This is a genomic window from Terrabacter sp. 2TAF16, from assembly GCF_052115065.1.
GTDB lineage: Bacteria > Actinomycetota > Actinomycetes > Actinomycetales > Dermatophilaceae > Terrabacter.
Window position 1 is genome coordinate 1 of sequence record NZ_JBFRFZ010000001.1, and the last position, 115,343, is coordinate 115,343.

Consider the following 115,343-nt stretch of genomic DNA (forward strand, 5'->3'; position numbering starts at 1 on the left):
CCGCGCGCTCCACCTCAGCAGGTGTGAGCGACTTCTTCGCTGCTCTCTCAAGCGGGCTCACGCCCACCAGTGTGTCGGTCATCATCCGACCCTTCCCGCTGAACCAGTCAGCGCGTTGGGCCAGTTACACCGTTACTCGGACAGTCTCGGCGTCTCCGCCGGTCGGGGGCTGCCCTGTCGTGTGGGGCACCTCGCGCAGCCCGGGGGAGTGACTGGGACCAGGCCGTGTTGGCATGAGGCGTCCCCTGAGGGTCGTCACGGCCCCCGATCAGCAGCTGGCGCCGATCAGCAGCTGGCGCCCATGACCGGGGATGTCGTTGAAAGGGTGAATCGGTCGGCGGCGGTGACTCTACGGTTTGAACGTGATCACGAGGGCGGCCCAGGTGCCGGCGATGGTGCCGTCTGCATTGAAGGTGCCCACTGAAGTGGGGAGCTGGTAGGCCCTTCCGAGGCTCGCCTTGGACACTGCTTGGGCAGTGAGGGCGGTCCACGAGGTGGTCCATGAGGGGGTGGTGGCCCTCGTGAACGTGGCCACGGCGCCGAAGACGACTTCGCGGGGTGCAGTGGTCGTGGCGGTGAGACCGGAGGCGTAGTTGGTGCTCGTGCCGATGGCGGCAGCCGCACGGTCCACGCGGGTCACGCCGGCGAGCTCGTCGGCCACCATCTGATACGTGCTCGATCCGGGAAAGGTTGCCGTGATCTTCGCTCCGGTGGTGAGCGGCTTGGTGGCCAGCCCCGTCAGGACCAGGAGTCGACCGCCGCTCACCGGCACATCACGGGCCACCGCGTAGGTGTTGCCCGCCGTGTCGGTGGCCGCCACGGCTCCGGTCGTCGACTTGGCCGCGATCTGAAGCGTGATCACCACCAGGTCGCCTCGGCCCACGCCAGCGACGGGGCTCACGGTCACGGTTCCCGAGCTCTTTGTCGTGGTGGCTGAGCTGGTACCCAGCGTCGCGACGTAGGCGGGCTGTGCGCTGGTCGTGACGGTTTGCTGAGCGGTGGACGTCCGCCCGGAGGTGTTGGTGACGGTGACGGTGGTCGTGAAGGTGCCGGTGGTGGTGTAGGTGTGGGTGGCGGTGGGGCTCGCTTGGGCGGCCGCGGTGGTGCCGTCACCGAAGTCGAAGGCGTAGGTCAGGCTCTGGCCCTGCGGGTCGCTGGAGGCGGACGCGTCGGCGGTCACCGGTAGTGGTGTGGTGCCGCTGGTCGGGTTCAGCGTGAGCCGGGCCACCGGGGCCTGGATGGGCGCGGCTGCGCTGACGGTTTGCTGGGCGGTGGAGGCTTGCCCGGAGGTGTTGGTGACGGTGACGGTGGTCGTGAAGGTGCCGGTGGTGGTGTAGGTGTGGGTGGCGGTGGGGCTCGCTTGGGCGGGCGCGGTGGTGCCGTCGCCGAAGTCGAAGGCGTAGGTCAGGCTCTGGCCCTGCGGGTCGCTGGAGGCGGACGCGTCGGCGGTCACCGGTAGTGGTGTGGTGCCGCTGGTCGGGTTCAGGGTGAGCCGGGCGACGGGAGTCTGAATCGGGGGCGGGTCGCTCACGGCCACCGTGGTCGCCGCCGTGTCGCTCAGCCTGCTGACGTTCCGGACCGTCAGCGTCACCAGGTAAGACCCTGCCGTTGTGTAGGTGTGCGTGGCGGTGGGGCTGGCTTGGGCGGGCACAGTGGTGCCGTCGCCGAAGTCGAAGGCGTAGGTCAGGTTCTGGCCTTGCGGGTCGCTGGAGGCGGTTGCGTCCGCGGTCACCGGCAGTGGCGCCGTGCCACTGGTCGGGGCCACGTTCAACGATGCGGCGGGCGGCTGGACGCTCGGGGCCTTCGTCGCCGTGACCGTGGTGCTGGCGACACTGGTGAGCCCGCTGGCACTCGTCACCGTGACCGTGGCCGAGAACGTGCCTTGGCTCTGGTACTCATGGGTCGCCGTGGGGGCGGTCTGAGCAGGCAGGACCGTCCCGTCACCGAAGTCGAACGCATACGTCAGTGCGGCGCCCTGGGGATCGTTGGAGGCGGACGCGTCCGCCGTCACCAGCAGGGGCGCAACCCCATCGGCCGGTGTGACGGTGAGCATGGCGGTGGGTGGCAGTACGGGTGGCGGTGGGGCGTTGACCGTGACGGTCCCGCTGGTGGTGCCCGTGACGCCGGAGGTGTTCCGCGCGGTGACCCTGACGGTGTAGACCCCGCTGTTGAGGTACGTGTGGCTGAAGGTTGACTGCGCCTGCGGCGCCACCGTGGTGCCGTCACCGAAGTCGAAGGCGTAGCTGAGGACTTGCCCCTGTGGGTCCAAGGAGGCGCTGGCGTCTGCCGTCACCGCGAGGGGTGCGGTGCCCTGCGTCGGGGTGAGCGTCAGGTCGGCGACCGGTGGCTGGATGGGGACCGGCACGATGTCCGGCTGGAACTCGTAGGCGCCGAGGTCGTCATACAAGCGCGGTCCCGCTGCGTTGGCATTGCTGACGCTGGCGTCTCGCACCCTCGGGTAGCTCAGGATGTCGGTGGTCTGCTCACCCGGCACCCCGCTGTCGGCGCGGTCGATGGCGGGCGACCCCTCCTTGAGCTGAAGGTTCCAGGAAGGCTTGTCGAGGAACACGGGGTCTGCCTGTATGCCCGCGGCCTCCTGCCCGGATACCGCCTTCATCGCGGTCAGGGAGCTGTACGTCGTTCCCCACGCGTACATCACCCCGGACTTGCTCAGGAAGACCAGATTGTGATCCACCAGGGTGGAGTTCTGCGCGCCGTCCCACACACCGATGTTGCCGGCGCGGCGAGCGCAGGCGATGCCTGAGTACGCGGGATAGACGGCGTTGTCGACGGCGATGTTGTTGGCTATGCGGTAGCTCCCCGACGTCGAGCCTTCGAGGTTGATCCCGCTCGTGCAGTTGTGGAAGACCGTGTTCCCGACGATCAGACCCCCGGTCACGTTGAGGTTGTCGATGCCGTGGTCCCCGTTGTTGTAGGAGACGTTCAAGGTGACCAGGTTGTTGTTGGCGCCGGTGTAGAGCTGGACACCCGTGTCCTCGTTGTCATGGGTGACGTTGCGGATGATGGTGTTGCCCGGACTGGTGACGTTGATGCCGTTGGCGTTCCGTTGCCAACCCTGGGCGTTGTAGCTCGCCTCGTTGCTGCTGACCGTGTTGCCGGTCGACGTGTTCGTCACGTAGATCCCGGTGTCGCTGTTGTGGGTGCTGTTGTTGTTGGACACCACCGAGTTGTTGGTGGCCCGGATGCTGATCCCGGGAGCTGTCGCTCCCTGCGCCTGCCGCCCCGTGTTGGTCACGGTGTTGCCGGTGACGGTGATGTGGTCGCTCTTGGTGACATAGACCCCGTCACCAGTGGTGGCGGTGAAGGTGAGGTTGGAGAGCGTGATGTAGCTCTTGCTCGAGATGTAGGCCCCGTTGGTCACGCCGTTGCCGATCACCGGGCTGCGGCCCGGCCAGCTGGTGATCGTGACCGGTGCGCTGGCCGTGCCTGACACGGACGGCTTGACCGTCTCGGCGTAGCTGCCGTCTCCGATGTAGAGGGCGTTGCCGGGCTGCAGGCGGGCAACCCCCTTGGTGACCGTGCAGAACGGCGCCTCCTTCGACCCGGGCCCGGAGTCGCTGCAGGCCGAGACGGTCTTGTCCACGTAGAAGTCGCTCGCAACCGGCAGGGCTGGTGGAGTGCCGATGACGAACTCGTCGATGACACTGCCCGCACTGCACGTGAGGTCCTCACCCGGAGTGGACTGGTCGCAGATCGCCTGGAGCTTGATGCCGGTGTCGCCGACGTCGACCCGCAGGTGGGACAGGTGCATGGCGCGCATCGCGGTGCGCGGGTCTGAGCTGGTCCACGGCTGCTCGAGTGACGAAGGCGCCCCCACCGTGACGTGCGTGACGCCCTGGATGGGCTGGAACCGCTCGTAGTCGTGCGAGTGGCCGTTGATGTTCAGCACGTACTTGCTGTATGCCTCTCCGAAGCCGCCCAGGATGGAGGCGATCTGCGTCTCGCCCGCGTGGTAGCCGGTCGAGTACGCGGGACGGTGACCATAGGTGACGATGTACTTGATGTTCGGGTCGTCCTGCGCCTGGCGCATCAGCGGGCCGGCCTTGGACTGCCAATCGGCCCACGCGCCGGTCCAGGGCTCCGGGTACGACATGAACCGCACGGGGCCGGAGTCGAACCATCCCCAGTCGTCGCCGCAGCACGAGATCGCCGGAGACCCGGGGGAGGCAGCAGCATTGGGCATCAGCAGGCGACCCTTGTAGTTACGCAGATCGTCCGAGCCCGGCACGTCGTACTCGTGGTTGCCCCAGGCGGGCATGTACGCGGCCCGTCCGCTCCAGCGCATCACATCGTTGAAGTGCGTGTCGACGGCGCTCTGACCGCTGCTCCCGCTGTTGGCATACGTCAGGTCGCCCACCATGAGCACGAACGACGGGTCATCCGCGCTGATGTTGTCAAGCGTGGTCCCGAGCTTGCCGAAGTGTGCCGTGTCACCGACGTCCCCGATGGCATCGAACCGGTAGTTCGTCGTCGGCGGGGCGTGGAAGGTGTAGTCCGGGCCTCCGCCGATCGAGTAGTGGTACGTGCTGCCGGCACTGAGCCCCCCAATCTGCAGCTGCCAGAACGGGCCGGGTGACGACCACGGCATCACGCCCGGCGCCACTCCGGTGGCGGTGTTTCCGTAGTCAGTCGTCGTCCCCCAGCGCACGTCGTTGGCCGGCCCGCGCCAGTCGATGGCCACCGAGGTGGAGCCCGTGAACGTGTAGTGCACTTCGTCGGACACGGTCGAGGCCCACGTCGCCGAGGGCGTGACGCCAACGGCGAGCACCATCGCCGCGACCAGGCTCGTCCCGGCAGCGCGCAGCGCCAGGCGTGCACGGGAGGACGCCGGGCGCGAGGGCCGGGGTGATGGCCACAGAGGCATGCTTGGAACGCTATGGATTCAACACCCAGCCGTGCCCCGCCGGACGCCCGATCTGCCTCTACGACATTTGGATGACGCCGCACCCCACCCGGCTCGGGTCCGCTGCTGCCGTCGGGTGCGGGGGAGGGACCCGGCCTGCGCTCAGGGGCGCGGCAGGACGAGGTCGACCAGCAGGCCGGGGTGGTCAGTGGTGCCCTGCATGTCGATGACGGAGTGCGTGCGCACCCCGATACCCGGACTCACCACCACGCTCTGCAGACCGCCGTCGTCGGTGCGCTGGTAGCCGCTGGGCAGGCATGACTGTGGGCTGGGTGAACCGCGAGCCGCGAGGTTGAGATCTGCGCCGAGGACGATCGGGCGGGCGCCGTTGCGGCGGCTGATCCCGGGCACCGCGGAGCTCAACAGGTACCGGCACTGGTTCAGCGCGATCGTGGCGTCGACGCTGGTGGTGTGCGTGGTGCAGGCGGAGAACCGTGTGGCCAGGTCGATGCAGACCCAGACGCGCTCCTCTGAGTCGTGGGGGTCTTGAACCGGGTAGACGCCGCTGTAGCTGCGGGAGCCCACTACCGGGGGCGAGACCACGACCAGGACGCCGTCGCCGAACTCCTGGCCGTTCTGACAACGGACCGGTGCATGGGTCTGGCGGTCCTTCGCGGACGTGAACGCCGAGGCGACCGCCGTCACCGGGACGGTGGCCGACATCGCCTGCTCGAGGACGGGCAGGTCATCGCGGCAGACCTCGTTGAGGCTGACCATGTCCGGCTGATGCTCGTGGATCAGTGCAACCGCCCGGCTGACGGCACGCCCGCCGGAGTAGCAGTCAGCGCGTCCGCTGTTGCAGAGATTCATCTGCAACACGCGCACCGTGGTGTCGAGCCGGCCGATCGTCGGGCGGCTCATGTCGGTCGGGTCGCTCGCCGCGCGACCGGCGTCGCAGGCCGCGAGACAACCGGCGAGGAGCACGGCGAAGCCCGTTGCGGCGGCAGCCCACCGGGGGCTGCGGACGTGCCGGACGCGCATACGGCCATCGAACCCCGGAACTCGCACGGCGCGCAATCGATGTGGGCATGCAGGCAGGCGCAGCGTTGGTCCGCCGCTCGTCGGCCCGTTCGACGAACCGGGCGCACGCTCTCGCTTCCCAGCCCGTTGTGACGGCCCCGAGGTACTGTCGGCCCGGCAAGCTGCTTCAGACGGTGGAGGACGCGTGTCGCACAAGGTGTTCGGCTTGGTGATCGCCACGGCACTGGTGGTTCTCAGCGCCTGCGGAGCGGGAGAACCCTTCGCGCCGGTCACCTTCGCCACGGTTCAACCGGCGAAGGTGACCAAGCTGCTGGTGTTCGTCGTCGAGAACCACTCGTTGGACCAGATGCGTGCGTCCATGCCCTACACGGCAGCCCTGGGTCGGGAGTTCGCGATCGCGACGACCTACGAGGCGGTGACCCATCCGTCGCTGCCCAACTACCTGGCGATGACGGGCGGCAGCACGTTCGCCGTCGGGGATGATGCCCCGCCATCCAGCCACACGACCGACCAGCCGTCCGTGTTCGGCCAGGCGCTGGCGCTCGGCAAGTCGGCGAAGGTGTACGCCGAGGGAATGCCCGGCAACTGCGCCACGGAGAACTCCGGACGGTACGTCGTGAAGCACAACCCGTGGGCCTACTACCGGAGCGAGCGACCCTCCTGCGCTCGGTACGACGTGCCGGCCGGTGAGCTGAGCGACGACGCCGCCAGCGGCCGGCTACCCAACGCCGGTATGGTCATTCCCGATCTGTGCGACGACGCCCACGACTGCGATCTCCCCGTCGCCGACCGTTGGCTCCGGACGCAGATCGAGGCGGTGATGTCGGGTCCGGACTGGCGCGCCGGGCATCTCGCGATCGTGGTCACCGCCGATGAGGATGACCACCAGCAGAACAACCTCGTCCTGACCACCGTTGCCCACCCATCCCTGCATGGCGCCGTCGTCACGACGCCGCTGACCCACTACTCACTCGCCCGTCTCTACAGCGAGGTCATCGCTGCGGAGCCGCTCGGCGAGGCGGCCGGCGCTCCTTCGATGGCCACGGCATTCGGGCTGGATCTTGCCGGCCGTTGAGGGAAGGGACGACGGCGCCCACCAGGGTTCACGCGCCTCGACGAAGGGTGCCGAAGACGGAGTACCTGCGGCCGCAGGGCGCGCTTGACTGCGGCGCCTGGATGTCGGTCCTACGTCAGCGGCTCTCGACGTACCAGGTCTCCTGGACGGTGCGACGCATCGCGAGCCGCTGCCGGGTCTGGGCGACGATGCCGATCAGGGCAAGGGCGAGCAGGGTCAGGTACCAGCCCCAGCCGGCGTGCACCGCCTGCGTGAAGGTGCCCCGGGTGAAGTCGGCGGAGTCGATCGCGCCCACCAGCAGCATCAGACCGGCGACGACGCTGACCGCCCCGGCGATCGAGCTGACGACAGCCAGCACGATCATCGGGAGGTTGCCGATGACCGCCACCAGTCCGAGCACCGCTCCGACTGCGATGCCCACCAGGACGGCAACCCAGTTCCAGTCGATGCCCAGGGCGACGACGAGGCCCGAACCGATCGCGAAGCCGAAGGCCGCCATGGCGAGAACGACCGCCACCGCGAAGTAGAGGTACGCGAGAAGAGCGAAGATCAGGGCGCACACGAATCCCGCCACCCAACCGAGCACCGTGCCGAGGACACGCTCATCGGCAAGTTCCGCGAAAAGCCCTGCCCCGAACGCAAACCCGGCGAAGAAGCCCCAGATGGGGAGGACCAGACGCAGCGCCAGCTGTCCGGCGAAGAGCATGAAGCCGCCGGCAACGATCGCGAAAAGGCCAAGCATGATGTCTGCCATGCCCCACTGTAGGGCTCCCGGCGTTCGGTCCGGACGTGAACGGCGCACCTCGCGACCACGTGCTCCGTCGTGCAGCGCTGGACGTCGCCACGTGCGGCCCCGCCCGATCCCCGACGTCGGTGCGCCTGAAGCATCGCGCACGCCGCCGTCGTCTCGCTACTCTCGTCGTAGACGCGGGATGGTCGGCCGGAAGGCCGGCCCTGGAGCCGGGCCGCGCCGCGGACCTGCGGATGGCGTCGGGTGAGGAGCGGTGGGATGAGCGCAAGGAACACGCGGTCGATGACGTTCCGGGCGAGCGGCGGCGAGGCGGTCACGGCCCTCGAGGAGGCAGCGCGCCGCTCCGGGATGCAGCATCTCTCCTCGGATGCTGCGACCGGCGTCTTCGTCTTCACCGCGGGGCGGATGGTGCTTGCGTTCGGAGAGAAGGTCACGGCCCGAATCCGCGAGGTCGCTCCCGGCACCGTGCAGGTGACGCTGTCCTCGAACCTGCAGTTCGGGCTGGGGAACATCGGGCGCAACGGTGCGAGCCGGGACCGCATGGGTGACGCGCTTGCGCAGCTCCTCCCTCCGGCCGCATAGGCGGGACGTGGCGGCGTCGTGCCTTCGACCTGGCGTCCGACCACCTCGCACTGTGTCTCCGTCCCTTTGGCGGCGCTGGTTCGACTCAGCGAGTGACCACGGCAGCGGAGGCGCGCGCACGTCCCGCTAACGACAAGGCGGCCGAGTGTGCCGGCGAGGTCGTCATCCCTCGTGCGAGGTGGTCAGACCTCGGGCAGGGCTCCGGTCTCGAGGAGGTCGGTCGCCACCTGCGCGAGCTTGCGGTTGGTGTGCTGGCTCGCCTCGCGCAACATCTGGAAGGCCTCGTCGGGCAGGATGCGGTGACGCTCGACGAGGATGCCGATCGCGGCCCCGATGGTCCGGCTGTGCTCCAGGGCCGCCTGCAGCTGGACGGCGCGGTCGTCGCTGCGAGCCGCCTCCACGGCGATGGCGGCGTGCTCGGCGACGAGAGTCGCCCGCGCGACCGACGACTCGTCGAACGAGTGGGGCGTGGCGCTGTAGAGGGTGAGCACGCCGAGAGTCGCGTCGTGGAAGCGCAGCGGGACCGACAGCACCGCCCGGATGGGCGTGCGTGCGACGAGCTGCGTGGCGTAAGCCGTGAACCTGCACTCGTGCGCGAGGTCGTCGCACCGCACGGTCTCGCCGGCCTCGAAAGCGGTCAGGCCCGGGCTGTCGCCGGCCTCGGCCGCGACCACGGCCACTCTCTCCATGAGCACATCGTCGGTCGAGTCGGCCAGTCGGGCACGTCGACGCGTGAAGCGTTCCGCGACGGCGACGGCCGCCCAGTCGCAGGGCACGAGGTCCACCGACCTCGTGGCGATCTCGTGGAGGGTGGGCAGCACTCCGGGTGTCTCGGCCAGGACCCTGGCCAGGGTCGTGACGACATTCGCGGCATCCAGACCGGAAACGTCGCCCACCATCGTGTCGGGGCGGTGCGTGGTCATAGGTGCATGATGGCACCGCGCCGGCCCGATCGGGAGGTCACGGACCTCCGCTCTCGCCCCCTTCGCCGATCACCATGAGCGCCAGGGCCACCACCGGTATGCCGGCCCGCGCGGCGGCCTCGTAGAGCTTGCTCTCGGCGACCTCCGGGGACACCCCTTGGGCGTCGACGAGCACGCCCACTGCGACACGCACCGTCTCGACCTCCTCGAGGCGTCGGGGCGCGTCGGTGGCCTCGACCCGGCTCCGGAAGCTGAGGTCGGCGTTCGTCACCGCGCCTTCCGCCCACCCGCCGACGAGCGCCGCGACCTCGTCGTGACGGCCCACGAAGGTGTCGGTGCCGCTGCCGTAGAGGTTGACGCCGCCGATGACGCGTGACGCGTCGAGGACGGGGAGAGACAGGGTGCTGCGGATCCCCACAGCAGCGCCGGCTTGGGCGAAAAGCTGCCAGCGACCCTCGTCGAGGAGCTCGCGGTGGTCGACGGCGACGACCTCACCGCTGCGGGCCGCCTGCTCGCAGGGACCGTCGTCGACGTACTGCACCCCGTCGAGCCACGCGGCCTCGAGGGTGCTCGACACGTAGGTCAGCGTGACGTCGTGGCGGGCGATGCCGATGCTGAACGCGACGATGGCCGGCACCACGGCCGTGAGGCTCTCGGTCACCCTGGCCAGCTGGCCGGCGATGTCGATCTCTCCACGCAGTGCCATCCGTCGCAGCGCGTCACGGGTCTGGGGTATCGGCTCCACGCAGCGGACATACCCGCCAACGCGCCACGGACTCGGCCGGCCGCATGTCGGGCTGGGTCCTCAGCCGGTGAGTGAACCCTGGGCAACCAGCGCCCCGAGGTAGTCGGCGAAGCCGCCGGGCGTGCGTCCCTGCGTGCGGCCCGAGGTGCGCACGTGTACTGACGAGCTGGCGAGACAGGCGGCTCCGGACGCACGGATGCGCTCGACCAGACCCACGTCCTCATGGACCGCGAGCGGCTCGAAGCCCCCGGCCGCCAGGTAGGCAGAGAGCCGGACGCCGAGGTTGGCGCCGTGGACGTGCGGGTGACCATCACGCAGCTGGTGCAGGGCGTGCCACCGGGTGAGGGATTCTGCGTCGAGCTCGTCGTCGGGTTGCACGGTGCCGGTCACGAGATCGAGGCCGGCATCGGCGAGCATGACCTGCCGGACGAGCCAGTCGGGCGGGACCACGCAGTCGGCGTCCGTGCCGGCCAGCCAGTGACGACCGGTGTCCGGCTCCGCGACGTCGGCCGTCGCGACCACGACGCCGTGGGCGCGAGCGGCACCGACGCACCGACGGTCGACCTCGACGACCGTGACGTCGCGGTGCCGGGCGGCGACCTCGCGTGAGCGGTCGACGCAGGCGTCGAGCACGAGGACGACGCGTGCGTGGACGCCGGGTCGGGACCGGTGCAGCTCCCCGACGGCGTCGTCGATCGAACCGAGGGCGCGGGGGAGCAGGGCCTCCTCGTCGTTGGCCGGGACGATCACGTGCACGTGCGTCAGGGGGCGGTGGAGGTGGGCCGTCATGGCGAGCCGGCCCGGTGCGCCGAGGACCTCGACATCACATCGAGCCGAAAGTCCCGCTCGAGGTGTGTGGCCACGACGGGCAGGGCGGACGTGCGGGTCCACAGCTCGTGGACCCGCAGGCCGTCGAGCGGCCAGCCCCGCACGGGATGCCGCCAGTGGCACAGCACGAGCGCGCCGTCGTCCGTGAGGGACGTGTCGACCCGTGTCACGAGCCGTCCCAGCCGCGCCGGACTGAGGAAGTACCCGACCTCCGAGACGACGACGAGGTCGAAGGGGCCGTCGGGCCAGTCCTCGGGGACGCTGCCGAGCACGACCTCGACGTGGTCGAGCCCTCGCAACGAGGACCGCGCGGCTTCGACGGCGGCCCCGCTCTCGTCGACGACGACGAGCCGGTCGCACCGTGTCGCGAGGTCCTCCGCGAGCGCCCCGACGGACCCACCGACTTCGAGCGCGCGGCCGTAACGCTCGTGCGGGAGGGCCGCCAGGGTGACGTCCCGCTTGCGCTGCTCGTACCAGCTCGTGCGCACCTGCCACGGGTCGCTGGACGAGTCATGCAGCTCGTCGAGGCTGTCATCGGTCGGCAGGTCCAGCCGGAGGAAGACCTCGAAGGGCCGCGCGAAGTGGGCGAGCATGTCCTCGTGGAGGACGGCCTCGTCCCCGGGCTCGTCGGAGACCGGAGCCACCTGGGTGCGGTGCAGCGCCACGGCCTCCTGCTTCGTCGCCTGCACGTCGGCGTCGAGGGTGAGGGCGTGGAGGTCCCCCCACGGCGCCCGCTCGGGCTCGCACCAGTGCCACAGCCACAGGGGGTACTCCCAGAGCACCGCGTCGGTACGCCGGCACGCCACTCCCGCGGCCCACCCGGCCGCGTCGTGGTCGGCGTGGCCGTCGTGCCGCCACGGGGCGACGACGACGGTGTCGCCGCCGCGCTCGCCGACGACGTCGACGAGGCCCGTGACGATCTCGGCGGTGCAGGCGGCCAGGCGGCTGTCCGGCAGACCGAGCCTCTCGAGCGTCGCCGACGGCGCGAGTCGAGCCAGCGCGGCGCGGGACTCCGCGACCCGGAGAGTGGCCAGGTCGCCGCTGGACACGGTGGGGGAACCGGGGTGCGACGCCTCACCGTCGCTGAGCAGCACGACCGTCACCTCGAGTCCGGCTCGTGCTGCAATCGCCATGAGTCCGCCTGTGGCGAGCGTCTCGTCGTCGGGGTGCGCAGCGACGACGACGAGGCGCCCACGCCCTGAGAGCAGAGCGTCTGCGGGCCTGAGGTCGGCCCACTCGGGTCGCTCGCACCACAGGCTCTCCGCCGTGCCCCGCTCGGATTGCGTGAAGGGCCGCGCGCGGGTCACCACGGTCGGCCGTCGGTGCCGCTGCCGCCGTCGAGGACGGGACGCTCGAGGACATACCGGCCGAGGGCAGCCTCGTCGCGCTCGGCATGCTCCTGCCGCAGGTAGAGCTGTAGGTCCGCGACGCGCGCGGCGTGGTCGTCGTCGAGCGCCAGGGGTGCCGGTCCGGTCGCATGGCCGACGCGCTCGACCACGGACTCCGCGGCACGTGCCACGACGTGCCGCACGCGCAAGGCGAGTCGTGCGCCTTCCTCACCCGTCGCGCGGCCGTCGTCGACCCGGGCAGCCGCGTCGTCGAGGCAGGTCCGAGCCGCCCAGAGCGCGGCGTCGACCGCCCCCACGTGCATCTGCGCGATCTGGTCGGGCTCTCGTCCGCCGAGGAGCAGGCGGCGGGCCACGCCCACCGCGCCGCCGTACCAGATGGCTGCCACGCCCATGCCGCCCCAGGCGAACCCGGGGCGCTCGAGGTACCACCCCGTCGGACCGACCGGGACCGCCTCGGCGCCGTCGAAGTCGACCGGACCGCTGGGCACGGCGGTCAGACCCCGGGCGAACCACGCCGAGGGCTGGACGGTCACGCCGTTCGACGGACCCAGGCGGACGGCATACAACCGCCGGGTGGTGTCGCTCTCCCAGGCGGTGACGAGGGCGTGCGACAGCGATCCGGCCAGCGAGCACCACGGCTTCGTCCCGTGCAGTCGGACGGTGCCGGCGGCGCGGCCCGTGTCGCCTCGCGCCTCGAGCCGGACACCGGGCCCCTCCGCGGCGAAGACTCCCCACGCAGCGTCGTCGGGGACTGGCGCGGCGACGGCGTACCCGGCCGACCGGGCCTCAGCGAGGATCGCCAAGGCATCGAGGTGTGGTTCGAGGGTGCGGGCCGCCGTCAGGTCCACGGCCGCGACGGACGCCAACGACTCCCACAGGATGCGGGTCGACCCCGAGCCCGGAAGCGGGAAGGCGTCGGGCCGGACCCGCACGAGCTCGGTCGTCGCCACCGGGTCGCGACCGTGGCCAAGCCGGACCCGGAGGTCGTCGACGAGGGCCGCGAGCCGCGACGGCGGAGTCGCGTCGTCGGTCAGCCGCACAGCCCCCGTCACCGGACGGACCGGGGAACGGTTGGGGTGGGACGGGCTGCGGGTCGGCTCACGGGGGGCACATACCCAGCAGTGCCGCAGCGCCTCGGAGGCGTCCGTCGAAGGGCGGCCGTGTCGGCCGGGCGGCGTGGCTGACGTCGATGCGGCGACATCTGCCGGTCAGCCTTCAGAGCTGGGTGTCGAGGTAGCGCTGGAGTGCGGCGACGGTGCGGGTGTTCCACGTCGTCGCGCCGTCGAGATAGAGGCCGAGGTAGCTCTGCAGGGCCGCCATCGAGTGCGGTCCCCAGACGCCCACGGCAGGTGCACCGACCCGGACCTGCAGAGCGCGGATCGTCGCGCTGTCGAAGACGCCGGTCTGTGAGATACCCAGCCAGCGCTGCAGGGCCGTCTTCGTCAGTGGGCCGAAGTATCCCGTGACCGGGAGCCGCGGCGCGAGCAGGCCGTACTGCGCCTTGACCGTCAGGACGCGCATCACCGCTGCCTGGACACGACCGCGGAACACGCTGTCGGATGCGGCCCGCGCGGTGACGGCAGCGACCATCGCCGGGACGACGTAGGGGTTGCCGGTCAGCACGACGTCACCGCCCGCGTTGATGAACCCCACGGCACGGGCGCCGGGCGACCACGCGGCCACCTGCTTGGCGTTTCCCAGGTCGTCACTGATGACGACGCCCGTGAAACCCAGGTCGCCGCGGATCATTCCGCGGATCACCGTGGGCGAGAAGACCGCCGGGTGCGACGCGTCGATGCGGGAGTAGTAGGCCGATGACACCATCAGCAGATGCGCACCGGCGCTGATCGCAGCTCGGAACGGCGTGATGTCGGTGGACGTGCGGGTGGTCACCGTGTCGGTCACTCCCGCTGTCGTGTCGGTGTTTCCGGTCACCCGTCCGAGCCCGGGGAAGTGCTTGGCCGTCATCGCGAGACCGGATGCTCTCATGCCCTTGAGGAAGGTCGTGCCCTTGTCGGCGACGACGGCCTGGGTGTACCCGTACTCCCGCTGGTAGAAGCCGATGGGCTTGTTGAGGCTCGCGAAGCTCTTGGCGACCGTGTCCATCACCGGTGCGAGGTCGACGTCGACGCCCGAGCGCATCACCTGCGTGCCCCACGCCCTGGCGTATGCCGTGAGCGACGTGTCGGACCAGGTGCCCTGCGTCAGGGCGGTCGGCATGCGCGAGAAGCCCGGCCCTTGGAGGACCTGCACGTATCCGCCCTCCTGGTCGGAGGCGATGAACAGCGGCACCCCTGCCGTCGCCGCGGTCGTCGTCAAGGTGTCGGCTCGCCCCGTGAGGTATCGCACCGGCGGGGCGCCCGCGGTCGTGCGGCCCGTGAGGATGAGGTTGCCGACGTGGTACCGGCTGATCGCCGTCGTCGTGGCCGAACCGAGCCCGGTCACGGCACCTCCGACCATGAAGAGCTGCCCGACGCGCTGTGCCGTCGTCATGCGGTTGTAGACGGCCTGGGCCTGGGCACCCGGGCTCAGGGTGGTGGCGACGGTGCCCGCGGACACGACGAGTGGAGGGGCCGAGCCGGCCGGACGGGCGGAGGCAAGCGTCGCGGCGGGGAGGGCGAGCACGACGACGGCGATGGGAGCGAGAGCGGCGGCGCACGCTGTGGGCACGCGCGGGAAGCAGGAACGCATGGCGATCCACCTACCATTCAAGGAAACTGCGCGCGACGCCCTTTCAGTGTAGGCCTCGGCACCGGGCGCGTCGGTCACGTCGCAGGGAAATGCCGGACCGCAGGCCGCCGCGGCCACGGTTCAGGTCGAGGGGCAGGTGAGGAAGCTCCGCAGCGCCGCGACAACCTCGTCGCGGCGGTCGATGAACACGTAGTGGCTGGCGTGGAGCTCGATGACGTGAGCATCCGCGGTCTCCGCTGCGAAACGGTCACGGCACGTAGCCCGCCAGATCGCGTCGGGTCCCTGCCACTGGTCCCCGAGGGCGTAGATGGCGAGCGCGGGAGCGGTGATGTCGGAGTAGGGGTGTCGGAACGCCTTGAGGGCCCGGACGAACGGCGCCGAGGCCGCCGTAGAGAACGTGTCGATCACGGACCCGTCCGGGAGGGTGTCCACGGAGGCGCGCATCATCGCGTCGAGAGCAGGTCCACGGATGTCGTCCGGGAGCAGGGAGTGCACGAAGTCGACGTAGTCCTCGTACGTGGCGAACCGGTCCGGGCTCGCTGCCTCCTCCGGCCACTCGACCGTCGGGCTGTCGGCCCAGTCGTAGGCACCGTCGAGGTAGACGACCCCGGCGACGCGTTCGGGATGTCGAGCGGCGAGGGCCGAGACCTCACCTCCTCCCATCGAGTGCCCCACGACATGGGCCCGCTCGATGCCCAGGGCGTCGAGGAGGCGGCGCGCGTCCTCGGCGGCGTCTGCAAGCGCGAAGCCGTTCTGGACCCGGTCCGTCCGCCCGTGCCCGCGTCGGGTCAGGGCGACCACCCGGAACCGGTCGCTCAGGTGCGGGGCCAGCTCCGAGAACACGTGGGCGGTGCAGCCCAGACCGGCCAGCATCAACAGCGGGTCTCCGTCGCCGCCCCAGTCCAGGTAGTGGAAGCGGACACCGTCGAGGACGACGAACCCGTCGGGGGGTATCTCGATGGGACCCGGCACCCGGTGACGGTATCGCGACGAGCCGACACGCAGGACGTTCCTGAAGCGGGCACCGAGCGCGACAGCATGGCTGCCGGCACGTTCGTGGCTCACGCCCCGGCGTGGGCGGGTGTGCGCGTCGACCGACGCGCGCGGTCCACGCGCGGGTATGGATACCGGGGAGGCACACCGCACCCGGACATGCGGGACCCCTCCCGAGCAGACCGACAGGGCCGACCCCCCAGAAAGGTGTTCGAAGGTGGACGTGGACACGATCCGGATCCCGTGCTTGACCGAGGGTTGCGAGGGCGAGATCCATGCCGCGAGGGAGCTGGACGAGGACGGAACGCGATGGAGGATCATCTGGTTCGAGGGGGTGCCAGTGGTCCTGTGCTCCCGAGGTTGTCGGCGGCCGGAGGACCTCGTCTGCCTCATCGATCCCGAGGTTCGCGCTGCTTGATCTCCAGCGGCCCTCGGTCCGGCGAGACCGTCATCGAGGCGAAGAGGTTGAGCCCGAGCCGTTCCGCGAGGTACTTGGTGACCAGCTGCCCGCGCACGCTGTTGCCCGCCACGTCCAGGGGAGGGGAGAACGTCGCCAGGCCGCCCTTACCGGGTGCGACGGTGACGATGCCGCCGCTGACCCCGCTCTTGCCCGGGACCCCGACCTCGTAGAGCCAGTCGCCGGACAGTTCGTACAGGCCCGCTGTGGCCATCACCGCCAGGACGCGCCGGCACACGCCCCGCCCGACGACCGTCCTCCCGGTCACCGGGTTCACCCCGCCGTTGGCCAGCGTGGACGCCATGACCGCAAGGTCGTGGACGCTCACGTCGAGAGAGCACTGGCGCGTGTAGATGTCCGTGGCCTCGTCCGGGTCGAAGTAGAGACGGCCGTAGCTCTGCAGCAGGTGGGCGATGCCCTGGTTGCGCAGGTTGGTGGCGGACTCCGAGGCGTAGACCCTCTCGTTCAGGCTCAGCTCACGGCCGGCGAAGCCTGACAGGCCCTCCCTGACCCGGTCCCACTTCTCCTCCGCCGTGCTCCCCGGCACCAGACTCGTCGCTGCGATCGCACCCGCGTTGACCAACGGGTTCATCGTGCGGTCCAGGTTGAGCTCCACCGCCACGAGGGAGTCGAAGGGGAAGCCGGTGCTGTTGACCCCGAGGAGGCGACGCGCGTCGACGTCTCCGACCGCCTCGCAGACCAGCGCGAAGACGAACGGTTTCGACACGCTCTGGATCGAGAACGTCCTCTCGACGTCCCCGATCTCGAACGACCTCCCTCGTGCTCCCACCACGGAGATGCCGAACCAGTCCGGCGACGCCTCGGCCAGGACCGGGATGTAGTCGGCGACGGCACCCTCCCGGTTCGCCCGATACCGCTCGTACGCCTCGGTGACGGCGCCGATCACCTCGTCCGGTTCTGGGAGCTCTCCGGTCGAGATCGACGACCTGACCGCTTCCTCGTCGAACGGGAGCTGCTCATGCATCGACAGCCTGGTCATCGCGTGCCTCTCGTGCTGGTCGTCCGCAGCCCATGGCATGCCTCCGGCACCTCACGCACCCCGAAGCCCTCTACATGCCCGTCTGGGCCTCGAGGCGCCCGGATCGGACTGCCGCCACGAGGGCCTCGTAGTCACGTTCGTTCTGGTCGGCGTAGGACGACGCGAAGTCGGCGATCGCGCGGTCGAAGGTGTCGCTCGTGCCGAGGTAGGCGGCGATCGCGATGCGGTCACCCGAGCGGGCGTGTGCTCGGGCCAGCGTCGCCCCGCAGATCCGGGCGTAGGCGGTCATGACGCCGGAGCTCATGGTGTCGACGTCGGCCGAGCCCTTCCAGTCGCGCAGCTGACGCAGGTAGAAGTCACGCACCTGACCGTCGAACCCGTGGACCCGCTGCCACCCGAGGAAGATGTCGCTGGCCGCCTGCATGAGCCGCTGGCCGGCGACGACGCGCTGGCCGTGGTTGGCATACCGGCTCGCCCCGACGAACCTCTCGAGGACGGACTCCTGGGCCTCCTTGGCCTGCAGGAACAGCGGGTCCTGCCCGTCCCGGCCGAGCAGGAGGATGATCCAAGCCCGGGTGCCGACGCTCCCGACCCCGACGACCTTGCGGGCGGCGTGGACGTATTCGAAGGACTCGAGCAGCTCGCGCCGATCGGTCTCCAGGGTGCGGCGGTACGACCTGATGAGAGCGCGGAGCTCACCCTCGACGTCGTCATGCCCCGTGCCCGCCGCCAGCTCCTCGATCGGCACGATGAGGGGCGCGTCGGAGATGATCCGTCGCTCACCGTCGACGTCATGGGTCAGCTTGGTGAAGGCCTGCATGCTGTCCCGGGTGCGGGCCTTGGCCGCGTTGGCCTGTGCCTTGGCCTGCTGCTTCTTCGTGATGCTGGACTTCAGCAGCTCGAACACCGTGTCGACCTCGATGTGGGCGTACCAGACGTCGAGGTTGCGCGCGGCCGCGAACAGCTGCATCCGGGCGCGGTACTCGGCGACGCAGGACCTGACGACGTCCCGGCGGTCCGCCGCCGAGAAGCCCCGATCGCGACCGGCGATCTCGAAGCTGGCCGCGAGCCGCTTGACGTCCCACTCCCACGGACCCGGAAGCGTCTCGTCGAAGTCGTTCATGTCGAAGAGGAGGCGCCGCTCGGGAGAGGCGAACACCCCGAAGTTCGACAGGTGGGCGTCGCCGCAGATCTGGGAGATGAATCCCGACCGTGGGGTCGCGGCGAGGTCGCTGGCCATGATGAGCGCCGCGCCGCGGTAGAACGTGAACGGAGAGACGAGCATCCGTCCGTAGCGCAGCGGGACGAGCTCCGGGACCCGGCTCGTCGCCTGCTCCTCGAGCAGCGCGACGGGGTCGGGCCGGTCCGTCGACGGCTCCCACGACCCGTGGCTGCGCCTCGGTGTCTCGTTGCGGGCGGCCCTGCCCCGGGTCACGCGCTGGTCCGGGGTCAGGTGGGCCACCTTCCGGGTCGCCGTCCCCGCTCGCGCCCCGGATGTCGTCGCCGACTGGCTCTCGTTGCTCACAGTCTCTCCTCAGGGTGACGCCTCGTGACGTGGCGCGTGGTGCGCTCTCCTCGACGCTCGCACCACCGGACAGTGCGCGCATCACCTCGGCAGGGCGATGTCTCGGCGGACGCCGCCTTGCGGATCGGGGACCACGCGTCGATCCTTGGCGCGTGGACGGCACCGAGCGGTCGCGGAGACCGACCGACGCGACGGTCGACGTCTGGGTGCGCGAGTCGACGCCCGGGGCATGGGTGCCGCCCGATTCTGCGGCCATCGCCGCCGGGCTCGACGAGCACGAGCGCGCGCGGTGGGCGCGCCTGGCCGACCGACGCGACGCGGCGGCGTACCTGCTGCTCCACGCCATGGCCCGCCGGGAGGTCGGCCGGATCCTGGGCCGACCACCGGAGTCACTGCGCTTCGACCGCACGTGCCCCGACTGCGGCCGGCAGCACGGCGCCCCCCGCCTGCTCGACGACCCGGGGCTGCACCTGTCGCTGAGCCGGACCCGCGCCGTCGTCGCGCTCGCACTGAGCCAGCACGGACCTGTCGGCGTCGACGTCGAGCCCGTCGACGCCGTGCGGTTCGGTGGCTACGGCGACGTGGCACTCCACCCCGGCGAACGAGCCCGCGGCACCGAGGAACTCACGGACATCACGACGTGGGTGCGCAAGGAGGCCGCCCTCAAGGCGCTCGGGGTCGGCCTCCGCATCGACCCCACGAGCTTCGCGACGCCCGCGCCGGGCGTCCCCACCGACGTCGTCCCCGGCATGCCGTCGGTCACGGTCGCCGACCTCGACGTGCCGAGGGCGTATGCCGCCGCCGTCGCTCTCGAGTCCGCCGTGGGAGCGCTGGAGGTACGCGCCCACTGAGACGTCAGGCTGGCTGGGCGAACCGTGGCAGGGGGGTGGCCCAGAGCCACCGCTCGAGCAGGTCGCGGGCCCGCCGGCCCGCGGCGTCGCCGTCCCCGTCCCCGTCCCCGTCCGTGGGCGGGATCTCCCGCACGAACGTCTCGACGTGGCTGACGAACTCGTCGGTGGTCACGGACCCGTGCCGGTGGGCCGCCACCCAGTCGCGCAGGAGGTCGAAGAACGCGACGTCACCGAGCTCCACCCGCAGGGCGTGCAGGGTCAGGGCCCCGCGCTTGTAGACGCGGTCGTCGAACATGTGGTCGGGCCCGGGGTCGGCGAGCACGACGTCCTGTGCCAGACGGGAGAGCCGGGACCAGTGGGTTCCGGCGTTGACGCGCACCGGGACGCCGTCGGCGTGCTCCGCCCAGAGCCACTCGGCGTAGCAGGCGAACCCCTCGTTGAGCCAGATGTCGGCCCACGTCGACGGGGTCAGGCTGTTGCCGAACCACTGGTGCGCGAGCTCGTGGGCGACGAGGCGCTCGTGGCGGCGACGCCCGTCGAGCCAGTTCGGCCCGAACGTCGCCATGGCGTGCGCCTCGAGCGGGATCTCGAGGTCGTCGGCGGTGACGACGACGGTGTAGTCCTCGAACGGGTAGGGCCCGAAGAGCGCCTCGTAGAGGCTCGTCATGGCAGGCAGCCGCTCCAGGTCGTGCATGACGTCGCGCTCGCGGGTCGCCGGCAGCACGACGGAGATCGGCACGTCGGCCGGGGCCAGGGCGCGCCGCACGTAGTGGCCGACGTGGACCGTGGCGAGGTAGGTCGCCATGGGGACGTCCTGCTCGAAGACCCGCCGCGTCCGGCTGCCGCGCGCCCGCGCGGCCACGAGTGCCCCCGTCGCGACGACGTCGTAGGGCGAGTCGCACTCGAACGCCAGCCGGTACGTGGCCTTCGTCCGGGGATGGTCGTTGCACGGGAACCACGTCGCCGCTCCGTTGGGCTGCGCGGCCACGAGCGCCCCCTCCGTGAGCTCCTCCCAGCCGACGTCGCCCCAGCGCGTGGCCACGGGACCCGGCGTGCCGGCATACGCGATCGCGACCTGGGTGCGCTCGCCGCGCGCCAGCGGGACCGACGGGGTGACGACGACCCGGGGGCCGCGGTGGACCCACTTGGCGGCCCGGCCACCGACCGAGACCTTGAGGACGCGCAGGCCCACGAGGTCGACGACGAGCCGCCGCACGTCCTCGAGCACGGTGATCTCGAGGACGGCGCGACCGGCGAGGCGGTTGGTCGAGACCTTGTAGTCGAGGTCGAGGTCGTAGTGCGTGACCTCGTAGGCGGGATCACCACGGTCGGGCGTGTACGCGTCGGTCAGCGCGGGCACCTGCTGGACGAGGCCGCCCGTCATCGCACGCCGCTCGCGACGTCGCCCGCGGATCCACCCGACGCTGATCCCGGCGCGGGTCCGGACGCGTGGGCCACGGGGTCGGCACCGCTCCACGGTGCGATCGGGTTGCCCGTCCAGCGGGTCCCGCGCGGCACGGCCTCGCCCCGGAGCACGAGCGAACCGGGACCCACCGTCGCGGCCACCCCGATGCTCGCCGCGGGAAGGATCACCCCGTTGGGGCCGAGCGTGGCTCCGTCCTCGAGCGTGACCGTGTCCATGCTCATGATTCGATCATGGAAGAGATGGGTCTGGAGCACGCAGCCCCGGTTGACGGTCACGCCGTCACCGAGGGTCACGAGGTCCGCCTCGGGCAGCCAGTAGGTCTCACACCACACCCCATGCCCGATCCGGGCCCCGAGGCTTCGCAGCCAGACGTTGATGGCCGGTGTGCCCGTCGCCGTCCACGCGAACCACGGTCCCGCGACCATCTCGACGAACGTGTCGACGACCTCATTGCGCCAGACGAAGGAGCTCCACAGCGGGTGCTCGACGGCGCCGATGCGGCCGACGACGACCCACTTGGCGACGGTCGTCACCCCGGCGGCGACGGCTCCGGCGGCGGCGAGGACGACACCGCCCAGAGCCGCCGCGCCGGCCAGGCCGACGCGGTCGACGAGCCACTGGAGCGCCACGAGGACGGTGACCCCGATCGCCACGGTCACCATGACGGGCACGACCCGGCACAGCTCGACGAGGCCACGGACCACCTTGAGGCGGAGCGGGGGAGCGAAGGTCCTCTCGTCGTCGGATCCCTGCGGAGGACGGCGCAGCCGCACCGGCGGGCTGCCGAGCCAGCTCGATCCGGCCTTGGACTTCTGCGGTGCGGCCGAGAGCACCGCGACGAGGCCGTGCTTGGGCACACGCCGGCCCGGCGCCGTCATCCCGCTGTTGCCGAGGAAGGCGCGCTTGCCGATCTTCGCCGGTGCGATGTGCACCCACCCGTGGGCGAGCTCGTAGCCGGCGACCATCGTGTCGTCGGCGAGGAAGGCGCCGTCGGCGACCGACGTCATCGACGGCAGCAGCAGGACCGTCGAGGCCTCGACATCGCGACCGACGCGCGCACCGAGGGCGCGCAGCCACATCGGGGTGACGAGACTGGCGTAGACGGGGAAGAGCAACGTGCGCGCCTGGTCGAGGAGGCGCTCGGTCGCCCACACCTGCCAGCCGACCCTGCCGCGGACGGGGTGGTAGCCCTCGCGCAGCCCGATCGCGAGGAGGCGCACCAGCACGATCGTGATGGCTGAGAGCGACACGAGACTGAGCACGGTCAGGACGGGCACGGCCGCGTATGCCGTCACGACCGCCTCGCGTGACCCCGTGGCCCGGGCGACCGCACCGCCCACGACGAGCACGCCTGGCAGGAGCGCGAGGAAGGGCAGGACCGACAGGAAGACGCCGGACAGCCCGTAGACGACGAGCCAGGCAGGTGCGTTCGGGGGACGATCCGTGGGCCACCTCGAGCGGCCCGGGTCGTCGACCCGCTGGGCCGGCGACCCGGCGACGACCCGCCCGGGTCGCACCGACCGGAGGACGGTCGAGCCGGCCTCGACGACGACGCCACGGCCGATGTGCACGTCCGGACCGATGGTGCTGCGGGCGCCGATGACCGCCTCGCGGCCGATGTGGACGAGGCCGACGTGCACGACGTCGCCGTCGATCCAGTAGCCGGAGAGGTCGACCTCGGGCTCGACGCTGGCACCGGACCCGATCGTCAGCATGCCCGTGACCGGGGGCACGGAGTGGAGGTCGACACCGGGACCCACCGAGGCGCCGAGCATCCTCGCGTAGTAGATGATCCACGGCGCTCCGGCCATCGTGATGGCCCCCATCGCATCGGCGAAGCGCTCGGCGGCCCAGAGCCGCATCTGCACGCTCCCACCACGGGGGTACGTGCCCGGACGCACACCGGCGAGGAGGACCCGGGCGGCCAACGCGGACAGGCCCATCCGGCCGAGGGGGGTGATGAAGAGGAGCCAGCCGATGCCGAGGGCCCACCAGGACACCGGTTGCGACCAGTCGGCAAGGTGGGCGAGGCGCAGGAGCTCGGTGAGGGTGACGAGACCGACGAGCCACTGCAGTCCCTTGACCGTGAGCAGGACGAGGGACACGGCCGTCTGCACGAGCTGGGTGCCGCGCGGGATGCGGCGCACCGTGCGCTCGGTCCGTGACCCGTCGGCCGTGTCCATCGTCTCGAGCAGCTCGGCCTGGGCGCCGAGGCGCGGGTGCGTGTGGACGTCGGCCACGGTCACCGTCGGGTAGCGCTCGCGGAGCAGCGACACGAGGCGCGCCGACGACAGGCTCCCGCCGCCGTGGTCGAAGAAGTCCGCCTCGGCCGAACGCACCTCGGTGCCGAGCACCGCGGTCCAGTGACCCGCGAGCCATGCCGCCGTGCCGGACAGGTCGCTGGGCTCGCCGTCGTCGGCCGCGCCCGGCAGCGGCCACGGGAGCGCCGCACGGTCGACCTTCCCCGACGTGCGCGTCGGCAGGGACTCGACGACGGCGAGCACCGGGACGAGGGCGGCCGGAAGCTCATGGTGGAGGCGTGCGAGCGCCGCCGTCCGGTCGAAGTCGGTGCCCGACGCCGGGAGGCCAGCGCGGCTGACGGAGTCGGGCACGACGTAGCCGACGAGGACCTGGCTCCCGGCGCCCGTCGTCTTGACGGCCGCGGCTGCACCCGACACGCCGGGGAGGGACTGCAGCGCCGCGTCGACCTCCCCGAGCTCGATCCGGCGACCGCCGAGCTTGACCTGCTCGTCGGCGCGCCCGACGAAGACGAGGCCCTCGGGGTCGTTGACGACGAGGTCGCCCGACCGGTAGGCGCGGTCCCAGCCGAGGGTCGGCATGGGGGCGTACTTCTCGGCGTCCTTGGCGGGGTCGAGGTAGCGGGCGAGCCCCACGCCGCCGATGATGAGCTGGCCCGTCTCACCCTGGGCGACGGGCCGGTCGTCCGGGCCCACGACGGCGAGGTCCCAGCCATCGAGGGGCAGGCCGATCCGGATCGGAGTGGTGCCGTCGAGCCGCGCTCCGCAGGCGACGACGGTCGCCTCGGTCGGGCCGTAGGTGTTCCAGACCTCGCGGTCCGGGGCGACGAGCCGTTCGGCCAGCTCGGGCGGGCACGCCTCGCCCCCGAAGACGAGCAGCCGCACCGGCTCGAGGGCCTCGGCCGGCCAGAGCGCGGCCAGCGTCGGGACCGTGGAGACGACGGTGACGTCCTGGGCCACGAGCCACGGTCCGAGGTCCATGCCGGTGCGCACGAGACTCCGTGGTGCCGGGACGAGGCAGGCCCCGTGCCCCCAGGCGAGCCACATCTCCTCGCACGACGCGTCGAACGCGACCGAGAGCCCGGCGAGCACGCGGTCACCCGGACCGATCGGACTGTCCTGCAAGAACATCCGGGCCTCAGCGTCGACGAAGGCCGCCGCTGAACGGTGGGAGACCGCCACGCCCTTGGGCACGCCGGTCGACCCCGAGGTGAAGATCACCCAGGCGTCGTCCTGCACGCGGACGTCCGGCAGGACGCCCGGGTCATGCCGACCGTCCCGGCCCGCGCGCGCCGGCCGCGGTGCCGCGCGTCGGGCGGTCCGCCCGGACGCCGGGACCGGTGAGCCGGGCGACGGCACCGTGACCTGCCGACGCGCTCCCACGACCGCCTTCACCGCGGCCTCGGAGAAGACGAGGTCGGCCCGTTCCTGCGGGTCGTCGACGTCGACAGGCACGTACGCCGCCCCGGCGTGGAGGACTCCGAGCACGGCGACGTAGAGGTCGGTCGTCCCCGACGGCACGCGCACGCCCACCCGGTCGCCACGGCATACGCCCGCGGCCACGAGCTCTGCGGCCATCCGTCTCGCCTGCTCGGTCAGCTCGGCATACGTCAGGACGGTGACGGTGTCGTCGAGCGCCGGCGCATCGGGGTGACGCGCGGTGACGTCGGCGAGCACGTCGACGAGCGTCCGCGGCGCGGCGGCGCGGTCACCGGCCAGCAGTGGGTCCACCATGCACGCTCCTCGTCGGGTCGCCGCGGACGCGTCGACCACCATGCCGAACCTAACCCTGTCGGGTGAACGAATGGTGGTGGCTCGACGACGTCGGCTCGCATCTCCCGGTGGCGGCCAAGCAGGCACGGAGTCATCCCGATCGGGTGAGCAGACCTCCTGGAGACGAGACCTAGCATGGAGCGCGCTACCCAAGGAGACATCCATGAGCCCCGTCGACGTGCAGCCACCACCCCCGTTCACCGCGGAGGACTACCGGGCGCGCGGACGACGCGTCGTGGCAGCCGCGACCGAAGCCGGCCTCGCGGGCGTCCTCGTGACTCCGGGACCGGATCTCGTCTGGCTCAGCGGATACCAGCCCACCGCGATCACCGAGAGGCTGACGGTGCTCGTGCTCGCGCCCGACCAGGAGCCGACGCTGCTGGTCCCCGCCCTCGAGCGGCCCGATGCCGAGGCGGCCGAGGGCGTCCGCGGAATGCGGGTGATGGACTGGGCCGACGCCGCCGACCCCTACCTGGCCGCCGCACCGTTGTTGCGGCCCGACGGAACGTACGGCGTCTCCGACTCGGCGTGGGCGCTCCACCTGCTCGGTCTGCAAGCAGCCCTGCCCCGCTCGACCTACCAGTCGCTCACCGTGGGGCTGCCGATGATGCGCGCGGTCAAGGGACCCGACGAGCTGGCGCGGCTCACGGCGGCGGGTGCTGCGGCCGACGCGGCCTACGGGGAGATCGTCAAGGTCCGCTTCGCCGGGCGCCGCGAGACCGAGGTGGCCGCGGACCTCGCTGCCCTGCTGCGTCACTTCGGGCACGAGCAGGTGGACTTCACGGTGGTGGGGTCCGGCCCCAACGGTGCCAACCCGCACCACGAGGCCGGCGACCGCGTCATCCAGCAGGGTGACGCCGTCGTGCTGGACTTCGGCGGCCTGATGTTCGGCTACGGGTCCGACACGACCCGCACGGTCTGCGTGGGGGAGCCGACCCAGCAGATCCGCGACGTCCACGAGATCGTCCGGCTCGCGCAGGAGGCCGGGGTCGCCGCGGCCCGGCCGGGTGCGACGTGCCAGGACGTCGACCGCGCGGCGCGGGCCGTCATCACGGAGGCGGGCTACGGCGACGCGTTCATCCACCGGACCGGTCACGGCATCGGGGTGACCACCCACGAGCCGCCGTACATGGTCGAGGGGGAGGACCAGCCCCTCGTCCCCGGGATGTGCTTCTCGGTCGAACCCGGGATCTACCTGGCCGGACGCTTCGGCGTGCGCATCGAGGACATCGTCACCGTGACCGAGACCGGTGCCGTTCGGCTCAACAACACCGACCACGGGCTCGCCGTCGTCCAGTGAGCCCTGTCCGGGTATCAGCCCGAAGGAGTGACGCCGGAACACGAGCCCACGCAGGAATCTGATGGAACGTGCGGTGATCTCATGGGATGGATGGTGGTCGGCATGCAGCGGGACGAGAAGGCATTGACAGGGAACGGTCGGGGGCGTCCCCTCGGACCGGTGGGCCCGACGCCCCGACCACGGGCCCGGTGGTCTCGATGAGCGCCATGGACGCGTCGGCCGACGAACCCGTCGTCGCCACCACGAGGCGCACCAGGGCACCGGCCACGGCCTACATCTCTTGGATCGCCCTGGCGATGATGACGACGAGCTCGGTCGCCAGCCTCCGGGCGGCTCCGACGATGGCGGTGTACGGCCTGGCGTGCGTGTTCCTCTACATCGTGCCGGCCATCGTCTTCCTGATCCCGACCTCCCTGGTCTCGGCAGAGCTCGCCTCGGGGTGGGATGGCGGCGTCTACAACTGGGTGGCCCGTGGCATCTCCAAGCCGATGGGCTTCCTGGCCGTCTGGTGCCAGTTCGCGATGACGATCTTCTACTACCCCAGCCTGCTGGGCTTCGTGGCGAGCACCTTGGCCTACGTCATCAATCCGGCGCTCGCGTCCAACGGCGTGTGGACCGCCCTCGTCATCGTCGTCGTGTACTGGTCCGCCGTGTGGGTCTCGTCGCGTGGGACCAAGGGCGTCTCGGGTCTGGCGAGTGCCGGGCTCATCATCGGCACGCTGATCCCCGGTGTCGTCCTCGTCACGTTGGGCGCCGTCTTCCTGGGTCAGGGCAACCCGTCCGCCGCTCCGATGACCGCAGACAACCTGCTGCCCGTCTGGGCGGGGCTCTCCAGCCTCGTGCTGATCGTCAACAACTTCCTGTCGTACTCCGGCATGGAGATGAACGCGGTGCACGTCGGCTCGTTGAAGAACCCGGCCAAGGAGTTCCCGAAGTCGATGTTCCTGGCGATGGGGCTGGTGCTGACGATCTTCATCCTGCCGGCCCTGGCGATCAGCTGGATCGTGCCCGCCGAGGAGCTGTCGCTCACGGCCGGGGTCATGCAGGCCTTCGACGCAGTCTTCGCGAACTTCGGCGCGCAGTGGCTGACCCCGATCGTCGGGGTCATGCTGGTGACCGCGTCGCTCGGTGGCATGCTCACCTGGCTCGCCGGCCCGTCGAAGGGCCTGCTGCTCATCTCGCGTCAGGAGGGCTACCTGCCACCGGTGCTGCAGAAGCTCAACAAGAACGGCGTCCAGCAGAACATCCTCGTGGCGCAGGGCATCATCACGACGATCATCGGGCTCGGCTACGCCCTGATCCCCAACGTGTCGAGCGCCTACTGGATCTTCTCCGTCATCACGACGCAGGTCTACCTCATCATGTACCTGTTGATGTTCGTGGCCGCGGTGCGCCTGCGGCGCAACGACCCGGACCACGCGCGTGGCTACCGGGCGCCGATGCTGGGGGCGCTCTGCGGGATCGGTTTCGCCGCCTCCCTCGCAGCCCTGCTCATCGGGTTCGTCCCGCCCTCGCAGTTCGGGTCGGGCAGTCCCGCAACGTATCTCGTGATCGTCGCGGCTGGCGCGCTCGGGCTCGGCCTGCTCGTTCCGTTCCTCTTCTACAGGCTGCGCAAGCCCTCGTGGAAGCAGCCTGAGACGTCAGAGGTGGCCGCATCATGAACATCACGGAGAGCGCCACGTACCAGCAGAACCGGACGACCTACATCGTCGCCGGCATCGCGATCGTGGCCCTCACGGTCATTGCGCTGCTGACCTTCCATTCCGGCAAGTCGTCGCAGCAAGCCGACCAGAAGGCCACCCAGCTCATCGCAGCCCTCACCGCGGCAGGTGCTCGTGCGCCGAGCAAGGAGCAGGTCGTGCGGGTTCTCGGGGACGACGGCGGAGCGGTGTGTGACGACCCGAACGGGTCGCTGCGCAAGGGCATCCTGCTCGGCCAGCTCATGAACGGCGCGGCCGGGCCGGGCATGCGACCGGTCATCGCCGACAACCGGGTGGTCAAGGGCCAGCTGGCCGTCCTCAAGATCTACTGCCCCGACGAGGTGCCCACCTTCCAGGAGTTCGTCGACGGCCTCGACCTCGCCGACACGGTGAAGGGGTGACGACGAGTGGAGCTGCGTGAACGCGTCGCCGGTCTGATGGGGCAGGCACGATCGGACCTCGCTGAGCTCGTGTCGATCCCGTCCGTCGCCGACCCGCGCCAGTACCCGCCGGAGGAGTGTGCCCGGGCCGCCCAGTGGGTGCTCGACGCCTTCGCGGCGGTCGGCTTCACCGACGCGCACCTGGCCGAGACCGCGGACGGGAGCCAGGCGGTCGTGGGGTCACGCCCCTGCGGAGACCCCGACGCCGTCACGGTACTGCTGTACGCCCACTACGACGTACAGCCCCCGCTCGACGAGACGGCTTGGCGCACACCGCCGTTCGAGCTCACCGAGGTCGACGGCCGGTGGCACGGCCGAGGCACGGCGGACTGCAAGGGCAACATCGTCATGCACCTGACAGCCCTCCGAGCGCTCGGCGATGACGTGCCGGTCAACCTCAAGCTCGTCGTCGAGGGGTCGGAGGAGCAGGGGACGGGTGGCCTCGAGGACTTCGTGCCCAAGCACGCGGACCTGCTCCGCGCCGATGCCGTCCTCGTCTGTGACACCGGGAACGCCGCGGTCGGACGACCTGCAGCCACGGTGAGCCTGCGCGGCATGGTGAATGTCGTCGTCACCGTCGAGGCCCTTGCCTCGGAGATCCATTCCGGCATGTTCGGGGGCGCCGCGCCGGATGCCCTCGCGGCGCTCGTCGCGATGCTCGCCGGCCTGCGCGACGCCGAGGGCAACACGACGGTGTCCGGCCTCGACAACAGCCAGGAGTGGTCGGGGGCCACCTACCCCGAGGACCAGTTCCGCAGCGACGCGGGCGTCGTCGACGGGGCGTCGCTGCTCGGCGACGGGAGCGTGTCCGACATGCTCTGGGCTCGGCCGTCGCTGACGATCCTGGGCATCGACTGCCCGCCCGTCGTCGGGTCGGCAGCAGCCATCGTCCCGCGGGCGCGTGCCCGCCTCAACCTGCGCATCCCCCCGGGGACGGATCCCGCCGTGGCGGAGAAGGCGCTGACGGACCACCTCGTCGCCGCGGCTCCCTGGGGCGTGCACGTGGCCGTCGAGACGGAGGCGACGGGGTCGCCGTTCTCGGCCCGGACGGACGGGCCCGCCTACCGGGCCATCGCCTCGGCGATGGAGGAGGCTTTCGGCAGTCCCATGGTGAGCCTGGGTCAGGGAGGTTCGATCCCGCTGTGCAACGTCTTCGCGGAGACCTACCCTGGCGCCGAGCTGATCCTCATGGGGGTCGAGGAGCCACTGGCGCTCATCCACGCCCCCAACGAGAGCGTTCACCCGCGGGAAATCGCGGACATGGCTCTCGCCGAGGCCCTCTTCCTCCAGCGCCTGACGCGCTGAACGGCGCGACGAGGGACGGCCGGCCTCAGGCGCCCTTCACCGCAGCACCCGTCGCGGTGGTGCGCAGCGTCATGGCAGTGGATGCGGCGGCGGCCGCCGAGTCGTGGATCGTTCCCTTGGCGGCCTGGTGCCGGCCCATCAGGACGGCCATCAGCACTCCGGCCATGCTGAAGGCGGCCATGACCCACGACGCGGTCGCGAGACCTGAGGCCAGGGCGTCTGCAGCGGGCTTCCCTTCCGCGGTGCGGTCGGCGATGACGGCTCCGTAGATCGTCGCGGCCAGCGCGGTTGCGACCGCCGCCCCCACGTAGCGCGCCATGTTCGAGACCCCTGACGCGGACCCGACCTGCTTCTCCGGCACACAGGCGGTGGACGCCGACGATGCGGGCCCGTTCGACAGTCCCATTCCCACGGCGACGGCCAGCAATGGCAGGAGGAAGGCACGGTAGGCCCAGTCGGCGTCGGCGAACCCGAGGGCGGCGAAACCGACGGCCGTCAGGATGAACCCGATGCCAACGACCTGGCGGCCACCGAGGCGCGCGGTGAGGCGCGGCACGGCGGCCGCGATGACGACGAGCCCGATCGTCGCCGGCAAGGTCGCCAGACCTGCCTGGAGCGTCGTGAATCCGAGGGCGTTCGGGTCCTGGAAGTAGAGGCTGAGCAGATACATCAGCGCATTGATGGTGCCGGCACCGATGAGGATGGCGATCGTCGAGCCGACGAGGACGCGGTTGCGAAGCAGTCCGAGGTCGAGCATCGGGACGGCCACCCGCCGCTCGACGGCGACGAAGGCGAATCCTGCCGCGACACCGATGGCGATGCACGCGAGCGTGGCGACCGACCCCCAGCCCCAGTCGCCGCCCTTGCTCAGCGCGAGGATGAGCGGCGCCAGCGTCAACGCGATGAGGATCGAGCCGGCGTAGTCGATCGACCGCGAGCGGGTCGTGTCGCGTGACTCGGAGACGCGTCGGGCCGTGATGAGGATGCAGACGACCGCGATGACGGCGTCGACCCAGAAGAGCCCCTGCCAGCCCATCACCGAGACCAGCACCCCACCCATGAGCGGGCCGGCCGCCGCTCCGACGGCGGCGGCGGCCCCCCAGAGCGACACCGCCCGCAGCTGCTCCTGTCCGTCGTTCGCCACGGAGAGGAGGCTCAGGCCGCAGGCCAGGATGGTGGCCCCCGCCGCGCCCTGGATGACGCGGCCGGCGATGACGGCACCTCCGGACGACGACAGGGCGATGAAGATGCAGGACACGACGAAGAGCATCAGGCCGAGCTGGAAGACCCGCTTGCGTCCGAAGACGTCACCCAGCGAGCCGGACGTCACGATGACCGCGGCGCCGACGAGCGAGTAGCCCGTGACGGCCCACTGCAGGGTCGTCACGTCCATGCCCGTGTCCGCGCTGATGGCCGGCAGGAGGATGCTGACCGCTGACGTGTTGGCGTTGACGACGAAGGTCGACAGGCAGGTGGCGGCCAGCACCCCGCCCGCTCGGGCCGCAGTCTGCGCCGCCGCCCGTCCGGAACTCCCGGACGCGGCTGACGAACTCGCTTCGGTCATGGTTGCGCTCCCTCCGCCAAGCACACGCGCCTGCCGCGCTCCTCGAATCTAGGACGCCACACAGCCCGTGAGAGTCACCCGTGGAGGATGACTCTCACGACCACGGCGGCTGCCACGCTGGTGTCGTGTCCAGCGAATCGGACCCGGTACCCGGGGGGCTCGTCACACCGGGTGCACGCGTGCGGTCGGTGAGCCGTCGCTGGTGGTCGCGCGTCGCGGAGGTCGCCCAGTCCCACCTCGCGCCTCTCGGCCCTGCGGCGGACCCCGAGCCCGAGGACTTCGACGCACCGCCCCCCGAGGCCGTCCTCGACCTGCTCCGCCATCTCGGCGTCGTCATGTCCCGTGCCGGCGACGCGACGGAGCGCGTGACCCAGATCCTCGAGCAGGTCGCGGACGTCTACGCGGCCACCGGCGTGACGTTCTTCGTCGTGCCCACCGGGGTGTTCGTGCGCATCGACACGGGTGACTCCAGCCGGATGGACTTCGAGGCCGGCAGCAGCGTGCCCCTGCGGCTCGACCAGGTCGACGCGCTCTACCGGCTCATCGACGACATCCGCCACGGCTCGGTGGAGGCCGGCGTCGCGCGCGAGCGCCTCGATGCGCTGGTGGCCTCACAGCCGCGCTTCGGCGGCGTCGTCGCGGTCCTCGCCAGTGGCGTCGTCACCGTGGGCCTGGGTCTCCTGCTCAACCCCACGGCCAGCGCCCTGCCGGCGTTGCTGCTCATCGGCTTCCTCGTCGGCGGCCTGCGGTGGTGGGCCGACCGAGAGCCCATGCTCTCCCTCGTGCTCCCCGTCGTCACCGCGACCGTGGTCACGGCCATCACCTTCCAGTGGGTGGCACCGGCTGTCGGCTCGACGCCCCTGGAGATCGTCATCCCCGCGCTCGTGACGTTCCTGCCCGGCGCCGCACTGACGATGGCCACCGTCGAGCTCTCCACCGGAGACATGCTGGCGGGTTCGGCTCGGCTCGTCTACGGACTCGAACGGCTCTTGGTCCTGAGCTTCGGCATCGCGATGGGGGCCGAGATCGCCGGTCTGCCACCGGCCCTGGAGCAGGCACCTGCCGCGCTCGGGGGATGGGCGCCCTGGGTGGGGGTCCTCGTCTTCGGGGTCGGACAGTTCGTCGCCTCGTCCGCGCCGCCTCGAACCCTCGGATGGCTCCTCGTGGTCCTCTACGTCGCCTACGGCGTCCAGGCGCTGGCCGGTCGTGCCCTCGGCACCCTCGGCGCGAGCTTCCTGGCGGCAGCCGTCGTGCTTCCCGTGTGCTACACGATCCAGAGCCGGCGCAGCGGCCCTCCGGTGCCGGTGACCTTCCTGCCGACGTTCTGGCTGCTCGTGCCGGGTGCGCTCGGCCTGCAGGGCGTGGCTCGTATCGTCGGCGCAGACCAGGCAGGGGGCCTCGGCGACTTCGTCAACGCCCTGCTGAGCATCGTGGCCATCGCCGTCGGGGTGGTCGTCGGCTCCGGGCTCTCCGAGCGCATCGGCCGCGCCACCTCGACCTGGCGCGGGATCTAGCGGCAGGCCGGGGGAACACGGAGGGTCACCGCAGCGGCGGCACGCCTTCCTCCCGGGGGCCGTACGTGGTCTGCCCGCCCACCGACCGGCGCACGGCCAGCGGCTCTGCCGCGGGCTGGGTCTCGACCGCGGGACCGGTGTGCTGTGCCCAGTCCCCGTACCGCTGCGCCCAGGGCCCCGCGGAGAGGCCGTGCAGGATGACACTGAGGAGCACGGTCGTGGCGACGGCGCCGATGAGGGTCTGGACAGCGGGGTCGGCTGCGCCGAGGGTCTCGTAGGTGATGAGCGCGAAGACGACGGAGGCGAGCCCGCGCGGCCCGAACCAGCCCACGAAGAGGACGGTGCGTCGTTGCAGTCCCGTGCCCAGCAGACACAGCGCGACGGGAAGCATCCGGAGGGCGGTGAGGGAGAGCGCCGCGTAGAGCAGGCTCTGCCACCGCACCATCCAGTCGAGATGGTGGGCGACCGTGATCCCGAAGAGCAGCCACACGCCGAACCCGAGGAGTGCAGAGAGCCGATCAGTCATCTCCAGGCCGGCGTGCGTGTGCCTCGAGTCCGTCTGAGCAGCTGCGTATGCCGTCCCGGCCACGAAGGCTGCGACGAACCCGTTGCCGCCGACCTCGACGGCGCCGTAGTACGCGAGCACCGGCACCGAGAGCGTTGCGATGGGCAGCAGCCCCGACTCCGCCCACCCGGCTCTGCGCGACCGCTCGATCAGCCGGCCGGACGCGTACCCCGCTGCGATGCCGACGAGCGCTCCGATCGCGAGCTCGCGCAGGGCGTCGACGAGGGCGTCCTCGGGCGCGACCCCAGCAGCAGCTGCGATGGCGAACAGCACCACCGGGGTGGCCATCCCGTCGTTGAGACCGCTCTCGACGTTGAGGATGCGCCGCACCCGGACCGGCACGACCGGGTTGAGCACGGTGGCCGCGCCGAGTCCGGCGTCGGTGGGAGCCAGGGTCGCCGCGAGGAGCAGTGCCAGCCACGCGCTGGAGCCGGGGAAGATGCCGCGCGCCAGCAGGTACCCGGCCCCGATCGTGAGGGGGAGACCGATGAGGAGGAGTCGCCCGGTGAAGACCGAGTCACCACGCACCTCGCGGGGCTGCAGCTGTGCAGCGTCGTGGAAGAGCGTCAGCGCCAGCGTCACCTCGGCGATGGTGCGGCTCGTCGTCGTGTCGGCCCCGCCCGACACGAGGACGCCGAGCACGATGCCGGCCGCGACGAAGACGATGGGACCGGTCAGGTGCGCCCGGCCGACGCGGGCCGACTGGGTCACGAAGACGATGACCAGCAGCGCGAAGACTGCGACGACCCACGTCATGCGCCGGCCGCCGCGGCCTACCCGGACCCGGACCCGGCGCCGTCGGCGAGGCGCTGGAGCAGGAGGGCCTGGGCCACGATCATCTTCTCGATCTCGCTGGGGTCGACGCTCTCGTCGGACGCGTGGATCCGCGCGGCCGCGACGTCCTCCGGCCCCCACAGCACGAACTCCGCGCCGGGAGCAGCCGTCTCGAGCGTGCGGAGCAACGGGATGGAGCCGCCGCAGCCGGCCTCGCCGGCCGCTGGTTGGGTGACGATCGCGACGAGGGTCTGGCAGGCCAGCACCATGTCGTCGATGGCGATGTGCTCACTGGTTGCGTGCTCGTCGACCATGCCGGTCGGCAAGGCCACGCACGGGATTCCCTTGGCGTTGAAGTAGTTTCCGTCCGTGCCGCCACCCGACTTGCGTGGAGAGACCTCGAGCCCGAGGGACCGGATCGCCGAGGCTGCCTCTCGGTAGGGGAGGGCGTCCTCGGCGATCTTGTACGTCTTGTAGATCTCCTCCGCCGCGAAGTCCACCGTCGCCCCAGCCTCATCGGCCGCGCGCTGGCACGCGCTCCGCATCGCCGCCAGCTGGTGGTCGAGCTTGTCCTGGTCGTGGCTGCGCGCCATCCCTTCGAGCTCGACGGTGTCGGGGATGATGTTGCGGGCCTCGCCGCCCCGGATCGTGCCGATGTTGGCGACCGTCTCCTCGTCGATGCGTCCGAGCGGCATGGAGGCGATGGCCTGTGCGGCCACCTGCACGGCGCTGATGCCCTTCTCGGGCTCGACGCCCGCGTGCGCCTTGCGGCCGTGGACGGTGATGGTGAGGTAGACGGAGGTGGGTGACCAGTAGGTGATCGACCCCATGACGCCCGCGGTGTCGAGGACGAAGCCGTGCGTCGCGTCGAGCCGGCTCACGTCGAGATGACGTGAGCCGACCAGACCTCGCTCCTCGCCGACGGTCGACACGAACTCGATCGTCGGGAAGGTCCATCCGCGGTTGGACTGGAGCAGCCGGAGCAGCTCCAGGCAACCGGCGAGCCCGGACTTGTCATCGGCCCCGAGGATCGTCGAGCCGTCGGTCCGGATGATCCCGTCGTCCCCGATGATGGGGACGATCCCGCGGTCGGTGCCGGCCGTGTCCATGTGCGTCGACACGAGGATCGTTCCCGGCCGCGTGCCCGGGTAGACCGCGACGATGTTGCCGATGTCGTCCATGGTGGTCGAGCAGCCCAGCTCGCGGTAGCGAGCCTCGAGGACCGTGCCGATCGAGCCTTCGTGGCCCGTCGGGCTGTCCACGGCCACGAGCCCCAGAAACGTGGCCAGCAGTCGATCACGGTCGACGGCCCCGGCCGGCCGAAGCGCACCCGGGGCGGTCGGGGTCATGCCAGGGCCCGGGACTTGATCTGTGCGAACTCCTCGGGCGAGATGGCGCCGGCGTCGAGCAGCGCCTTGGCCTGCGTCAGCTCCTCGATGGACGACGACTTGGGCGCGGCGACGGTGCGGATGTAGTCCTCCTGCGCCGCCACCTGCTCCGAGGTGCGCTTCATGGTGCGCTCGGCCATGCCGCGACCACGGACGATGACGTAGACCAGCGCGGAGATCAGCGGGAAGAAGATGAGCACGATGACCCACAGGGCCTTCGCGACGCCGCCCAGGGACTCGTCACGGAAGAGGTCCCCGAAGATCTGGAAGAGCATCATCAAGTAGGCGACGAAGAAGAAGGACCAGACGAGCAGCCAGAAGAAGCTCCAGAAGTCCATGGTGAAGACCGACCTTTCAGTGCCGCCGCGTGCTGCGACGGTAGAGTGGATTGACCTGTTGTCGAGCCCTACATTCATCCCGCCGAGGGGAGTGCGGCATCGCTCTCCCAGAGCGAGATCGGAGGTCAGCGCCGGGGGTCGGAGGGGGCGGGGCCACCCGGCTCGTCGACGAGCCGGGTCGAGATGACCTCGAGCCCCAGCGCGGTCAGCGCGGCGAGCACGCCGACGAGCTCCTGGCTGTCGTGCACGGTGACGGTCAACGTCGTGCTCGTGCCGTCGCCGTCGGACCACACGGCATACGGCCACACGTCGCGCTCGTCGACGTCACCGGCCACGACCACGATCGCTCGCATGCTGGCCCCTCTCGTGACGGGGGTGTCCACGTCTCTGTCGCAGGATGTCGCGAGGTCCCGGCACCGTGCGTCATCCGTCGAGGGGGAGATGGACGCCGAACGCGCGGGAACGGCCGGTCGAGCGAGGTGCGGGGTCGGGCCTAGTAGAGCTCGAGGTCGGCGGCCCGACGGATCGCTGCCCGGCGGCTGCCCACCCCGAGCTTCTGGTAGATGTGCGCGATGTGCGTCTTGGTCGTGTGGAGCGAGATGAACTCGGCCTCGGCGATCTCGGCGTTGGTGAGGTTGGTCGCCAGGTACTGGAGGATCACCCGCTCACGGTCGGTGAGGCGCTCACCCCACCCGGGTACGTGGTGCTCGTGCTGCCTCGAGAGGCGCGCGAGCACCTGCGTCAGCGCAGCGGGGTGGCTGGTCCCGTGACGCAGGTGCGCCTTGAGCAGCTGGGCCATCGTCTTGCCGCCGGCGAGGAACGGCCCGTAGAGCTGGTCGGGCTCGGCCGCCGCGAGCGCGAGCTCGAGGGAGGCGTGGGCGTCGGCTCGCCCGAGCTTGGACCGGGCCTCTGCCTCGATGCACCGGCCGAGGCAGGTGAGGTGGACGAACCCCCCGCCCATCGGCACACGGGAGATCTCCGCCAGCGCAGCCTCGGGGTCACCTGCCAGCAGCAGGACCCTCGCGCGGTGAGCCGGCGCGAGGCGGTAGTCGGCCTCCAGGGGGGCCGAGGATGCGAGGGCAACGGCTTCGGGCTTCCGGCCCTCGGCCATGAGGGCCAGCCCCTCCAGGCCGTCGAGCATGGAGGGCCACCACGGGATCTGGGGATGGGAGCCGGTCATGGCGCGGATCTCGGACATGCTGGCCCGGGCGGCCTTGGTGTCGCCGAGTGCCAGGCACGTCTTCGCGTGGAAGTTCAGCGTCAGCCCCCGCAGCTCCAGGTCGAAGGGGAGCACCATCGAGAGGCTGCGTTCGAGCTGCGCCCTCGCCTGGGTCAGGTTGCCCCGCCAGTAGTCCAGCCAGCCGAGGTAGGCGACCGCAGGGGCGAGCGTCACGAGACCGACCCAGCCGCGGTCCGCGGCCCGGGCCAGCACGTCGACGGCGAGGTCGTGCACCTCGGTCAGCCGGCCCTCGGCGATAGCGGGGATGCAGGACTCGGCCAGGGCGGTGAGCTCGAGCGCGAGCAGGCCGGTGTCGTGAGCGGTGGCCGCCGAGGCCCGCAGCATCTCGAGGGGCAGCTCGTCGTGGGTCTGGAGGCGCGCCTCGCCCATCCCGACGAAGACCTGCAGGGACGCCTGGACCACCGGGTCCGGGGCGCGGTCGCCCCGGGCGAGCCGCTCCAGCATCGCCTCCCCGGACTCCACCGCGGCGCCCAGCCCCTGGTCGTAGCCGGTGAGGAAGAGCTCGACGATCGCCGTGCGCTCCTCGATCCCGTCCCGGTCCTGCTGCGGCAGCCGCTCCACGGCGCGTCGAGCAGAGGCGATCTCGGCGCGGGCGGCGTCGAGCCGGCCCCGGCGCACGAGGACGAGCGCCTGGGCCAGGTGTACGTCCGCGCTGTCCGCGACGGCGTGCGGGAGGTGCTGCACGGCGTCCGTGACGGCGTCGACCCGACCCTCGAGGAACAGCTCCAGCCAGTGCTCGGAGAAGATGCGCGACGCCATGTCACCGTCGCCCGCGGCCACGGCGTGCCTGATCGCCGTCGGCGCGTCGACGCGGACCCACCAGGCTGCCGCTGCGGAGTGCAGCTGGACGGCGCGCTCGGGCCGATCCGTCGCCAGACGGCGCTGGATGTGGCTGGCGAAGAGCGGGTGCCACTGGTACCAGGGCTCGTCCGTGGGAGCCGCGCCCCGCGACAGGAAGATCCCGTCGGACAGGCACTGCTCGAGGAGCGCCTCGGCGGTGGTCGTGCCACGGATGCCGTCGATGAGGGATGGGCACACCAGCTCGTCGAGGCAGCTGTCGAGGACGAAGTCGCGCATCTCGTCACTCAGGGCCGCGAGCACCTCCGTCGCGAGGTAGTCGGCCAGCGCCCGGTCGCGGCGCAGCTCGACCGGCACGTTGCGGGGTCGGTCGTCGTGGCGGGCCGCGAGGATGGCCATGCGGACCCCGGCGGGCCACCCGCCCGTGGCCTCGTGGATGGAGGCCACGGTGTCGCCGTCCAGCTCGAGACCGGACGCCTTGACCGCCTCGGCCGTCTCGTCGGCGCTGAAGGCGAGCTCGCTGTGGGCGAGGTAGGTGAGGTGGTCGTCGAGCCGCAGTCTCTGCAGCCGCAGCGGCGGCACCACCCGCGCGCCGATCACGACGCGCATGTTGGCAGGGGCCCATCTGAGCAGGTGGTTGACCAGCTCTGCCGAGGCCTTGGCCCCTGCGAGGTGCTGTGCGTCGTCGAGGGCCAGGACGAGGGGCTCAGCGGTGTCGTAGAGCGCCTCGAGCAGCGCGTCGACGAGGGCCACGGGCTCGGCACGCAGCGACGAGGCACGAAGCGGAGCCAGGGCCGCGGTGAGCTGTTCGATGCCGGCGAGGCTGGCCGCGGCCAGCAGATCCGACACCAGACGCACCGGGTCCCGGTCCGAGTCGTCGACGGTCAGCCAGAATCCCGCTCCGCGGACCTGCTGGCGTCGCACCGTCTCGGACAGCAGCGTCGACTTGCCGAACCCCGCCATGCCGGAGAGAACCGTCACCGGTCGCCGCTCGAGCAGTGGGGTCAGCCGCAACCGGTCGATGGCGCCGGCCGATGGGAGGGGCACAGACATCCGGGCGTGGCGTGGACCGACCATGGGTGCCCCTGCTTCCCAAGAGGTCACCCCCGCTGAGGGATGCGGGGATGTCTGGATCCCCTCCAGAGTAACCACGTGGGCGAATGCCGCGGAAGGGCATCGCCGAGATCGGAATGTGGGGCGCAGCATGCAGGTGTACGAGGTCGTCGTCGACGGGCAGCTGTCAGCGGACCTCGCCGACGCCCTCGGCACGATCCCGCGACGTGACGTCGGCGGCGCGACGGTCCTCAGTCTGCCGACGGCCGACCCCGAGGCCTTGCCTCGCGTCCTGGCCCTGCTGGAGACGCTCGGGATCGGCGTCACCGCGGTGCACCAGGTCGGCGACCCGACGCCGGGTCACGACCCCGTGAGCTGAGCAACGCCGTCGACAGGTCACGGTCAACTCATCCTCGTGGAGCGATGCACGGGGACCAGCCCCGGGACGAGTGTCGGGGTGTCAGTCGAGAGTCGCCAAGGAGGCAGACATGAGTGTCAACGTCGATGTCGGACCGATCGACTACCTTGCGCTGGAGTTTCCCGGCGCCCGGCTCACGGGCGAAGGTCTGGCCGAGCTGGTCAGGCTCGTCGACGCCGGCACCATCCGGGTGCTCGACATGCGAGGCCTCGTCCGGGACGCGGACGGGACGGTCACCGCGGTTGCCATCACCGACCTCGACGGGGACGGCACGCTCGACCTCGCCGTCTTCGAAGGCGTCGAGTCCGACCTGTTGGACGAGGAGGACCTCGCCGCGGCGGCGGACCTCGTGAAGCCCGGGGATGCGGTGGCCGTCCTCGTCTACGAGAACACCTGGGCCGGTCCGTTCGTCTCCGCCATGAGGCGGGCCGGAGCCGAGGTCGTCGCCAGCGTCCGACTCCCCGCCGACGCCGTCATCGCCCGGCTCGAGGCGCTCGAGGCCGCCGCCGGCGACGCCGAGTAGCGACGCCGACCAGCGACGTCCCGCACCGGGTCGGTGCCAGGGCTCGTGAACGTCAGGACGAACCGCAGTCGAGAAGGAGGAGAACACGATGGGACTACTACGTGGGGTGGCGCGGACGGCCGTCGTCGCCGGGACCGCGACAGCGGTGTCCAACCGGGTGTCACGGCGACAGGCCGGCCGGTGGGCGGCCCAGGAGGCACCACCGGAGCAGGAGCCGCAGTACGCCGCTCCGCCACCGCCACCGCCACCACCCGCGGCCCCCGACCCTGACGCCGACCTGGCCCGTCTGCAGCAGCTCGGCGAGCTCCGTGCTTCGGGGGTGCTCACCGAGCAGGAGTTCCAGACCCAGAAGTCCCGGATCCTGGGTCTCTGACCAGAGCCCGGCTCCGGGGTCATCCGGCCCGTGCAGTCCTTCGGGGGTGCACGGGCCGACTGGCGCCCTCAGGCCACGTGGGTGGGTCGGACCGGCTCGAAGGGCCGCAACTCGTCGTCGCCGGGCTGGATGATGCCGCAGGACGACTCCGGCACCTCACGCCAGGCGCCCGGCAGGTCCCGGAGCGGCTCGGACACGACGAACCGTGCTTCGTCACCGAGGGTGCGGAGCATCTCCACCTCCGGGTGGAGCTCGCGCAGCTGACCCACGTTGGTCGAGTGGAAGAGGGTGCGGCTCTGGTGCTGCGACGAGTAGCGGAAGGCCCAGACACGTTCGCCGTCGCTCGTGGCCAACGTGGCCTGGACGGGGTTGCTCACGCCGCGTCGTTCGGCGAGGTCCTCGACGAAGCCGACGGCTCGGGCGACACCGCCGACTGGGTCGTCCTGCAGGCCGAAGGTCAGGGCGAGGAAGAAGAGCGCCTCAGAGTCGGTCGATCCCTCGACGTCGGGATAGAGCGAGGGGTCGATCGCGAACATGAGGTCGCGCTTGAGCTCGTGGAAGCCGTAGACGGCGCCGTTGTGCATCCAGAGCCACGTGTCGTGCCGGAACGGGTGGCAGTTGCTCCGTTGCACCGGGGTCCCGGTCGAGGCCCGCACGTGGGCGAACATCAGGCGCGTGCGCACCTGCGTCGTGAGCTCGCGGAGGTTCTCGTCGTTCCATGCGGGGTCGACGCTCTTGAAGACCGCGGGTCGGGGGTCGTCTCCGTACCAGCCGATCCCGAACCCGTCGCCGTTCGTCGTCGTGGCGCCCATCCGGGAGTGGAGGCTCTGCTCGATGAGCGAGTGCTCCGGTTTGAAGAGCAGGTCCTCGGCGAGGATCGGGTCACCCGAGTACACCATCCAGCGGCACATACCTCCATGGAACGTGCCGGCCCCACACCCGACATCACTCCCCGGGGATGAAGCGGCAGGAGGCTGCACGATGGGTGGCGTCCCCGGTTCGGGTATCCCACCCGAGGACCGTGTCGCGAGCGCCGCTCCCGGCACACACGAGACCGACCCATCCAGACCAGGAGTGACCTGCCTTGATCTTCATCACCGCGAAGTTCCCCGTGAAGCCCGAGCACGCCGACGACTGGCCCGAGATCTCCCGGGCCTTCACCGAGGCCACCCGCGCCGAGGACGGCTGCCTCTGGTTCGACTGGTCGCGCAGCCTCGACGACCCGACCGAGTACGTCCTCGTCGAGGCCTTCCGTGACGACGCCGCCGGAGGCGCCCACGTGCAGAGCGAGCACTTCCGCGAGGCCACCTCCGACCTGCCGGCCTACCTCGCGGCCACCCCGAGGATCGTCAACACGACGGTCGCCGGGACGCAGTGGTCCGAACTCGGCGAGATGGCCGTCGACAAGTAGCCGAACGGCCACTCCGAGAGTGGGTTTCGGCGCATTTCGCCAACCGGGTGACCGTCCGCTATGGTCTACCTCGCACCCACGGAGCCCCCCGCTCCGAGGGCCTGCCAGGCGGACGTAGCTCAGTTGGTAGAGCGCAACCTTGCCAAGGTTGAGGTCGCCGGTTCGAGCCCGGTCGTCCGCTCCGTCGGAAGGGCCCGTCGACTCACGTCGGCGGGCCCTGCCGCACGTTCGGGGGCGTGTGCCGCCGGCCGGTTCAGGCGCCGACGCTGATCCAGTCCGTAGGCTGTCGGCCATGGCTGCGTCGAGCAAGGCCCCCGCCGTCGAGATCGAGGTCGGCGACCACACCGTGCGGCTGTCGAGCCCCGACCGCGTCTACTTCTCCCAGCGCGGCGAGACCAAGCGCGACCTCGTCGACTACTACCTGTCCGTCGGCCCCGGGATCGTCAACGCCCTGCGTGAGCGGCCGTGCATGCTGCACCGCTTCCCCAAGGGCGTCGACGGGCCGAAGGTGCACCAGAAGCGGCTGCCCGCCGGTGCCCCGCCCTGGGTCGAGACCGTACGTCTGCACTTCCCGCGCTACGGCCTCCACGCCGACGAGCTCTGCGTGACCCGTCTCGCCGACGTCATCTGGGCGGTGCAGATGTCGACGGTCGAGTTCCACCCGTGGAACAGCCGTCGCGCCGACACCGAGAGCCCCGACGAGTGGCGCATCGACCTCGACCCGATGCCCGAGTGTGGCTTCGAGAAGGTGCGGCGGGCCGCGGCCACGACGCACGAGATCCTCGACGAGCTCGGCGCCGTCGGCTGGCCCAAGACCTCGGGCGGCTCAGGGCTGCACGTCTACGTCCGGATCGCCCCCGACTGGGGGTTCAAGGACGTGCGCCGCGGCGCGCTGGCGTTCGCCCGCGAGGTCGAGCGGCGGCTGCCCGACGACGTGACGACGACGTGGTGGCGCAAGGACCGGTCGCCGAAGGACCTCTTCGTCGACTACAACCAGAACGCGCGTGACCACACCATCGCAGCGGCCTACAGCGTCCGGGGCAACCCGCGCGGCACCGTCTCGGCTCCGCTGGCGTGGGACGAGATCGCCGACGCCGAACCGCAGGACTTCACCATCGCCACCATGCCCGAGCGCTTCGCCCGCCTCGGTGACCTGCATGCCGGCATCGACGACGCCGTCTTCGACTTCAGCACGCTGCTCGAGTGGGCCGATCGCGACGAGCGCGATGGCAACGACGTGCCCCCCGAGCCCGACGACGCGGGGGCCTGACCCATCCGCGTGGTCCACGGCGCCGAACCACCGTCACGACGCACCGCGACAACGCTGCACCCTGCCGCCGCACGACCGCACGACCGCACGACCACCGATTCGCGGTTCGGGGGCTCCGCGGGTGAGGATCGGGGTGACGCATGACCACCAGAGGAGACACCGTGACCGTCCTGCACGACTTCAAGGCCACCTCCATCGACGGCGGGGAGGTGTCGCTGGGCGAGTACGCCGGTGACGTCGTCCTCGTCGTCAACACCGCCAGCGAGTGCGGCTACACCCCGCAGCTCGGCGGCCTCGAGCAGCTCTACGAGACCTACCGCGCCCAGGGCCTGACGGTCCTCGGCTTCCCGTGCAACCAGTTCGGTGGTCAGGACCCGGGCAGCGACGAGGAGATCGGCGCCTTCTGCCAGAAGAACTACGGCGTCACCTTCCCGATGTTCTCGAAGGTCGACGTCAACGGCGCGGACGAGCACCCCGTCTACACGTGGCTCAAGTCCGAGAAGGGCGGCCTGCTCGGCAAGAAGATCAAGTGGAACTTCACGAAGTTCCTCGTCGCCCGCGACGGCACGGTCATCGGCCGCTACGCACCGACGACCGACCCCGCCGACCTCGCCGGCGACATCGAGAAGGCCCTCTCCGCCTAGGCCTACGATCTGCAGGTGGACCACGCCCGCTTCGCCGACCGGGACGCCCGCGGTGTCGTCGACGTCCGCCACGGCCACGAAGCCCTCGACGCGATGACGCGCGAGGGCTTCTGGGCTGTCGTGGCCGCCTTCGAGGGTGCCGTGACCGCCGTGCGTTTCGCCGAGGTCACCCCGAGGGCGTATGCCGCCGGGCCGGCCGCCGCGGCCAGCCGGGCGTCGGCTGTGGCATGGCAGCCGCTCGACCGCCACTGGCACTCGTCACTCGACCGGAGGGCATACGTCGGCGTCGTGCGCGAGGTGCGTGAGCGCATCGCGTCCGGGACCGTCTACCAGGTCAACGTCTGCCGCGTGCTCAGCCACGAGCTGCCCGACGACGCCGACCTCGACGGGCTCGATGCCCTTCTGCGACAGGGCAACCCGGCGCCGCATGCCGCGCGGGTCCGGTGCGATGAGGCAGGCCTCGACGTCGTCAGCGCGTCGCCGGAGCTCTTCCTAGGGCGACGCGGCGCGTCCCTCGTGACCCGCCCCATCAAGGGCACCGCCGCGACCGCCGAGCAGATGCTGCCCAAGGACTACGCCGAGAACGTCATGATCGTCGACCTCATGCGCAACGACCTGTCGGGTGTCTGCGAGCCCGGGACCGTCTCCGTCGACGAGCTCTGCACGATCGAGGCCCACCCGGGTCTCGTGCACCTCGTCTCGACGGTCAGCGGGCACCTGCGTGAGGAGGTGGGATGGGCCGAGGTCTTCACTGCCGCCTACCCGCCGGGGTCGGTCTCCGGGGCGCCGAAGTCCAGCGCGCTCACAGCGATCCGGGACCTCGAGACGGTGCCCCGCGGCCCGTACTGCGGCGCGGTCGGCTGGGTCGACGCCGACGCCCGGGAGGCAGACCTCGCCGTCGGCATCCGGACCTTCTGGTCCGAGCGCGACGAGGTGGGCCGGCGGTGGCTGCGGTTCGGCACGGGTGCCGGCATCACGTGGCACTCCGACCCCGAGGGGGAGTGGGCCGAGACCGAGCTCAAGGCGGCCCGCCTCATCGGGCTCGCCGCCGGCACTGTGACACCATGAGGGCTCCCGTCGGGCGCCTTCCGGGCGGCCGCCGAGCCACCAGGAAGGGACCATGAGCACGACCACGCGCGTCTGGGTCAACGGCGACCTCGTCGACCCGACCGGCCCCTCCGTCTCCGCGCTCGACCACTCGGTCACGGTCGGGGACGGCGTCTTCGAGACCGCCAAGATCGCCTCCGGCGTCCCCTTCGCGCTGACGCGACACCACCGACGCCTCGAGCGGTCGGCCACCGGGCTCGGCCTGCCGCCCCTCGACCTCGCCGTCGTCGACAAGGGTGTGGCCGCGGTCCTCGACGGGCCCGCCATCGACTTCGGGCGGCTGCGCTACAGCGTCACGGGCGGCGTCGGGCCGCTCGGGTCCGACCGCGACGACACGGCGCTGACCTACATCGTCCTCGCGGCTCCGCAGCCACTCCCTCCGTCGAGCGGGAAGCTCACCGTCGTCCCGTGGACCCGCAACGAACGCTCTGCCGTCGTCGGGCTCAAGACGACGTCGTACGCGGAGAACGTCGTCGCCTTCGCCCGCGCCAAGCAGGTGGGCGCCGTCGAGGCCGTCTTCGGCAACACCCGAGGCGAGCTCTGCGAATGCACCGGGAGCAACGTCTTCGTCGTCGTCGACGGCGTCGTGCTGACACCGCCGGCCGAGTCCGGCCTGCTGCTCGGCATCACCCGCGAGCTCACCATCGAGTGGGGCCGCGCCGCCGGCCTCGAGATCCGCGAGGAGACCCTGCCGCTCGACGTGCTCCGCAGCGCCGACGAGGTCTTCATCACGAGCTCGACCAAGGACGTCCTGCCCGTCCACGCCGTCGACGACCGGGACCTGTCCGCCGACCGCCCCGTCACGACCGAGCTGCAGCGGGTCTTCCGCAGCAACGCCGAGCGGGACAGCGACCCGTGACCGGGGAGGACCGCACCCGCGACGAGACCCGACCGCCCGTCGACTACTCCGACCCCAACGTCACGCTCGACGCGAGCGAGGACCGCTGGGCCTGGCGGGCGCGCCTGCGCCGCAACCGCGTCACCCACGTCATCTGGCGCACGGCAGTGGGCGTGGTCGGCGGCGTCGTGACGATCGGTGGCCTCATCATGGTCCCCGCGCCCGGGCCCGGATGGCTCGTCGTCTTCTTCGGTCTGCTCATCCTCGCGAGCGAGTTCGAGTTCGCCCAACGCTGGCTCGACTTCGCCAGGCGCCACGTCAGCCGCTGGAACGACTGGATCATGGACCAGGCGATCTGGGTGCGCGGTCTCGTCGCCCTCGGCACCCTGCTCATCGTGTGGGGCGTCATCTGGGGCTACCTCGCGTGGGCGGGCATCCCGCAGTTCGTGCCCCAGTGGGCCGAGCAGCTGCTGACTCAGGTGCCCGGCGTCGACTGACCCGCGCCTCGCGCAGGGCGATTACCGTGACGGCGCCACCACCGGCTATTGTTTCCCTCCGTCACCCCGACGCCAGCCGGACATCACGTCGGCACAGGGGTGCCCGGACGTGTAGCTCAGCTGGTTAGAGCGCTCGCTTCACACGCGAGAGGTCAGGGGTTCGAGTCCCTTCACGTCCACCGACCGACGAACGTTGGGTCGAAGCCGTCCACGGAACGACGGCTCCGACGAAACCGGATGAAGCACGGGGACACCCGCTCGCCCCGCCTGTAGGCTCCACCTGTGAACGCTCTTCACGCGGGACGACACCGCTCGGGCGCAGGCCGAGCCGGCCGCGGCATGCGCACCCAGAACCTCGGCTGACCGTGGCCGCGCCCGCCGACCGACCTGATGTCGGAGAGCGCACGTGGAAGGAGCACGTCCCCGGTCTGCGACTGGTGCGCTCCTACGAGCGGTCCTGGCTGCCGAAGGACGTCGTCGCAGGTCTGGTCCTGTCCGCGTTGTTGGTGCCGCAGGGAATGGCCTATGCACAGCTCGCCGGGCTGCCGCCCGTCACGGGGTTGTACACCTCCATCCTGTGCCTGATCGGCTATGCGGTCTTCGGGCCCTCGCGGGTCCTCGTGCTGGGACCGGACTCGTCGCTGGGGCCCATGATCGCGGCGACGATCCTTCCCCTCCTGCTCGCCGGTGGAGACCCTGCCCGAGCCGTCGCGCTCGCGTCGATGCTGGCGATCATCGTCGGCGTCGTCATGGTCGTTGCGGGACTGGCCCGGTTCGGCTTCGTCGCTGACCTGCTGTCGAAGCCGACCCAGATCGGCTACATGAACGGGCTGGCGCTGACGATCATCGTCGGCCAGCTACCCAAGCTCTTCGGCTTCTCCACCGACGCGAGCGGTCTCGTGGCCGAGGCGAACGCCTTCGTGTCCGGGCTGTTCACGGGCTCGGCCAACCGTACGGCGGCCGTCATCGGGGTCAGTGCCCTGGCCGGCATCCTGCTCCTCAACAGGTTCATCCCGAAGGTCCCGAGCGTGCTGGTGATCGTGGTGTTGACCGCTCTCCTGGTCAAGGTGTTCGAGCTCCAGGCCCACGGGGTCGACACGGTCGGGGTCCTCCCACAAGGCCTCCCGACGTTCACCATCCCGCAGGTGGGCTGGGGCGACGTCCCGCCCCTCTTCCTCGGGGCGCTGGCCATCGCCGTCGTCGCTCTCGCCGACACGATGTCCACGGCCTCGGCCTTCGCGGCCCGTCAGGGCGAACGCGTCCAGGGGAACCAGGAGATGATCGGCATCGGAGCAGCCAACATCGCCGCCGGCGCGTTCCAGGGCTTCCCGGTCAGCACCAGCGGTTCGCGGACCGCGGTGGCGGAACAGGCCGGCTCTCGGTCCCAGGTCACCGGGGTGGTCGGCGCCGCAGTGATCGCCGCCGTCCTGCTCTTCGCCAACGCCCTCATGCAGTACGTGCCGCAACCCACGCTCGGCGCCATCGTCATCGCGGCGGCCGTGTCGCTGACCGACGTCGCCGGCACTCGTCGGCTCTGGTTGCAGCGCCGGACGGAGTTCCTCCTCTCCCTCATCGCCCTGCTCGGTGTGGCCCTCCTCGGGGTGCTGCCCGGCATCCTCATCGCGGTGGGTCTGTCCATCCTCAACGTCTTTCGCCGCACCTGGTGGCCGCACCAGGCCGAGCTCGGGCGCGTCGAAGGGGTTGCGGGACTGCACGACACCGAGAGCTACCCGGACGCGGAGCGGTTGCCCGGGCTGATCGTCTATCGGTTCGACGCGCCGCTCATCTTCGCCAACGCCCGGGGCTTCGGCGAGAACGTGCGCGCGATGGTCGACGACGACCCGGCGCTGCGCTGGATCGTCGTCGCCGCCGAGCCGATCACGGACGTCGACACGACGGCCTCGGACATGCTGGAGGACCTCGACACGTGGCTCAACGAGCGTGGGGTGTCTCTCGTCTTTGCGGAGATGAAGGATCCGGTGCGTGCGAAGATCGAGCGGTACGAGCTGACCCGCACCATCTCCCCGGAGCACTTCCTCCCGACGGTCGACGAGGCCGTCGCCGAGTTCCGGCGCCAGACCGGTGCCGGCTGGCGCTCTCCGAAGGAGCCGGCATGACGACGTCCGACAGTGGCGGCAGACGCAGCGCCGCTCGCAGAGCCTCGGCAGCACTCGCGCTGACAGCGTTCGCTGCCGCCTTGCTGTTCCTCGCGGTCGTCTCCATCCGCCGCTGGGACGTCCTGCTGGCCAGTGTGGTCTCGCTCGGGGTGGCGGTGGTGGCCGCGTGGTACGTCGTGTCCCGCAGGGGCGCCGTCCGAGCAGCTGCCGCTGCGCTCGGGGCCATCGCCCTGGTCGGCTTCGTCGCGGTGATCCTCGCGAGCCAGAGCGGTCGTGTGCTGGCGGTCGGGCTCGCACTCGCCGCGGTCTCCACCGCAGCGGCCGGCTACGCACTGGCCCCGACAGCCCAGGCCGACGACGCCGAGGCCGCACCCAGGGCGAGGCAGGCGGTCCTCATCATGAACCCGCGGTCCGGCGGGGGCAAGGTCGAGCGTTTCGGCCTCGTCGACCTCTGCCGGCAGCGTGGTGTCGAGCCCTATGTCCTCAACCCCGGCGACGACCTGCGAGCAGTGGCCGAGGACGCGGTCGCCCGCGGCGCGGATCTGCTGGGGATGGCCGGAGGGGACGGCTCACTTGCGCTCGTCGCCTCGATCGCGAGTCGGCACGGTCTTCCCTTCGTCGTCGTGCCCGCAGGGACGCGCAACCACTTCGCGCTCGACCTGGGCATCGACCGCGAAGACGTGCCCGGTGCGCTGGATGCCTTCGACGACGGAGTCGACACGAGGGTGGATCTCGCTGAGATCAACGGGCGCGTCTTCGTCAACAACGCGTCGATGGGCGTCTACGCCAAGGTCGTGCAGTCGGCGGACTACCGGGATGCGAAGGTGCAGACCGCCTCGGCCCTGCTGCCCGACATGCTCGGACCCGGGGCCAACGCTCTCGACCTGCACTACACGCTGCCCTCCGGTGAGGAGGCGGTTCCGGGTCAGCTGCTGCTGGTGTCCAACAACCCCTACGATCTCGCTCACCTCCGCGGCGGGGGCACGCGAGAGCGGCTCGACAGCGGCGTGCTCGGGGTCGTCTCGCTGCGGGTCGGCTCGGCGGCGGACGCCGAGAAGCTCGCCGCCCTGGAGATGACCGGTCAGGTCCAGCGTTTCTCCGGGTGGGATGAGTGGACGGCGTCCGAGTTCGACGTACGGTCTTCGGGGCGCGTGGAGGTCGGCGTGGATGGCGAGGCCCTGGTCCTCGACCCCCCGTTGCGCTTCACCATCCGCCCCGGCGCGGTCACGGTCCGACTTCCGCGCGCGGCTCTTCGACGATCGCGTGCTGCCCGTCCCGCACGCATCACTGCCAGGTCGACACTCGCTGCGCTCTGGCAGGTTGCGACCGGGCGGGAAGCGGGGGCCGGATGAGCGGTCCGACCCCGCCCGAGCCTGTCGAAGCGCTGCTCGCCAAGGGCCTCGAAAGTCGCGGCTCGCCTCGCCTGGCCGGGGTCGTGCGGCTGCTGCGGAGATTGGACGCGGCCGACCGCAGCGCCTATCGCGTCGTGGCAGAGCTGAACACACCGTGGCTCGACGAGCCGCTACGCCGGGCGTCAGACTTCGCCAACTTCTCCAAACCCTGGCTCCTCGTGGCGGGGGGCCTGGCCGTATTCGGTGGGGCGAGGGGGCGCCGTGCCGCCCTCACGGGGGTAGCCGCGATCGGGGTGACCTCCCTCCTGGTCAACCAGCCGATGAAGCTGGCAGCCCGTCGTCGCCCGCGGCGCGTCGAGCTGGGCGTGCCCGAGTCCCGATGGGTGGGCATGCCGTCATCTGCCTCCTTCCCTTCGGGGCACTCCGCGTCCGCGACGGCATTCTGCGTCGCGACCAGCGCGATGGTGCCAGAGCTGCGGTGGCCTCTACGAGTGTCTGCGGCAGTCGTGGCGTTCTCGCGCGTGTACACCGGGGTGCACTACCCCGGCGACGTGCTGGTCGGTGCTTCCGTCGGTGCCGGACTCGGACGCGCGTCCTCGACCGTGGCCTCGCGGCTGGGCCACTGATGACCGCAGCTCCCGGCGCTCCGGGACCACTCGTCACCGGGTCAGGTCCTCGAACCACGCTTCACGCGCGAAGCGCCCTTCATCGTGATCCCGGACCGCCGGACTCTGCCACCTGCTCCGTACGGACCCGCGCCGCCGGGTCGACGACGTAGGCGGCGATCAGGCCCACTCCGACTCCGAGGGCGTAGCCGGCAACCACCTCGGTGAGCGTGTGCACCCCGAGCATGAGCCGATCGAGGCCGACGACGAGCGAGACCAGCACACCGACCACCAGGACGAGTCGGCGACGCGCGCGCTGGCGGAGGAACAGAGCCGACAGCACGCACGCGGTCGTGACGGCTGCGGCGATGTTCGACGCGTGGCCGCTCGGCATCGCGCTGGACGCGTACTCGATGATCGGGTGCACCACGACGGGCCTTCCCAGGTCGACGTAGTGCTTGAGCACACTGGTCACGAGCGAGGTGCCGCCGATGGCCACCACGACGTACGCGGCCGCCCGACCCTGCTTCCTGACCACCAGCACACCGGCCACGAGGGCCGTCGCGACCGCGCTGGCCACGGTGCCGAAGGCGTAGGAGATCCCCACCAGCGGGCGTTCGAGCCACGGTGAACCGGGCCGCCACGCGTCGGGACCGAGCTGCAGGACGTGGTCCCAGCGGTCGAGGATCTCCGGATGGGCCACGGCCAGGGCGCAGAGGGCCAGGCAGACCGCGGTGCTCGCCGTGCCCCAGGCCAGGAACAGCCGGCGGGTGCGCGTCGTGAACGCGCCGCGGCCCGGTCTCTCGTCCGCTGTCGTCCGGTCCGTGTCGTCGACGGTCATCGGGGTGACCTCCTGCGCGTCGGCTCGGTCGGCCGGCAGGGGACCCGGGCGCCCCACTGCAGTCCCGGGTTGGACAAGGGGCGCACTCAGAACGGAGTCGGGATGAAGCGCGGCGGCAGGGCCGGGGCACGGTAGTCGCCCGGTGCCTGACGCTCCGGTAGCTCGACGTCCTTCGACTCGAGCGGCTCGTAGGGCACCTGGCTCAGCAGGTGGCTGATGACGTTCAGCCGGCCCCGCCTCTTGCTGTCCGTGTAGGCGACGTTCCACGGGGCCCACGGGGTGTCCGAAGCGGCGAACATCGCGTCGCGAGCCCGGGAGTAGTCGTACCAGCGGCTGTAGGACTCCAGGTCCATGTCGGAGAGCTTCCACACCTTGCGCGGGTCATGGATCCTGTTCTCGATCCGGCGCGTCTGCTCGTCGGAACCGACCTCGAGCCAGTACTTGAGCAGGATGATGCCCGAGTCGACGATGGCCTTCTCGACGGCAGGGACCTGCTCGAGAAAGCGGTCGGTCTGGGCGGGCGTGCAGAAGCCCATCACCCGCTCGACCCCCGCTCGGTTGTACCAGCTGCGGTCGAAGATCACGACCTCACCGGCCGCCGGGAAGTGCTTGATGTACCGCTGGATGTACATCTGTGACCTCTCCCGGTCAGTCGGCGACGGCAACGCGACCACGCGGAAGACCCGCGGGCTCACGCGCTCGACGATGCGCTTGATCGTGCCGCCCTTGCCGGCCGTGTCCCGCCCCTCGAACACGACGCACACCTTGGCACCGGACGCCTTCACCCACTCCTGCATGGCCACGAGCTCCGCCTGCAGCACCGCCAGCTCCGCCTCGTAGGCCTTCCGACCCAGTTTCGCCCCAGCCGAGGACGCGTCGCGCTCACCCGCGGTCCGGGCGCGCAACAGCTCACTGGGGTTCGACTTCCTGGCCTTCTTCTTGCTCATCGCTGGCCTCCGGCGCTGCGTCGTCGCGTCTGGGCGTCGTCCGGTCCAGGGTCTCGCCTCGCCGCCCTCGTAGGCTACCTCCGACGCCGCCGCAGCGGTCGGGCCTTCCTCAAACCTCGGCGAACCGCCGAGTGACCGTTCGCGTCCATGGTTCGTCACCGGCGGTCGACGCACGTGGTCCTCTTCGGGCGATGCGGGTCGTCGCGCAGATGGCTTGGCTGGAGCCGTGCAGCCGTTCGACAGGGCCTACAAGGGTCGCGGTGCGTTCGCGTCCGCGACTCGACCGCCGATCACGACGCGGTACGTTCCCTTCGCGCGGTCCCTCGCGGCGTACACGCGGCCGCGCCTGCGCACGGACCTCGTCGCCGGTGTCACGGTGGCGGCGTTGGCCCTGCCGTCGGCGATGGCCTACGCCGAGCTGGCCGGCGTCCCGGTCAGCGCCGGTCTCTACGCCCTGCTCCTCCCGGTGCTGGCCTACGCGGTCCTCGGGTCGGCGCCCCGGGTGGTGGTCGGCCCGGAGGGCACCGTGTCGCTCTTGATCGCGACCGTGGTCGCGCCGCTGGCCGCGGGCGGCAGCGCCCAGTACGCCGCGCTGGCCTCGTTGCTCGCGATCATGGTGGGGGTCGTCTTCCTGGCGGCCCGGCTGGCCCGCCTCGGCTGGATCGCCGACTACTTCTCGCAGGCGGTCCTCGTCGGCTACATCACCGGCGTCGCCGTCGTGCTGATCCTCGGCCAGCTCGGCAAGCTGCTCGGCGTCTCGAGCGACGCGGAGGGGGCCATCCCCGAGACGGTCGACATCGTCGGCCACCTCGGCAGCGCCAACGGCGCCACCGTCCTCGTGGGTCTCGTCTCGTTGGCCCTGCTGGTCGTCGCCGGCCGGATCAGCAAGCGACTGCCGGGTGCCCTCGCGGTCGTGATCCTCGGCATCGCCGCGTCCTGGGCCCTGGACCTCGTCGCCCACGGGGTCTCGGTCACCGGGCCCGTGCCGCGGGGACTGCCGTCGCTCGAGCTGCCGGACGTGTCACGCGCAGACCTCGGGACGCTCGTGGTCGCGGCCCTCGCGGTGTTCCTCGTCGCCTTCTCGGACTCCATCCTCACGGCACGCTCCTTCGCGGCGCGCCACCACGAGGTCGTCGACGCCAACCAGGAGCTCCTCGCCTTCGGGGTGGCCCAGATCTCGGCCGGCGTCACGCAGAGCATCCCGGTCGGGACGAGCGGGTCGCGCACCGCGGTCAACGACGACATGGGGGCCACGAGCCAGGTCAGCGGGCTGGCGGCCGCAGGGACGATCGTCGTCATCCTGCTCTTCCTCACCGCGCCGATCGAGTACCTCCCCTCGGCGGTGCTCGGTGCGGTCATCGTGTACGCGGCGGCCAAGCTGATCGACCCGGTGCAGTGGCGCGAGCTGGCCCGCAGCAGCAGGGTCGAGGTCGTCATCGCCGCCATCACGGTCGTGTGCGTCGTGGCGGTCGGGGTCCTCCAGGCGATCATCGTGGCGGTCCTGCTGTCCGTCGCCGACATCGTGCGTCGGGCGGCACGACCCGCCGACGCCGTGCTGGGCTGGTCCGCCCATGACGACCGCTACGTGGACGTCGCGGACCAGCCCGACGCGGGCGTCAGCGCGGGTGTCGTCGTCTACCGCATCCAGGACCGGCTGTTCTTCGCCAACGCCCACTACTTCAAGCGCCGGCTGTGGGCCGCCGTGGACGGTGCGCCCAAACCCGTGCGGCACGTGGTGCTCGACGGCTCGTTCATCAGCGACCTCGACGCCAGCGCTGAGGTCGCGCTGCGCGAGGTGCTCGACGGGCTCCGCGAGCGCAACATCGAGCTGCACGTGGCACGGGCGGCGCAGGAGCTGAGGGACCGCCTGGACTCGGTCGGGCTGGTCGAGGCCATCGGCGCCGACCACTTCCACGGCACGGTGACCGCGGCGGTGCAGGCCTGCACGCACTAGCGTGGCGACCATGATCGCCACGGTCTCGAGCCTGTTCATCTATCCCGACTCCGACGCCCCCGGCCAGGAGCTCGCCTCCGTCGAGGTCACCGAGTCCGGCCCGGAGGGCAACCGCTCGAAGAAGCATGCCGTGCACCTCGTCGCGGTCGACGACTTCGTCGCGACCCACCCCAAGGCCAACATCGTCCTCGACATGGAGTCGTCCGTGCTCGAGAAGCTCGTGGGCCGCATCGTCCGTCTCGGCGAGTGCACGCTCGAGGTGACCCAGACACCCTCGCAGTGCGCCGGCGTCTACGCCCGCGTCGTCGAGCCGGGCGAGGTGTCGGTCGACGACGCGTTGCTCGTCGCCGAGGCGGAGTGAGCACCGGCCCGGTTGACCGGCCCGGACCGCTCCCCGGCGGGGACGCGACATGACGATCCACACGGAGCACCCGTTCGACACTCCTGACGAGGACCGCGACCCGGTCCGGCGCCTGCGGGGGCGCATCGGTGGCACGGTGTCGCTCTGGACGGCAGGCGAAGGCATCGAGCGGGTCGGCCTGACGGTCTCGTCCTACCTCGTCGCCACCGGTGACCCGGGCCGGGTCGTCGGGCTCCTCCATCCCGACTCCGACGTGCTCGACGCCCTCGAGGAGACCGGCACGGCCGTCGTCACGCTCCTCGGTGCGCGTGACGAGCGCCTCGCCGACGTCTTCGCCGGCGTCATGCCCGCGCCCGGCGGGGCCTTCCGGCTCATCGAGTGGGAGCAGACCGCGTGGGGTCCGCGCCCTCGCCACGCCACGACCTGGATGGGCGTGCGCCTCGACCCGGGCAGCCGTCGCGACGTCGGGTGGTCGGTGCTCGTCGAGGCGACGATCGAGCACGCCGAGGTCGGGGTCGAGGACGCCCCGCTCGTGCACCGGCGCGGTCGCTACCAGCGCGCGACCGAGTGACGCACGACTGACGGTGCGGGACGGCATACGACCTCGGGCGGTAGATCGCGCGTGAGATCGCGCAGTGTGTGCGCTCGGGCGACAGGAGCCGCGCGATCTCACGCCGGATCAGGCGGTGCCTGACATCTCCGTCGTCAGCAGGCCCTCGGGGATGCCGAAGGCGTCGACGAGCGTCGTGGCGTACGGGCGCAGCTCCGCGCAGACCTCGTTGACGAGGGCGGTGAGGGCCTTGGCGCGCGCAGGGCTCAGCCGGTCGTGCTCGAGGTACCACGCCTTGTGGCGCTCGATCGTCGACAGGGCGTAGAGGTCGCAGACCCGGGCGAGCACGGCGCGGGCCTCGTCGTCGGAGCAGGACTCGACCGAGGCGGCGAAGGTCTCGGCGACGGTGCGCTCGACGTGGGCCGTCGCGGCCTCGACGAGGTGGTCCTGCGTCGCGTTGAAGATCGCGAACGCGTCGGCGCCCGGAGCGGTGGCCCGCCGGAGCCGTCGGGCCAGGCCCTCGATGAGGTGCGCCTCGCGTTCGCGCAGCAGGCGCAGCTGGGTGCCGCGGATGCCGAAGGTGACGTCCTCGTCGCGGCCCGGCGCAGCGTCGACGAGTCGCTGGATGATGCCCCGCGCCGACGACCGCTCGATGACGGTGCCGCCGACCAGCCGCGCGCCGAAGCGCACGATGCCGGCCGTGTCGAGGTCGCCGAACGTCGCCTGGTACTCACCGAGGAGCGACTTGGCGACGAGCTGGAGCAGGACGGTGTTGTCGCCCTCGAAGGTCGTGAAGATGTCGGTGTCGGCCTTGAGCGCGGCGAGGCGGTTGGCCCAGAGGTAGCCGGCTCCGCCGCACAGCTCGCGGCATTCCTGGATGGTGTCGGTCGCGTGCCGGGTCGTCAGCACCTTGATCCCTGCGGCCCGGGTCTCGAGCCGGCGCTGGTCCTCCTCGGACGTCGCGCGCCCGGCGAGCACGTCGTCCATGGCGGAGACGAGCTCGTGCTGCGCGAGCTGGAGGGCGTATGCCGTCGCGATCCTCGGCAGCAGGCGCCGCTGGTAGGTCCGGTAGTCGAGGACGGTCGTCTCCTCCTCGGTGCCGGGGGCGGCGAACTGGCGGCGCCCGGCAGCATACGTCGTCGTGACGGCGAGGGCCGAGCGGGCGGCAGCGCCCGCTCCGCCGGCCACCGAGATGCGACCGCGGACGAGCGTGCCGAGCATCGTGAAGAAGCGGCGGCCGGGGTTGTCGATGGGGCTCGTGTAGGTGCCGTCGTCGCGGATGTCGCCGTAGCGGCCGAGCAGGTTGGTGCGCGGCACCCGGACGTGGTCGAAGAGCAGCCGTCCGTTGTCGACGCCGGCGAGACCGAGCTTCGGGCCGCAGTCCTCGATGGTGACACCCCTTGCGGGAGTGCCGGACTCGTCGCGGATCGGGACGAGGACGCAGTGCACGCCGCGGGACTCGCCGTCGACGACGAGCTGCGCGAAGACCGCCGCGAGGCGACCGTCGCGGGCCGCGTTGCCGATGTAGTCCTTGCGTGCCGCGGGCACGGGTGAGTGGACGACGATCTCGTCGGTCGCCGGATCGAAGGTCGCGGTCGTCAGCAGGCTCTGCACGTCGCTGCCGTGGCCGGTCTCGGTCATCGCGAAGCAGCCCTGCAGCTCGCCGGACGTGATGCGGGGCAGGAGGTGGTCGTGGCGGCTCGTACCGAGGAGGGAGACGGCGCCGCCGAAGAGGCCCCACTGGACTCCGGCCTTGACGAAGAGCGAGAGGTCGGTGTGACCGAGCATCTCGAAGGCGGCGACGGCCTCGCCGTAGCGAGCGGTGCCGCCCTGGTGCTCGGGGAACCCGCGAGCGGCGTACGGCTCCGCGGCCAGGGCGGCGAGCTGGGCGGTGACACGGGAGCGGTGCTCGTCCATCGGCAGCGGGGCCGACGGCGGTCCGAACGTCGCGGCGTCGAGCGCTCGGCAGTGCTCCCGCACCTCGCCGAACGGGCCGTCGAGGTGGGCGCGGAGCTCCGCGGTCAGCGCGGGGCCGGCCTGGGTCACGGGGCCCTGGCCCGGCTCGAGGTGCTCGGGCGCCGGGGAGCGATCGGGGGCGGGTGAGCCGACGGGGGAGCCGCTGCGTGAGTCGGCGGGGAAGCCGGTGGGAGAGTCTGTGGGGGAGTCTGTGGCCGTGGACATCTCGGTGCCTTCCGGGTCTGGACCTCAGGAGGTCGCGGTGGTCGGGGAGGTGGACGTGTGCGTGGCGGAGTGGGCCGTGAGGACGGGGGCGAGCCCGTGCCAGGCGAGGTCGGTCAGGGAGTCGACCACGGCGGCGCGCGGGGCGCGGTCGGCCTCGGGGGTGGCGAGCCAGTCGTCGGCGACCGCACGCACGGAGCCGACGAGCGCGATCGCCCACGTGCGGGCCCGCGACGGATCGGTCGCCGGTGACTGCAGCGCCTCGAGGAGCAGGCCGGTCAGCTGATCGGTGACCTGGTCGACCGTGCCTCCGACAGGGTCGTCGGCGAGCGGGAGGTCGACGAGCGGCCGGTTGACGACGAAGCGGTAGACCTCGGTGTCGGACTCGACGAGGGCGAGGTAGGCCTCGACCGTGGACGCGACGAGCTCGCGGGTGTCCGCCGGCGGTGTGCTCGACCGGCCGAGCGCCGCCCCGACGTTGCCGACGACGCGTCCGTCGATGCGGGCGGCCACGGCGCGGTAGAGACCGGCCTTGTCGTCGAAGTGGCGGTAGATGACGGTCTTGGACGTGCCGGCCTCGGCCGCGATGTCGTCCATCCCGACGCCGGCGCCGTGGGTGCGGATCGCGCGGATCGTCGCGTCGACGAGGGCGGCGCGGCGCTCCTCGCGATGGCGCTCCCAGCGCGAGTCCCGCCCGTCCCGAGGGGCGGCGGGAGCCTGTCCCGGACGATCCACGTCGTTGTCCATCTCACGAAAGTAACAGGTACTTGCTGTATCGACTACTGCCGGTTTCGGTTATCTTGGTCGAGAACGACAGGTCAGACATCCGACAGCAGGAGAGACCCATGGCTTCCCAGTCCAGCCCACGCGCGCCGCGTCGAGTCGCGGTCCTCGGGGGCAACCGCATCCCCTTCGCCCGGTCCAACGGCCCCTACGCCAAGGCGTCCAACCAGGACATGCTGACCGCGACCGTCGACGGACTCGTGGCTCGCTTCGGGCTCGCGGGGGAGCGGCTCGGCGAGGTCGTGGCCGGCGCGGTCCTCAAGCACAGCCGCGACTTCAACCTCACCCGTGAGACCGTGCTCGGCACCCGCCTCGACCCCGCCACCCCGGCCTACGACGTCCAGCAGGCCTGCGGCACCGGGCTCGAGGCGGCCGTCCTCGTCGCCAACAAGATCGCGCTCGGCCAGGTCGACGCCGGCATCGCCGGTGGCGTCGACAGCGCCAGCGACGCTCCCATCGCCGTGAGCGAGGGCCTGCGCCAGACGCTCCTCGCCGTCAACCGCGCGCGGTCCGCCGGGGAGCGCGCGAAGGCGCTCACGGGCCTGCGCCCGGGTCACCTCGTGCCGGCCGTCCCCGAGAACGTCGAGCCCCGCACCGGGCTCTCGATGGGTGAGCACATGGCGCTGACCGCCGCGCAGTGGGGCATCACCCGTGAGGCCCAGGACGAGCTCGCGGCCGCCAGTCACCAGCACCTCGCCGCCGCCTACGAGCGGGGCTTCTTCGACGACCTCGTCACGCCCTACCTCGGCGTCTCGCGCGACACGAACCTCCGCGCCGACTCCACGGTCGAGAAGCTGTCGACCCTCAAGCCGGTCTTCGGCAAGGGCGACGGCGCGACGATGACCGCGGGCAACTCGACCCCCCTGACCGACGGCGCCTCTGCAGTGCTCCTCGCGAGCGAGGAGTGGGCGGCCGAGCACCGGCTGACCCCACTCGCCTGGTTCGTCGACGCCGAGTCGGCGGCCGTCGACTACGTCCACGGCGACGAGGGCCTGCTCATGGCCCCGGCGTATGCCGTCCCTCGCCTGCTCGCCCGCAACGGCCTGTCCCTGCAGGACTTCGACTTCTACGAGATCCACGAGGCGTTCGCCGCGACGGTGCTCACGACGCTCAAGGCCTGGGAGGACCCCGACTTCTGTCGGGAGCGCCTCGGCCTCGACGCGCCGCTCGGCTCCATCGACCGCAGCAGGCTCAACGTCAACGGGTCCTCGCTCGCCGCGGGCCACCCCTTCGCCGCGACGGGCGGTCGCATCGTGGCCTCGCTCGCGAAGCAGCTCAAGGAGGCCGGCGGAGGCCGAGGCCTCATCTCCATCTGCGCTGCCGGTGGGCAGGGCGTCGTCGCGATCCTGGAGGCATGAGCATGACCGACCTCTTCACGACCATCGTCAGCTCGCCCGTGGCCCGAAGGGTCGGCGTGCCACAGCCGACCCGGCTGCGCCGCTACGAGCCCGGTATGCCGCTCTGCGAGGGGCCGGTGCTCGTCGCGGGCGGCGGGCGCTTCGCCGACGGCATCGCCGCCTGGCTCGGGGGTGAGGGGGTGGCCGCGGTGTCCACGCTGCCCGACTCGGGCGACAAGGTCGGGGCCGTGGTGCTCGACCTCAGCGCCGCCACCGACCCGGCCGAGCTCGACCAGCTGCGCCTGCTCGGCGCCCCCGCGGTCAAGGCGCTCAGACCCAACGGTCGCGTCGTGGTCATCGGCACGGACCCGGCGACGCTGACGGACGTCGCCGAGGTGACGACCCAGCGTGCCCTCGAGGGCGCCGTGCGCTCCATCGGCAAGGAGCTGCGAGCGGGAGCGACGGCGAACCTCGTTCTCGCGCAGGGGGATGCACGCGACGGCGTCAGATCCGCCGTCGAGTTCTTCCTGTCCGGACGCTCGGCCTACGTCGACGGCCAGGTGGTCCGGGTCGACGAGTCCACGAGCGGCGACGTCGACGCGCTGCGCCCGCTCGACGGCAAGGTGGCCGTCGTGACCGGCGCCGCACGAGGCATCGGTGCCGAGATCGCCCGGGTGCTGGCCCGTGACGGCGCGACGGTCGTCGCCGTCGACGTCCCGTCGGCCGGAGACGCGCTGGCCAAGGTGGCCAACGAGGTCAGGGGGACGGCGCTCCAGCTCGACGTCACGGCGGATGATGCGGGCTCCCGCATCGTCGAGCACGCCACGACGCGGCACGGCGGCCTCGACGTCGTCGTGCACAACGCTGGCATCACGCGCGACAAGCTCTTCGTCAACATGGACGACGACCGCTGGCGCAGCGTCATGGAGGTCAACCTCCGCTCGGTCCTGCGGATGAACGACGCGATCCTGGGCGAGGGCGGACTCGCCGACGGCGGTCGCATCGTCTGCGTCGCCTCGATCGCGGGCATCGCCGGCAACCGCGGCCAGACGAACTACGGCGCGAGCAAGGCCGGCGTCATCGGCCTCGTCACCGCGCTCTCGCGCCAGGTCGCGGGCCGCGGGATCACGGTCAACGCCGTCGCGCCCGGATTCATCGAGACGGAGATGACGGCGCGGATCCCCTTCGCCACGAGGGAGATCGGGCGCCGGATGAACTCCCTCCAGCAGGGCGGGCACCCGAAGGACGTCGCCGAGACCATCGCCTGGTTCGCCCAGCCCGGGTCCGCCGCCGTCACGGGGCAGGTGGTCCGCGTCTGCGGCCAGAGCCTGCTCGGGGCGTGAGCGCCCCATGACCAAGGAGATCACCCTCGACGCGGCGCCCGACCTGCGCCGCATCTACGCCACGGCCGCGCTCCGCAGGGGCAACGCGAGCGACACGCTGCCCGACGTCCGCTGGTCACGGGCCGGCATACGCGTCGACGTCGACGACCTCGTCGCCTACGCCCACGTGTGCCGTTTCCCGGTGTCCGGCACGTTGCCGCCCACCTACCCGCACCTCGTCGCGTTCCCGCTCCAGATGGCGGTCATGAGCGGCGACCGCTTCCCCCTCCCGCTGCTCGGTGCCGTCCACGTCGAGAACCGCATCGAGGCGCTGCGACCCGTCCAGCTCGACGAGCCGCTGGACGTCTCGGTCTGGGCGCAGGACCTCCGACCTCACCGCCGCGGCCGGCAGGTCGACCTCGTGTCCGAGGTCGGGGTGCGGGGCGAGGTCGTGTGGCGCGGTGTGAGCACCTACCTCTCACGCGGGGCCGAGCACCCCGACGCCGAGCCGTCCGAACCACCGTCGGCCGACCCGCTCGCTGCCGTCACGACGGGGCCGCTGTGGCGCTTGGGCGAGGGCACCGGACGGGCGTATGCCGCCGTGTCGGGTGACTGGAACCCCATCCACGTGCACGCGCTGACGGCCAAGCCGCTCGGTTTCCCGAGCGCCATCGCCCACGGGATGTACTCCTACGCCAGGGTGCTCGCCGCACTCGGACCTCGACTGCCGGAGGCCGGGCTCACGAGCCGCGTGTGGTTCCGCAAGCCGGTGCGGCTGCCGTCGTCGGTGCGACTGCGCACGGCGTTCGAGGCGTCGCGCACGCTCTCGGTCCTCGAGCACGCGAAGGGCGAGATCGAGCACGCCGTCGTCGAGAACACCTGGTGACCGGCGACGGCGCCGCTCACCGTGAGTCTTCGGCGGCCAGGTCCTGGACGAGCCGGTACGCCCCGCTCCGCACGACGTAGCCCAGCTCGGCGTTGATCCGGCGGATGCCGGAGTTGTGCTCCTCGTTGTTGGTCCGGGCCTTCGTGGCCCCTGCCCCGGTCGCGGCCACGTGCGCCTGCTGCTTGACGAGGCGCATGAGGCCGCGGCCCCGGAACGTGGGGTCGATGCCGCTGTAGGCGATGAAGAGCTCGCCTGCGCTGACCGTCCCGTAGGAGATCCCGGCAGGGGCGCCGTCGACGCGCGCGACGACGCAGATCGGGATCTCGCCGGTCGTCGTCATCGTGCGGAACTTCTCGAGCGTCATGACGAAGCCAACCGCCGCCTCGGGGTTGGTCTGGCTCGCCCGGAGCATGGCCTCGACCGCGCCCTCGTCGTCGAACTCGAGGTCAGGGACCTCCTCGAGGTCGACCCCTGCCGGCACGACGGGGGCCTCGGGCGGGTGCTCGACGAGGTCGAGGGCCGAGTCGATGGCGTGCTCCTCGACGCCGAAACCCCAGTGGCGGACGATCTCGAGCGACCTCGGCTCGTCGTCGTAGACTCCTCCGCCGAGCCGTCGGGTCGTGTCCGGGACGAGGGGGAGCAGGAACCGGCGCAGGGCGCTTCCCACACCGTGGCCCTCGTGGTCACGGGCGACGACGACCCGGAGCATCGACCTGTCCGGCGGTGCGAACGTGGGCCGGAGCGACAGGCCCACACCGAGCAGGTGCTCGTCGTCGTCCCTCGCGACGGCCACGACGAGATGGGTGAACACCTCGGGCGACTCGAACGGCCAGGCCACCTCGGCCCTCGTCAGGTGCTGCAGCCGAGCGCCGACGAGCTCGATGACGTCCTGGTGGGCAGCGGGCGACGCCAGCGTCACGGTGATGGACGTGGTCATCTAGGCCCCCGGCCGCCAGACCCAGTTGCGGCGGTCGTAGACCTCGACGAAGCCCGAGCGCAGCATGTTGTGGAGCGACGGGTTGTGGGCTCCCTCGAGCTCCTGCCACGTCTCCGCGCTCATCCACGTGCAGCCGGCCGCGCGAGCCGCCTCGACCCGCAGCTGCATGAAGGCCGACTGGGCACCACGGCCGCGCGCCTCGGGAAGGGTCGCCGCCCCGCAGAAGGCAGCCGCGGGTCCCGCGACGTGCAGGTTCGCGGCGGCCACGAGCACATCCCCGTCCCAGGCGCCGTAGGCGGTGAACCCCGGTCCGCCGCCCCCGGCGGCGGCGAACATCGACAGCAGGTGCGGCTCGGGCGGCATCCCGAAGCCCCCGGCGAAGACGCGGGCGTACGCCTCGGCGTCCTCGGGGCCGATCGTGCCCACCCGGAGGTCGGTCGTCGACGGGGTCGTCGGCGTGGCCGCCGGGCGGAGCAGCTTGGCCCAGACGGACCCACCCACGATGCCGTGGCGCCCGCAGATGTCGTCCCAGTCGGCCGGGAGAGCGGCAGGCGCGACCTGGAGGCAGAGGGCCGGGGCGCCGGCGGACGCGTAGAGGTCCACGAGGTGCGCCACGAGGGAGTCCGTGACCGGCTCGGTGACGCCGAAGCCGAGAGCCTTGTTCCAGTAGCCGCCCGTGGGGTCACCGGCCATGACGACGGCCACGCCACCGGCGAGACGTTCCGACCGCATGCCCAGCGCGGCCTTCGCCTCGGTGGGTGCGCCGTCGTGCAGCGCGATCATGAACTCCGCCTCGGCCGTCTCGGCGAGGGCGAGCGCCGTCGCCCGGTCGAGCCCGAGCGACTCCCACCCGGGCACCGGCGGCGCGGGTGGCTCGGCCGGCTCGGCCGGCGGTGACGGGCTGTCGGTCGTCTGCTCCACGGGCGTCCCCTCCTGTGCCGGGGCGCGCTCCGAGACGGCCGCCCGGCTCACCAGTATCCGCTCGGGAGCCGTCCCGCGAGGCCAGTTCGGGCCAGCCGAGTGGTCCCACGACCAAACAGTGTCGCCCGGTCCCGCGACGCCTCGATACGCTTGCACGAGCCGCCTGCAGCGGCAGCCCCCACGACCCGCCGCCCGCCGGCGGGTCCCGTTCGAACGAGGAGCACCAACCGTGTCTGCACAGATCACCGTCACCGTCGCCGGAAGCGAGCGAGCGGTAGCGGAGCAGACGACGGCGGGTGAGCTCTTCGAGGGTGACCGCGCCGTCGTCGTCGCGCGCGTCAACGGTCAGCTGCGCGACCTCTTCCACGCCCTCGCCGACGGCGACGTCGTCGAGCCCGTCACGGTCGACAGCGAGGACGGCCTCGCCGTCCTGCGCCACTCGGCGGCCCACGTGCTCGCCCAGGCCGTCCAGTCGCTCCACGCCGACGCCAAGCTCGGCATCGGCCCGCCCATCCGTGACGGCTTCTACTACGACTTCGACGTCGAGACCCCGTTCCACCCCGATGACCTCAAGGCCCTCGAGAAGGCCATGCAGAAGATCATCAACGAGGGGCAGACCTTCGAGCGCCGCGTCGTCACCGACGCCGACGCGCTCGAGGAGCTCAAGGACGAGCCCTACAAGTGCGAGCTCGTCGGACTCAAGGGCGGCAACGCCGACGAGGCGGCCGAGGGCGCCGGGGTCGAGGTGGGCGCCGGCGAGCTGACGATCTACGACAACATCCGCCGTGACGGCACCCGCGCGTGGGGCGACCTGTGCCGCGGCCCGCACATCCCGAGCACCAAGCTCATCGGCAACGCCTTCAAGCTGATGCGCTCGGCCGCTGCCTACTGGCGCGGCTCGGAGAAGAACCCGCAGCTCCAGCGCGTCTACGGCACCGCGTGGCCGACCAAGGACGAGCTCAAGGCCTACCTCGACCGCCTCGCCGAGGCCGAGCGCCGCGACCACCGTCGCATCGGCGCCGAGATGGACCTCTTCTCCTTCCCCGACGAGCTCGGCTCGGGCCTCGTGGTCTTCCACCCCAAGGGCGGCGTCATCAAGCGCGAGATGGAGGACTACGTGCGGCGCCGGCACATCGAGGAGGGCTTCTCCTACGTCGGCACGCCGCACATCAGCAAGGAGGAGCTCTTCCACACCTCGGGGCACCTGCCGTACTACGCCGACACGATGTTCCCGCCGATGGAGCTCGAGGGCGCGAAGTACCAGCTCAAGGCGATGAGCTGCCCCATGCACAACCTCATCTACCAGTCGCGGGGCCGGTCCTACCGCGAGCTGCCGCTGCGCCTCTTCGAGTTCGGCGGCGTCTACCGCTACGAGAAGTCCGGCGTCGTGCACGGCCTGACCCGGGTGCGGGGCATGACGCAGGACGACTCGCACAGCTACGTCACCGCCGAGCAGGCGCCGGCCGAGATCAAGCACCTGCTCGACTTCGTGCTCGGCCTGCTGGGGGACTTCGGCCTCGACGACTTCTACCTCGAGCTGTCGACCCGTGACACCGAGGGCGAGAAGTCCTCGAAGTTCATCGGCTCCGACGAGCAGTGGGAGGCGGCGACCAAGGTCCTCGAGGAGGTCGCCACCGCCTCCGGTCTCGAGCTCGTGCCCGACCCGGGCGGCGCGGCCTTCTACGGCCCGAAGATCTCGGTGCAGGCGCGCGACGCCATTGGCCGCACCTGGCAGATGTCGACGATCCAGTACGACTTCAACCAGCCGGAGCGCTTCGGCCTCGAGTACCAGGCCGCCGACGGGTCGCGCCAGCAGCCGGTCATGATCCACTCGGCGAAGTTCGGCTCGATCGAGCGTTTCCTCGGGGTCCTCGTCGAGCACTACGCCGGCGCCTTCCCGGTCTGGCTCGCACCGGTCCAGGCCCTCGGCGTGCCGGTCGCCGAGGACTACGCCGACTACCTCGGTGAGGTCCTCGACCGCCTGAAGCGCAAGGGAGTCCGCGTCGAGCTCGACGCGAGCGACGACCGCTTCCCGAAGAAGATCCGCAACGCGAGCAAGTCGAAGGTGCCCTTCACGCTCATCGCGGGCGAGGACGACCGCGCCGCCGGCGCCGTCTCGTTCCGCTACCGCGACGGCTCGCAGAAGAACGGCGTGCCGGTCGACGACGCCATCAGCGAGATCCTCGCCGCGATCGAGAGCCGCGCGCAGGTCTGACCGCCGTCCCTGACCGGACCCACCGACGGATGCCGTCGGGCCGGGCGCCCCTCACCGGGCCCCGGCCCGGCGGCATACGTCCGCTTCTGTCCGATGTCGCACGTCCATCGGACAGGACACCGGCCACCGGTTGACCGTCGCGCCGGTCGTCACGAGTCTCGGGCAGGACATCGTCGTCGCCCGTGAAGGAACCTCCATGCGCACCGTGCTCCGCTCGCTCGGCACCGCCGTCCTCGCCGCCGCCGTCCTCGGCCCCGTCCTGCCCTCCGGGGCGCCACCCGCTGCGGCCGCTCCGGCCGAGCGGCTCGTCGACGCGGTCAACCCGTTCATCGGCACCCAGGACAACGGCAACACCTTCCCGGGGGCCAGTGCCCCGTTCGGGATGGTGCAGGTGAGTCCCGACACCGGGGGAGAGGGGGGCTACGACCACTCCCAGGGCTCGATCTACGGCTTCAGCCAGACCCACCTGTCGGGCGTGGGATGCCCGGTGGTCGGCGAGCTGCCGGTGATGCCGACGACCGGCTCCGTGACGACCGTGGACCCGGACCGCTACCGGTCCACCTACAGCCACGCCGACGAGGAGGCCGAGCCCGGCTACTACCGCGTCGGTCTGGCGACCCACGGAGTCCAGACCGAGCTGACCGCCACCGACCGCACGGGCTGGCAGCGCTACACGTTCCCGGCCGACAAGCAGCCGAACGTCCTGCTCAACACCGGCAAGGCCAACATGCGAGTCTTCGACTCTGAGGTGCATGTCGTGGGTGACCGGGTCGTCGAGGGCCGGATCCACGACGGCAACTTCTGCGCAGGCAAGGACGAGCACACGGTGTGGTTCCGTGCCGAGTTCGACCGCCCGTTCAGCTCGTTCGGCACGTGGAGCGGGTCGACGCTGACGTCGGGCGCACGGGATGCCTCGACGAAGGACGGCGGCAACGGCGCCGCGGTCACCTTCCCGACCGGCACGACGTCGGTGACGATGAAGGTCGCCCTCAGCTACACCGGCCCCGAGGGCGCGCGGACCAACCTGACCAGCGAGACCGGTGACTCGTTCGACTTCGACGCCACCCGAGCCGCGCTCGGGCAGCGGTGGGAGTCCGAGCTCGACAAGGCGCGCGTGACCGGCGGCACGAGCGAGCGCCGCACCGCCTACTACACCGCGCTCTACCACTCGCTCATGCACCCGAACCTCGCGTCCGACGTCGACGGTCGCTACCACGGCTGGGACGGGAAGAACCATGTGGCGCAGGGCTACACGCCGCGCCAGAACTTCTCGCTGTGGGACACCTACCGCCCGCAGAACCAGCTGCTCGAGGTCCTGGCGCCCGACGTGGCCCGCGACTCCTACCTGTCCGTGCTCGCCATCGGTCGCGAGGGCGGATGGCTGCCCCGTTGGGCGCTCGTCAACAGCGAGACCAACATCATGACCGGCGACCCCGTCACCCCGTTCCTCGTCGAGGGCTGGAGCAAGGGCTTCCTCGCCGGCCACGAGGCGGAGGCGTACGCGCTGCTCAAGCAGAACGCGACCGAACGACCGCCGGCCGACAGCCAGTACAACGGCCGCGCCGGGCAGCACTGGTACGAGAAGCTCGGCTACATCCCGTTCGGTCTGGACGTGGGCACCGACTGCGTGTCGCACGGCGGGGACAACGACTGCGCCCACCCGGCCTCGGCGACGATGGAGTACTCCGCCGCCGACGCGTCCCTCGCGCTGATGGCCAAGGGCCTGGGCCACACTGCCGACGCGGCGATGCTCACCGAGCGCAGCGGCTGGTACCGCAACCTCTGGGACGCCGGGACGCAGACGTTCCGCCCGCGCCTGGCCGACGGGACGTGGCTCGACCCGTACGACCCCGTCGAGGCGTCCCACGCCTTCCACGAGGGCGGCTCGTACCAGTACCAGTGGCTCGTCCCGCAGGACCCGGCCGGCCTGACCCGCCTCATGGGTGGTCGGGCGGCGACCGAGAAGCGCCTCGACGACTTCTTCGCCTACCCGAAGCTGCTCACCGACCCGGCCGGCACCGCACGCACCGACTGGATCGAGGCGACCTACGCCTACTACAGCAAGCCCACCTACAACCCGAACAACGAGCCCGACCTGCTCGCGCCGTACGTCTACGCCTGGGTCCAGCAGCCCGCCAAGATCGCGACGGTGGCGCGGGCGGCCTTCACCCTCTTCACCGACGGCCCCGACGGCATGACCGGCAACGACGACCTCGGCACGATGTCGGCGTGGTACGTCTTCTCGTCCTGGGGGCTCTACCCGACGATGAGCGGGTCGAACGTCTTCGTCGTCAGCTCGCCCCAGTTCGAGCGCGTCGACGTCGCCGTGGCCTCACCGACGGCCGTGCGCACCGGACAGGGCGGTCACCTGACGATCACCGCACCCGGTGTCTCCGACGACCGGCGCTACGTCCAGAGCCTCACGGTCGACGGGACGAAGAGCACGAAGAGCTGGGTCGGCTGGGACGCCGTCCGACAGGGTGGGTCCATCGCGCACACGGTGGGCACCTCCCCGAGCCGGTGGGGCACGACGCCGGCCGACGTGCCGCCGTCGGCCGTGCAGGCCGGACGTGACCCGCGCCTGTCGCTCTCGATGGCCGCTCGTCCGAACCCCGTCGTCGTGCCGACCGGGGCGCGTGAGGCCCGCCTCACCGTCGACCTCGTGGGCCAGGCCCCCAAGAGCCTGCCCGTCACCGTGTCCGTGACGGCCCCCGCAGGCTGGACGGCCGCCGTGGGTGACGGCGACGAGGGCGCCGCCGTGCTGCACAGCGACGGCGTACCCGCGAGCGCGACGGTGCCGGTGACCCTGCGCCTCCCCGCCGGCCTGGGCGTGGGCGACCACGAGGTCGTCGTCACCGCCACGGCACCCGGTGTCGATCCCGTGACGCGCACCGTGCCCGTTCAGGTCCGCGAGGCGCTCGACTGCGTCGGCGGCGCACCGGGATGCGCCGTGGACCTGGCGCCGGCCCGCAACCACGACGGCACGGCGACCGTCGCCGCACCGAGCGAGGGCAACTTCGACGGCAGCGGCTGGAGCTACGACGCCGCCCTGCTGCCCGCCCCGGGCCCGTGGGTGCACGACGGGACCACGTATGCCGCTCCGGTCACCTCCGGCACGACGCCGAACTTCGTCGAGGGACGCGGTCAGACGCTGCTCGTGCAGGCCGGCAGCCGCTCTACGATCCATCTCGTCGGGTCGACGCACAACGGCGACGTGGGGACGGCCCTGCGCCTGACCTACACGGACGGCAGCGTCCAGTCCGTCCCGGTCGCCCTGACCGACTGGGCCGCGGGCAGCGGGCACAACGGCAACACGGTGGCGATCGCCATGGACCATCGGATCAAGGGCGGTGCGGGCGTCGACGGACCTCCGGTCCAGATCTTCGGCACGACGGTCGCCGTCGACCCCGCCCGGCAGCTCCAGGCCGTCACCCTGCCCGCCGACGACCGCTTCGAGGTGTACGCCCTGACGCTCCGCTGACGGGCCTCTGAGGGCCCTCCCGCAGGCGAGGGGACGGCGTGTCAGGGCGACACGCCGCCCCCTCCGGGTCGCGGTGAAGAAAGTGCCGACAAGGGCTTGCGCGCCGACGTCCGCGGGGCTACAAATGAGGAACCGAACCGCTTCGGCGGATCGGTTTCCGAATCGCTTCGGCGAGGACGAACCGAAGGCCCGGGAACTCATACTTCCCGGGCCTTCACCTTCCTTCGCACCGGTCGACCGACGAGTCCGTCGAGGCCTGCGCGTCCGAGGATCCCGGCCCTGCGGCTCTCACACCCGCAGGGCTGTTCCCTGTCCGGGTCCTGTCAGGTTCCCGGGTACGACGAAGGCCCTGCGGTCTCACACACCGCAGGGCCGACTCCATTGAACCGAAGCTCGGGCCGATGGGGAAATCGACACGCGGCAGGCGGGTCGTCGCGCGTCGCGGGCGTCGTCCTAGGATCAGTCACCATGACGACGCAGGGGAGTGGCCCGACGCCCACGGGTGGAAGCCCCGCCCCCGAGCCCGCCCCCAAGCCCGCCCCCAAGCCCACCCTCGAGCCGGCGACCGACTTCGCCCGCGTCGAGGACGGCTTCGAGCGGCTCTGGACCCCGCACCGGATGGCGTACATCCTCGGGGACCGGCCCACCGAGGAGGCCGGGCACGGCTGCCCGTTCTGCGCCGCTCCGGGCAAGACGGACGCAGAGGGCCTCATCGTCCACCGCGGCGAGCACTGCTACGTCGTGATGAACCTCTTCCCCTACAACCCGGGCCACGTCCTCGTCTGTCCCTACCGTCACGTCTCCCTCTACGTCGACCTCACCCACGACGAGACGGCCGAGTTCACGGCGCTGACCAAGCAGGCCGTGCGTGCCCTCCAGACAGCCTCCGAGCCGCACGGCTACAACCTCGGCATGAACCAGGGAGCCGTCGCCGGCGCCGGGGTCGCGGCCCACCTGCACCAGCACGTCGTGCCGCGCTGGAGCGGCGACTCGAACTTCCTGCCCATCGTCGGCCAGACCAAGGCGCTGCCCGTCCTGCTCGAGGACACCCGCGAGCGCCTCGTCGATGCCTGGCCGACCGACTGAGGACCACCCCCAGGCGGGCACGCAGGTCACGGACGCGCCACGGTGCGTGCGCCGGGCCCGAGCACGCCCGACCGGTCAGTACGCTGTCACCACCATGCTCAACAGACTCCTGCGCGCGTCGCTGACCAAGATCCTCGGTCCGATCGCCCACCTGTTCCTCCGCCTCGGGATCAGTCCCGACGTCGTGACGGTCGTCGGCACCCTCGGGGTGTGCGCCGGGGCACTGGCGTTCTTCCCCCGCGGTGAGATCTGGGTCGGCGTGCTCGTCATCACCGCGTTCGTCTTCTCCGACAACGTCGACGGCATCATGGCCCGCGAGTCCGGCCGCTCGAGCAAGTGGGGCGCCTACCTCGACTCCACGCTCGACCGCATCGGCGACGCCGCGATCTTCGGCGGCCTCGTGCTCTTCTACGCCGGCAAGGGCAACAACCAGCTCATGGCCGGCCTCGCGCTCAGCTGCCTCATCCTCGGCAGCGTCGTGTCCTACGCCAAGGCGCGGGCAGAGGGCCTCGGCTACACGGCCAACGTCGGGATCGCCGAACGCGCCGACCGGCTCGTCGCCGTTCTCGTGGCGGCCTTCTTCGCCGACCTCTTCAACTCGACGATCCTGCTCGGCGTCGTCCTGGGCCTGCTCGCCGTCGCCAGCCTCGTCACCGTCCTCCAGCGGATGCTGACGGTGCGTCGCCAGGCCCTTGCCTCCGGCGAGGTGGGCGCGTGAGCGACCTCGCACGCCGCGCCACCGACACCGTCAGCGTGCTCGGCTTCAAGCTCGGGTGGTCCGTCGTCCGCGCCCTCCCGGAGCGCGCGGCATACGCCCTCTTCGACCGGGTGGCCGCCATCTCCGTCCGGCGCGGTGGGAAGGGCATCGACCGGCTGCGGTCGAACTACCGTCGGGTGCGGCCCGAGCTGTCCGATGCCGTCCTCGACTCCTTGGTGCGCCAGGGGGTGCGCTCCTACATGCGCTACTACTGCGAGGCGTTCCGGCTCCCGTCCCTGACCCGGGCCCAGATCGACGGGGCGGTCGTCGTCCGTGGCGACGCCGAGATCCGCGAGCTGTGCGCGCGCGGCGACGCCGGGGTCGTCTTCGTCGGCCACCTCGGCAACTTCGACCTCGCCGCGGCCTGGTCCGCCGGCAGCCTCATGCCGGTGACGACCGTCGCCGAGCGGCTCAAGCCCGAAGAGGTCTTCCAGGAGTTCGTCGCGTTCCGGCGCAGCATCGACATGGACATCATCCCGCTCACCGGCGGGGACGACCCCTTCCACGGGCTGCTCGACGCGACACGGAGCGGCGGGAGGCTCATCGCCCTGGCCGCCGACCGCGACCTCACCAACGGCGGTGTCGAGGTCGACCTCCTCGGCCACCGTGCGCGGATGGCCAAGGGGCCGGCCGTCCTGTCGCTGATGACCGGTGCACCGCTCTTCGCGGCCCGGATCTGGTACGAACCCGCTCCTGCTGGCTCCGGCCTCGGCGGCCATCGCACGGTCATCGAGTTCAGCAACCGTCTCGTGCCCCGTGTCGAGGGCACGACGGCGGTCAAGGCGGCCGACCTCATCCAGCAGTGCGCCGACCACGTCGCCGTCGCGATCCGCGAGCACACGTCGAGCTGGCACATGCTCCAGCGGGTCTTCGTCGACGACCTCGACGCCCCTGCGGCCTCCTCGGACGCCGCCGGCGCGCAGACCTCCGCGCAGCCGGCACAGCCGACGACGGGACGCACGACGTGAGGATCGGGATCGTCTGCCCGTACTCGTTCGACGTCCCGGGCGGGGTGCAGTTCCACGTGCGCGACCTCGCCGAGCACCTCATCGGCCAGGGGCACGACGTGTCGGTGCTCGCACCGGCCGACAGCGAGACCGAGCTGCCCGACTACGTCACGTCGGCCGGCCGGGCCACCGCCGTGCGCTACAACGGCTCCGTCGCGCGTCTCAACTTCGGCCCCGTCACGGCGTCCAAGGTCGGCAAGTGGCTCGACGCCGGCCAGTTCGACGTGCTCCACCTCCACGAGCCGGTCACCCCCAGTGTCAGCGTGCTCGCACTCATGGCGGCCGAGGGACCCATCGTCGCGACCTTCCACACCTCCATGCTGCGGTCGCGGACGATGCAGACGGCCTACCCGATCATCCGACCGAGCCTCGAGAAGATCGCCGGCCGCATCGCCGTGAGCGAGGACGCCCGCCGGACGGTCACGACCCACGTCGGCGGCGACGCGGTCGTCATCCCCAACGGCGTCTACGTCGACCGGTTCGCGAGCGCCCAGCGGCGCTCGGCGTGGATGGGCACGCCCGCATCGCCGACGATCGCCTTCCTCGGCCGGATGGGGGAGCCGCGCAAGGGACTCCCGGTGCTCGCGGCTGCCCTGCCCGAGATCCTCCGCTCGGTCCCGGGACTCCGCGTCCTCGTCGCCGGGCCCGGTGACCCCGATGAGGTCACCCAGGGCTGGTCGCCCGAGGTCGTCGCCGCGTGCGAGTTCCTCGGCTCCGTCTCCGACGACGACAAGGCGTCGCTGCTCGCGTCGGTCGACGTCTACGTCGCGCCCAACACCGGGGGAGAGAGCTTCGGCATCATCCTCATCGAGGCGATGAGCGCCGGCGCCTGCGTCCTCGCCAGCGACCTCTCGGCCTTCTCGCGCGTGCTCGACGGCGGCACGGCCGGCGCGATGTTCGCCAACGAGCAGCCCGACGCCCTCGCGCGCACGCTCGTCGACCTGCTCCGACGACCCGAGCGCCGCGCCGAGCTCGCCGCCGCCGGCCAGCACCGGGCCCGGCTCTTCGACTGGTCGGTCGTCGCCGACGAGATCCTCGCCGTCTACGAGACCGTCATCGAGGGCATCGCGGCCGCGCACCTCGAGCCGCAGGGACGCTGGAACCGCTTCCTGCGCGGGGGTGCCCGGTGAGCGAGGTCCTCTCGTGGGTCTTCGCGATCCTCTTCGTCCTCGTCGTCATCGCCTGGTACCTCTCCTACACGGCGGCCCGCCTCGACCGGCTCCACGTCCGCCTCAGCGGCACCCTCGCCGCGCTCGACGCGCGGCTGGTCCGCCGGGCCGAGGCGGCCGTCGAGCTGGCCAACAGCGGGCTCCTCGACGGTGCGACCGCGCTCATCCTGGCCAACGCCGCGGCGGAGTCCCTCGAGGCACCGTCGGAGCACGGCGACGCCCGCGAGCTCGCCGAGAACGACCTCACCGAGGCCCTCGAGCTCGCCCTCACCCCGCAGGCCGTCAGCACGCTGCGCTCGACGGCCCTGGGGCAGGACGTGCTCGCCCGGCTCTCCTCGGCCTGCACCCGCGTACAGCTGGCGCGACGCTTCCACAACGACGCCGTCACCGACGTCCGCCGGGTGCGGCGCAAGTGGACCATCCGCATGTTCCACCTCGCGGGCTACACCCCGATGCCGCACACCATCGAGTTCAACGACGACTCGCCGGAGCACCTCGCCCTCGTGTGACCGGCCCCACGCGCAGGACCGCGGACCGCGTCGTCCACACCTCTCGCGGGGGCCTACGCTTTGAGGCACACCGAACCCAGATCACGGGAAAGCAGGACATCGTGAGCACCACCCCGACCTCGGGCAGCACGCCCGCGGCTGACCAGCAGAGCGGCACGAGCCACACCGGCACGACGCGCGTGAAGCGCGGCATGGCCGAGATGCTCAAGGGCGGCGTCATCATGGACGTCGTCACGGCCGAGCAGGCCAAGATCGCCGAGGACGCCGGCGCCGTCGCCGTCATGGCCCTCGAGCGGGTCCCCGCCGACATCCGCGCCCAGGGCGGCGTGTCGCGCATGAGCGACCCCGACATGATCGACGGCATCATCGAGGCCGTCTCGATCCCCGTCATGGCCAAGGCCCGCATCGGCCACTTCGTCGAGGCGCAGGTGCTCCAGAGCCTCGGCGTGGACTACATCGACGAGTCCGAGGTGCTGACCCCGGCCGACTACGCCAACCACATCGACAAGTGGCAGTTCACCGTGCCCTTCGTCTGTGGTGCGACCAACCTCGGCGAGGCGCTGCGCCGGATCACCGAGGGCGCGGCGATGATCCGCTCGAAGGGTGAGGCCGGCACCGGTGACGTCTCCAACGCGACGACGCACATGCGCACCCTGCGCGCCGAGCTCAACCGCCTGCACTCGATGAGCCCCGACGAGCTCTACGTCGCGGCGAAGGAGCTCCAGGCTCCCTACGAGCTCGTCAAGGAGGTCGCCGAGGCCGGCAAGCTCCCCGTCGTGCTCTTCACGGCCGGTGGCATCGCGACGCCTGCCGACGCCGCGATGATGATGCAGCTCGGCGCCGAGGGTGTCTTCGTCGGCTCGGGCATCTTCAAGTCCGGCAACCCGGCCCAGCGCGCCGAGGCCATCGTCAAGGCGACGACCTTCCACGACGACCCCGACGTCATCGCCAAGGTCTCGCGCGGCCTCGGCGAGGCCATGGTCGGCATCAACGTCGACGAGATCGCCCAGCCGCACCGTCTCTCCGAGCGCGGTTGGTGACCTCCGCACTCCCAGCTACACACTGACGTATGCCGCCGTGCCCCACCGGGCGCGGCGGCATACGCGTCCGTGGCCGGGGACTCGCGCCGTGTGCGGTCGTCGGGGCCATGGCACCGAGCACTGCACACCGCGTCTCCGTCCGGGTGCCCGGGCTGGCACGATCGGGTGCGTGAGCGCCACCGGAGCGGAGCTGTCGCGGACCTACTTCGAGCGGGTCGTCGAGCCCCTCGTGCGTGACCACTGGCCCGGGATGCCGTGTGCCGCAGCCCGTCTCGGGAGCGGGTCCGACGTCCTCGGGCTCGACGACGCGATGTCGCGCGACCACGACTGGGGCCTGAGGCTCAACCTCCTCGTCCCGGACGACGTCGTCGTGGCCGTCGACGACCACCTCGCCGAGCGGCTGCCTGCGTCGTTCGCCGGCCACCCCACCCGGTTCGCGACGACGTGGGACCCGGCTGTGCGCCATCGGGTGCAGGTCGAGACGGCCCGCGACCTCGCCGTCTCGCGCCTCGGCGTCGACCCCACCCGCGACCTGACGGTGGACGACTGGCTCTCCCTGACGGGCCAGGCCGTCCTCGAGCTCACCGGGGGAGAGGTCTTCGTCGACGACGTGGGCGAGCTGTCCGGCATACGCCAGCGCCTCGCGTGGTGTCCCGACGACGTCTGGCGCCACGTCGTCGCGACCGACTGGGTCCGGCTCGGGCAGGAGCTGCCCTTCGTCGGCCGGACGGGGGAGTGCGGCGACGACCTCGGCTCGCGGGTCGTCGCGGCGCGGCTGGCCGGGATCGCGATGCACCTGGGCCACCTGCTCGAGCGGCGCTGGCCGCCCTACGCCAAGTGGCTCGGCGCGAGCTTCGCCCGGCTGCCCCGGTCCGCGGTCGCCCTCGGACCGCTCGAACGGGCGGTGGCATCGCCTGACTGGCGGCAGCGGGAGGACGGTCTCGTCGAGGCGCTGCGGGTGCTGGCCGTGGTCCAGGGCGAGGTCGGGCTGCCCACCGTCGCCGACCCCGTCGAGCCGTTCTGGGACCGGCCCTACCGCGGCGTGCGCGGCGCCGTGGTCGAGGTCCTCGAGGCCAGCGTCACCGACCCGGCCGTGCGGGCACTGCCCCGAGGAGTCGGCTCCGCCGAGCAGTGGAGCGACAACGTCGACGTGCTGACGGACGCCCGTCGACGCCGGCCCACGCGATGACGGGCGCCGCAGCACCAGCCACCCGACGATGAGTCAGGTGACGGCGCCGCGCTCGGCGAACTCGGGACGCTCGAACTCGCGCCCGTCGAGGACCTCCTTGACGTGGACCGCGGCCTGCACCGCGTCCACGTGGGTGACGTAGAGCGGCGCGAAGCCCAGCCGGATGATGTCGGGCTCGCGGAAGTCCCCGATGACACCACGGGCGATGAGGGCCTGCACGACGGCGAACGCCTGGGGGTGGCGCAGTGACACCTGGGACCCCCGGCGCTCCGGCTCGCGCGGCGTCGCCAGCGGGAGGCCGACCCCGAGCGCGTCGAGGGCGTCGATGAAGGTGCTGGTCACCGAGAGCGACGCCGCCCGGACGTCTGCGGGGGAGAGGCCGTCGTAGGCCGTGAGCGCGGCCTCGAGGGCGAGCACCGAGAGCAGGGGCGGGGTCCCGACCCTGGCCCGCGTGATGCCGGGCGCGGGCTCGTAGTCCGGACGCATCTCGAAGGGGTGGGCGTGTCCCTGCCAGCCCGTGAGGGGCTGGTCGAAGTCGTCCTGGTGGCGGGTCGCGACGTAGAGGAAGGCTGGGGCGCCGGGGCCGCCGTTGAGGTACTTGTAGCCGCACCCGACCGCGAGGTCGGCGCCGCCCTCGTCGAGCTCGACCGCGATGACGCCCGCCGAGTGGCAGAGGTCCCAGCAGGCGAGGGCGCCGACGGCATGGGCGGCCTCGGTGATCGCGCGCAGGTCCCAGAGCTCGCCGGTGCGGTAGTCGACGCTCGAGTAGGAGGCGAGCGCGAGGGCGTCACCGATGTCGGCGATGGCGGCCACGGCGTCGCGCGGGTGGACCCGGCGCACCTCGAGGCCGGCCAGCTCGGCCGCGGACTCGGTCATGTAGAGGTCGGTCGGGAAGGAGTCGGGGTCGGTGATCACGACGCTGCGGCCGGGCCGCAGCCGTCCGGCGCCGATGACCGCCTTGAAGAGGTTGACCGACGTCGAGTCGGTCACGACCACCTGGCCGGGAGCGGCACCGACGAGACGGCCGACGCGGTCGCCGACGCGGGTCTGCGCGCCCCACCAGTCGGCCTCGTTCCACGAGCGGATCAAGCGCTCACCCCACTGGCGGTGCATGACGTCGTCGACGACGGCCGGCACCGCGCTCGGCAGGGCGCCCAGCGAGTTGCCGTCGAGGTAGATGACGTCGTCGGGGATGGTGAACAGGTCGCGGGTGCCCCGGAGCGGGGAGGCGGCATCGGCCTGCTCGGCGCGGGCGGTCAGGTCGTCGTGGGTGTGCACCGTCGTCATGGCCGCAACGTATCCGGTGGCATCGTGCCGATGTCAGGGCCGCCTCCGCGGACGTCTGGCATCCGAGACGGTTCTCGCTGCCCGACCCGTGGGGCGTCCGTCACGACGCGCGCTCTACGCTGACCCGGTGAGCACCATCAGCACCATCCCCGGCACGACCGCCGATCCCGCCGCGGACCCTGGCCCCGACCGTCGCGCCGACGCCGTCGGCGTGCCGCGCATCGGCGTCCTCGCCGTCCAGGGCGACGTCCGCGAGCACCTCGCAGCCCTCACCGCGCTCGGCGCCGAGGGCGTCACGGTCCGGCGTCCGGCCGAGGTCGAGGCCATCGACGGCCTCGTCATCCCCGGCGGCGAGTCGACGGTCATGGACAAGCTCGTCCGCGCCTTCGACCTGCGGGAGCCGCTGCTGCGGCGCATCGCCGAGGGCATGCCCGCCTACGGCTCGTGCGCCGGGATGATCATGCTCGCCGACCGCATCGCCGACGCGCGTCCCGACCAGCAGACGCTCGGGGGTCTCGACATCACGGTGCGGCGCAACGCCTTCGGCCGTCAGGTCGACTCCTTCGAGCAGGACTTCGACTACGCCTGGGGCGACCCCTCGACGACGGGCACGGTGCACGCCGTCTTCATCCGCGCCCCATGGGTCGAGCAGGCCGGTCCGGGCGTCGAGGTGCTCGCCCGCGTCAGCGAGGGCCCGGCCGCCGGTAGGATCGTCGCGGTCCGGCAGGGCAACCTCATGGCCACGTCCTTCCACCCCGAGGTGGGGGCCGACCGCCGGATCCACGCCGAGTTCGTCTCGATCGTCAGAGAGCACCGACTCCAGCAGTCGGGTGCACGCCAGTCACCGGAACGCGAGGACACTGCATGAGCGGCCACTCCAAATGGGCCACCACGAAGCACCAGAAGGCGGCCAAGGACGCCAAGCGCGGCAAGCTCTTCGCCAAGCTCATCAAGAACATCGAGGTCGCGGCCCGTCAGGGCGGCGCCGACCCCACCGGCAACCCGACGCTCTACGACGCCATCCAGAAGGCCAAGAAGACGTCGGTGCCCAACGACAACATCGACCGCGCCGTCAAGCGCGCGTCGGGTGCCGAGGCGGGCGCGGCCGACTGGCAGACGATCATGTACGAGGGCTACGCCCCCAACGGTGTCGCCGTGCTCATCGAGTGCCTCACCGACAACCGCAACCGGGCTGCCGCCGAGGTGCGCACTGCGCTGACGCGCAACGGCGGCCAGCTCGCCGACCCGGGCTCCGTGTCCTACGTCTTCAACCGCAAGGGTGTCGTGACCGTCCTCAAGGACGCCGGCTCCGAGGACGACATCCTCGAAGTGGTGCTCGAGGCGGGTGCCGAGGAGGTCAACGACAACGGTGACACGTGGGAGATCATCTCCGAGGCCACCGACTTCGTCGCGGTCCGCAAGGCGATCCAGGACGCCGGCATCGACTACGAGTCCGCCGAGGCGTCGTTCGTCCCGAACCTCCAGGTCCCGCTCGACCTCGACGGCGCGAAGAAGATGATCCGCGTCATCGAGGCGCTCGAGGACAGCGACGACGTGCAGAACGTCTTCGCCAACGGCGACATCCCCGACGACGTCCTCGCACAGCTCGACGACGACGAGGACTGACTGCGCCGAGGGCTCGTGCGCCCGAGGTTCGACGAGGAGGCACGCCGAGACCGGCGTGCCTCCCGTCCTTTCGGGGGAGGCCCGTTAGCGTTGTCCCGAACACCTGTTCGGATCGTCCAGAGCCCCACGCCCCAGGGAGGTATGCCGTGCGCGTCCTCGCGGTCGACCCCGGGCTCACCCGCTGCGGCGTCGGCGTCGTCGACGGAGTCCCGGGGCGCAAGCTGTCGCTCGTCGAGGTCGGGGTCATCCGCACGCCGTCCGGCGACCCCACCCCGAAGCGCCTCGTCGCCGTCGAGGACGAGATGCGCCAGTGGTTCGCGCGGCACCGTCCCGAGGCCGTGGCCATCGAGCGCGTCTTCGCCGACACCAACGTCTCCACCGTGATGGGCACCGCTCAGGTGACCGGGATCGTCATGATCATGGCCGAGCGGCTCGGCCTGCCCGTCACCCTCCACACACCCACCGAGGTCAAGGCCGCGGTCAGCGGCAGCGGCCGCGCCGACAAGGCGCAGGTGACGACGATGGTGACCCGGCTCCTCGGGCTCGACACCCCGCCCAAGCCCGCCGACGCCGCCGACGCGCTCGCCCTCGCGATCTGCCACGTGTGGCGCGGAGGCACGCAGAGCCGCCTCGAGGAGGCGCGGCTCGAGGTGCTCGCGCGCACGGGCAACCGGGGGAGCGGCATACCCCGTCGGGTCCCGCCGGGAGCCGCCCCACCGCTGCAGCGGCTGCGCGCCGCGACCACCCAGCCCACCCGCACCGGCCAGACCGCCCGACCCCACCCTGGAGCCCAGCCCCGATGATCGCCTCGCTCTCCGGCACCGTCCTCAAGGTCGGCCTCGACTCGGTCGTGGTCGGCGTCGGCGGTGTCGGCATGCTCGTCCACACCACCCCGGCCACCGCGACGTCCGTGCGCCTGGGCCAGCCCACCGAGCTCGCCACCAGTCTCGTCGTGCGCGAGGACTCGCTGACGCTCTACGGCTTCGCCACCGACGACGAGAAGCACGTCTTCGAGACCGTCCAGACCGTCTCGGGGGTCGGTCCCCGCCTCGCGCTGGCCGTGCTGGCGGTCCACTCGCCCGACGCCGTCCGGGTCGCGCTGGGCACCGGCGACCTCGTCGCGCTGACCAAGGTCCCGGGCATCGGCAAGAAGGGGGCAGAGCGGATGGTCCTCGAGCTCAAGGACAAGCTCGGCGCCCTGCCAGGCTCGGCCGGCCAGAGCGACCACGTCCACCTCGACACCGGCGAGGCGTGGCGCGAGCAGGTGAGGGAGGCGCTCGTCGGACTCGGATGGACCGTGCGCCAGGCCGACGACGCGCTCGACAAGATCGCGCCGATCGCGGCCGACGGCGCCGGGGTGTCGGCACTGTTGCGGGCCGCGCTGCAGGAGCTCGGCCGATGAGCGTCGACCGCTCCTGGGAGCTCGACACCGGGGCCGAGCCGGACGTCTGGGACGACGGCTCCTTCGACGCGACGGCACGCATCGTCGACGCGGCCGGCGACACCGACGAGCGACAGGTCGAGGCCGCGCTGCGTCCCAAGCGACTCGACGACTTCCCCGGACAGACCCGCGTCCGCGACCAGCTGGGACTCGTCCTCAAGGCCGCCAAGCGTCGTGGCACGCCGCCCGACCACGTGCTGCTCTCGGGCCCGCCCGGGCTCGGCAAGACCACCCTGGCGATGATCGTCGCCGGTGAGCTCGAGCAGCCCATCCGCATCACCTCGGGCCCCGCGATCCAGCACGCCGGCGACCTCGCGTCGGTCCTCTCGTCGCTCGCCGAGGGGGAGGTGCTCTTCCTCGACGAGATCCACCGGATGTCGCGCTCGGCCGAGGAGATGCTCTACCTCGCGATGGAGGACTTCCGGGTCGACGTCATCATCGGCAAGGGTCCCGGCGCGACGGCCATCCCGCTCGAGCTGCCGCCCTTCACCGTCGTCGGTGCGACGACACGTGCCGGGCTGCTGCCCGCGCCGCTCCGCGACCGCTTCGGCTTCACCGGCCACCTCGACTACTACGCCGCGGCCGACCTCGTCACGATCCTGCACCGTTCGGCACGCCTGCTCGGCCTCGACGCCGACGAGGACGGCATCCGCGAGATCGCCCTGAGATCCCGCGGCACGCCGCGCATCGCCAACCGCCTGCTGCGCCGGGTCCGCGACTGGGCCCAGGTGCACGGCGAGGACCGCGTCACTCACTCCGCGTCGCGTCAGGCGCTCGAGCTCTTCGACGTCGACGAGCGCGGTTTGGACCGCCTCGACCGAGCCGTGCTGGAGGCGCTCTGCCGCCGCTTCAACGGCGGGCCCGTAGGCCTCTCGACCCTCGCCGTCGCCGTGGGCGAGGAGCCCGACACCGTCGAGACGGTCGCCGAGCCCTACCTCGTGCGCGAGGGCTTCATGGTCCGCACCCCCCGTGGCCGGGCCGCCTCGAGCCTCGCCTGGGAGCACCTGGGCCTGACCCCACCGCACGACTCGCAGGCCCTCTGGACCGCCACCCTGCCCATCGACGAGGCCGGCGGCGCGCGATTCGACGCCTGAGGCCGGGCCCGGCGTGGTCGCGCGGCCGGCACCGAGCGCGACCAAAACGTGACCCGCGCACGCTGCGGAACCGTTCCGTCTTGGTCTGACAAACTGCACCGGCGCACGTAGACTCCTGCGGGCACCATCGCCGCTGCCGCGGCACCATCCGGTGCTCCCGGTCGTTGACGCGACAGCCGACCCGATCAACGGGTCGTGGCGCGCCTGCGCGCTGACCGGACGAAGACACGAAGGACTGAGCTGACATGAACAACAACGGGGCCCTCTCGTTGCTGATTTTCGCCCTGCCCCTGCTGCTGCTGGGCTGGCTGTTCTTCTCCCAGAACAAGCGGATGAAGCAGATGCGCAACTTCAGCTCGTCGCTCGAGGTCGGAGACGCCGTCGTCACCTCGTCGGGCATCTACGGCACGATCAAGCACCTCGACGACAGCAGCGCGTGGCTCGAGATCGCCGAGGGCACGACCGTCCGGTTCGACCGGCGAGCCCTGGCGATGAAGCAGGCCGACGTGGCTGCCGCCGATGCGGCAGCCGCTGGTTCGCCCGCCCACGACGCCCCCGTCGACGACGCGCCGGGTGCGAACCCGGGTTCCCACCAGAACGGTCAGTGAGGGTTTCGTGGCACGCAGCTCCACCAAGAAGTCGGCGAGACGGAGCCTCCTGGCGCTCGTCGTCATCATCCTCGCCCTCGGCGGTCTCGCCGCCGGCCTGACGAAGTGGGCCGACGGGTCGATGAACCCTCGCCTCGGGCTCGACCTCGAGGGCGGCACGGAGCTCGTGCTCCAGCCCCAGCTCAACGGCACCGAGACCATCAGCGAGGGCCAGGTCAACCGCGCGGTCGACATCATCCGCCAGCGCATCGACGCCAACGGCGTCTCCGAGGCCGAGATCACGACGCAGGGCGGCCGCAGCATCGTCGTGGCGATCCCCGGCCAGCCGACGGCCGAGCAGCTCGACGCGCTGAAGAAGCCCTCTCAGCTGCGCTTCCGCGCCGTCTACGTGCAGGCGCTCGACCCCAACGCCAGCCAGGCCAACCCGAGCGGCACGCCGACCGGGACGTCCACCGGCACGGCGACGCCTTCCGGCACCGCGACCGGCACGGGCACGCCGAAGGCCACGAGCACTGCGACGCCCTCGACGTCCGCGACCGCCCAGAACGGCGTCGTCCCCGACGCGCTGCGCGCCGCCACGACCCCGGTGACCCCGACGCCGTCGGGCACGGCGACGACGCCGGCACCTGCCGCCACCGAGGCCCCCGCGCCGACGGCCGCGCAGACCGAGGCCGCCATCAAGACGCAGGTGAGCACCGGCCTCGTCGGGCTCGGCTGGGACAAGGCCAAGGCCGACGCAGCTGCGACGAAGGTCGCCAAGGAGTACACCGCGCTCGACTGCTCGGCTCCCGGGGCGGTCGACAAGATCCAGGACGACCCGGCCCAGCCCATCGCCACGTGCGGCGAGGACCGTGTCACCAAGTACGTCCTCGGCCCGAGCGAGATCGACGGCAGCGAGATCGCCGACGCCACGAGCGGCTACCAGCCCGGCCCCAACGGTCAGCCGACCTCCATCGTCGAGGTCGCACTGTCCTTCAAGGACGCCGGCAAGGCCAAGTTCGCGGCCGTGACCAAGCGCCTCTACGGCCTGCAGTCCCAGCCGCCGCTCGACCAGTTCGCCGTCGTGCTCGACAAGGCCGTCATCACGGCACCGCAGGCCCGCGCCGTCATCACCGACGGTCGGGCCTCGATCACCGGCTCGTTCACCATCGACTCGGCCAAGCAGCTCGCCGAACAGCTGAAGTTCGGTGCCCTCCCGATCTCCTTCGCCCTGCAGACGCAGGACAACATCACGCCCCAGCTCGGTGAGGAGCAGCTGCGCATCGGCCTGCTGGCCGGCTTCATCGGCCTGCTGCTCGTCGTCATCTACTCGCTGCTCCAGTACCGCGCGCTCGGCCTCGTCACGGTCGCCTCGCTCGTCGTGGCCTCCGTCATCACCTACCTCGCGGTGACGGTCCTCGGTACGACGCACGGCTTCCGCCTGACGATGGCCGGGGTGACGGGTCTCATCGTGGCCATCGGTGTCACGGCCGACAGCTTCATCGTCTACTTCGAGCGCATCCGCGACGAGGTGCGTGACGGTCGCCCGCTCGTGGCTGCCGTCGAGACCGGGTGGAAGCGCGCCCGCCGCACGATCATCGCGGCCGACGGCGTCAACTTCATCGCGGCCGGGGTGCTGTACTTCCTCGCCTCGAGCAACGTCCGGGGCTTCGCGTTCACGCTCGGACTGACAACGCTCATCGACCTGCTCGTCGTCATCCTCTTCACGCACCCCACGGTGCAGCTGCTGGCCCGCACGAAGTTCTTCGGCGGCGGCCACAAGTGGTCGGGTCTCGACCCGGAGCGCCTCGGCGCCAAGGAGGCGGTCCGCTACCGCGGCCGCGGCCAGTTCGGGGCACCCGGCGTCCAGCGCCCGCCCGCCACCGTGGGCTCGGCCCGCGTCGCCGATGGGAAGGCCCAGGCATGATCAACTTCGCCCAGGTCGGCAACGACCTCTACACCGGCAAGCGCTCGATCGAGTTCATCAAGCGCCAGAAGACGTGGTACGCCATCTCGGCGGTGCTCATCGTCCTCGCACTCGTCGGCATCTTCGTCAAGGGCCTGAACTTCGGCATCGAGTTCAGCGGTGGCTCGGAGTTCCGCGTCCAGGGCGTGTCCAACAGCCAGGGCTACGAGGAGAAGGCCCAGACCGCCATCGCCAACGCCGGCATCGAGGGCAACGTCGTCACGACGATCGTCGGCCAGGACACCGTCCGCGTGCAGTCCGAGGCTGCGGCCGACCGCACCGACGAGGCCAGCACCGCACTCGCCCAGCAGTTCGGCGTCGACAAGGGCGCGGTCAGCGCGTCGCTCATCGGTCCGAGCTGGGGGCAGTCGGTCAGCCAGCAGGCGATCCGGGGACTCATCGTCTTCCTCGTCATCGTGACGGCGGTCATGGCGCTGTACTTCCGCACCTGGAAGATGGCCGTGTCGGGTCTCGTGGCCCTGCTGCACGACCTCGTCATCACGGTCGGCATCTACGCGCTCTTCGGCTTCGAGATCACGCCCTCGTCGATGATCGGGTTCCTCACGATCCTCGGGTACTCGCTCTACGACACCGTCGTCGTCTTCGACAAGGTGCGCGAGAACACCGCGGACGCGTTCCGGACGAAGCGCATGACGTACTCCGCGGCGGCCAACCTCGCGGTCAACCAGACGCTGGTCCGCTCGATCAACACGACCGTCGTCGCGTTGCTGCCGATCGCGGCCGTCCTCTTCGTCGGCTTCACGCTGCTCGGCCCGGGCACGCTGCTCGACCTGTCGCTCGCCCTCTTCATCGGCATCGCGGTCGGTGCCTACTCGTCGATCTTCATCGCGACCCCGCTGCTCGTCGACCTGCGTCGCAACGAGCCCGCCGTCCGTGAGCTCGACAAGTACGTCGCGCGCCACGGTGCCAGGCAGGGGGCCACCGCAGCATCCGGTGTGGCCGAGCCGGCCTACGTCGGCGCGGACGCCACCGGTGCTGCTGCCGACGACAGCGCCGACTCCCCGGTCGACGGCGCACCGCGTCCCGTGCACAAGTACGCCCAGGCCGGACCGCGCAACCAGCCCAAGCGCGCGCCGAAGTCGCGACGCTGACGGCGGGGCCGCATCCGCGGCCCCGCCTCCGCAGGCGGTTCGTGCACCGCCCGTTCGACCACCTCAGGAGACGGCGTGAGCCAGATCAGTGACCTCGTCGCGAGCAAGCTGCGTGACATCCCGGACTTCCCCAAGCCCGGGGTCCTCTTCAAGGACTTCACCCCGCTCATCGCCGACGGTGCCGCCCTCGGCGAGCTCGTCCGCGACATCGCCCAGCGGTATGCCGGTCAGGTCGACGTCGTCGTCGGCATCGAGGCCCGCGGCTTCATCCTCGGCGCGGCCGTGGCCTACGAGCTCGGCCTCGGCATGGTGCCCGTGCGCAAGGCCGGCAAGCTGCCGGGGGAGACCCTCAAGGAGTCCTACGCGCTCGAGTACGGCACGGCCGAGATCGAGGTGCACACCGACGCCTTCGAGCCGGGCCAGCGCGTGCTCGTCCTCGACGACGTGCTCGCCACCGGAGGCACCGCCGAGGCGTGCGCCCAGCTCGTCGAGCGGGCCGGTGCCACGGTCACCGCGATCGAGGTCGTCCTCGAGCTGGCCTTCCTCGACGGACGCAAGCGCCTCGTGGGCCGGCCGGTCAACGCCATCCTCACCGTCTGATCACAGAGGGACCGCCTAGACTCTCTGCATGAGCGAGGACGTCCGCAACGAGCTGTCCACCCCGTCGCGGGTGCGCGCCCGTTTCGCCCGGTTCGGGGCGACCCGGCCGGCGGGCAACCCCGTGCTCGAGCCGCTCATGACGGCAGTGCGCCAGAACCACCCGAAGGCCGACCTCTCGGTCATCGAGCGGGCGTATGCCGTCGCCGAGAGCGCCCACGAGGGCCAGATGCGCAAGAGCGGCGACGCCTACATCACGCACCCGCTCGCCGTCACGACGATCCTCGCCGAGCTCGGCATGACGCCGCCCACCCTCGCGGCGGCGCTGCTGCACGACACCGTCGAGGACACGGCGTACGGCCTCGACGAGCTGCGCCACGACTTCGGTGACGAGATCGCCATGCTCGTCGACGGCGTCACCAAGCTCGACAAGGTCACCTACGGCGAGGCCGCGCAGGCCGAGACCGTCCGCAAGATGGTCATCGCGATGGCGCGCGACATCCGGGTCCTCGTCATCAAGCTCGCCGACCGGCTGCACAACGCCCGCACGTGGCGCTACGTCAGCCCCGAGTCGGCCAAGCGCAAGGCCAACGAGACGCTCGAGATCTACGCCCCGCTCGCGCACCGGCTCGGCATGAACACCATCAAGTGGGAGCTCGAGGACCTCTCGTTCGCGACGCTCTACCCCAAGGTCTACGACGAGATCGTGCGTCTCGTCGCCGAGCGCGCGCCGGCCCGCGAGGAGTACCTCGCAGGGGTGCGTACCCAGGTCACCGAGGACCTCACGGCCGCCAAGATCAAGGCCGTCGTCACCGGCCGGCCCAAGCACTACTACTCCGTGTACCAGAAGATGATCGTGCGGGGCCGCGACTTCGAGGAGATCTACGACCTCGTCGCCGTCCGCGTCCTCGTCGACACGGTGCGCGACTGCTACGCGGCGCTGGGCGCCCTTCACTCGCGGTGGAACCCGGTCCCGGGCCGGTTCAAGGACTACATCGCGATGCCGAAGTTCAACATGTACCAGTCGCTGCACACGACGGTCATCGGACCCCAGGGCAAACCGGTCGAGATCCAGATCCGCACGCACACGATGCACCGCCGCGCCGAGTACGGCGTCGCCGCGCACTGGAAGTACAAGGACCAGAGCAACGGCGGCGGCCCCGCGCGTCCCGGCGAGATCACGCCGCAGAACGACATGGCCTGGCTGCGCCAGCTGCTCGACTGGCAGCGCGAGACCGAGGACCCGGGCGAGTTCCTCGACTCGCTGCGCTTCGAGATGGGCAGCAGCGAGGTCTACGTCTTCACCCCGAAGGGCTCGGTCGTCGCGCTGCCGATGGGCGGAACGCCCGTCGACTTCGCGTATGCCGTCCACACCGAGGTCGGGCACCACTGCATCGGCGCGCGCGTCAACGGGCGCCTCGTGCCCCTCGAGTCGACCCTCGAGAACGGCGACGTCGTCGAGGTGCTGACGTCCAAGGCCGACGGCGCCGGCCCGTCGCGCGACTGGCTCCAGTTCGTCAAGAGTCCCCGGGCCCGCAACAAGATCAAGCAGTGGTTCTCCAAGGAGCGCCGCGAGGAGGCCATCGAGGCCGGCAAGGACTCGATCGCCAAGGCGCTGCGCAAGCAGAACCTCCCGCTCCAGCGGCTCATGAGCCACGAGTCGATGACCGCTGTCGCGACCGACCTGCGCTACCAGGACATCGAGGCGCTGTACGCCGCGGTGGGCGAGGGACACGTCTCGGCGCAGCACGTCGTCGGCAAGGTCGTCGCGTCGATGGGTGGCGTCGACGGCGCCACCGAGGACCTCGCCGAGGCCACGGTCCCGACGCGGGCAGCGAGCCGGCGCAAGCCGGGCGACCCCGGTGTCGTCGTCGTCGGCACGGCGGACGTGTGGGTCAAGCTCGCCAAGTGCTGCACCCCCGTGCCGGGTGACCCGATCATCGGTTTCGTGACGCGCGGCAACGGCGTCTCGGTGCACCGCGTCGACTGCACCAACGCCGACCAGCTGACGGCCAACCCGGAGCGGCTCATCGACGTCGAGTGGGCGCCGAGCTCCGCCAGCGTCTTCCTCGTGCAGCTGCAGGTCGAGGCCCTCGACCGCAACCGCCTCCTCAGCGACGTGACCCGCGTCCTGTCGGACCAGCACGTCAACATCCTGTCGGCATCGGTCCAGACGTCGCGCGACCGGGTGGCCATCTCCCGCTTCACCTTCGAGATGGGGGACCCGGCGCACCTCGACCACGTCATGCAGGCGGTCCGCAAGATCGACGGGGTCTTCGACGTCTACCGTGTCAACGGCGGCAAGTCGACGATGTAGCCGTCGGCGTCTGGACACCGCACCACGCGCCACGCAAAAGGGCCCACCCGAGGAGATCGCTTGCCGGGTGGGCCCTTTCGTGGGTGGGGCTGGTCGTCAGCCGCCGAACTCGGCGACGCCGGCGCGGGCCTGGTCGAGCCAGACCTGACGCGCGTCGAGCGCCTCGCGGGCCTTCTTGATCTTGCTCGCGCTGCCGGACGCCTCGGCCTTGGCGAGGTCGTCCTGCAGGTCCGCGACGGCACGCTCGAGCTGGTCGACCATGGCCCGGGCACGGGCCGCGACCTCGGGGTTGCTCGACTTCCACTTGCGGTCCTCGGCGTCCCGCACGGTCTGCTCGACGCGGCGCATGGCCTTCTCGACGCGCTCCATGTCGGACCGCGGGACCTTGCCGGCGGCATCCCACTTGTCCTGGATGACGCGCAGCTGGCCCTTGGCCTTCTCGAGGTCGGTCACGGGCAGGATCGCCTCGGCCTCGACGAGCAGGGCCTCCTTGACGGTCAGGTTGCCGCGGTACTGCTCCTCCTCGGCGGCGACGACCTCGTCCTTCGCCGTGAAGAAGGTGTCCTGCGCAGCCTTGAAGCGCGCCCACAGCTTGTCGTCGTCGGACCTGCTGGCCCGACCGGCGCGGCGCCACTCGTCCATGAGGCGCTTGAACGCCCCTGCGGTGGCAGCCCAGTCGGTGCTCGTCGCGAGCTTCTCGGCCTCGGCGACGAGCCGCTCCTTGGCACCCTTGGCGTCGGCGTGCTGCGCGTCGAGCCCGGCGAAGTGGCTGCGTCGTGCCTTGTCGAAGCCGTTGCGGGCGCTGCTGAAACGCTGCCACAGGTTCGACTCCGTCTCGCGGTCGAGGCGGGTGGCGGAGCGCTGGTGCGCCTTCCACTCGTCGAGCAGCTCACGCATCCGGGCGCCGCTCGTCTTCCACTGGATCCGGTTCTCCGGCTGGCCGGCGATCGACTCGGCCTCGGCCACGATCTTCTCGCGCTCGGCCGTGGCGGCCAGCCGCGCCTCGGCGCGGTGCTGCTGCTCGACGTTGCGCTTGGCGGCGAGGCCGGACTGGATCTCGTCGAGCTTGGTGGCGAGGGCGTCGAGGTCGCCGACGACGGTCGCGTCCTTGACCTGTGCCGCGAGGGTCTTGAGGCCCTCACCGACGTCCTTCGACGGGACCTCGGGCTGCGACAGGCGCTGCTCGAGCAGCACCGCCGAGGCGAAGAGCTCGTCGTACTTGCGCGCGAAGTAGGTCAGTGCCTCCTGGTCGCTCGCGCCGGGATAGGAGCCGACCTCCTGCTCCTCGCCGTCCTTGGTGCGGACGTAGACCGTGCCGTTCTCGTCGACGCGTCCGAACGCCGCCGAGGCCGAGTGGTCGGTCGTGATCGGCGCCGGCGCGGCGGGAGTGACCGTCGGGTGCGGGACGGCCTTGGCGAGTGCCGCCGGCGTCGGGATCGACGAGGGCTTGGGGATGCTCCCGGGGGACGGCGCAGCGGGTGCCGCGACCTCCTCGCCCTCCGGACCCTCCGTGGGCGCTGCGGCCTCCGTGGGCGCTGCGGCCTCCGTGGGCGCTGCGGCCTCCGTGGGCGCCGCGGTCTCGCCGGCGTCACCGGACTCGGTGCTGCTGACCGACGCCACGGCCTCCGCGGTCTCGACCGCGGCCGCTGCCGGCTCGTCTGCCGTCGCCGCGACGGGCTCGGCCACGGCTGGCTCGCTGGCCTCGGGCGTGGCGACGGGCGCCTCGGCCGCTGCCTCCGGCGGGGTGCCGGCAGGCTCGGCGCTCTCCGGCTCTGACACCGCGACCGGCTCGGGCTCGACGACGGACTCGACGACGGGAGCGGCCTCGGCATCAGCCTCGACGCTCTCGGTCGTGTCGCCGGACTCGGTGGCCTCCACCGAGGCGACGGCCTCGGCTGTCTCGGTCGTCGCCGCAGGCTCGGACGGGATGGAAGCGTCGGCCGTGTCGACCGGCGCGGTGTCGTCGACCGTCTCGACGGTGTCGGCCGTGTCGGCCGGCTTGGTGTCGTCGACCGCCTCGACGGTGTCGACGGTGTCGGCGGTGTCGGCGTTATCGGCCGCCGGTTCGACCGCGGCCTCGCTGGGCTGCTCCTCCGTCACGGTGGCGGTGGTGTCGTCCGGCTCGGGCTGCTTGATGTCGGTCATGCCTTCTTCTCCGTCACGCTGACGCTGAGGATGCTGATCGGGGAGACGGGGGTTCCGTCCGTCGGGCTGGGGGGCAGGGCCTTGTTCGCGGCGATCTTGTCGACGATGTCGAGGCCCTTGGTCACCTTCCCGAAGATCGTGTAGCCACCGCCGTCGGTGGGCAACTGGGTTTCCTTGTAGGTGATGAAGAACTGGCCGCCGTTGCTGTTCGGGTCGGAGGTGCGCGCCATGGCGAGCACACCGGTGGGGTACTTCCCGTCCTTGGGCGCGTTCTCGATGCCGAAGGTGTAGCCCGGGCCGCCCTGACCGGTGCCGGTGGGGTCGCCGCACTGCAGGACGTAGATGCCCTCGGTCGTGACGCGGTGGCACGGGCTCGGGGCCCAGAAGCCGGTCTTGGCCAGATTGATGAACGAGGCGACGGTCTGCGGCGCCTTCGTCCCGTCGAGCTCGAAGGTGAGGTCGCCGCACGTGGTCTTGACCGTCGCGACGAAGGTCTTGCCGGCAGCCGTGGCCTTGGCCGGGACCTGCTTCTGCTGCTTCGGGGTGGTCTGGTTCGCCGGGGGAGCGGTGCAGCCGGCCGCGAGCTTCTGGCCTGCAGCGAGCCCGCCCGAGCTCGTCGGGGTGCTCGCAGGGGTCGTCGACCCGGCCGCGGGGGTGGCGGTGTCGGAGCTGCCGACGAGCTTGGGCACGACGATGGCCGCAGCGATGACGAGGATGACCGCGAGGATCACACCGAAGACCTGCTTGTCGCGCGTCGAGTCGCTCACCGGCGGCTTGGCGGTCTTCTGCTGTTCCTCGTGGCGGCGGCGCGCACGTGCGCGTTCCTGCTCTTTGGTCACGAACCTCTCCTCGTACGGGCCACATGGGCTGTCCCCGGGCGTTCGGTCATTTTATGGAACGACTGCGGCGCGCACGCAGCGGGACGGGTCACGAGTCCGTGACATCTCCCCTCCGGCGCGCGGATTTCCGCCCGGAAGCCCTGCGGACGGCATACCCAGTGTGTCGGTCCTGAGTCCCGAGGGCGTATGCCGTCCGCCTCGGTGGGGGTGCGTCGCTAGGCTCCCAGCGTGCTGACCATTGCCTTCCCCGCCCAGGCGTTCGACACCAACTGCTACGTGCTCGCCGCGGGTGCCGGGGAGGAGTGCGTCATCGTCGATCCCGGGATCGGCGTGGAGGAGACGCTGCGCGAGGTGCTGACGGAGCACCGGCTGAGGCCGGCCGCGGTGCTGCTCACGCACGGTCACGTCGACCACGTCTACTCGGTGACCCCCGTCTGCGGCGCCGACACGGCTGCCTACATCCACGCGGACGACCGCTACCGCCTGCACGACCTGCTCGGACGCAGCAACCCGGGCCTCGTCGCGATGCTCGAGCAGCAGTTCGGCGCCGCGGCGACGTGGACCGAGCCGACCAACGTCGTCGAGATCACCGACGGCACCCGGCTGACGCTCGCGGGCATGGAGTTCGACGTGCTCCACGCCCCCGGCCACACCGAGGGCTCGGTCATGTTCGGCATCGACCGGGTGCCCGACGGCATCCGGGACCAGGTCGACGTCGACCGGACGATGGTGACCGGTGACGTGCTCTTCGCCGGCTCGGTGGGCCGCACCGACCTGCCGGGCGGCGACTCGGCCGCGATGCAGCGCAGCCTGCGTGACGTCGTGCTGCCGCTGCCTGACACGACGCTCGTGCTGCCCGGCCACTACCAGGCGACGACCATGGCCCACGAACGCGCCACCAACCCCTACCTGAGAGACTTGCCTGCGTGAGCACCCCGCAGCCCAAGGCCGCCAAGGTCATGCCGATCAGCGGCTTCCCCGAGTACCTCCCGTCCGAGCGCATCGTCGAGCAACACTTCCTCGACGTCATCCGGGAGACCTTCGAGCTGCACGGTTTCTCCTCGGTCGAGACCCGGTCCATCGAGCCGATCGAGCGACTCAGCGCGCAGGGCGAGGACGCCGACAAGGAGATCTACGCCGTGTCGCGCCTGGCCGGCGGCAGCGACGACGACGCCCGCTGGGGCCTGCACTTCGACATGACCGTGCCGTTCGCGCGCTACGTCCTCGAGAACGCCGGCAAGCTCGCCTTCCCCTTCCGCCGCTACCAGATCCAGAAGGCGTGGCGTGGGGAGCGACCCCAGGAGGGGCGCTACCGCGAGTTCACCCAGGCGGACATCGACGTCGTCGACGTGGGGCAGCTCTCGCCGCACTTCGAGGCCGAGATGCCGCTCGTCATCGCCGACGTCTTCAGCCGGTTCCCGGTGGGCGACTTCGTCATCCAGGTCAACGACCGCAAGATCCCCAACGGCTTCTACCAGGGCATCGGCATCACCGACGTCATCGGGACGCTGCGCATCGTCGACAAGCTCGACAAGATCGGCCCGGAGAAGGTCAAGGTGCTCCTCGTCGAGTCGGGCACGACGGACGAGCAGGCCGACCAGTGCCTCGCCCTCGCCGCGATCCGCTCGGCCGACCTCGGCTTCGTCGAGCAGGTCCGGGCCCTCGGCGTCGAGCACCCGCTCCTCGACGAGGGGATCGATTCCCTGGCCAACGTCATCCGCACCGGCATGGCCCACGCCCCCGGCAAGCTCGTCGCCGACCTGCGCATCGCGCGCGGCCTCGACTACTACACCGGCACCGTCTACGAGACCCAGTTCGTCGGGCACGAGTCGTGGGGGTCGTTCTGCTCCGGCGGCCGCTACGACGCCCTCGCCAGCGACGGGAAGAACACCTATCCGGGTGTCGGCATCTCCATCGGCGTGACCCGCATCCTCGGCCTGCTCATCGGCCGCGGGCTCGTCACCGCGTCACGCTCGACGCCTGCCGCCGTGCTCATCGCCCTGACCGACGACGAGTCGCGCGAGGGTGCGGTCGCCGTGGCCACGGCCCTGCGCCGCCGCGGGATCGCTTGCGAGGTCGCACCGTCGGCAGCCCGCTTCGGCAAGCAGATCCGCTACGCGGAGCGTCGCGGCATCCCCTACGTGTGGTTCCCCGGGGCGGGGGAGTCCGGCGACGAGGTCAAGGACATCCGCAGCGGCGAGCAGGTCCCGGCCGCCGCCGACGCGTGGACCCCGCCGGCTGACGACCTCGTGCCGCAGGTCACGCGAGCCGACTGACCCGACTGACCCGAGGTGCGCGACCGACCGCGTGCGGAGGTCAGGTGCCGGGCGGCGGGCGCAGGCCCTGGTCGCGCAGCTCGAGCAGGGCGAGCTCCCGGATGACCTCACGGTCCTGGCGCCGCCACGCCCCGGCGGGGTCGTCGGAGACGCGGGCCAGCGCGCGCATCGGCTGCGTCGCCATGGCGCGGAGCGCGAAGAGGTCGAGGTCCTCTCCGGCGTCGATGAAGCGCTGCGACTGGGTCGCGTTGCGCACGAAGCGAACCCGGACGTAGAGCCAGACCACGAGGACGAGGACGATCGGCACGAGCGCCAGGGCGATCCCGAGCCCGAGTGCGAGCGTGTCGACCGTGTCGGCCATCGACGTCCCGGCCTGCTGCAGCGTCGTGCCGGACCCGGCGGCCTGGGTCAGCCACGTCTTCAGCTGGTCACCCACGAGCGGCAGCTGCCCGGCCTGGTCGCCCGCGCCGGTGAGGGCCCCGTTGACCGACTTTCCGGCCGACGTGATCGAGTCCGCAGGGGCACGCAGCTGCTCGACCGTGTCGTGGACCTGGCGACCGGCATACACCCAGAGGCCGATCCACAGGAGCATGAGCACGTCGGACAGCAGCTGTCGGGTGCGTCGGGCGGGGGTGTCTGCGTAGAGCTTCACGGGCCCATGTTGGCGAAGACGACGACGAAGAACACGACGAGGGCGATGAAAGCGGCGAATCCTCCCACCAGGGAGGCCACGAGGAAGCCCCCCGCGAACGAGCGAAGTGCCGGGAGAGCCGTGGCCGCCGCGGCGACCGCGAGGCCGATCACGAGCAGCACGAACGCCTCGGGTGGCTCCACGCCTGGAAGATCGGCCCACAGACGGCTGCCACGGCGAAGAGCACGCCGGCGACGACGCCCTGGCGCCGCGTCAGCACCATGCCGGGCCCGCCCGGCCACCGCGAGGGCCTACGCCGCCTCGGCGGCCGTGAACCGGCCGGCGCCACCGGCCAGCTGTATCCCTCCTGCGCCGGCGGATCGGTCACGGCCCCTCCTTCTCCGAGCTCGTCGGCCGCGCATGGCGGTGACCACACTGTGGCACGAGGCCGAGCCGGTCAGCGGCAGTTGCACGAGGTCGTGACCGGGCCGTGACACCCATGGATACAGTGGGCTCGCGGCCCCTGCGGGCCCCTTCTCACCACGGCAACGGCGCCATGGTCGAGTCAGTCCGGAAGGAAGTGCAGCAGCATGAAGGTCGGCATCCCCCGCGAGGTCAAGAACCACGAGTACCGCGTGGCCATCACCCCCTCAGGCGTCCACGAGCTCACCGAGAACGGTCACGACGTCATCGTGGAGAAGGACGCCGGCGTCGGTTCGCAGATCAGCGACGACGACTACGTCGCGGCAGGCGCCCGCATCCTCGGTTCCGCCGACGACGTCTGGGGCGAGGCGGAGATGGTGCTCAAGGTCAAGGAGCCCGTGGCCGAGGAGTACCACCGGATGCGCGAGGGCCTGACCCTCTTCACGTACCTGCACCTCGCGGCCGACAAGCCGCTCACCGAGGAGCTCGTCAAGCGCAAGGTCACCGGCATCGCCTACGAGACCGTGCAGCTGCCGTCCGGGGCCCTGCCGCTGCTCTACCCGATGTCCGAGGTGGCCGGCTGTCTCGCCCCGCAGGTCGGTGCCCACGCGCTGATGCGCGCCCAGGGCGGCCGTGGCGTGCTCATGGGCGGCGTCGGTGGCGTGGCCAACGCCAAGGTCGTCATCCTCGGTGCCGGCGTGTCGGGCCAGAACGCCGCCAACATCGCGCTCGGCATGGGTGCCGACGTCACGCTGCTCGACACCGACCTCGACAAGCTGCGGATGTCCTTCTGGCGCTACGAGAACCAGGTCCACGGCCTCGCCTCCAACCGCCTCACGGTGCAGCAGCAGGTCCAGGAGGCCGACATGGTCATCGGGGCCGTGCTCATCCCCGGTGCGGCCGCCCCCAAGCTCGTCTCCAACGAGCTCGTGTCCCAGATGAAGCCGGGCTCCGTGCTCGTCGACATCGCGATCGACCAGGGCGGGTGCTTCGAGGACAGCCACGCGACGACGCACGCCGACCCCACCTACACGGTGCACAACTCGGTCTTCTACTGCGTCGCGAACATGCCCGGAGCCGTGCCCAACACGTCCACCTACGCGCTGACGAACTCGACGCTGCCGTATGCCGTGAAGCTCGCCAACCAGGGGTGGCGCGACGCGCTGCGCGCCGACCACGCGCTCGGACTCGGTCTCAACACGCACGACGGGCACGTCACCTACGCCGGCGTCGCCGAGGCCCACGGCATGACGTCGGTCGGTCTCGACGAGGCCCTGTCCTGACCGAGCAGGTCGTCACCGAGCCACCCGCGGCACGGCCCTCGCGCGTCGAGCGCGACGTCCGCGGGTGGCTCGACCACGTCCGCGTCGAGAAGGGCGCGTCCGACAACACCCTCAAGTCCTACGCCCGCGACCTGCGCTCCTACGCAGCGTTCCTGGCGGCCAAGGGGATCGACGACCCGAGCCGGGTCACCGAGGCCGACGTCACCGACTTCCTCGCCTCCCTGCGCGAGCGCGGGCTCGCGGCCTCGTCCGCGGCCCGCACCCTCGTCGCCGTGCGCGGCTTCCACCGGTTCCTCGCGCTCGAGGGCGAGGTCGCCGGCGACCCGGCGGCCAACGTCGCCCCGCCCAAGCCACCCGCCCGGCTGCCCAAGGCGATCCCGATCGAGGCCGTGGAACGGCTGCTCGCGGCGGCATCGGTCGGCGACACGCCCGAGTCGCTGCGCGACCGTGCACTCCTCGAGGTCCTCTACGGCGTCGGCGCCCGCATCAGCGAGGCCGTCGACCTCGACGTCGACGACATCGAGACCACCGGACCCGCAGACGGCTCCGGGACCGCCCCGAACGGCGGGGGAGTGGCGTCCGTCCGGCTGCACGGCAAGGGAGGCAAGGAGCGCGTCGTCCCCGTCGGCCGCTACGCGGTCGAGGCCGTGACGGCATACCTCGTCCGGGGCCGTCCGGCCCTCGCCACGCACGGACAAGGGGGTCCGGCGCTCTTCCTCAACCAGCGGGGGGCACGCCTCTCGCGGCAGTCGGCCTGGGCGATCATCCGGCGCGCAGCCGAGCGGGCCGACCTCACCGAGCACGTGTCGCCCCACACGCTGCGCCACTCCTTCGCCACCCACCTGCTCGACGGCGGGGCGGACGTCCGCGTCGTCCAGGAGCTGCTCGGGCACGCCTCGGTGACCACGACCCAGATCTACACGATGGTGTCGGTCCACCGACTCCGCGAGGTCTATGCGGGCGCCCACCCCCGTGCCCGCTGATAAGGTCACACGTGATCAGCGCGAGGCTGACCGCAGCATCCCAGGGCAAGGCCGAGCGGAGTGGAACACCCGGTGAACGAGGAGTCACACGACACCATGCAGTCCGTGCCGTCCGAGGACCTCGACCAGCCCCGACAGAGTCCGGTCAGTGCCGCCCCGCGGGTCGCGCACCTGCCCGGCACCGAGTCCGCCGGCTCCGGGGCCATGGGCCCGACCGGCCGTCCGCTGCCCGACTTCCCGACCCCCGTGCCGCTCTCGAGCCACGGTCCCGCGCGCATCATCGCCATGTGCAACCAGAAGGGCGGCGTCGGCAAGACGACGACGACGATCAACCTCGGTGCCGCGCTGGCCGAGCTCGGTCGCAAGGTCCTCGTCATCGACTTCGACCCGCAGGGTGCGCTCTCCGTCGGTCTCGGCGTCAACGCGCAGGAGCTCGACACGACGATCTACAACCTCCTCGTCGAGCGCGGCCACGAGATCCACGACGTCATCCAGCACACGCGCACGCCCAACCTCGACCTCGTGCCGGCCAACATCGACCTGTCCGCGGCCGAGGTCCAGCTCGTCGGTGAGGTCGCCCGCGAGCAGATCCTCGCCCGCGTCCTGCGCCCCGTCGTCGACGAGTACGACCTCGTCCTCATCGACTGCCAGCCGTCGCTCGGCCTGCTCACGGTCAACGCCCTGACGGCCGCGCACGGCGTCATCATCCCGCTCGAGTGCGAGTTCTTCGCGATGCGCGGCGTCGCCCTGCTCATCGACACGATCGACAAGATCACCGACCGGCTCAACCCGCGCCTGCAGGTCGACGGCATCCTCGCCACCATGTACGACAGCCGGACCCTGCACAGCCGGGAGGTCGTGCGCTCGGTCGTCGACCACTTCGGCGAGCAGGTCTTCCACACGGTGATCAGCCGCACCGTGAAGTTCCCCGACGCGACCCTGGCCGCCGAGCCGATCACGTCCTACTCGTCCGAGCACTCCGGTGCCAACGCCTACCGCCAGCTCGCCCGTGAGCTCATCGCGCGCGGCGGCGCGGCCTGATCCGCAGTGATCTGATGACCGAGCAGGACACCGTCGACCGCCCCGCGGTCGACGCCGACGACGCTGCCGTGCCCCCGGACGCGATGGTCGAGGTCGCACCCACCCAGGAGCTGACACCCGGCGGTGTCATCACGCGACGCTCGGCAGCCCCCTTCGAGGTGCACCTCGACGTCTTCTCCGGGCCCTTCGACCTCCTGCTCGGCCTCATCAGCAAGCACAAGCTCGACATCACCGAGGTCGCCCTCGCCAAGGTCACCGACGAGTTCGTCGCACACATCAAGACCGCCCAGGCGGCCAACAGCGACTGGGACCTCGGCCAGGCCTCGGAGTTCCTCCTCATCGCGGCGACCCTGCTCGACCTCAAGGCCTCGCGCCTGCTCCCGCAGTCGGGCCCCCAGGACGACGAGGACCTCGCGCTCATCGAGGCGCGTGACCTGCTCTTCGCCCGGCTCCTGCAGTACCGCGCCTACAAGGACATCGCGGCCACCTTCCGTGAGCGCATGGCCACGGCCGGGCGCATCACCCCGCGCCAGGCCGGTCTCGAGCCGGAGTTCGCGGCGCTGCTGCCCGAGCTCGTCATCGCCATCACGCCCGAGCAGTTCGCGATGATCGCCGCCCGGGCGATGACGCCGAAGGTGGCGCCGACCGTCGGGCTCGAGCACCTCCACGCACCGCAGGTCAGCGTCCGGGAGCAGGCGGCGATCATCGTCGAGCGCCTGCGCCACCGCGGACAGGTCTCGTTCCGCAGCCTCGTGGCCGACGCCGACAGCACCCTCGTCATCGTGGCGCGCTTCCTCGCCCTGCTCGAGCTGTTCAAGGAGGCGGCGATCGCCTTCGAGCAGGCCGAGGCGCTCGGCGAGCTCGACATCCGCTGGACGGGCACCGACGACGGCGACATCGCCATCGACGACGAGTTCGACGAGGACGACGAGAACGACGAGAACGACGACGACGTCGAGGGCGCCGAGGGTGACGCGCCGACGCCGGACACCGAGCAGACGGGTGGCGACGCCACCTCACGAAGAGGAGCAGACGATGAGTGACCAGTCGGCGCAGGGGCCCGACGCGACCGTCGAGCCCGGGGTGCCCGATGACCGCGAGGGTGCCGACGAGCAGATCGCCTTCGACATCAACGACTTCCCGGGCGGCGCCCGCTCGGCGCTCGAGGCCGTGCTCATGGTCGTCGACGAGCCGGTGACCGAGGTCGCCCTCGCGTCGGCGCTCGAGCTGCCGGTCCACGACGTGCGGGTCCACCTGCACGCCCTCGAGGAGGAGTATGCCGCCGCGCAGCGCGGGTTCACCCTGCGCAGCGTCGCGGGCGGATGGCGCGTCTACAGCCGGTCCGACTTCGCGCCCGTGGTCGAGAAGTTCGTCCTCGACGGCCAGCAGGCCAAGCTGACCCAGGCCTCGCTCGAGACGCTCGCCGTCATCGCCTACCGCCAGCCGGTGTCCCGCGCCCGGGTCAGTGCGGTCCGCGGCGTCAACGTCGACGGCGTCGTCCGCACGCTGGCGTCGCGCGGCCTCATCGAGGAGGTCGAGGACGTGGGCGAGAGCGGTGCCATGCTCTTCCGCACGACCCCCTACTTCCTCCAGCGGATGGGACTGTCGTCGCTCGACGACCTCCCGGCGTTGGCGCCCTACCTCCCGGACGCCGACGTCATCGACGAGCTCATCGAGGAAGGACACGCATGAGCGAGTACTCCAGGTCCCCCCGCCAGCCGCGCAAGAAGGGGTCCGGGCCCACCGGCGCCCCCGGAAGCGTCGGCGGCGCCCGCCGTGGCGGCCGACCCGTGGCGGGTGGCAAGAGCGCCGGCGGCAAGACCGGCGGCAAGGGTTCCGGCCCGCGCTTCGCGGGCTCGACGAAGGCCAGCCAGCCCACCAGGCTGCCCGACCGCAAGCCCGCACCCGAGATCGACGTCCACGACCCCGACGGCGTGCGCCTGCAGAAGCTCATGGCCGCCGGCGGCGTCGGCTCGCGGCGTGTCTGCGAGAACCTCATCGAGCAGGGGCGCGTCGAGGTCGACGGCCAGATCGTCACGGAGCTCGGCGTGCGCATCAACCCGCAGACCCAGGTCGTCCACGTCGACGGCGTCCGCGTCAACCTCGACGAGGACCGCGTCTACCTCGCCTTCAACAAGCCCAAGGGCGTCGTGACGACCATGCACGACGAGCTCGGCCGCATCTCGCTCGAGGACTACGTCGGCAACCGCGAGCAGCGCCTCTTCCACGTGGGGCGGCTCGACGCCGACACCGAGGGCCTGCTCCTGCTCACCAACGACGGCGACCTCGCCCACCGGCTGCAGCACCCGGCATACGGCGTCCTCAAGACGTACGTCGCGACGATCCGCGGCCCGGTGCAGCGCGACGTCGGCAAGCGCCTGCGCGAGGGCGTCGAGCTCGAGGACGGTCCCGTCAGCGTCGACTCCTTCCGGATCGTCGACCACCAGCCGGGCAAGGCCATGGTCGAGGTGGTGCTCCACGAGGGCCGCAAGCACGTCGTGCGCCGGATGCTCGAGGCGGTCGGGCACCCGGTCCTCGAGCTCGTCCGCACCGAGGTCGGCCCGATCCGTCTCGCCGACCTCAAGTCCGGGCGCACCCGACGCCTCAACAAGGCCGAGGTCGGGGCGCTCTACAAGGCCGCCGGTCTGTGATCCGGACGTCCCGGACCCGGGACGAGCGGCTCGCTACGCTGACGGGGTGAGCACGCACGTCCGCATCGTCGGCGCAGGGCTGATCGGGACCAGTCTCGGGATCGCGCTGTCCAACAACGGATTTCGGGTGTCGCTGGACGACCCTTCACCGACGGCCGTCCAGCTGGCGCGCGACCTCCGGGCGGGCGACATGGCCGAGGACGTGACGGACGCCCCGGACGTCGTCGTCGTCGCGGCGCCGCCCGACGTCGCCGCTCGCGTCGTCGTGGACGCGCTGGACCGGTGGCCCGACGCGGTGGTCACCGACGTCGCCTCCGTCAAGGAGTCGGTGCTCCGCGTCGTCCTCGACTCGGGCGCCGACGCGAGCCGCTACGTCGGGTCGCACCCGATGGCCGGTCGCGAGCGCTCGGGCGCCGCAGCCGCCCGGGCTGACCTCTTCGACGGCCGGGCGTGGGTCGTCGTGCCGCACGAGGCCTCGACCGACGCGGCGGTGCGCCGCGTGAGGGAGCTCGCCCTCGCCGTCGGCTCCGCCGTGCGGGTCATGCCGGCCCACGAGCACGACGAAGCCGTGGCAGCCGTCTCGCACGTGCCCCAGCTCGCGGCGAGCATCGTCGCCGCGTGCCTGCGCGAGCTGCCCGAGTCCGCCGTCGGTCTCGCCGGCCAGGGACTGCGCGACGTGACCCGGATCGCGGCGAGCGACCCGCGGCTCTGGACCCAGATCCTCGCCGGCAACGCACCCGCCGTGCGCGACGTCCTGCGCCACGTCCGCGACCAGGTCGACGACGTCGTCGGGGCCCTCGACACCCTCGTGGACGCCGACGGCGCCGGCTCGCTCGGCACGCTGAGCCGGGTCCTCGAGGCCGGCAACCTCGGCCACGCACGGATCCCCGGCAAGCACGGTGCGGCTCCCGCGGCGTACGAGGTGGTCTCCGTCGTCGTCCCCGACAAGCCGGGATCACTGGCCCGACTGCTCACGGACGTCGGCCACGCCGGCATCAACCTCGAGGACCTCCACCTCGAGCACGGGCTCGGGCAGGCCGTCGGCGTCGCCGAGATCTCGGTCGTGCCCGCGTCCGTCGAGCCGTTGCGAGCCGAGCTGGCCCGCCTCGGCTGGCGCGTGCACGACTGAGGCTCCGGTTGTCGGGCGGGTCCCGGGGCGGGTCGGTCGAGGCACTATCCTCGTCCGCATGCCGCAGACCCCCGAGGACCCCCTGTCCGGTTTCGTCATCGCCGTGGACGGTCCCTCGGGGTCCGGCAAGTCGAGCGTCAGCAAGCAGGTGGCCCGGACCCTCGGCTACGGCTTCCTCGACACCGGGGCCATGTACCGCGCCCTCACCTGGTGGTGCCTCCACGAAGGTGTCGACCTCGCCGATGCCGACGCGATCACCGCTGCGGCGCAACGGTTTCCGCTGTCCATCGGCACTGATCCCGACGCGCCGACGGTGGAGGTCGGCGGTATCGACGTCGCCGCGGCCATCCGCGAGACCGGCATCTCGACGAACGTGTCCGCGGTCGCCACCGTCGTCCCCGTCCGCGAGATCCTGCGGGTCCTCCAGCGCCGTCTCATCTCCGAGGCCGCCGCGGCCACCGGCGGTGTCGTGGCCGAGGGACGCGACATCACGACCGTCGTCGCACCCGATGCGCCGGTGCGCATCCTGCTCACCGCCTCCGAGGAGGCCCGCCTCGCACGACGCTCGACCGAGCTGCACGGAGCTGCGGACGCCGACGCCGTCGCGGCGACCCGCTCGCAGATCGTCGACCGCGACAAGGCGGACTCCGCCGTGTCGGAGTTCACGGTCGCCGCCGACGGCGTCACGACGATCGACACCTCCCACCTCGACTTCGAGGGCTCGGTCGAGGCGGTGCTCCAGGTGGTCGAAGCGGCCCGGGCATGAGCCAAGCGGTCGCTCCCCATCCGAACCGGGCCCGGATCGGCCGCCCGATCGGCAAGGTCATCTTCAGCTCCCTCTACCGGGGCGTGGCCCTGCACCCCGAGCGGGTGCCGCTCACGGGGCCGGTCATCCTCGTCGCCAACCACGCGGCGTTCCTCGACGGGCCCCTCGTCTTCGGCCTGGCGCCGCGCGCCGTGAGCTTCCTCGTCAAGCAGGAGGCCTTCTCGGGCTTCTGGGGCTGGACGATCCGCAACGTCGGCCAGATCCCCGTCGACCGCTCCGTCGGAGACCGCGCGGCGCTGGCCTCGGCCAGCGCCGTCCTCGAGGGCGGGGGTGCGGTCGGGATCTTTCCCGAGGGCAACCGCGGTGACGGTGAGGTCCACCAGGTCAACCACGGGGCCGCCTGGATCGCGCTGCGCACCGACGCGCAGATCGTGCCGGTCGCGGTCAGCGGGACTCGCGTCCCGGGCGCGACGAAGGACGACTGGCCGCCCTTCCGGTCGCGACTTCTCGTCGACTTCGGGGACCCGTTCCGGCTCGTCGTCGACCCCTCAGCGCCCGGTCGGGACCGCCTCCGGCTGGCCAGTGACCACCTGCGGGACGCCCTCGCGTCACATGTACGCCGCTCGCGGGTGGAGAATGGTTCCTCAACAGACGTTCACTGATTCGAGGACACCGTGACTGACGAGACCGCCCGCCCCATCGACGAGGGCGCTCCGATCTCGACCGCCGACCCCTCCGTCGACGACGCCGCCGTGGAGCGCGCCCTGCGCGCCGGGCTCGACGACTTCGAGCTCAGCCCCGAGGACCAGGCGCTGCTCGACGCCCAGGGGCCGATCTCCGACGACGGCGCGGGGCAGGGCCCGCTGCCCGTCGTGGCCGTGGTCGGCCGACCCAACGTCGGCAAGTCGAGCCTGGTCAACCGCATCCTGCGGCGCCGCGAGGCCGTCGTCGAGGACGTGCCGGGTGTGACGCGTGACCGCGTCTCCTACGAGGCCGAGTGGGGCGGGCGCCGCTTCACCATCGTCGACACCGGCGGCTGGGAGGCGGACGCCACTGGCATCCACCTGCGCGTCGCCGAGCAGGCCGAGATCGCGATCGACCTCGCCGACGTCGTCATGTTCGTCGTCGACGCCACGGTCGGCGCGACGGACGACGACGAGGCGGTCGTCAAGCTGCTGCGTCGCTCCGGCAAGCCGGTGGTGCTCGTCGCCAACAAGGTCGACGACCAGCGCGGCGAAGCCGACGCGGCGATGCTGTGGAGCCTCGGCCTCGGCCAGCCGTTCCCGGTGTCCGCCGTCCACGGCCGCGGGAGCGGCGACGCCCTCGACGCCGTGCTCGAGGTGCTGCCCGACGTGTCCGCGCACGGCGCGTACGCCCAGGGTGGTCCGCGGCGGGTGGCGCTCGTCGGGCGCCCCAACGTCGGCAAGTCGAGCCTGCTCAACCGTCTCGCGGGCTCCGAACGCGTCGTCGTCGACAACGTGGCCGGCACCACGCGCGACCCGGTCGACGAGCTCATCGAGCTCGGCGGCAAGACCTGGCGCTTCGTCGACACCGCCGGCATCCGGCGCCGCGTCCACCAGAGCCGGGGCGCGGACTTCTACGCGTCGCTGCGCACCCAGACGGCCCTGGAGAAGGCCGAGGTGGCCGTCGTGCTCATCGACGCCGAGGAGCCCATCGCCGAGCAGGACATCCGTGTCGTGCAGCAGGTCATCGACTCGGGCCGAGCCCTCGTCATCGCGTACAACAAGTGGGACACCCTCGACGAGGAGCGCCGCTACTACCTCGAGCGCGAGATCGAGAAGGAGCTCGTCCAGGTGCCGTGGGCTCCCCGGGCCAACGTGTCCGCGCGCACGGGCCGTCACATGGACCGCCTCGTGCCCGCCATCGAGACCGCCCTCGAGTCGTGGGACACCCGTGTCCCCACCGGCCGGCTCAACGCCTTCCTCGGCGAGATCGTGGCCGCCCACCCGCACCCGCTGCGTGGTGGCAAGCAGCCCCGCATCCTCTTCGCCACCCAGGCCTCGACGCGTCCGCCGCGCTTCGTCATCTTCGCGTCGGGCTTCATCGAGGCCGGCTACCGCCGCTTCATCGAGCGTCGCCTGCGCGAGCAGTTCGGCTTCGAGGGCACGCCGATCGAGGTCTCGGTCCGCGTCCGCGAGAAGCGCCGGCGCTGACCTGCCGCTGTCCCGAGGGGCACACGGCCGCTCACGGGGGCCGATTGGGACCAGCGGCATCCGGTGCGCTAATGTTCCTTTCGCCCCGAGGGGCATTCGGGCTGTGGCGCAGCTTGGTAGCGCACTTGACTGGGGGTCAAGGGGTCGCAGGTTCAAATCCTGTCAGCCCGACCGAACGACGAAGGGCCGCACTCTCCACGGAGAGGGCGGCCCTTCGTCGTGCCCTCGCTCGTGTGCTGGTCGCGCGTGCCGTCGACGGGTCTGAATCCGCTTGTTGTGCAAGGTGTCCCGGCCGTCACTGCAAGGTCTCCACCGTGGCCACAAGCAACCCGCAAGGTATGCGCAACGTTGTCCGAGGTGCCCCTGAATCGGCCGAATCGCGTGTCACTGTTCCCTCAGCAGCACACCAAGAACCGGTAGAGCCACTCGAGGGAAAGGTCATGGGGATCACCATGCGCACTCAGAAGAAGTCCAGCTCCAAGAAGAAGAAGTCCGCAGCCTTCCTCGCAGCCGGGGTCATCGGCCTCGCGACCGCCGGTGGCGCCTACGCCTACTGGACGAGCCTCGGTGGTGGCACCGGCACGGCCACCACGCGGGCCGGGGCGAGCAACGTCTTCCTCGTCACGGGCGGCAGCGCGACGGCGATGTACCCCGGGGACTCGGCGCAGACGGTCACCGCCACGGTCAAGAACACCGGCACCGAGAACTACAAGATCCAGGCGGTCAAGGCCTACGTCACGACGAACAAGACGGACTGCGACGGCACCGACTACAAGCTGAACGGCGCGGTGGCCCCGGTCTCCGAGGCCACGGCCGCCTCCCTCGCCATCACGTCGGTCGACCTCGCGCCGGCCGCGACGACCACCGTCGACTACACCCTCCAGTTCAACAACAAGACGACGAACCAGGACGCCTGCAAGGGCGCCACGGTGACCATCAACTACGTCGCCAGCTGAGACCCGGGAGGGGTGGGACGCCGCATCGACCCCGGCGCCCCGCCCCTTCCGCGTCCCTCGCACGACCGCACGAAGCGCTGGCCCGCATCGACCACGACGGGGGGAGTCCCATGAAGACGCCGACGAACGCCAGGCACACCGCCCTGGCGCTGCTCGGCGTCTTCGTCGCGTTCCTCGTCGCGGTCCACGGGATGCCCCGTGCGGCCTCGGGCCACTCTGTCGTCAGCCCCGTCATCACCTCGCGTCCGGCCGACCCGTCAGCCAGTACGACGGCGACGTTCGCCTTCGCGGCCCTGTCTGGTGCCGGCTTCCGGTGCGCCCGAGACGGGTCCTCCTTCACGGCGTGCGCGAGCCCGGTCACCTACACCGGCCTCGCGCAGGGCAGGCACACCTTCAGCGTCGTGACGGTCGTTGCCGGCGCCGAGAGCATCTCCACGGCATACGGCTGGGTCGTCGACACCGTGGCACCGCCCGCTCCCGTGCTGACCACGGTGCCGGCGAACCCCACGAGCAACGCGACGAACACCGCGAGCTGGACCAGCGCCGGGGCGGGGGCCACGTTTCGCTGCTCCCTCGAGAACGGCGCCTGGACCACGTGCACGTCGCCGCTGACGTGGGTCATCGACACCTCGAACAACGGGCAGCACCAGATGGCCGTCCTGGCCGTCGATGCAGCGGGCAACGTCTCCGCGACAACGCCCTACGCGTTCACGTACCAGAAGGGCCTCCGCGAGAGCGGCCTGCCCTTCACCGTCGCGGGCAGCGTCGGTGACCTCGTGCCGGGCGTGTGGCGTCCCCTCTCGGTGACGGTCACGAACCCGAACCCCGTCACCATCAGGGTCTCGGCCCTGACGGTCGCCGTCGCGGCCGACAGCACCCCACCGGGCTGCACCTCGGCAGCGAACCTCGAGCTGCGCCAGCCCTCGGTCACGACGAGCTCCGTGCTGCTCGTCCCGTCACGCGGCTCGGTCACTCTTCCCGGCCAGGGAGTGGCGACCGCGCAGATCCGCCTGCGCAACCTCCCCACCGTCAACCAGGACGTCTGCAAGAACAAGAGCTTCGCGTTCACGTGGTCGGGGACGGCGAGCAACTGATGCCCGCCCCGACACCCCCGAAGACGCGCGCACGCCGTGCAGCCCCGAGCCGCGGCGTGCGCGCCCTCCACGTCACCGTCCTGCTGGTGGTGCTCATGACGGTGTCCGGCACCGCCTGGGCGTCCTGGACCGTGACCGGACGCGGCACCGGCACGGCCCCGACGGCGATCCTCACGGCCCCGACGTCGGTCACGGCCACGGCAGCCGACGGGGCCACGACCGTGTCGGTCGCATGGTCCGGGCCGACGACGGGGGTGGCTCCCACGGGCTACCGCGTCGACCGCACCGACGTCGCCTCCGCTGCCACCGTCGCCGCCTGCGGCACGTCGCCCTCCTCGCTCGTCGCCACGACCTCCTGCAGCGACGCTGCGCTACCGGACGGGAGCTACCGCTACACCGTCGTCGCCGTGCGCTCCGGGTGGACGGCGACGAGCGCATCGAGCGCCTCCGTGACCGTCCTGGCCTCGGTTCGCACGAGCACCTCGGTGACGTCGTCGGCCAACCCGTCGGTGGTCGGGCAGCCCGTGACCTACACCGCCACCGTCAGCGCGGCCTCCGGGACACCGACCGGGGCGGTCGCGTTCCGCGACGGCAGTTCCGCAATGACGTGCGCCGGCGGCTCCCAGACGCTCAGTTCCGGCACCGCGACGTGCACCGTGCCCCAGGCGTCCGCCGGCACCCGGTCGATCACGGCGGCGTATGCCGGGTCGGCACCGTACGCGGCGTCGTCGTCGTCCTCGCTGTCGCAGGTCGTCGCCCCGGCATCGACGGCGACGTCACTCACGTCGTCGGCGAACCCTTCGACCGTCGGTCAGCCCGTGACCTACACGGCCACCGTGTCGGTGTCCGCGCCCGGAGGCGGCGTCCCGAGCGGGACGGTCACCTTCAAGGACGGCTCGACGCCCTTGGCCTGCACGGGCGGCACCCAGACCCTCGGCTCCGGATCGGCGACCTGCGTGGTGACCCACACCGCTGCCGGGACGCGCAGCGTCACCGCCGTCTACTCCGGCTCGGCCGACCACCTCACGTCGACCTCGCAGGCCGTCAGCCAGGTCGTCGGGGCGGCGGCCACGACGACCACCCTGACGACCTCGGCGCAGACGGTCCGGAGCGGCCAGAGCGTCACCTACACCGCGACCGTGGCGGCCACGGCTCCCGGCGGGGGAGTGCCGACCGGCACCGTGACCTTCAAGGACGGCTCGACCGTGATCAGCTGCTCGTCCGGCACGCAGACCCTCGGCGCGTCGGGTGTCGCCACGTGCACGACGACCTTCACGACGACCGGCACCCGGTCGGTCACGGCGGCGTATGCCGGCACGACGAACCACTCGGCGTCGACGTCCGCATCGCTGAGCCAGGGGGTCGTCGCCGGCCAGACGGCCGGGCTCATCTTCTCGGGCGTCACCATCAACGGCATCGCGGCGACGCCGAGCTGCTCAGGAACCGTCGGCACCTCCTTCACGTGCACGGTCGCCGGTGGCAACAACGCCGTCATCGCGGCCAACGTCGGCTTTGGCAGCAGCACGCAGACGGCGGTGTCCTACAGCGGCTCGACGGAGACCATCAACTGGTCCTCGACGGGCAAGAACGCCGCCACGGGGACGGTCACGGTGGCCGCGAACGCCACGACCTCGACCGCCCCGGTCTCCGCGAGGAAGACCGGCTCGAACGCGGCGTCGGTCACCGTGACATTCACGGAGTCCGGTGGGTCGACGTGGACCGCGGTGCTGACGGTCTCCTGAGCGTCAGCGTCCCGGACTCCCCAGAATCCTCAGAGCCCCTGGCGGGCTCAGGCGCGACGGGTCAGCGCGTCGGCCCTGGCCCGGACGGCCTTGAGTCTCCGGCGCGTGCGTCGGCGGGCGCCGGCGTAGATCTCGCGGCTCCGTGACGGCCTGCTGCCGGGGTCGACGGTCAGGGTCCAGTAGTCGGTCGACTTCTTGACCGAGGCCACGGTCGGCTTCCGGTAGGGCGGGTCGAGGGTGAGGTGCGGGCGCTCCCAGGCCACGTTCCGCTTGACGACCTTCGCCGGTGAGCCAGCGCCGACGACGTTGTTGGGCAGGGACCGCGTCACGACCGAGCGCATGCCGACGACGGTGCCGTCGCCGATGGTCACGCCACCGAGGACGCAGGCGCCGAGGCCGAGCCACACGTGGTTGCCGATGACGATCGACCGGGCCGCGTTGACGCGCTTGCCGGTGCGGACGTCGAAGATGGGGTGGCCGTCGTCGGCGCGGATCTGGATGTCGGACGCGATCATGACGTCGTCGCCGATCGTGATCGACGTGCCCTCCGCCGTCGACATCGCCACCGTCGTCGTCGACGACACGTTCTTGCCGATCCGCACCTGGCAGCCGTCCCCGACGCGGATCGCCGCGCGCAGACCCGGCACGCCGCGGCTGCTGCCGATCTCCACGAGGCCGTCGTCGCAGTCGAAGTCGACGAAGAGCTGGGCGATGTTCTGCTGGCTCGCGACACGCAGGACGTTGTTGCGTCCCTTGAACTTCACCCGGATGTTCTTGTCGACGCTCCCGCTGAACTCGATGCGGTTACCCCGGTCGTCGTCGTACGCCTCGAGGGTCGTCACATGGTTCATGGCGGCGAGCCTAGTGGTTGCCGAGAACTGGTTGAAAGCCCGACGAGCGCCGGCAGACTCGAGCTGCGAGGTGACCGGCGCAGGTGCCAGTCGCGGGCGGTGCCGGTCTTTCGGTGACGGCACGAACCGGTCAGGAGGAGGACATCCTCGAGCGTGCCTCGGCCCGCGTCGTGGGTGCCGGCGGCCCGCTCGCAGCCCGGACGAGGTCAACTGCGGTGGGGCCCTGGTGCTCCGGCTCGTCGACCGTGCGCGGCAGACCCGGGCCGCGTCCGTCGCCGTCCACCGGCGCACGCGTCCGCGCTGCACCGACGGTGAGGGCCGCGACCGCCGTCGTGACGGGTACGGCGAGCACGAGGCCGATGGCGCTGGCGAGCGTGCGCACGATCTCCTCCGAAAGCGACTCCGTCTGGAGCATCTCGAGCACAGGCCGCTCGTAGAGGAAGAGGAGGAGCAGCACGGGTAGCGCGGCACCGGCATACGCGAAGACGATCGTGTAGATCGTCGAGGCGATGTGGTCGCGCCCGATGCGCATGCCCGACTGGAAGAGCGCCCGTCGCCCCATCGAGGGGGCCGCCGCACGCAGCTCCCACACGGCCGAGGACTGCGTGATCGTCACGTCATTGAGGACCCCCAGACCGGCGACGATGAACGCGCACGTCAGCAGCTCGCGCGGGTTCATCGTCGTGACGAAGGAGGCCAGGGTGGCACCCTCGTCGTTGGCCACCCCGCTGAGGCGTGCCAGGTCGACGGCGAGCAGACCCAGACCCGCCGTGACCGCGACGCCGAAGAGCGTGCCGGCGAGGGCCGTGCTCGTCCGCACCGAGAGCCCGTGGGCGAGGTAGAGGACGACGAACATGATCGCCGAGGAGCCGATGAGGGCCACGAGCAGCCCCGACTGGCCCTCGAGCAGGGCCGGCAGCATGAACTTGACGACGACGAAGCCGCCGAAGACGAGACCGACGAGGGCCAGGATCCCGCGCCACCGCGCGACCACCGCCACGACGACGAGGAAGAGCGCGAGCATGAGCGACAGGGGAGCCCCGCGCTGCACCTGGAGGAAGGAGTACGTCTCGGGCTGCGTGTCCTGGGGCGGGGTCCGCAGCAGCATGACGGTGTCGCCCTCGCGCAGGCCGGACGTGGAGACCGCGGGAGGCACCGAGACGGACACGACCGGACGCACGTCGCCGGAACTCGCGGTGGGTTGCTCGAGCTGCACCGTGATCGCGCCGCAGGTGGGGTTGCCGTCGACGACGTCACCGCCCTGGCCGGCGGCGGGGCCGCCCGCCGTGCTGCCCTCGGCCCCCTCGCAGACCGGGAGGACCCGCTGGACCTCGGCGACGGGGAAGGTCACCCCGGGAGCCGCGAAGTCGGACGTGCCCACCCGGACGGCCGCCTGCGACTCCGCCGGCCAGTAGCGCACGAGACCGAAGATCGTGGCCGCGGCAGCGAGGGTGATCAGGAGGGTGAGGCCTACTCGGGCCAGCGTGCTGACGGCGACGGTGCCGGACGCTGCACGGGCTCCGTGGTCGTGGCTGTGCGAGTGTCCGCCGGGCATGGTGCCGAGTGTGCCAGAGCAGACCGGCGTGGACGCACCCGCGGCACCGGCCCTCGCACGTTCCTCGCGGACTCCCTCCTCGCTCGACGAGGGGTCGTGTCCGGATCGATGCCGGGCACGGATCTCGGCCACTCCGGACGCCCGTTAGGCTTGCCGCCGTGGAGGTCGAGAGAGCGGGGGAGCGCGAGCACGTCGTGACGGAGCGCCTGCTGACGATCCCCAACGTGCTGTCGGTGCTCCGGCTTCTCGGCGTGCCCGTCTTCCTCTGGGCGATCGTCTCGGAGCGCGACGGGCTGGCCTTCTTGCTGCTCTTGTTCTCGGGTGTCACCGACTACCTCGACGGCAAGATCGCCCGTCGGTTCAACATGGAGAGTCGCCTGGGCCAGTTCCTCGACCCCATCGCCGACCGGCTGTACATCCTCACGACCCTCGTCGGGCTCATGTGGCGCGAGATCATCCCGGTCTGGCTCGTCGTCGTGCTCCTCGCCCGCGAGGTCGTCATGGCCCTGATGCTGCTCTACCTGCGCAGCAAGGGACAGCTCGGCCTGCCCGTTCACTTCGTCGGCAAGGCCGCGACGTTCAACCTGCTCTACGCCTTCCCCCTGCTGCTCCTCGCGCACCGTGACGACTGGCTCGGCGACCTCGTCCGCCCCATCGGCTGGGGCTTCGCGTGGTGGGGCGTCGTCCTCTACTGGCTCGCCGCCGTGCTGTATGCCGTCCACGCCCGCCTCGTGCTGACGCAGCGCCCTCAGGTGGTGACCCCATGAGCCCCGAGCGGCGTCCGGACGAGTCGATGACGCTGCTGACCACGATGATGGAGCGGCCCCTCGACGCGGGTTACCAAGAGGCCGCCGACCGACGGGTCGCGGCCGGGCTGCCCGGAGCCACCTCCACGCGCACCGTCCTCGTCGTCGTCCTGGCGATCCTCACCGGCTTCCTCTTCGCCGTGGCGGCGCAGTCGCTGCGACCGAAGCCGACCGCTGCCGCGGCCGTGAAGAAGGAGCTCGTCACGCGCATCGAGGCGCTGCAGAAGCACGGGACCGACCAGGAGGCCAAGGTGGCCGCCCTCGGCAAGCAGGTGCGTGACTACGAGGCCCTCGCCCTCCAGCAGTCGGGGGGCACCGACCTCACGAGCACCATCAAGGACCTCGAGGTCCAGGCCGGAGCCGTGCCCCTCACGGGGCCCGGGCTGACGCTGACCCTCGACGACGCCGCCTCGACCGACGCCGGCGCCGACGCGGGGACCCGCCCGAGCAGCGGGTTCCAGGAGGGACGGGTGACCTCCGGCGACCTCCAGATCATCGTCAACGGCCTCTGGGGGGCCGGAGCCGAGGCGATCTCGATCAACGGGCACCTGCTCAGCTCCACGGCCGCCATCCGGTTCGCCGGGCAGGCGATCATCGTCGACTTCCGACCGCTGTCACGGCCCTACGTCATCACCGCCCTCGGCGACTCGCAGGGCATGCAGCAGCTCTTCGAGCCCTCGTTCGCGGGGCTCTACCTCTCCCAGCTGACCGACGAGTACAAGATCCGGTCGATCATGGCGGGGAGCGACTCCCTGACCGTGCCCGGAGACTCGGCCGTGCGGCTCGAGGTCGCAGAGCCCGTCGGTCCGCCCGTAGGCTCGACCATGCCGGGCGCCACGACGCTGCAGCAGGGCACGACCGCCCCGAAGCGGAGCGCGGGTGCGGGTGTGGCCCCGACCGGCACGGGCACGTCGACGGCGCGCTCGCCCTCGGACACCCCGAGCGGCACCACCGACTCCGGGACCGGCAGCCCGGCGTCACCGACCAGTCAGGAGAACCCTTCGTGATCCCAGTTCTCGGCCTTCTGGCCGGACTCGCGGTGGGGCTCTTCCTCGATCCCTCGGTGCCCGTGTGGCTCCAGCCGTACCTGCCGATCGCGGTCATCGCCGCTCTCGACGCCGTCTTCGGCGCCCTCCGCGCAATCCTCGACGGCATCTTCAACGACAAGGTCTTCGTCGTCTCCTTCCTGTCCAACGTCGTCGTCGCCGCGTTCATCGTCTTCCTCGGCGACCAGCTCGGCGTCGGCTCGCAGCTCTCGACCGGTGTCGTCGTCGTCCTCGGCGTGCGGATCTTCTCCAACGTGGCCTCGATCCGCCGGCACCTGTTCAAGGCCTGAGCATGGGCAAGCGCAAGAAGGGTCGTCCCGCTCCCCCTCCTGTCGACCGGCCGGAGCCGCTCGTCGACGCCGCAGAGGGGAAGACCGCCGACAGCGCGCCGGCTCCGGAGACGCCGACCGAACCGCTTCCTGAGTCGCTTCCTGAGTCGCTTCCTGAGTCGCTTCCTGAGCCGACTCCCGAGCCGCCGACCGAGCCCGCGCTCGAATCGCCTGCGGAACCGGCTGTGACGTCGCCCTTGGAGCCGTCAGCGCAACCAGCCGTGGCTGCGGCTCCCGTGCTCGACGCCCGTGCCGCCGAGTCACGGTCGCCCGACGCACCGTCGTCCGAGGCGCCCTCGCCCGAGATCACGCCATCGGGTGCGCCCGAGAACGGGACGAGCCGGGTGCCCGTCGAGGGGCAGGCCGCGTGGACGCGCCTGCTCAAGATGAGCCGCCCGCGCGCCACCCGGGCCAACCTGCTGGCGGCCCTGCTTGCCGTGCTCCTCGGTGCCGGCATCGCGGCCCAGGTGCAGCTGACCAACCAGCGCGGGCTCGACGAGCTGAGCCAGACCGATCTCGTCCGGGTGCTCGACGACATCTCGCTGCGCTCGTCCCGCCTCGACCAGCAGGTGCGCGAGCTCGAGTCCACCCGCGACCGGCTCAAGAACGGCACGGGCACCGCGGCCGAGGCCCTCGAGCAGGCACAGAAACGCGTCGACACCCTCGGCATCCTGGCCGGCACCCTCGCGGCCAAGGGTCCCGGCATCACGCTGCGCATCACGGACCCGACCAACGCCGTGACCGGTCCGATCGTCCTCGACATCATCCAGGAGCTCCGGGACGCGGGCGCCGAGTCGATCGACGTCGGCGGTGTCCGCGTCGTGGCCTCGTCGTTCGTCGGTGACCGGGACGGCGAGATCTTCGTCGACGGGGTGCAGGTGACCCGGCCCCTCGTGATCAAGGTGATCGGTGACTCGAAGACGCTCTCGTCGGCGATGACGATCCCCGGCGGCATCGTCGAGTCGGTGCGGCAGAAGGGCGCCGAGGCCAGCGTCACCGAGTCGAGCCTCGTCGAGATCACCTCGCTGCACCGACCGACCGAGATGACCCACGCGAAGCCCGTCGAGTGACGGCACCGGGGTGCCGGCGACGACGCACGACCAACCGCTGCGGCTCTCGGTGGGGCCCACTTCCTGCGCTCGTCGCGCGGGCATGGCATCCTCTCAGGTGCCACCGCATCACCAGCGACACCAGCGCCCAGCAGCACGCGCATCCACCGCGACCCCGACCGGGGCCGTCCACTGACGAAGGAGCGACATGAGCGACCTGGACTACCCCTCCGACCTGCGCTACACCAGCGACCACGAGTGGGTCCGCGTCGGCGAGGACGGAGTGGTCCGCATCGGCATCACGTCCTTCGCCCAGGACGCGCTGGGCGACGTCGTCTACGTGTCCCTGCCCGCCGTCGGCGACACCGTGACGCCCGGGGACTCGTGTGGCGAGGTCGAGTCGACGAAGTCGGTCAGCGACGTCTACGCCCCCCTCGAGGGCGAGGTGACGGCCACCAACGCCGCCCTGGACTCCTCACCCGAGCTGATCAACTCCGACCCCTACGGTGAGGGCTGGATGTTCGAGCTGCGCCTGGCCGACGCCTCGGCCGTCGAGGGCCTCATGGACGCCTCGACGTACACCGCGTCGCTGACCTGACGCCCGACAGCAGCCTGTCCGCCGCCGTGCTGGGGCAGGCTCCGACCCGCCCGGGTCAACTAGAGTGGATGGACCCGAATCCGCCCGCACCACAGAGGAGGACCGCATGTCGAGCGACCTGCCCGACCCCGACGACATGAACGTCGAACCCCGCACCATGCGGTTCCAAGGCGTGCCGTCGCTGGACAGCGACCACGTCGACACCGTCGACGCCCGGGGCCTCACGGCCGAGGACCAGGCCACCATCGAGGCCCTGCGACCCGGGACCGCCCTGCTCGTCGTGCTCCGCGGTCCCAACACGGGCGCCCGCTTCCTGCTCGACGACCAGGAGGTGGCCGCCGGCCGACACCCGGATTCCGACATCTTCCTCGACGACGTCACCGTGTCGCGCAAGCACGCGGCGTTCGTCGCGCAGGGTGGCGGCTACGTCGTCCGCGACGCCGGCTCCCTCAACGGCACCTACGTCAACCGCGAGCGGATCGACGAGGCGCCCCTGCACCAGGGTGACGAGGTCCAGATCGGCAAGTTCCGCCTCGTCTACTACTCGTCCGGAGCGCCCCAGCAATCACCCGCATGACTGCAGCCACGGTGGCCGGCGACGGGGGAGCGCCGGCACCCCGCCGTCTGACGATCGGCAAGGTGCTGGCGGCCCTCTCCGAGGACTTCCCCGACGTCACCGCGTCGAAGATCCGCTTCCTCGAGGCCGAGGGCCTGGTGCTGCCGCACCGTACGGCCTCGGGCTACCGCACCTACACCGACGACGACGTGCGCCGGCTGCACTACATCCTGTCCGCGCAGCGCGACCGCTACTGGCCGCTCAAGGTCATCCGGGAGGCGCTCGACGCGCTCGACCGTGGTCTGTCGGATCCCGGCGGGGAGTCGGGTGGCCGGCCCCGGCCGCCCGCGCCCTCGGCGGACCCCGAGGTCCCGACGCCGCACGACCTGACGGCTCGAAGCGACGTGTCGCTCACGGGCCCGGAGCTGCGCGAGGCGACCGGCATCGACCGCGACACGATGCTCGCCCTCGAGACGTACGGACTGCTCCAGCCCGACGAGAAGGGCCACTTCGGCCACGATGCGCTGGCGATCGCCGCCGCAGCCCGGACCCTCGCCGGACACGGCCTCGAGGCGCGTCACCTGCGTCCGTTCCGCACCGCCGCCGACCGCGAGATCGGCCTCGTCGACCAGGTCCTGGCCACGCGTTCCGGGAGCG

General features: G+C 71.3%; 101 protein-coding genes and 3 tRNA genes (1 of these 104 running past the window's edge). 70 read left to right on the forward strand and 34 right to left on the reverse strand.

Annotation, left to right across the window (positions count from 1 at the left end; translation table 11 throughout):
- Window positions 1–349: 349 nt before the first annotated feature.
- Entirely contained in the window at window positions 350–4,378 is a 4,029-nt protein-coding gene (locus AB4Z14_RS00005) for a PKD domain-containing protein (RefSeq protein ID WP_442273363.1), read from the reverse strand.
- A 648-nt stretch (window positions 4,379–5,026) separates the two neighbouring features.
- Window positions 5,027–5,848 (reverse strand): endonuclease/exonuclease/phosphatase family protein, encoded by an 822-nt coding sequence (locus AB4Z14_RS00010; protein ID WP_442273364.1) that lies wholly within the window; start codon window positions 5,846–5,848, stop codon window positions 5,027–5,029.
- A gap of 241 nt (window positions 5,849–6,089) precedes the next feature.
- Here AB4Z14_RS00010 and AB4Z14_RS00015 point away from each other — a divergent pair, with 241 nt between their 5' ends.
- Window positions 6,090–6,980, forward strand: a complete 891-nt coding sequence (locus AB4Z14_RS00015) for an alkaline phosphatase family protein (RefSeq protein ID WP_442273365.1) — start codon at window positions 6,090–6,092, stop codon at window positions 6,978–6,980.
- Window positions 6,981–7,095: 115 nt separating this feature from the next.
- Here the strand turns inward: AB4Z14_RS00015 and AB4Z14_RS00020 are convergent, their stop codons facing one another.
- Window positions 7,096–7,734 carry a DUF4203 domain-containing protein gene (locus AB4Z14_RS00020; RefSeq protein ID WP_442273366.1) on the reverse strand — a complete coding sequence of 213 codons (639 nt, stop codon included), beginning with the start codon at window positions 7,732–7,734 and terminating at the stop codon, window positions 7,096–7,098.
- A gap of 255 nt (window positions 7,735–7,989) precedes the next feature.
- Between AB4Z14_RS00020 and AB4Z14_RS00025 the strand changes: the two genes are divergently transcribed.
- A complete protein-coding gene (locus tag AB4Z14_RS00025) occupies window positions 7,990–8,313 on the forward strand; it encodes a hypothetical protein (protein WP_056777381.1) in 324 nt (107 codons plus the stop codon).
- A 182-nt stretch (window positions 8,314–8,495) separates the two neighbouring features.
- Here the strand turns inward: AB4Z14_RS00025 and AB4Z14_RS00030 are convergent, their stop codons facing one another.
- The 9 genes from AB4Z14_RS00030 to AB4Z14_RS00070 form a co-directional block, all read right to left on the reverse strand.
- Window positions 8,496–9,236, reverse strand: coding sequence for an ANTAR domain-containing protein (locus AB4Z14_RS00030; RefSeq protein WP_442273367.1), 741 nt, complete (start codon window positions 9,234–9,236; stop codon window positions 8,496–8,498).
- Window positions 9,237–9,273: 37 nt separating this feature from the next.
- Window positions 9,274–9,981 carry a GAF domain-containing protein gene (locus AB4Z14_RS00035; RefSeq protein ID WP_442273368.1) on the reverse strand — a complete coding sequence of 236 codons (708 nt, stop codon included), beginning with the start codon at window positions 9,979–9,981 and terminating at the stop codon, window positions 9,274–9,276.
- 60 nt (window positions 9,982–10,041) lie between these two features.
- Window positions 10,042–10,770: a glycosyltransferase gene (locus AB4Z14_RS00040; RefSeq protein ID WP_442273369.1), complete on the reverse strand. Its 729-nt coding sequence runs from the start codon at window positions 10,768–10,770 to the stop codon at window positions 10,042–10,044.
- Window positions 10,767–12,119 carry a PIG-L family deacetylase gene (locus AB4Z14_RS00045; RefSeq protein ID WP_442273370.1) on the reverse strand — a complete coding sequence of 451 codons (1,353 nt, stop codon included), beginning with the start codon at window positions 12,117–12,119 and terminating at the stop codon, window positions 10,767–10,769. Before AB4Z14_RS00045 ends, AB4Z14_RS00040 begins: the two co-directional genes overlap by 4 nt.
- Window positions 12,113–13,210 (reverse strand): acyl-CoA dehydrogenase, encoded by a 1,098-nt coding sequence (locus tag AB4Z14_RS00050; RefSeq protein ID WP_442273371.1) that lies wholly within the window; start codon window positions 13,208–13,210, stop codon window positions 12,113–12,115. Before AB4Z14_RS00050 ends, AB4Z14_RS00045 begins: the two co-directional genes overlap by 7 nt.
- A gap of 163 nt (window positions 13,211–13,373) precedes the next feature.
- Window positions 13,374–14,849: a glycoside hydrolase family 3 N-terminal domain-containing protein gene (locus AB4Z14_RS00055; RefSeq protein WP_442273372.1), complete on the reverse strand. Its 1,476-nt coding sequence runs from the start codon at window positions 14,847–14,849 to the stop codon at window positions 13,374–13,376.
- Between the two features lie 120 nt (window positions 14,850–14,969).
- Window positions 14,970–15,821: an alpha/beta fold hydrolase gene (locus AB4Z14_RS00060; RefSeq protein WP_442273373.1), complete on the reverse strand. Its 852-nt coding sequence runs from the start codon at window positions 15,819–15,821 to the stop codon at window positions 14,970–14,972.
- A 410-nt stretch (window positions 15,822–16,231) separates the two neighbouring features.
- Complete coding sequence (gene glsA / locus AB4Z14_RS00065) at window positions 16,232–17,299, reverse strand: glutaminase A (RefSeq protein WP_442273374.1); 1,068 nt, start codon at window positions 17,297–17,299, stop codon at window positions 16,232–16,234.
- Between the two features lie 70 nt (window positions 17,300–17,369).
- Window positions 17,370–18,824 (reverse strand): DUF2252 domain-containing protein, encoded by a 1,455-nt coding sequence (locus AB4Z14_RS00070; protein ID WP_082619866.1) that lies wholly within the window; start codon window positions 18,822–18,824, stop codon window positions 17,370–17,372.
- Window positions 18,825–18,976: 152 nt separating this feature from the next.
- On the opposite strand from AB4Z14_RS00070, the gene AB4Z14_RS00075 reads away from it, so the two are divergent.
- Window positions 18,977–19,675 (forward strand): 4'-phosphopantetheinyl transferase family protein, encoded by a 699-nt coding sequence (locus AB4Z14_RS00075; protein ID WP_442273375.1) that lies wholly within the window; start codon window positions 18,977–18,979, stop codon window positions 19,673–19,675.
- 4 nt (window positions 19,676–19,679) lie between these two features.
- Here AB4Z14_RS00075 and AB4Z14_RS00080 read toward each other — a convergent pair whose 3' ends face one another.
- Window positions 19,680–21,059, reverse strand: coding sequence for a M1 family metallopeptidase (locus AB4Z14_RS00080; protein WP_442273376.1), 1,380 nt, complete (start codon window positions 21,057–21,059; stop codon window positions 19,680–19,682).
- A complete protein-coding gene (locus AB4Z14_RS00085) occupies window positions 21,056–25,093 on the reverse strand; it encodes a Pls/PosA family non-ribosomal peptide synthetase (protein WP_442273377.1) in 4,038 nt (1,345 codons plus the stop codon). Before AB4Z14_RS00085 ends, AB4Z14_RS00080 begins: the two co-directional genes overlap by 4 nt.
- Window positions 25,094–25,295: 202 nt before the next feature.
- On the opposite strand from AB4Z14_RS00085, the gene AB4Z14_RS00090 reads away from it, so the two are divergent.
- From AB4Z14_RS00090 to AB4Z14_RS00105, 4 genes are all read left to right on the forward strand, one after another.
- Window positions 25,296–26,432, forward strand: a complete 1,137-nt coding sequence (locus AB4Z14_RS00090; protein ID WP_442273378.1) for an aminopeptidase P family protein — start codon at window positions 25,296–25,298, stop codon at window positions 26,430–26,432.
- A gap of 197 nt (window positions 26,433–26,629) precedes the next feature.
- The gene (locus AB4Z14_RS00095) at window positions 26,630–28,093 is read left to right on the forward strand and encodes an APC family permease (RefSeq protein ID WP_442273379.1); all 1,464 of its coding nucleotides are present in this window, start codon (window positions 26,630–26,632) and stop codon (window positions 28,091–28,093) included.
- A complete protein-coding gene (locus AB4Z14_RS00100; protein ID WP_442273380.1) occupies window positions 28,090–28,533 on the forward strand; it encodes a hypothetical protein in 444 nt (147 codons plus the stop codon). Before AB4Z14_RS00095 ends, AB4Z14_RS00100 begins: the two co-directional genes overlap by 4 nt.
- Before the next feature lie 6 nt (window positions 28,534–28,539).
- A complete protein-coding gene (locus tag AB4Z14_RS00105) occupies window positions 28,540–29,877 on the forward strand; it encodes a dipeptidase (protein WP_442273381.1) in 1,338 nt (445 codons plus the stop codon).
- Window positions 29,878–29,902: 25 nt separating this feature from the next.
- On the opposite strand, the gene AB4Z14_RS00110 is transcribed toward AB4Z14_RS00105, so the two are convergent.
- Entirely contained in the window at window positions 29,903–31,441 is a 1,539-nt protein-coding gene (locus tag AB4Z14_RS00110; protein WP_442273382.1) for an MFS transporter, read from the reverse strand.
- 125 nt (window positions 31,442–31,566) lie between these two features.
- On the opposite strand from AB4Z14_RS00110, the gene AB4Z14_RS00115 reads away from it, so the two are divergent.
- Window positions 31,567–32,955: a threonine/serine ThrE exporter family protein gene (locus AB4Z14_RS00115; RefSeq protein WP_442273383.1), complete on the forward strand. Its 1,389-nt coding sequence runs from the start codon at window positions 31,567–31,569 to the stop codon at window positions 32,953–32,955.
- 25 nt (window positions 32,956–32,980) lie between these two features.
- Here the strand turns inward: AB4Z14_RS00115 and AB4Z14_RS00120 are convergent, their stop codons facing one another.
- From AB4Z14_RS00120 to AB4Z14_RS00140, 5 genes are all read right to left on the reverse strand, one after another.
- On the reverse strand, window positions 32,981–34,276 hold the full coding sequence (locus AB4Z14_RS00120) for a cation:proton antiporter (protein WP_442273384.1): 1,296 nt from the start codon (window positions 34,274–34,276) through the stop codon (window positions 32,981–32,983).
- 17 nt (window positions 34,277–34,293) lie between these two features.
- The gene (locus AB4Z14_RS00125) at window positions 34,294–35,643 is read right to left on the reverse strand and encodes a M20/M25/M40 family metallo-hydrolase (RefSeq protein ID WP_442273385.1); all 1,350 of its coding nucleotides are present in this window, start codon (window positions 35,641–35,643) and stop codon (window positions 34,294–34,296) included.
- On the reverse strand, window positions 35,640–36,020 hold the full coding sequence (locus AB4Z14_RS00130; protein ID WP_442273386.1) for an SHOCT domain-containing protein: 381 nt from the start codon (window positions 36,018–36,020) through the stop codon (window positions 35,640–35,642). The genes AB4Z14_RS00125 and AB4Z14_RS00130 overlap by 4 nt, the downstream gene beginning before the upstream one ends.
- A 125-nt stretch (window positions 36,021–36,145) precedes the next feature.
- Complete coding sequence (locus AB4Z14_RS00135; RefSeq protein WP_056825321.1) at window positions 36,146–36,373, reverse strand: hypothetical protein; 228 nt, start codon at window positions 36,371–36,373, stop codon at window positions 36,146–36,148.
- Window positions 36,374–36,513: 140 nt separating this feature from the next.
- Window positions 36,514–39,111: a LuxR C-terminal-related transcriptional regulator gene (locus AB4Z14_RS00140; RefSeq protein WP_442273387.1), complete on the reverse strand. Its 2,598-nt coding sequence runs from the start codon at window positions 39,109–39,111 to the stop codon at window positions 36,514–36,516.
- A 151-nt stretch (window positions 39,112–39,262) separates the two neighbouring features.
- Between AB4Z14_RS00140 and AB4Z14_RS00145 the strand changes: the two genes are divergently transcribed.
- The 3 genes from AB4Z14_RS00145 to AB4Z14_RS00155 all read left to right on the forward strand — a co-directional run bounded on the left by AB4Z14_RS00145 (window position 39,263) and on the right by AB4Z14_RS00155 (window position 40,425).
- Window positions 39,263–39,490, forward strand: a complete 228-nt coding sequence (locus AB4Z14_RS00145; protein WP_056777314.1) for a hypothetical protein — start codon at window positions 39,263–39,265, stop codon at window positions 39,488–39,490.
- Between the two features lie 109 nt (window positions 39,491–39,599).
- Complete coding sequence (locus tag AB4Z14_RS00150; protein WP_056777311.1) at window positions 39,600–40,052, forward strand: DUF6325 family protein; 453 nt, start codon at window positions 39,600–39,602, stop codon at window positions 40,050–40,052.
- Window positions 40,053–40,140: 88 nt separating this feature from the next.
- Window positions 40,141–40,425, forward strand: a complete 285-nt coding sequence (locus AB4Z14_RS00155; RefSeq protein WP_442273388.1) for an SHOCT domain-containing protein — start codon at window positions 40,141–40,143, stop codon at window positions 40,423–40,425.
- Between the two features lie 68 nt (window positions 40,426–40,493).
- Here AB4Z14_RS00155 and AB4Z14_RS00160 read toward each other — a convergent pair whose 3' ends face one another.
- Complete coding sequence (locus tag AB4Z14_RS00160; protein ID WP_442273389.1) at window positions 40,494–41,324, reverse strand: class II glutamine amidotransferase; 831 nt, start codon at window positions 41,322–41,324, stop codon at window positions 40,494–40,496.
- Between the two features lie 185 nt (window positions 41,325–41,509).
- Between AB4Z14_RS00160 and AB4Z14_RS00165 the strand changes: the two genes are divergently transcribed.
- From AB4Z14_RS00165 to AB4Z14_RS00215, 11 genes are all read left to right on the forward strand, one after another.
- Window positions 41,510–41,836, forward strand: coding sequence for a putative quinol monooxygenase (locus AB4Z14_RS00165; RefSeq protein ID WP_442273390.1), 327 nt, complete (start codon window positions 41,510–41,512; stop codon window positions 41,834–41,836).
- 108 nt (window positions 41,837–41,944) lie between these two features.
- Window positions 41,945–42,017: transfer RNA gene (locus tag AB4Z14_RS00170), tRNA-Gly, on the forward strand.
- 111 nt (window positions 42,018–42,128) lie between these two features.
- A complete protein-coding gene (gene ligD / locus AB4Z14_RS00175; protein ID WP_442273391.1) occupies window positions 42,129–43,106 on the forward strand; it encodes a non-homologous end-joining DNA ligase in 978 nt (325 codons plus the stop codon).
- A 161-nt stretch (window positions 43,107–43,267) separates the two neighbouring features.
- Window positions 43,268–43,750, forward strand: coding sequence for a glutathione peroxidase (locus AB4Z14_RS00180; RefSeq protein WP_442273731.1), 483 nt, complete (start codon window positions 43,268–43,270; stop codon window positions 43,748–43,750).
- Between the two features lie 15 nt (window positions 43,751–43,765).
- The gene (locus AB4Z14_RS00185; protein ID WP_442273392.1) at window positions 43,766–44,818 is read left to right on the forward strand and encodes a chorismate-binding protein; all 1,053 of its coding nucleotides are present in this window, start codon (window positions 43,766–43,768) and stop codon (window positions 44,816–44,818) included.
- Between the two features lie 52 nt (window positions 44,819–44,870).
- On the forward strand, window positions 44,871–45,716 hold the full coding sequence (locus AB4Z14_RS00190; protein ID WP_056825329.1) for an aminotransferase class IV: 846 nt from the start codon (window positions 44,871–44,873) through the stop codon (window positions 45,714–45,716).
- A complete protein-coding gene (locus AB4Z14_RS00195) occupies window positions 45,713–46,192 on the forward strand; it encodes a TIGR02611 family protein (RefSeq protein WP_442273393.1) in 480 nt (159 codons plus the stop codon). The genes AB4Z14_RS00190 and AB4Z14_RS00195 overlap by 4 nt, the downstream gene beginning before the upstream one ends.
- A 105-nt stretch (window positions 46,193–46,297) precedes the next feature.
- A tRNA-Val gene (locus tag AB4Z14_RS00200) sits at window positions 46,298–46,371 on the forward strand.
- 186 nt (window positions 46,372–46,557) lie between these two features.
- Window positions 46,558–48,309, forward strand: coding sequence for a SulP family inorganic anion transporter (locus tag AB4Z14_RS00205; protein ID WP_442273394.1), 1,752 nt, complete (start codon window positions 46,558–46,560; stop codon window positions 48,307–48,309).
- The gene (locus tag AB4Z14_RS00210; RefSeq protein WP_442273395.1) at window positions 48,306–49,661 is read left to right on the forward strand and encodes a diacylglycerol/lipid kinase family protein; all 1,356 of its coding nucleotides are present in this window, start codon (window positions 48,306–48,308) and stop codon (window positions 49,659–49,661) included. Before AB4Z14_RS00205 ends, AB4Z14_RS00210 begins: the two co-directional genes overlap by 4 nt.
- Window positions 49,658–50,287 carry a phosphatase PAP2 family protein gene (locus tag AB4Z14_RS00215; protein ID WP_442273396.1) on the forward strand — a complete coding sequence of 210 codons (630 nt, stop codon included), beginning with the start codon at window positions 49,658–49,660 and terminating at the stop codon, window positions 50,285–50,287. Before AB4Z14_RS00210 ends, AB4Z14_RS00215 begins: the two co-directional genes overlap by 4 nt.
- Before the next feature lie 79 nt (window positions 50,288–50,366).
- Here AB4Z14_RS00215 and AB4Z14_RS00220 read toward each other — a convergent pair whose 3' ends face one another.
- Both AB4Z14_RS00220 and ppk2 read right to left on the reverse strand, forming a co-directional pair.
- The gene (locus tag AB4Z14_RS00220) at window positions 50,367–51,107 is read right to left on the reverse strand and encodes a phosphatase PAP2 family protein (protein WP_442273397.1); all 741 of its coding nucleotides are present in this window, start codon (window positions 51,105–51,107) and stop codon (window positions 50,367–50,369) included.
- Window positions 51,108–51,193: 86 nt separating this feature from the next.
- Window positions 51,194–52,054 carry a polyphosphate kinase 2 gene (gene ppk2 / locus AB4Z14_RS00225; RefSeq protein ID WP_442273398.1) on the reverse strand — a complete coding sequence of 287 codons (861 nt, stop codon included), beginning with the start codon at window positions 52,052–52,054 and terminating at the stop codon, window positions 51,194–51,196.
- Between the two features lie 226 nt (window positions 52,055–52,280).
- Here ppk2 and AB4Z14_RS00230 point away from each other — a divergent pair, with 226 nt between their 5' ends.
- The 3 genes from AB4Z14_RS00230 to AB4Z14_RS00240 are packed head-to-tail and all read left to right on the forward strand — an operon-like array spanning window position 52,281 to window position 54,940.
- Complete coding sequence (locus AB4Z14_RS00230) at window positions 52,281–54,008, forward strand: SulP family inorganic anion transporter (RefSeq protein WP_442273399.1); 1,728 nt, start codon at window positions 52,281–52,283, stop codon at window positions 54,006–54,008.
- Between the two features lie 10 nt (window positions 54,009–54,018).
- Window positions 54,019–54,369, forward strand: coding sequence for a hypothetical protein (locus AB4Z14_RS00235; protein WP_442273400.1), 351 nt, complete (start codon window positions 54,019–54,021; stop codon window positions 54,367–54,369).
- 49 nt (window positions 54,370–54,418) lie between these two features.
- Window positions 54,419–54,940, forward strand: a complete 522-nt coding sequence (locus AB4Z14_RS00240; protein WP_442273401.1) for a flavin reductase family protein — start codon at window positions 54,419–54,421, stop codon at window positions 54,938–54,940.
- Window positions 54,941–55,048: 108 nt separating this feature from the next.
- Here the strand turns inward: AB4Z14_RS00240 and AB4Z14_RS00245 are convergent, their stop codons facing one another.
- Both AB4Z14_RS00245 and AB4Z14_RS00250 read right to left on the reverse strand, forming a co-directional pair.
- The gene (locus AB4Z14_RS00245) at window positions 55,049–57,100 is read right to left on the reverse strand and encodes an acyl-CoA dehydrogenase family protein (RefSeq protein ID WP_442273402.1); all 2,052 of its coding nucleotides are present in this window, start codon (window positions 57,098–57,100) and stop codon (window positions 55,049–55,051) included.
- Between the two features lie 24 nt (window positions 57,101–57,124).
- On the reverse strand, window positions 57,125–57,844 hold the full coding sequence (locus AB4Z14_RS00250; RefSeq protein WP_442273403.1) for a TetR/AcrR family transcriptional regulator: 720 nt from the start codon (window positions 57,842–57,844) through the stop codon (window positions 57,125–57,127).
- Window positions 57,845–57,942: 98 nt separating this feature from the next.
- Here AB4Z14_RS00250 and AB4Z14_RS00255 point away from each other — a divergent pair, with 98 nt between their 5' ends.
- From AB4Z14_RS00255 to AB4Z14_RS00265, 3 genes are read left to right on the forward strand one after another with little or no spacing between them, the layout of a single operon-like run.
- On the forward strand, window positions 57,943–59,238 hold the full coding sequence (locus AB4Z14_RS00255) for an acetyl-CoA C-acetyltransferase (protein ID WP_442273404.1): 1,296 nt from the start codon (window positions 57,943–57,945) through the stop codon (window positions 59,236–59,238).
- Window positions 59,239–59,240: 2 nt separating this feature from the next.
- The gene (locus AB4Z14_RS00260; RefSeq protein WP_442273732.1) at window positions 59,241–60,560 is read left to right on the forward strand and encodes a 3-oxoacyl-ACP reductase; all 1,320 of its coding nucleotides are present in this window, start codon (window positions 59,241–59,243) and stop codon (window positions 60,558–60,560) included.
- A gap of 7 nt (window positions 60,561–60,567) precedes the next feature.
- The gene (locus AB4Z14_RS00265; protein WP_442273405.1) at window positions 60,568–61,425 is read left to right on the forward strand and encodes a MaoC family dehydratase; all 858 of its coding nucleotides are present in this window, start codon (window positions 60,568–60,570) and stop codon (window positions 61,423–61,425) included.
- A 16-nt stretch (window positions 61,426–61,441) separates the two neighbouring features.
- Here AB4Z14_RS00265 and AB4Z14_RS00270 read toward each other — a convergent pair whose 3' ends face one another.
- The gene (locus AB4Z14_RS00270; RefSeq protein WP_442273406.1) at window positions 61,442–62,362 is read right to left on the reverse strand and encodes a hypothetical protein; all 921 of its coding nucleotides are present in this window, start codon (window positions 62,360–62,362) and stop codon (window positions 61,442–61,444) included.
- Window positions 62,363–63,283, reverse strand: a complete 921-nt coding sequence (locus tag AB4Z14_RS00275; RefSeq protein WP_442273407.1) for a GCN5 family acetyltransferase — start codon at window positions 63,281–63,283, stop codon at window positions 62,363–62,365.
- Window positions 63,284–63,512: 229 nt separating this feature from the next.
- On the opposite strand from AB4Z14_RS00275, the gene thrS reads away from it, so the two are divergent.
- From thrS to AB4Z14_RS00320, 9 genes are all read left to right on the forward strand, one after another.
- Window positions 63,513–65,498, forward strand: coding sequence for a threonine--tRNA ligase (gene thrS, locus AB4Z14_RS00280; protein ID WP_442273408.1), 1,986 nt, complete (start codon window positions 63,513–63,515; stop codon window positions 65,496–65,498).
- A 196-nt stretch (window positions 65,499–65,694) separates the two neighbouring features.
- Window positions 65,695–68,979 (forward strand): GH92 family glycosyl hydrolase, encoded by a 3,285-nt coding sequence (locus AB4Z14_RS00285; protein ID WP_442273409.1) that lies wholly within the window; start codon window positions 65,695–65,697, stop codon window positions 68,977–68,979.
- Window positions 68,980–69,447: 468 nt separating this feature from the next.
- Window positions 69,448–70,065 carry an HIT family protein gene (locus AB4Z14_RS00290; protein ID WP_442273410.1) on the forward strand — a complete coding sequence of 206 codons (618 nt, stop codon included), beginning with the start codon at window positions 69,448–69,450 and terminating at the stop codon, window positions 70,063–70,065.
- A gap of 94 nt (window positions 70,066–70,159) precedes the next feature.
- The gene (pgsA, locus tag AB4Z14_RS00295; protein WP_020144318.1) at window positions 70,160–70,783 is read left to right on the forward strand and encodes a phosphatidylinositol phosphate synthase; all 624 of its coding nucleotides are present in this window, start codon (window positions 70,160–70,162) and stop codon (window positions 70,781–70,783) included.
- Window positions 70,780–71,790, forward strand: a complete 1,011-nt coding sequence (locus AB4Z14_RS00300) for a phosphatidylinositol mannoside acyltransferase (RefSeq protein WP_442273411.1) — start codon at window positions 70,780–70,782, stop codon at window positions 71,788–71,790. The genes pgsA and AB4Z14_RS00300 overlap by 4 nt, the downstream gene beginning before the upstream one ends.
- A complete protein-coding gene (locus AB4Z14_RS00305) occupies window positions 71,787–72,959 on the forward strand; it encodes a glycosyltransferase family 4 protein (RefSeq protein ID WP_442273412.1) in 1,173 nt (390 codons plus the stop codon). The genes AB4Z14_RS00300 and AB4Z14_RS00305 overlap by 4 nt, the downstream gene beginning before the upstream one ends.
- Window positions 72,956–73,507, forward strand: a complete 552-nt coding sequence (locus AB4Z14_RS00310) for a hypothetical protein (RefSeq protein WP_056777231.1) — start codon at window positions 72,956–72,958, stop codon at window positions 73,505–73,507. Before AB4Z14_RS00305 ends, AB4Z14_RS00310 begins: the two co-directional genes overlap by 4 nt.
- 101 nt (window positions 73,508–73,608) lie before the next feature.
- Complete coding sequence (pdxS, locus tag AB4Z14_RS00315; protein WP_056825361.1) at window positions 73,609–74,547, forward strand: pyridoxal 5'-phosphate synthase lyase subunit PdxS; 939 nt, start codon at window positions 73,609–73,611, stop codon at window positions 74,545–74,547.
- Between the two features lie 169 nt (window positions 74,548–74,716).
- Window positions 74,717–75,736, forward strand: a complete 1,020-nt coding sequence (locus AB4Z14_RS00320) for a DUF4037 domain-containing protein (protein ID WP_442273413.1) — start codon at window positions 74,717–74,719, stop codon at window positions 75,734–75,736.
- 33 nt (window positions 75,737–75,769) lie between these two features.
- Here AB4Z14_RS00320 and kynU read toward each other — a convergent pair whose 3' ends face one another.
- Window positions 75,770–77,023 carry a kynureninase gene (gene kynU, locus AB4Z14_RS00325; RefSeq protein WP_442273414.1) on the reverse strand — a complete coding sequence of 418 codons (1,254 nt, stop codon included), beginning with the start codon at window positions 77,021–77,023 and terminating at the stop codon, window positions 75,770–75,772.
- 127 nt (window positions 77,024–77,150) lie between these two features.
- On the opposite strand from kynU, the gene pdxT reads away from it, so the two are divergent.
- The 10 genes from pdxT to AB4Z14_RS00375 all read left to right on the forward strand — a co-directional run bounded on the left by pdxT (window position 77,151) and on the right by AB4Z14_RS00375 (window position 87,763).
- Window positions 77,151–77,891, forward strand: a complete 741-nt coding sequence (gene pdxT / locus AB4Z14_RS00330; RefSeq protein ID WP_442273415.1) for a pyridoxal 5'-phosphate synthase glutaminase subunit PdxT — start codon at window positions 77,151–77,153, stop codon at window positions 77,889–77,891.
- Window positions 77,888–78,649 carry a YebC/PmpR family DNA-binding transcriptional regulator gene (locus AB4Z14_RS00335; protein WP_056756635.1) on the forward strand — a complete coding sequence of 254 codons (762 nt, stop codon included), beginning with the start codon at window positions 77,888–77,890 and terminating at the stop codon, window positions 78,647–78,649. Before pdxT ends, AB4Z14_RS00335 begins: the two co-directional genes overlap by 4 nt.
- Before the next feature lie 146 nt (window positions 78,650–78,795).
- The gene (ruvC, locus tag AB4Z14_RS00340) at window positions 78,796–79,452 is read left to right on the forward strand and encodes a crossover junction endodeoxyribonuclease RuvC (protein ID WP_056777220.1); all 657 of its coding nucleotides are present in this window, start codon (window positions 78,796–78,798) and stop codon (window positions 79,450–79,452) included.
- On the forward strand, window positions 79,449–80,051 hold the full coding sequence (gene ruvA, locus AB4Z14_RS00345; protein ID WP_442273416.1) for a Holliday junction branch migration protein RuvA: 603 nt from the start codon (window positions 79,449–79,451) through the stop codon (window positions 80,049–80,051). The genes ruvC and ruvA overlap by 4 nt, the downstream gene beginning before the upstream one ends.
- Window positions 80,048–81,184 carry a Holliday junction branch migration DNA helicase RuvB gene (gene ruvB / locus AB4Z14_RS00350; protein WP_056825368.1) on the forward strand — a complete coding sequence of 379 codons (1,137 nt, stop codon included), beginning with the start codon at window positions 80,048–80,050 and terminating at the stop codon, window positions 81,182–81,184. Before ruvA ends, ruvB begins: the two co-directional genes overlap by 4 nt.
- Before the next feature lie 245 nt (window positions 81,185–81,429).
- Window positions 81,430–81,792: a preprotein translocase subunit YajC gene (yajC, locus tag AB4Z14_RS00355; RefSeq protein WP_442273417.1), complete on the forward strand. Its 363-nt coding sequence runs from the start codon at window positions 81,430–81,432 to the stop codon at window positions 81,790–81,792.
- A 7-nt stretch (window positions 81,793–81,799) separates the two neighbouring features.
- Window positions 81,800–83,698: a protein translocase subunit SecD gene (gene secD / locus AB4Z14_RS00360; protein WP_442273418.1), complete on the forward strand. Its 1,899-nt coding sequence runs from the start codon at window positions 81,800–81,802 to the stop codon at window positions 83,696–83,698.
- Complete coding sequence (gene secF / locus AB4Z14_RS00365; protein WP_442273419.1) at window positions 83,695–84,849, forward strand: protein translocase subunit SecF; 1,155 nt, start codon at window positions 83,695–83,697, stop codon at window positions 84,847–84,849. Before secD ends, secF begins: the two co-directional genes overlap by 4 nt.
- Before the next feature lie 75 nt (window positions 84,850–84,924).
- Window positions 84,925–85,449, forward strand: a complete 525-nt coding sequence (locus AB4Z14_RS00370; protein WP_442273420.1) for an adenine phosphoribosyltransferase — start codon at window positions 84,925–84,927, stop codon at window positions 85,447–85,449.
- Window positions 85,450–85,477: 28 nt separating this feature from the next.
- A complete protein-coding gene (locus AB4Z14_RS00375) occupies window positions 85,478–87,763 on the forward strand; it encodes a RelA/SpoT family protein (protein WP_020144302.1) in 2,286 nt (761 codons plus the stop codon).
- A gap of 96 nt (window positions 87,764–87,859) precedes the next feature.
- On the opposite strand, the gene AB4Z14_RS00380 is transcribed toward AB4Z14_RS00375, so the two are convergent.
- Together AB4Z14_RS00380 and AB4Z14_RS00385 are read right to left on the reverse strand one after the other, a co-directional pair.
- Window positions 87,860–89,908 carry a DUF349 domain-containing protein gene (locus AB4Z14_RS00380; protein ID WP_442273421.1) on the reverse strand — a complete coding sequence of 683 codons (2,049 nt, stop codon included), beginning with the start codon at window positions 89,906–89,908 and terminating at the stop codon, window positions 87,860–87,862.
- Entirely contained in the window at window positions 89,905–90,747 is an 843-nt protein-coding gene (locus AB4Z14_RS00385; protein WP_442273422.1) for a peptidylprolyl isomerase, read from the reverse strand. Before AB4Z14_RS00385 ends, AB4Z14_RS00380 begins: the two co-directional genes overlap by 4 nt.
- A gap of 228 nt (window positions 90,748–90,975) precedes the next feature.
- Between AB4Z14_RS00385 and AB4Z14_RS00390 the strand changes: the two genes are divergently transcribed.
- Window positions 90,976–91,677 carry an MBL fold metallo-hydrolase gene (locus AB4Z14_RS00390; RefSeq protein ID WP_442273423.1) on the forward strand — a complete coding sequence of 234 codons (702 nt, stop codon included), beginning with the start codon at window positions 90,976–90,978 and terminating at the stop codon, window positions 91,675–91,677.
- On the forward strand, window positions 91,674–93,023 hold the full coding sequence (gene hisS / locus AB4Z14_RS00395; protein ID WP_442273424.1) for a histidine--tRNA ligase: 1,350 nt from the start codon (window positions 91,674–91,676) through the stop codon (window positions 93,021–93,023). Before AB4Z14_RS00390 ends, hisS begins: the two co-directional genes overlap by 4 nt.
- Window positions 93,024–93,063: 40 nt before the next feature.
- On the opposite strand, the gene AB4Z14_RS00400 is transcribed toward hisS, so the two are convergent.
- A complete protein-coding gene (locus AB4Z14_RS00400; RefSeq protein WP_442273425.1) occupies window positions 93,064–93,675 on the reverse strand; it encodes a hypothetical protein in 612 nt (203 codons plus the stop codon).
- Complete coding sequence (locus tag AB4Z14_RS00405) at window positions 93,672–93,857, reverse strand: hypothetical protein (protein WP_442273426.1); 186 nt, start codon at window positions 93,855–93,857, stop codon at window positions 93,672–93,674. Before AB4Z14_RS00405 ends, AB4Z14_RS00400 begins: the two co-directional genes overlap by 4 nt.
- A gap of 387 nt (window positions 93,858–94,244) precedes the next feature.
- Here AB4Z14_RS00405 and ald point away from each other — a divergent pair, with 387 nt between their 5' ends.
- The 14 genes from ald (at window position 94,245) to AB4Z14_RS00475 (ending at window position 107,896) form a co-directional block, all read left to right on the forward strand.
- A complete protein-coding gene (gene ald, locus AB4Z14_RS00410) occupies window positions 94,245–95,360 on the forward strand; it encodes an alanine dehydrogenase (RefSeq protein WP_056777190.1) in 1,116 nt (371 codons plus the stop codon).
- Window positions 95,357–96,343, forward strand: a complete 987-nt coding sequence (gene xerD, locus AB4Z14_RS00415) for a site-specific tyrosine recombinase XerD (RefSeq protein ID WP_442273733.1) — start codon at window positions 95,357–95,359, stop codon at window positions 96,341–96,343. The genes ald and xerD overlap by 4 nt, the downstream gene beginning before the upstream one ends.
- Window positions 96,344–96,547: 204 nt before the next feature.
- Window positions 96,548–97,384 (forward strand): ParA family protein, encoded by an 837-nt coding sequence (locus AB4Z14_RS00420; protein ID WP_442273734.1) that lies wholly within the window; start codon window positions 96,548–96,550, stop codon window positions 97,382–97,384.
- A gap of 14 nt (window positions 97,385–97,398) precedes the next feature.
- Window positions 97,399–98,427 carry a segregation and condensation protein A gene (locus AB4Z14_RS00425; protein ID WP_442273427.1) on the forward strand — a complete coding sequence of 343 codons (1,029 nt, stop codon included), beginning with the start codon at window positions 97,399–97,401 and terminating at the stop codon, window positions 98,425–98,427.
- The gene (gene scpB, locus AB4Z14_RS00430; protein WP_442273428.1) at window positions 98,420–99,076 is read left to right on the forward strand and encodes an SMC-Scp complex subunit ScpB; all 657 of its coding nucleotides are present in this window, start codon (window positions 98,420–98,422) and stop codon (window positions 99,074–99,076) included. Before AB4Z14_RS00425 ends, scpB begins: the two co-directional genes overlap by 8 nt.
- Window positions 99,073–100,035 (forward strand): pseudouridine synthase, encoded by a 963-nt coding sequence (locus tag AB4Z14_RS00435; protein ID WP_442273429.1) that lies wholly within the window; start codon window positions 99,073–99,075, stop codon window positions 100,033–100,035. Before scpB ends, AB4Z14_RS00435 begins: the two co-directional genes overlap by 4 nt.
- Window positions 100,036–100,081: 46 nt before the next feature.
- Window positions 100,082–101,164 carry a prephenate dehydrogenase gene (locus AB4Z14_RS00440; RefSeq protein ID WP_442273430.1) on the forward strand — a complete coding sequence of 361 codons (1,083 nt, stop codon included), beginning with the start codon at window positions 100,082–100,084 and terminating at the stop codon, window positions 101,162–101,164.
- Window positions 101,165–101,222: 58 nt separating this feature from the next.
- On the forward strand, window positions 101,223–101,930 hold the full coding sequence (gene cmk, locus AB4Z14_RS00445) for a (d)CMP kinase (RefSeq protein ID WP_442273431.1): 708 nt from the start codon (window positions 101,223–101,225) through the stop codon (window positions 101,928–101,930).
- Window positions 101,927–102,592 carry a lysophospholipid acyltransferase family protein gene (locus tag AB4Z14_RS00450; RefSeq protein ID WP_442273432.1) on the forward strand — a complete coding sequence of 222 codons (666 nt, stop codon included), beginning with the start codon at window positions 101,927–101,929 and terminating at the stop codon, window positions 102,590–102,592. The genes cmk and AB4Z14_RS00450 overlap by 4 nt, the downstream gene beginning before the upstream one ends.
- Before the next feature lie 12 nt (window positions 102,593–102,604).
- Window positions 102,605–104,104, forward strand: coding sequence for a ribosome biogenesis GTPase Der (gene der, locus AB4Z14_RS00455; RefSeq protein WP_056777170.1), 1,500 nt, complete (start codon window positions 102,605–102,607; stop codon window positions 104,102–104,104).
- Window positions 104,105–104,201: 97 nt separating this feature from the next.
- Window positions 104,202–104,275: transfer RNA gene (locus AB4Z14_RS00460), tRNA-Pro, on the forward strand.
- Between the two features lie 281 nt (window positions 104,276–104,556).
- Entirely contained in the window at window positions 104,557–105,060 is a 504-nt protein-coding gene (locus AB4Z14_RS00465; protein WP_442273433.1) for a hypothetical protein, read from the forward strand.
- Window positions 105,061–105,170: 110 nt separating this feature from the next.
- Complete coding sequence (locus AB4Z14_RS00470) at window positions 105,171–106,154, forward strand: hypothetical protein (RefSeq protein ID WP_442273434.1); 984 nt, start codon at window positions 105,171–105,173, stop codon at window positions 106,152–106,154.
- Window positions 106,154–107,896, forward strand: a complete 1,743-nt coding sequence (locus AB4Z14_RS00475; protein WP_442273435.1) for an Ig-like domain repeat protein — start codon at window positions 106,154–106,156, stop codon at window positions 107,894–107,896. The genes AB4Z14_RS00470 and AB4Z14_RS00475 overlap by 1 nt, the downstream gene beginning before the upstream one ends.
- A 47-nt stretch (window positions 107,897–107,943) precedes the next feature.
- Here AB4Z14_RS00475 and AB4Z14_RS00480 read toward each other — a convergent pair whose 3' ends face one another.
- Together AB4Z14_RS00480 and AB4Z14_RS00485 are read right to left on the reverse strand one after the other, a co-directional pair.
- Window positions 107,944–108,747, reverse strand: a complete 804-nt coding sequence (locus AB4Z14_RS00480) for an acyltransferase (RefSeq protein ID WP_442273436.1) — start codon at window positions 108,745–108,747, stop codon at window positions 107,944–107,946.
- Window positions 108,748–108,877: 130 nt separating this feature from the next.
- The gene (locus AB4Z14_RS00485; protein WP_442273437.1) at window positions 108,878–110,302 is read right to left on the reverse strand and encodes a YibE/F family protein; all 1,425 of its coding nucleotides are present in this window, start codon (window positions 110,300–110,302) and stop codon (window positions 108,878–108,880) included.
- A 158-nt stretch (window positions 110,303–110,460) separates the two neighbouring features.
- Here AB4Z14_RS00485 and AB4Z14_RS00490 point away from each other — a divergent pair, with 158 nt between their 5' ends.
- From AB4Z14_RS00490 to ftsR, 7 genes are all read left to right on the forward strand, one after another.
- Window positions 110,461–111,069, forward strand: a complete 609-nt coding sequence (locus AB4Z14_RS00490) for a CDP-alcohol phosphatidyltransferase family protein (protein WP_442273438.1) — start codon at window positions 110,461–110,463, stop codon at window positions 111,067–111,069.
- Window positions 111,066–112,115, forward strand: coding sequence for a DUF881 domain-containing protein (locus tag AB4Z14_RS00495; protein WP_442273439.1), 1,050 nt, complete (start codon window positions 111,066–111,068; stop codon window positions 112,113–112,115). Before AB4Z14_RS00490 ends, AB4Z14_RS00495 begins: the two co-directional genes overlap by 4 nt.
- A complete protein-coding gene (locus tag AB4Z14_RS00500; protein WP_256795581.1) occupies window positions 112,112–112,444 on the forward strand; it encodes a small basic family protein in 333 nt (110 codons plus the stop codon). Before AB4Z14_RS00495 ends, AB4Z14_RS00500 begins: the two co-directional genes overlap by 4 nt.
- 260 nt (window positions 112,445–112,704) lie before the next feature.
- Window positions 112,705–113,553: a DUF881 domain-containing protein gene (locus AB4Z14_RS00505; RefSeq protein WP_442273440.1), complete on the forward strand. Its 849-nt coding sequence runs from the start codon at window positions 112,705–112,707 to the stop codon at window positions 113,551–113,553.
- A 187-nt stretch (window positions 113,554–113,740) separates the two neighbouring features.
- Window positions 113,741–114,130, forward strand: coding sequence for a glycine cleavage system protein GcvH (gene gcvH / locus AB4Z14_RS00510; RefSeq protein WP_442273441.1), 390 nt, complete (start codon window positions 113,741–113,743; stop codon window positions 114,128–114,130).
- A 106-nt stretch (window positions 114,131–114,236) separates the two neighbouring features.
- Window positions 114,237–114,707 (forward strand): FHA domain-containing protein, encoded by a 471-nt coding sequence (locus AB4Z14_RS00515; RefSeq protein WP_056777143.1) that lies wholly within the window; start codon window positions 114,237–114,239, stop codon window positions 114,705–114,707.
- On the forward strand, window positions 114,704–115,343 hold the 5' portion of the coding sequence (ftsR, locus tag AB4Z14_RS00520) for a transcriptional regulator FtsR (protein ID WP_442273442.1). Its footprint extends 86 nt past the window's final position; only the first 640 of its 726 coding nucleotides appear in the window; its start codon is at window positions 114,704–114,706; the stop codon falls past the right edge of the window. The genes AB4Z14_RS00515 and ftsR overlap by 4 nt, the downstream gene beginning before the upstream one ends.

Excerpts from the sequence above, each read along its gene's own strand:
- AB4Z14_RS00020 (WP_442273366.1), bottom strand. The coding sequence starts at position 7,734 with ATGGCAGACATCATGCTTGGCCTTTTCGCGATCGTTGCCGGCGGCTTC.
- AB4Z14_RS00025 (WP_056777381.1), top strand. The coding sequence starts at position 7,990 with ATGAGCGCAAGGAACACGCGGTCGATGACGTTCCGGGCGAGCGGCGGC.
- AB4Z14_RS00030 (WP_442273367.1), bottom strand. The coding sequence starts at position 9,236 with ATGACCACGCACCGCCCCGACACGATGGTGGGCGACGTTTCCGGTCTG.
- AB4Z14_RS00040 (WP_442273369.1), bottom strand. The coding sequence starts at position 10,770 with ATGACGGCCCACCTCCACCGCCCCCTGACGCACGTGCACGTGATCGTC.
- AB4Z14_RS00055 (WP_442273372.1), bottom strand. The coding sequence starts at position 14,849 with ATGCGTTCCTGCTTCCCGCGCGTGCCCACAGCGTGCGCCGCCGCTCTC.
- glsA (WP_442273374.1), bottom strand. The coding sequence starts at position 17,299 with ATGACCAGGCTGTCGATGCATGAGCAGCTCCCGTTCGACGAGGAAGCG.
- AB4Z14_RS00080 (WP_442273376.1), bottom strand. The coding sequence starts at position 21,059 with ATGACGGGCGGCCTCGTCCAGCAGGTGCCCGCGCTGACCGACGCGTAC.
- AB4Z14_RS00085 (WP_442273377.1), bottom strand. The coding sequence starts at position 25,093 with ATGGTGGACCCACTGCTGGCCGGTGACCGCGCCGCCGCGCCGCGGACG.
- AB4Z14_RS00090 (WP_442273378.1), top strand. The coding sequence starts at position 25,296 with ATGAGCCCCGTCGACGTGCAGCCACCACCCCCGTTCACCGCGGAGGAC.
- AB4Z14_RS00095 (WP_442273379.1), top strand. The coding sequence starts at position 26,630 with ATGAGCGCCATGGACGCGTCGGCCGACGAACCCGTCGTCGCCACCACG.
- AB4Z14_RS00100 (WP_442273380.1), top strand. The coding sequence starts at position 28,090 with ATGAACATCACGGAGAGCGCCACGTACCAGCAGAACCGGACGACCTAC.
- AB4Z14_RS00110 (WP_442273382.1), bottom strand. The coding sequence starts at position 31,441 with ATGACCGAAGCGAGTTCGTCAGCCGCGTCCGGGAGTTCCGGACGGGCG.
- AB4Z14_RS00120 (WP_442273384.1), bottom strand. The coding sequence starts at position 34,276 with ATGACGTGGGTCGTCGCAGTCTTCGCGCTGCTGGTCATCGTCTTCGTG.
- AB4Z14_RS00125 (WP_442273385.1), bottom strand. The coding sequence starts at position 35,643 with ATGACCCCGACCGCCCCGGGTGCGCTTCGGCCGGCCGGGGCCGTCGAC.
- AB4Z14_RS00130 (WP_442273386.1), bottom strand. The coding sequence starts at position 36,020 with ATGGACTTCTGGAGCTTCTTCTGGCTGCTCGTCTGGTCCTTCTTCTTC.
- AB4Z14_RS00135 (WP_056825321.1), bottom strand. The coding sequence starts at position 36,373 with ATGCGAGCGATCGTGGTCGTGGCCGGTGACGTCGACGAGCGCGACGTG.
- AB4Z14_RS00140 (WP_442273387.1), bottom strand. The coding sequence starts at position 39,111 with ATGTCTGTGCCCCTCCCATCGGCCGGCGCCATCGACCGGTTGCGGCTG.
- AB4Z14_RS00145 (WP_056777314.1), top strand. The coding sequence starts at position 39,263 with ATGCAGGTGTACGAGGTCGTCGTCGACGGGCAGCTGTCAGCGGACCTC.
- AB4Z14_RS00150 (WP_056777311.1), top strand. The coding sequence starts at position 39,600 with ATGAGTGTCAACGTCGATGTCGGACCGATCGACTACCTTGCGCTGGAG.
- AB4Z14_RS00155 (WP_442273388.1), top strand. The coding sequence starts at position 40,141 with ATGGGACTACTACGTGGGGTGGCGCGGACGGCCGTCGTCGCCGGGACC.
- AB4Z14_RS00160 (WP_442273389.1), bottom strand. The coding sequence starts at position 41,324 with ATGGTGTACTCGGGTGACCCGATCCTCGCCGAGGACCTGCTCTTCAAA.
- ligD (WP_442273391.1), top strand. The coding sequence starts at position 42,129 with ATGGCTGCGTCGAGCAAGGCCCCCGCCGTCGAGATCGAGGTCGGCGAC.
- AB4Z14_RS00190 (WP_056825329.1), top strand. The coding sequence starts at position 44,871 with ATGAGCACGACCACGCGCGTCTGGGTCAACGGCGACCTCGTCGACCCG.
- AB4Z14_RS00210 (WP_442273395.1), top strand. The coding sequence starts at position 48,306 with ATGACGACGTCCGACAGTGGCGGCAGACGCAGCGCCGCTCGCAGAGCC.
- AB4Z14_RS00215 (WP_442273396.1), top strand. The coding sequence starts at position 49,658 with ATGAGCGGTCCGACCCCGCCCGAGCCTGTCGAAGCGCTGCTCGCCAAG.
- AB4Z14_RS00220 (WP_442273397.1), bottom strand. The coding sequence starts at position 51,107 with ATGACCGTCGACGACACGGACCGGACGACAGCGGACGAGAGACCGGGC.
- ppk2 (WP_442273398.1), bottom strand. The coding sequence starts at position 52,054 with ATGAGCAAGAAGAAGGCCAGGAAGTCGAACCCCAGTGAGCTGTTGCGC.
- AB4Z14_RS00235 (WP_442273400.1), top strand. The coding sequence starts at position 54,019 with ATGATCGCCACGGTCTCGAGCCTGTTCATCTATCCCGACTCCGACGCC.
- AB4Z14_RS00240 (WP_442273401.1), top strand. The coding sequence starts at position 54,419 with ATGACGATCCACACGGAGCACCCGTTCGACACTCCTGACGAGGACCGC.
- AB4Z14_RS00245 (WP_442273402.1), bottom strand. The coding sequence starts at position 57,100 with ATGTCCACGGCCACAGACTCCCCCACAGACTCTCCCACCGGCTTCCCC.
- AB4Z14_RS00250 (WP_442273403.1), bottom strand. The coding sequence starts at position 57,844 with ATGGACAACGACGTGGATCGTCCGGGACAGGCTCCCGCCGCCCCTCGG.
- AB4Z14_RS00255 (WP_442273404.1), top strand. The coding sequence starts at position 57,943 with ATGGCTTCCCAGTCCAGCCCACGCGCGCCGCGTCGAGTCGCGGTCCTC.
- AB4Z14_RS00260 (WP_442273732.1), top strand. The coding sequence starts at position 59,241 with ATGACCGACCTCTTCACGACCATCGTCAGCTCGCCCGTGGCCCGAAGG.
- AB4Z14_RS00265 (WP_442273405.1), top strand. The coding sequence starts at position 60,568 with ATGACCAAGGAGATCACCCTCGACGCGGCGCCCGACCTGCGCCGCATC.
- AB4Z14_RS00270 (WP_442273406.1), bottom strand. The coding sequence starts at position 62,362 with ATGACCACGTCCATCACCGTGACGCTGGCGTCGCCCGCTGCCCACCAG.
- AB4Z14_RS00285 (WP_442273409.1), top strand. The coding sequence starts at position 65,695 with ATGCGCACCGTGCTCCGCTCGCTCGGCACCGCCGTCCTCGCCGCCGCC.
- AB4Z14_RS00290 (WP_442273410.1), top strand. The coding sequence starts at position 69,448 with ATGACGACGCAGGGGAGTGGCCCGACGCCCACGGGTGGAAGCCCCGCC.
- pgsA (WP_020144318.1), top strand. The coding sequence starts at position 70,160 with ATGCTCAACAGACTCCTGCGCGCGTCGCTGACCAAGATCCTCGGTCCG.
- kynU (WP_442273414.1), bottom strand. The coding sequence starts at position 77,023 with ATGACGACGGTGCACACCCACGACGACCTGACCGCCCGCGCCGAGCAG.
- AB4Z14_RS00335 (WP_056756635.1), top strand. The coding sequence starts at position 77,888 with ATGAGCGGCCACTCCAAATGGGCCACCACGAAGCACCAGAAGGCGGCC.
- ruvA (WP_442273416.1), top strand. The coding sequence starts at position 79,449 with ATGATCGCCTCGCTCTCCGGCACCGTCCTCAAGGTCGGCCTCGACTCG.
- ruvB (WP_056825368.1), top strand. The coding sequence starts at position 80,048 with ATGAGCGTCGACCGCTCCTGGGAGCTCGACACCGGGGCCGAGCCGGAC.
- yajC (WP_442273417.1), top strand. The coding sequence starts at position 81,430 with ATGAACAACAACGGGGCCCTCTCGTTGCTGATTTTCGCCCTGCCCCTG.
- secF (WP_442273419.1), top strand. The coding sequence starts at position 83,695 with ATGATCAACTTCGCCCAGGTCGGCAACGACCTCTACACCGGCAAGCGC.
- AB4Z14_RS00375 (WP_020144302.1), top strand. The coding sequence starts at position 85,478 with ATGAGCGAGGACGTCCGCAACGAGCTGTCCACCCCGTCGCGGGTGCGC.
- AB4Z14_RS00380 (WP_442273421.1), bottom strand. The coding sequence starts at position 89,908 with ATGACCGACATCAAGCAGCCCGAGCCGGACGACACCACCGCCACCGTG.
- ald (WP_056777190.1), top strand. The coding sequence starts at position 94,245 with ATGAAGGTCGGCATCCCCCGCGAGGTCAAGAACCACGAGTACCGCGTG.
- AB4Z14_RS00420 (WP_442273734.1), top strand. The coding sequence starts at position 96,548 with ATGGGCCCGACCGGCCGTCCGCTGCCCGACTTCCCGACCCCCGTGCCG.
- AB4Z14_RS00425 (WP_442273427.1), top strand. The coding sequence starts at position 97,399 with ATGACCGAGCAGGACACCGTCGACCGCCCCGCGGTCGACGCCGACGAC.
- scpB (WP_442273428.1), top strand. The coding sequence starts at position 98,420 with ATGAGTGACCAGTCGGCGCAGGGGCCCGACGCGACCGTCGAGCCCGGG.
- AB4Z14_RS00435 (WP_442273429.1), top strand. The coding sequence starts at position 99,073 with ATGAGCGAGTACTCCAGGTCCCCCCGCCAGCCGCGCAAGAAGGGGTCC.
- cmk (WP_442273431.1), top strand. The coding sequence starts at position 101,223 with ATGCCGCAGACCCCCGAGGACCCCCTGTCCGGTTTCGTCATCGCCGTG.
- AB4Z14_RS00450 (WP_442273432.1), top strand. The coding sequence starts at position 101,927 with ATGAGCCAAGCGGTCGCTCCCCATCCGAACCGGGCCCGGATCGGCCGC.
- AB4Z14_RS00465 (WP_442273433.1), top strand. The coding sequence starts at position 104,557 with ATGCGCACTCAGAAGAAGTCCAGCTCCAAGAAGAAGAAGTCCGCAGCC.
- AB4Z14_RS00470 (WP_442273434.1), top strand. The coding sequence starts at position 105,171 with ATGAAGACGCCGACGAACGCCAGGCACACCGCCCTGGCGCTGCTCGGC.
- AB4Z14_RS00475 (WP_442273435.1), top strand. The coding sequence starts at position 106,154 with ATGCCCGCCCCGACACCCCCGAAGACGCGCGCACGCCGTGCAGCCCCG.
- AB4Z14_RS00480 (WP_442273436.1), bottom strand. The coding sequence starts at position 108,747 with ATGAACCATGTGACGACCCTCGAGGCGTACGACGACGACCGGGGTAAC.
- AB4Z14_RS00485 (WP_442273437.1), bottom strand. The coding sequence starts at position 110,302 with ATGCCCGGCGGACACTCGCACAGCCACGACCACGGAGCCCGTGCAGCG.
- AB4Z14_RS00495 (WP_442273439.1), top strand. The coding sequence starts at position 111,066 with ATGAGCCCCGAGCGGCGTCCGGACGAGTCGATGACGCTGCTGACCACG.
- gcvH (WP_442273441.1), top strand. The coding sequence starts at position 113,741 with ATGAGCGACCTGGACTACCCCTCCGACCTGCGCTACACCAGCGACCAC.
- AB4Z14_RS00515 (WP_056777143.1), top strand. The coding sequence starts at position 114,237 with ATGTCGAGCGACCTGCCCGACCCCGACGACATGAACGTCGAACCCCGC.